General features: G+C 33.7%; 113 protein-coding genes and 1 tRNA gene. 52 read left to right on the top strand and 62 right to left on the bottom strand.

The features are described 5' to 3' along the window. Positions 1-529 precede the first annotated feature (529 nt). Positions 530-1,111, top strand: coding sequence for a PsbP-related protein (locus AAGU07_RS15345; protein ID WP_342459962.1), 582 nt, complete (start codon positions 530-532; stop codon positions 1,109-1,111). 52 nt (positions 1,112-1,163) lie between these two features. Continuing rightward, a complete protein-coding gene (locus AAGU07_RS15350; RefSeq protein WP_342459963.1) occupies positions 1,164-1,865 on the top strand; it encodes a hypothetical protein in 702 nt (233 codons plus the stop codon). 152 nt (positions 1,866-2,017) lie between these two features. Here the strand turns inward: AAGU07_RS15350 and AAGU07_RS15355 are convergent, their stop codons facing one another. From AAGU07_RS15355 to AAGU07_RS15415, 13 genes are all read right to left on the bottom strand, one after another. Beyond that, a complete protein-coding gene (locus AAGU07_RS15355; protein ID WP_342459964.1) occupies positions 2,018-2,761 on the bottom strand; it encodes a hypothetical protein in 744 nt (247 codons plus the stop codon). Positions 2,762-2,946: 185 nt separating this feature from the next. Further along, on the bottom strand, positions 2,947-4,302 hold the full coding sequence (locus AAGU07_RS15360; RefSeq protein WP_342459965.1) for an MFS transporter: 1,356 nt from the start codon (positions 4,300-4,302) through the stop codon (positions 2,947-2,949). A gap of 329 nt (positions 4,303-4,631) precedes the next feature. Continuing rightward, positions 4,632-5,060 (bottom strand): type II toxin-antitoxin system VapC family toxin, encoded by a 429-nt coding sequence (locus tag AAGU07_RS15365; protein WP_342459966.1) that lies wholly within the window; start codon positions 5,058-5,060, stop codon positions 4,632-4,634. Positions 5,061-5,064: 4 nt separating this feature from the next. Continuing rightward, entirely contained in the window at positions 5,065-5,325 is a 261-nt protein-coding gene (locus tag AAGU07_RS15370; RefSeq protein ID WP_342459967.1) for a hypothetical protein, read from the bottom strand. A gap of 286 nt (positions 5,326-5,611) precedes the next feature. Next, entirely contained in the window at positions 5,612-5,869 is a 258-nt protein-coding gene (locus AAGU07_RS15375) for a hypothetical protein (RefSeq protein WP_342459968.1), read from the bottom strand. 558 nt (positions 5,870-6,427) lie between these two features. Next, positions 6,428-7,204 carry an MIP/aquaporin family protein gene (locus tag AAGU07_RS15380; protein ID WP_342459969.1) on the bottom strand — a complete coding sequence of 259 codons (777 nt, stop codon included), beginning with the start codon at positions 7,202-7,204 and terminating at the stop codon, positions 6,428-6,430. A gap of 9 nt (positions 7,205-7,213) precedes the next feature. After that, entirely contained in the window at positions 7,214-7,423 is a 210-nt protein-coding gene (locus AAGU07_RS15385) for a DUF2180 family protein (RefSeq protein WP_048082582.1), read from the bottom strand. A 31-nt stretch (positions 7,424-7,454) separates the two neighbouring features. Beyond that, positions 7,455-8,954, bottom strand: coding sequence for a DUF2193 domain-containing protein (locus AAGU07_RS15390; RefSeq protein ID WP_342459970.1), 1,500 nt, complete (start codon positions 8,952-8,954; stop codon positions 7,455-7,457). A 243-nt stretch (positions 8,955-9,197) separates the two neighbouring features. Continuing rightward, positions 9,198-9,410 (bottom strand): hypothetical protein, encoded by a 213-nt coding sequence (locus AAGU07_RS15395; RefSeq protein ID WP_342459971.1) that lies wholly within the window; start codon positions 9,408-9,410, stop codon positions 9,198-9,200. Continuing rightward, the gene (locus AAGU07_RS15400; RefSeq protein WP_342459972.1) at positions 9,386-9,991 is read right to left on the bottom strand and encodes an MFS transporter; all 606 of its coding nucleotides are present in this window, start codon (positions 9,989-9,991) and stop codon (positions 9,386-9,388) included. The genes AAGU07_RS15395 and AAGU07_RS15400 overlap by 25 nt, the downstream gene beginning before the upstream one ends. Further along, on the bottom strand, positions 9,949-10,116 hold the full coding sequence (locus AAGU07_RS15405) for an MFS transporter (protein WP_342459973.1): 168 nt from the start codon (positions 10,114-10,116) through the stop codon (positions 9,949-9,951). Before AAGU07_RS15405 ends, AAGU07_RS15400 begins: the two co-directional genes overlap by 43 nt. A gap of 128 nt (positions 10,117-10,244) precedes the next feature. Then, complete coding sequence (locus AAGU07_RS15410; protein WP_342459974.1) at positions 10,245-10,532, bottom strand: MFS transporter; 288 nt, start codon at positions 10,530-10,532, stop codon at positions 10,245-10,247. A gap of 113 nt (positions 10,533-10,645) precedes the next feature. Then, on the bottom strand, positions 10,646-10,996 hold the full coding sequence (locus tag AAGU07_RS15415) for a VOC family protein (RefSeq protein ID WP_342459975.1): 351 nt from the start codon (positions 10,994-10,996) through the stop codon (positions 10,646-10,648). 97 nt (positions 10,997-11,093) lie between these two features. Between AAGU07_RS15415 and AAGU07_RS15420 the strand changes: the two genes are divergently transcribed. The 3 genes from AAGU07_RS15420 (at position 11,094) to AAGU07_RS15430 (ending at position 12,847) form a co-directional block, all read left to right on the top strand. Next, positions 11,094-11,369, top strand: a complete 276-nt coding sequence (locus AAGU07_RS15420) for a helix-turn-helix domain-containing protein (RefSeq protein WP_342459976.1) — start codon at positions 11,094-11,096, stop codon at positions 11,367-11,369. 26 nt (positions 11,370-11,395) lie between these two features. Then, positions 11,396-11,884, top strand: coding sequence for a hypothetical protein (locus AAGU07_RS15425; protein WP_342459977.1), 489 nt, complete (start codon positions 11,396-11,398; stop codon positions 11,882-11,884). Positions 11,885-12,268: 384 nt separating this feature from the next. Continuing rightward, positions 12,269-12,847: an HXXEE domain-containing protein gene (locus AAGU07_RS15430; RefSeq protein WP_342459978.1), complete on the top strand. Its 579-nt coding sequence runs from the start codon at positions 12,269-12,271 to the stop codon at positions 12,845-12,847. 59 nt (positions 12,848-12,906) lie between these two features. On the opposite strand, the gene AAGU07_RS15435 is transcribed toward AAGU07_RS15430, so the two are convergent. The 7 genes from AAGU07_RS15435 to AAGU07_RS15465 form a co-directional block, all read right to left on the bottom strand. Then, a complete protein-coding gene (locus AAGU07_RS15435; protein ID WP_342459979.1) occupies positions 12,907-13,320 on the bottom strand; it encodes an ATP-binding protein in 414 nt (137 codons plus the stop codon). Beyond that, positions 13,321-14,682: a SpoIIE family protein phosphatase gene (locus AAGU07_RS15440; RefSeq protein WP_342459980.1), complete on the bottom strand. Its 1,362-nt coding sequence runs from the start codon at positions 14,680-14,682 to the stop codon at positions 13,321-13,323. A gap of 166 nt (positions 14,683-14,848) precedes the next feature. Continuing rightward, positions 14,849-15,187, bottom strand: a complete 339-nt coding sequence (locus AAGU07_RS15445; RefSeq protein WP_342459981.1) for an STAS domain-containing protein — start codon at positions 15,185-15,187, stop codon at positions 14,849-14,851. 17 nt (positions 15,188-15,204) lie between these two features. Next, positions 15,205-16,395 carry a Coenzyme F420 hydrogenase/dehydrogenase, beta subunit C-terminal domain gene (locus AAGU07_RS15450; protein ID WP_342459982.1) on the bottom strand — a complete coding sequence of 397 codons (1,191 nt, stop codon included), beginning with the start codon at positions 16,393-16,395 and terminating at the stop codon, positions 15,205-15,207. Positions 16,396-16,416: 21 nt separating this feature from the next. Continuing rightward, a complete protein-coding gene (fdhF, locus tag AAGU07_RS15455; RefSeq protein WP_342460063.1) occupies positions 16,417-18,465 on the bottom strand; it encodes a formate dehydrogenase subunit alpha in 2,049 nt (682 codons plus the stop codon). 518 nt (positions 18,466-18,983) lie between these two features. Further along, the gene (locus tag AAGU07_RS15460; RefSeq protein WP_048082955.1) at positions 18,984-19,187 is read right to left on the bottom strand and encodes a hypothetical protein; all 204 of its coding nucleotides are present in this window, start codon (positions 19,185-19,187) and stop codon (positions 18,984-18,986) included. Between the two features lie 697 nt (positions 19,188-19,884). After that, positions 19,885-20,646, bottom strand: coding sequence for a DNA/RNA nuclease SfsA (locus AAGU07_RS15465; RefSeq protein ID WP_342459983.1), 762 nt, complete (start codon positions 20,644-20,646; stop codon positions 19,885-19,887). Between the two features lie 368 nt (positions 20,647-21,014). Between AAGU07_RS15465 and AAGU07_RS15470 the strand changes: the two genes are divergently transcribed. Further along, positions 21,015-21,515 (top strand): hypothetical protein, encoded by a 501-nt coding sequence (locus AAGU07_RS15470; RefSeq protein ID WP_342459984.1) that lies wholly within the window; start codon positions 21,015-21,017, stop codon positions 21,513-21,515. A gap of 11 nt (positions 21,516-21,526) precedes the next feature. Here AAGU07_RS15470 and AAGU07_RS15475 read toward each other — a convergent pair whose 3' ends face one another. The 4 genes from AAGU07_RS15475 to AAGU07_RS15490 all read right to left on the bottom strand — a co-directional run bounded on the left by AAGU07_RS15475 (position 21,527) and on the right by AAGU07_RS15490 (position 25,331). Then, the gene (locus tag AAGU07_RS15475; protein ID WP_342459986.1) at positions 21,527-21,991 is read right to left on the bottom strand and encodes a putative immunity protein; all 465 of its coding nucleotides are present in this window, start codon (positions 21,989-21,991) and stop codon (positions 21,527-21,529) included. Positions 21,992-22,711: 720 nt separating this feature from the next. Next, positions 22,712-23,743 carry a type II CAAX endopeptidase family protein gene (locus AAGU07_RS15480; protein ID WP_342459987.1) on the bottom strand — a complete coding sequence of 344 codons (1,032 nt, stop codon included), beginning with the start codon at positions 23,741-23,743 and terminating at the stop codon, positions 22,712-22,714. Positions 23,744-24,099: 356 nt separating this feature from the next. Further along, positions 24,100-24,450: a hypothetical protein gene (locus tag AAGU07_RS15485; protein WP_342459988.1), complete on the bottom strand. Its 351-nt coding sequence runs from the start codon at positions 24,448-24,450 to the stop codon at positions 24,100-24,102. Continuing rightward, a complete protein-coding gene (locus AAGU07_RS15490) occupies positions 24,435-25,331 on the bottom strand; it encodes a hypothetical protein (protein WP_342459989.1) in 897 nt (298 codons plus the stop codon). Before AAGU07_RS15490 ends, AAGU07_RS15485 begins: the two co-directional genes overlap by 16 nt. A 684-nt stretch (positions 25,332-26,015) precedes the next feature. On the opposite strand from AAGU07_RS15490, the gene AAGU07_RS15495 reads away from it, so the two are divergent. From AAGU07_RS15495 to AAGU07_RS15505, 3 genes are all read left to right on the top strand, one after another. Then, positions 26,016-26,951 (top strand): type II secretion system F family protein, encoded by a 936-nt coding sequence (locus tag AAGU07_RS15495; protein WP_342459990.1) that lies wholly within the window; start codon positions 26,016-26,018, stop codon positions 26,949-26,951. 12 nt (positions 26,952-26,963) lie between these two features. After that, a complete protein-coding gene (locus AAGU07_RS15500) occupies positions 26,964-27,167 on the top strand; it encodes a class III signal peptide-containing protein (protein WP_342459991.1) in 204 nt (67 codons plus the stop codon). A gap of 144 nt (positions 27,168-27,311) precedes the next feature. After that, positions 27,312-28,724 carry a lactaldehyde dehydrogenase gene (locus AAGU07_RS15505; RefSeq protein ID WP_342459992.1) on the top strand — a complete coding sequence of 471 codons (1,413 nt, stop codon included), beginning with the start codon at positions 27,312-27,314 and terminating at the stop codon, positions 28,722-28,724. A 71-nt stretch (positions 28,725-28,795) separates the two neighbouring features. On the opposite strand, the gene AAGU07_RS15510 is transcribed toward AAGU07_RS15505, so the two are convergent. Together AAGU07_RS15510 and AAGU07_RS15515 are read right to left on the bottom strand one after the other, a co-directional pair. Then, on the bottom strand, positions 28,796-30,919 hold the full coding sequence (locus AAGU07_RS15510; RefSeq protein ID WP_342459993.1) for a PAS domain S-box protein: 2,124 nt from the start codon (positions 30,917-30,919) through the stop codon (positions 28,796-28,798). Between the two features lie 920 nt (positions 30,920-31,839). Continuing rightward, positions 31,840-32,562, bottom strand: a complete 723-nt coding sequence (locus AAGU07_RS15515; protein ID WP_342459994.1) for a tRNA-binding protein — start codon at positions 32,560-32,562, stop codon at positions 31,840-31,842. A gap of 343 nt (positions 32,563-32,905) precedes the next feature. Here AAGU07_RS15515 and AAGU07_RS15520 point away from each other — a divergent pair, with 343 nt between their 5' ends. The 4 genes from AAGU07_RS15520 to AAGU07_RS15535 all read left to right on the top strand — a co-directional run bounded on the left by AAGU07_RS15520 (position 32,906) and on the right by AAGU07_RS15535 (position 35,330). Beyond that, positions 32,906-33,238, top strand: coding sequence for a PRC-barrel domain-containing protein (locus AAGU07_RS15520; protein ID WP_048082962.1), 333 nt, complete (start codon positions 32,906-32,908; stop codon positions 33,236-33,238). 10 nt (positions 33,239-33,248) lie between these two features. Next, positions 33,249-34,013, top strand: coding sequence for an aspartate dehydrogenase (locus tag AAGU07_RS15525; protein ID WP_342459995.1), 765 nt, complete (start codon positions 33,249-33,251; stop codon positions 34,011-34,013). Positions 34,014-34,050: 37 nt separating this feature from the next. Further along, complete coding sequence (locus tag AAGU07_RS15530; RefSeq protein WP_342459996.1) at positions 34,051-34,770, top strand: tRNA(His) guanylyltransferase Thg1 family protein; 720 nt, start codon at positions 34,051-34,053, stop codon at positions 34,768-34,770. A 131-nt stretch (positions 34,771-34,901) separates the two neighbouring features. Next, positions 34,902-35,330, top strand: coding sequence for a Mov34/MPN/PAD-1 family protein (locus AAGU07_RS15535; RefSeq protein ID WP_342459997.1), 429 nt, complete (start codon positions 34,902-34,904; stop codon positions 35,328-35,330). Positions 35,331-35,575: 245 nt separating this feature from the next. Here the strand turns inward: AAGU07_RS15535 and serA are convergent, their stop codons facing one another. Further along, positions 35,576-37,147, bottom strand: coding sequence for a phosphoglycerate dehydrogenase (serA, locus tag AAGU07_RS15540; RefSeq protein ID WP_342460064.1), 1,572 nt, complete (start codon positions 37,145-37,147; stop codon positions 35,576-35,578). A 530-nt stretch (positions 37,148-37,677) separates the two neighbouring features. Between serA and AAGU07_RS15545 the strand changes: the two genes are divergently transcribed. From AAGU07_RS15545 to AAGU07_RS15560, 4 genes are all read left to right on the top strand, one after another. Continuing rightward, positions 37,678-39,111, top strand: coding sequence for a trehalose-6-phosphate synthase (locus tag AAGU07_RS15545; RefSeq protein ID WP_342460065.1), 1,434 nt, complete (start codon positions 37,678-37,680; stop codon positions 39,109-39,111). Between the two features lie 414 nt (positions 39,112-39,525). Next, entirely contained in the window at positions 39,526-40,956 is a 1,431-nt protein-coding gene (locus AAGU07_RS15550) for a trehalose-6-phosphate synthase (RefSeq protein ID WP_342460066.1), read from the top strand. A 44-nt stretch (positions 40,957-41,000) separates the two neighbouring features. Next, the gene (locus tag AAGU07_RS15555) at positions 41,001-41,336 is read left to right on the top strand and encodes a heavy metal-binding domain-containing protein (RefSeq protein WP_342459998.1); all 336 of its coding nucleotides are present in this window, start codon (positions 41,001-41,003) and stop codon (positions 41,334-41,336) included. 13 nt (positions 41,337-41,349) lie between these two features. Next, positions 41,350-42,099, top strand: coding sequence for a hypothetical protein (locus AAGU07_RS15560; protein WP_342459999.1), 750 nt, complete (start codon positions 41,350-41,352; stop codon positions 42,097-42,099). A gap of 463 nt (positions 42,100-42,562) precedes the next feature. Here AAGU07_RS15560 and AAGU07_RS15565 read toward each other — a convergent pair whose 3' ends face one another. After that, the gene (locus AAGU07_RS15565) at positions 42,563-43,504 is read right to left on the bottom strand and encodes a transcriptional regulator (RefSeq protein ID WP_342460000.1); all 942 of its coding nucleotides are present in this window, start codon (positions 43,502-43,504) and stop codon (positions 42,563-42,565) included. Between the two features lie 50 nt (positions 43,505-43,554). Between AAGU07_RS15565 and AAGU07_RS15570 the strand changes: the two genes are divergently transcribed. After that, a complete protein-coding gene (locus AAGU07_RS15570; RefSeq protein ID WP_342460001.1) occupies positions 43,555-44,805 on the top strand; it encodes a tRNA(Ile)(2)-agmatinylcytidine synthase in 1,251 nt (416 codons plus the stop codon). 26 nt (positions 44,806-44,831) lie between these two features. Here AAGU07_RS15570 and AAGU07_RS15575 read toward each other — a convergent pair whose 3' ends face one another. Continuing rightward, on the bottom strand, positions 44,832-45,278 hold the full coding sequence (locus tag AAGU07_RS15575; RefSeq protein WP_342460002.1) for a response regulator: 447 nt from the start codon (positions 45,276-45,278) through the stop codon (positions 44,832-44,834). 468 nt (positions 45,279-45,746) lie between these two features. On the opposite strand from AAGU07_RS15575, the gene AAGU07_RS15580 reads away from it, so the two are divergent. The 16 genes from AAGU07_RS15580 to AAGU07_RS15655 all read left to right on the top strand — a co-directional run bounded on the left by AAGU07_RS15580 (position 45,747) and on the right by AAGU07_RS15655 (position 59,799). Next, positions 45,747-47,063 (top strand): MmgE/PrpD family protein, encoded by a 1,317-nt coding sequence (locus AAGU07_RS15580; RefSeq protein ID WP_342460003.1) that lies wholly within the window; start codon positions 45,747-45,749, stop codon positions 47,061-47,063. A gap of 59 nt (positions 47,064-47,122) precedes the next feature. After that, on the top strand, positions 47,123-48,022 hold the full coding sequence (locus AAGU07_RS15585; protein ID WP_342460067.1) for a peptidase: 900 nt from the start codon (positions 47,123-47,125) through the stop codon (positions 48,020-48,022). 70 nt (positions 48,023-48,092) lie between these two features. Next, positions 48,093-48,953 carry a fumarate hydratase gene (locus AAGU07_RS15590; protein ID WP_342460004.1) on the top strand — a complete coding sequence of 287 codons (861 nt, stop codon included), beginning with the start codon at positions 48,093-48,095 and terminating at the stop codon, positions 48,951-48,953. A 6-nt stretch (positions 48,954-48,959) separates the two neighbouring features. Continuing rightward, positions 48,960-49,781, top strand: coding sequence for a citryl-CoA lyase (locus AAGU07_RS15595; RefSeq protein ID WP_342460005.1), 822 nt, complete (start codon positions 48,960-48,962; stop codon positions 49,779-49,781). A gap of 104 nt (positions 49,782-49,885) precedes the next feature. Beyond that, complete coding sequence (gene ahaH / locus AAGU07_RS15600) at positions 49,886-50,200, top strand: ATP synthase archaeal subunit H (protein ID WP_069583869.1); 315 nt, start codon at positions 49,886-49,888, stop codon at positions 50,198-50,200. Between the two features lie 33 nt (positions 50,201-50,233). Next, positions 50,234-52,234, top strand: coding sequence for a V-type ATP synthase subunit I (locus AAGU07_RS15605; protein ID WP_342460006.1), 2,001 nt, complete (start codon positions 50,234-50,236; stop codon positions 52,232-52,234). Beyond that, the gene (locus AAGU07_RS15610; protein WP_342460007.1) at positions 52,235-52,720 is read left to right on the top strand and encodes a V-type ATP synthase subunit K; all 486 of its coding nucleotides are present in this window, start codon (positions 52,235-52,237) and stop codon (positions 52,718-52,720) included. A gap of 31 nt (positions 52,721-52,751) precedes the next feature. Continuing rightward, positions 52,752-53,375 carry a V-type proton ATPase subunit E gene (locus AAGU07_RS15615; RefSeq protein WP_342460008.1) on the top strand — a complete coding sequence of 208 codons (624 nt, stop codon included), beginning with the start codon at positions 52,752-52,754 and terminating at the stop codon, positions 53,373-53,375. Positions 53,376-53,390: 15 nt separating this feature from the next. Continuing rightward, positions 53,391-54,548 carry a V-type ATP synthase subunit C gene (locus AAGU07_RS15620; RefSeq protein WP_342460009.1) on the top strand — a complete coding sequence of 386 codons (1,158 nt, stop codon included), beginning with the start codon at positions 53,391-53,393 and terminating at the stop codon, positions 54,546-54,548. Further along, positions 54,545-54,865 (top strand): V-type ATP synthase subunit F, encoded by a 321-nt coding sequence (locus AAGU07_RS15625; protein WP_342460010.1) that lies wholly within the window; start codon positions 54,545-54,547, stop codon positions 54,863-54,865. Before AAGU07_RS15620 ends, AAGU07_RS15625 begins: the two co-directional genes overlap by 4 nt. Next, the gene (locus AAGU07_RS15630; RefSeq protein ID WP_342460011.1) at positions 54,862-56,613 is read left to right on the top strand and encodes an ATP synthase subunit A; all 1,752 of its coding nucleotides are present in this window, start codon (positions 54,862-54,864) and stop codon (positions 56,611-56,613) included. The genes AAGU07_RS15625 and AAGU07_RS15630 overlap by 4 nt, the downstream gene beginning before the upstream one ends. A gap of 2 nt (positions 56,614-56,615) precedes the next feature. Further along, positions 56,616-58,007 (top strand): ATP synthase subunit B, encoded by a 1,392-nt coding sequence (locus AAGU07_RS15635; RefSeq protein ID WP_048082984.1) that lies wholly within the window; start codon positions 56,616-56,618, stop codon positions 58,005-58,007. Positions 58,008-58,039: 32 nt separating this feature from the next. Continuing rightward, positions 58,040-58,678 (top strand): V-type ATP synthase subunit D, encoded by a 639-nt coding sequence (locus AAGU07_RS15640; RefSeq protein WP_342460012.1) that lies wholly within the window; start codon positions 58,040-58,042, stop codon positions 58,676-58,678. 1 nt (position 58,679) lies between these two features. Then, complete coding sequence (locus tag AAGU07_RS15645; RefSeq protein ID WP_342460013.1) at positions 58,680-59,072, top strand: DUF22 domain-containing protein; 393 nt, start codon at positions 58,680-58,682, stop codon at positions 59,070-59,072. Between the two features lie 145 nt (positions 59,073-59,217). Further along, on the top strand, positions 59,218-59,622 hold the full coding sequence (locus AAGU07_RS15650) for a DUF61 family protein (RefSeq protein WP_342460014.1): 405 nt from the start codon (positions 59,218-59,220) through the stop codon (positions 59,620-59,622). Positions 59,623-59,649: 27 nt separating this feature from the next. After that, complete coding sequence (locus AAGU07_RS15655) at positions 59,650-59,799, top strand: hypothetical protein (protein WP_169740462.1); 150 nt, start codon at positions 59,650-59,652, stop codon at positions 59,797-59,799. A gap of 113 nt (positions 59,800-59,912) precedes the next feature. On the opposite strand, the gene AAGU07_RS15660 is transcribed toward AAGU07_RS15655, so the two are convergent. The 7 genes from AAGU07_RS15660 to AAGU07_RS15690 form a co-directional block, all read right to left on the bottom strand. Continuing rightward, entirely contained in the window at positions 59,913-61,070 is a 1,158-nt protein-coding gene (locus AAGU07_RS15660; protein WP_342460015.1) for an ATP-grasp domain-containing protein, read from the bottom strand. Positions 61,071-61,099: 29 nt separating this feature from the next. Beyond that, a tRNA-Gln gene (locus AAGU07_RS15665) sits at positions 61,100-61,171 on the bottom strand. Positions 61,172-61,602: 431 nt separating this feature from the next. Next, positions 61,603-62,262, bottom strand: a complete 660-nt coding sequence (locus tag AAGU07_RS15670; protein ID WP_342460016.1) for a CRISPR-associated protein Cas4 — start codon at positions 62,260-62,262, stop codon at positions 61,603-61,605. A 289-nt stretch (positions 62,263-62,551) separates the two neighbouring features. Beyond that, positions 62,552-64,888 (bottom strand): DEAD/DEAH box helicase, encoded by a 2,337-nt coding sequence (locus tag AAGU07_RS15675; protein WP_342460017.1) that lies wholly within the window; start codon positions 64,886-64,888, stop codon positions 62,552-62,554. Positions 64,889-64,927: 39 nt separating this feature from the next. After that, a complete protein-coding gene (locus AAGU07_RS15680) occupies positions 64,928-65,554 on the bottom strand; it encodes a hypothetical protein (RefSeq protein WP_342460018.1) in 627 nt (208 codons plus the stop codon). A 421-nt stretch (positions 65,555-65,975) separates the two neighbouring features. Then, positions 65,976-67,358 carry an MFS transporter gene (locus AAGU07_RS15685; RefSeq protein WP_342460019.1) on the bottom strand — a complete coding sequence of 461 codons (1,383 nt, stop codon included), beginning with the start codon at positions 67,356-67,358 and terminating at the stop codon, positions 65,976-65,978. Positions 67,359-67,458: 100 nt separating this feature from the next. Beyond that, entirely contained in the window at positions 67,459-68,061 is a 603-nt protein-coding gene (locus AAGU07_RS15690) for a heme-binding protein (protein ID WP_342460020.1), read from the bottom strand. A 345-nt stretch (positions 68,062-68,406) separates the two neighbouring features. Between AAGU07_RS15690 and AAGU07_RS15695 the strand changes: the two genes are divergently transcribed. The 4 genes from AAGU07_RS15695 (at position 68,407) to AAGU07_RS15710 (ending at position 71,415) form a co-directional block, all read left to right on the top strand. Continuing rightward, positions 68,407-68,913: a PRC-barrel domain-containing protein gene (locus tag AAGU07_RS15695; protein WP_342460021.1), complete on the top strand. Its 507-nt coding sequence runs from the start codon at positions 68,407-68,409 to the stop codon at positions 68,911-68,913. A 277-nt stretch (positions 68,914-69,190) separates the two neighbouring features. After that, positions 69,191-69,436, top strand: coding sequence for a hypothetical protein (locus AAGU07_RS15700; RefSeq protein ID WP_342460022.1), 246 nt, complete (start codon positions 69,191-69,193; stop codon positions 69,434-69,436). Between the two features lie 225 nt (positions 69,437-69,661). Further along, complete coding sequence (locus AAGU07_RS15705) at positions 69,662-70,510, top strand: HNH endonuclease (protein ID WP_342460023.1); 849 nt, start codon at positions 69,662-69,664, stop codon at positions 70,508-70,510. A gap of 425 nt (positions 70,511-70,935) precedes the next feature. Beyond that, positions 70,936-71,415, top strand: a complete 480-nt coding sequence (locus tag AAGU07_RS15710) for a DUF308 domain-containing protein (protein WP_069583887.1) — start codon at positions 70,936-70,938, stop codon at positions 71,413-71,415. A gap of 110 nt (positions 71,416-71,525) precedes the next feature. Here AAGU07_RS15710 and AAGU07_RS15715 read toward each other — a convergent pair whose 3' ends face one another. Together AAGU07_RS15715 and AAGU07_RS15720 are read right to left on the bottom strand one after the other, a co-directional pair. Beyond that, on the bottom strand, positions 71,526-72,989 hold the full coding sequence (locus tag AAGU07_RS15715) for a DHA2 family efflux MFS transporter permease subunit (RefSeq protein WP_342460024.1): 1,464 nt from the start codon (positions 72,987-72,989) through the stop codon (positions 71,526-71,528). A 131-nt stretch (positions 72,990-73,120) separates the two neighbouring features. Beyond that, positions 73,121-73,708: a TetR/AcrR family transcriptional regulator gene (locus AAGU07_RS15720; RefSeq protein WP_342460025.1), complete on the bottom strand. Its 588-nt coding sequence runs from the start codon at positions 73,706-73,708 to the stop codon at positions 73,121-73,123. 551 nt (positions 73,709-74,259) lie between these two features. On the opposite strand from AAGU07_RS15720, the gene AAGU07_RS15725 reads away from it, so the two are divergent. Further along, positions 74,260-74,580 (top strand): hypothetical protein, encoded by a 321-nt coding sequence (locus AAGU07_RS15725; RefSeq protein ID WP_342460026.1) that lies wholly within the window; start codon positions 74,260-74,262, stop codon positions 74,578-74,580. Between the two features lie 4 nt (positions 74,581-74,584). Beyond that, positions 74,585-75,397 carry a hypothetical protein gene (locus AAGU07_RS15730; protein ID WP_342460027.1) on the top strand — a complete coding sequence of 271 codons (813 nt, stop codon included), beginning with the start codon at positions 74,585-74,587 and terminating at the stop codon, positions 75,395-75,397. 42 nt (positions 75,398-75,439) lie between these two features. Here the strand turns inward: AAGU07_RS15730 and nucS are convergent, their stop codons facing one another. Beyond that, entirely contained in the window at positions 75,440-76,195 is a 756-nt protein-coding gene (nucS, locus tag AAGU07_RS15735) for an endonuclease NucS (protein WP_342460028.1), read from the bottom strand. Positions 76,196-76,421: 226 nt separating this feature from the next. On the opposite strand from nucS, the gene AAGU07_RS15740 reads away from it, so the two are divergent. Next, positions 76,422-76,631 (top strand): hypothetical protein, encoded by a 210-nt coding sequence (locus AAGU07_RS15740; protein ID WP_342460029.1) that lies wholly within the window; start codon positions 76,422-76,424, stop codon positions 76,629-76,631. A 222-nt stretch (positions 76,632-76,853) separates the two neighbouring features. Here AAGU07_RS15740 and AAGU07_RS15745 read toward each other — a convergent pair whose 3' ends face one another. Further along, entirely contained in the window at positions 76,854-77,573 is a 720-nt protein-coding gene (locus tag AAGU07_RS15745; protein ID WP_342460030.1) for a HEAT repeat domain-containing protein, read from the bottom strand. 532 nt (positions 77,574-78,105) lie between these two features. Here AAGU07_RS15745 and AAGU07_RS15750 point away from each other — a divergent pair. Both AAGU07_RS15750 and AAGU07_RS15755 read left to right on the top strand, forming a co-directional pair. Further along, positions 78,106-78,552 carry a hypothetical protein gene (locus AAGU07_RS15750; RefSeq protein ID WP_342460031.1) on the top strand — a complete coding sequence of 149 codons (447 nt, stop codon included), beginning with the start codon at positions 78,106-78,108 and terminating at the stop codon, positions 78,550-78,552. A gap of 167 nt (positions 78,553-78,719) precedes the next feature. Continuing rightward, on the top strand, positions 78,720-79,064 hold the full coding sequence (locus tag AAGU07_RS15755) for a hypothetical protein (protein ID WP_342460032.1): 345 nt from the start codon (positions 78,720-78,722) through the stop codon (positions 79,062-79,064). A gap of 89 nt (positions 79,065-79,153) precedes the next feature. Here AAGU07_RS15755 and AAGU07_RS15760 read toward each other — a convergent pair whose 3' ends face one another. Then, positions 79,154-79,327 carry a hypothetical protein gene (locus tag AAGU07_RS15760; RefSeq protein WP_342460033.1) on the bottom strand — a complete coding sequence of 58 codons (174 nt, stop codon included), beginning with the start codon at positions 79,325-79,327 and terminating at the stop codon, positions 79,154-79,156. Positions 79,328-79,540: 213 nt separating this feature from the next. On the opposite strand from AAGU07_RS15760, the gene AAGU07_RS15765 reads away from it, so the two are divergent. Further along, the gene (locus tag AAGU07_RS15765) at positions 79,541-80,557 is read left to right on the top strand and encodes a serine protease (protein WP_342460034.1); all 1,017 of its coding nucleotides are present in this window, start codon (positions 79,541-79,543) and stop codon (positions 80,555-80,557) included. A 51-nt stretch (positions 80,558-80,608) separates the two neighbouring features. Here the strand turns inward: AAGU07_RS15765 and AAGU07_RS15770 are convergent, their stop codons facing one another. Beyond that, positions 80,609-81,028: a hypothetical protein gene (locus tag AAGU07_RS15770; protein WP_342460035.1), complete on the bottom strand. Its 420-nt coding sequence runs from the start codon at positions 81,026-81,028 to the stop codon at positions 80,609-80,611. Positions 81,029-81,853: 825 nt separating this feature from the next. On the opposite strand from AAGU07_RS15770, the gene AAGU07_RS15775 reads away from it, so the two are divergent. Further along, on the top strand, positions 81,854-84,145 hold the full coding sequence (locus tag AAGU07_RS15775; protein WP_342460036.1) for a pseudomurein-binding repeat-containing protein: 2,292 nt from the start codon (positions 81,854-81,856) through the stop codon (positions 84,143-84,145). 88 nt (positions 84,146-84,233) lie between these two features. On the opposite strand, the gene AAGU07_RS15780 is transcribed toward AAGU07_RS15775, so the two are convergent. Beyond that, on the bottom strand, positions 84,234-85,826 hold the full coding sequence (locus tag AAGU07_RS15780; protein WP_342460037.1) for an MFS transporter: 1,593 nt from the start codon (positions 85,824-85,826) through the stop codon (positions 84,234-84,236). A gap of 272 nt (positions 85,827-86,098) precedes the next feature. On the opposite strand from AAGU07_RS15780, the gene AAGU07_RS15785 reads away from it, so the two are divergent. After that, on the top strand, positions 86,099-86,302 hold the full coding sequence (locus AAGU07_RS15785; protein WP_342460038.1) for a hypothetical protein: 204 nt from the start codon (positions 86,099-86,101) through the stop codon (positions 86,300-86,302). 127 nt (positions 86,303-86,429) lie between these two features. Here AAGU07_RS15785 and AAGU07_RS15790 read toward each other — a convergent pair whose 3' ends face one another. Then, complete coding sequence (locus AAGU07_RS15790) at positions 86,430-86,771, bottom strand: hypothetical protein (protein WP_342460039.1); 342 nt, start codon at positions 86,769-86,771, stop codon at positions 86,430-86,432. A gap of 170 nt (positions 86,772-86,941) precedes the next feature. Here AAGU07_RS15790 and AAGU07_RS15795 point away from each other — a divergent pair, with 170 nt between their 5' ends. Next, entirely contained in the window at positions 86,942-88,132 is a 1,191-nt protein-coding gene (locus AAGU07_RS15795) for a Xaa-Pro peptidase family protein (RefSeq protein ID WP_342460040.1), read from the top strand. A gap of 86 nt (positions 88,133-88,218) precedes the next feature. On the opposite strand, the gene AAGU07_RS15800 is transcribed toward AAGU07_RS15795, so the two are convergent. The 3 genes from AAGU07_RS15800 to AAGU07_RS15810 form a co-directional block, all read right to left on the bottom strand. Continuing rightward, complete coding sequence (locus tag AAGU07_RS15800) at positions 88,219-88,593, bottom strand: DUF2769 domain-containing protein (protein ID WP_342460041.1); 375 nt, start codon at positions 88,591-88,593, stop codon at positions 88,219-88,221. A gap of 23 nt (positions 88,594-88,616) precedes the next feature. Next, positions 88,617-88,775: a rubredoxin gene (locus AAGU07_RS15805; RefSeq protein ID WP_342460042.1), complete on the bottom strand. Its 159-nt coding sequence runs from the start codon at positions 88,773-88,775 to the stop codon at positions 88,617-88,619. A gap of 195 nt (positions 88,776-88,970) precedes the next feature. Then, positions 88,971-89,417, bottom strand: a complete 447-nt coding sequence (locus tag AAGU07_RS15810) for a hypothetical protein (protein ID WP_342460043.1) — start codon at positions 89,415-89,417, stop codon at positions 88,971-88,973. Positions 89,418-90,043: 626 nt separating this feature from the next. Here AAGU07_RS15810 and AAGU07_RS15815 point away from each other — a divergent pair. Then, positions 90,044-90,751, top strand: coding sequence for a S24/S26 family peptidase (locus AAGU07_RS15815; protein ID WP_342460044.1), 708 nt, complete (start codon positions 90,044-90,046; stop codon positions 90,749-90,751). A gap of 375 nt (positions 90,752-91,126) precedes the next feature. On the opposite strand, the gene AAGU07_RS15820 is transcribed toward AAGU07_RS15815, so the two are convergent. Next, on the bottom strand, positions 91,127-91,432 hold the full coding sequence (locus AAGU07_RS15820; RefSeq protein ID WP_048083011.1) for a hypothetical protein: 306 nt from the start codon (positions 91,430-91,432) through the stop codon (positions 91,127-91,129). A 42-nt stretch (positions 91,433-91,474) separates the two neighbouring features. Further along, entirely contained in the window at positions 91,475-91,840 is a 366-nt protein-coding gene (locus AAGU07_RS15825) for a hypothetical protein (RefSeq protein WP_342460045.1), read from the bottom strand. Positions 91,841-92,359: 519 nt separating this feature from the next. On the opposite strand from AAGU07_RS15825, the gene AAGU07_RS15830 reads away from it, so the two are divergent. From AAGU07_RS15830 to AAGU07_RS15840, 3 genes are all read left to right on the top strand, one after another. After that, entirely contained in the window at positions 92,360-92,836 is a 477-nt protein-coding gene (locus AAGU07_RS15830; protein WP_342460046.1) for a MarR family transcriptional regulator, read from the top strand. A gap of 2 nt (positions 92,837-92,838) precedes the next feature. Then, complete coding sequence (locus AAGU07_RS15835; protein WP_342460047.1) at positions 92,839-94,302, top strand: MATE family efflux transporter; 1,464 nt, start codon at positions 92,839-92,841, stop codon at positions 94,300-94,302. Between the two features lie 365 nt (positions 94,303-94,667). After that, on the top strand, positions 94,668-95,510 hold the full coding sequence (locus tag AAGU07_RS15840; protein ID WP_342460048.1) for a transglutaminase-like domain-containing protein: 843 nt from the start codon (positions 94,668-94,670) through the stop codon (positions 95,508-95,510). 265 nt (positions 95,511-95,775) lie between these two features. On the opposite strand, the gene AAGU07_RS15845 is transcribed toward AAGU07_RS15840, so the two are convergent. The 8 genes from AAGU07_RS15845 to AAGU07_RS15880 all read right to left on the bottom strand — a co-directional run bounded on the left by AAGU07_RS15845 (position 95,776) and on the right by AAGU07_RS15880 (position 104,174). Further along, positions 95,776-96,924: an AAA family ATPase gene (locus AAGU07_RS15845; RefSeq protein WP_342460049.1), complete on the bottom strand. Its 1,149-nt coding sequence runs from the start codon at positions 96,922-96,924 to the stop codon at positions 95,776-95,778. Between the two features lie 584 nt (positions 96,925-97,508). Then, positions 97,509-97,994 carry a hypothetical protein gene (locus tag AAGU07_RS15850; RefSeq protein ID WP_342460050.1) on the bottom strand — a complete coding sequence of 162 codons (486 nt, stop codon included), beginning with the start codon at positions 97,992-97,994 and terminating at the stop codon, positions 97,509-97,511. Between the two features lie 283 nt (positions 97,995-98,277). Then, positions 98,278-98,811 (bottom strand): hypothetical protein, encoded by a 534-nt coding sequence (locus AAGU07_RS15855; protein ID WP_342460051.1) that lies wholly within the window; start codon positions 98,809-98,811, stop codon positions 98,278-98,280. Between the two features lie 438 nt (positions 98,812-99,249). After that, positions 99,250-99,657 (bottom strand): hypothetical protein, encoded by a 408-nt coding sequence (locus AAGU07_RS15860; protein WP_342460052.1) that lies wholly within the window; start codon positions 99,655-99,657, stop codon positions 99,250-99,252. An 86-nt stretch (positions 99,658-99,743) separates the two neighbouring features. Then, a complete protein-coding gene (locus AAGU07_RS15865) occupies positions 99,744-100,055 on the bottom strand; it encodes a hypothetical protein (RefSeq protein WP_342460053.1) in 312 nt (103 codons plus the stop codon). A gap of 1,181 nt (positions 100,056-101,236) precedes the next feature. Then, complete coding sequence (locus tag AAGU07_RS15870; RefSeq protein ID WP_342460054.1) at positions 101,237-101,710, bottom strand: hypothetical protein; 474 nt, start codon at positions 101,708-101,710, stop codon at positions 101,237-101,239. A 442-nt stretch (positions 101,711-102,152) separates the two neighbouring features. Next, positions 102,153-103,661, bottom strand: coding sequence for an MBL fold metallo-hydrolase (locus AAGU07_RS15875; RefSeq protein ID WP_342460055.1), 1,509 nt, complete (start codon positions 103,659-103,661; stop codon positions 102,153-102,155). A gap of 69 nt (positions 103,662-103,730) precedes the next feature. Next, on the bottom strand, positions 103,731-104,174 hold the full coding sequence (locus AAGU07_RS15880; protein ID WP_342460056.1) for a hypothetical protein: 444 nt from the start codon (positions 104,172-104,174) through the stop codon (positions 103,731-103,733). Between AAGU07_RS15880 and AAGU07_RS15885 the strand changes: the two genes are divergently transcribed. After that, positions 104,150-104,749, top strand: a complete 600-nt coding sequence (locus AAGU07_RS15885) for a pyridoxamine 5'-phosphate oxidase family protein (RefSeq protein WP_342460057.1) — start codon at positions 104,150-104,152, stop codon at positions 104,747-104,749. The genes AAGU07_RS15880 and AAGU07_RS15885 overlap by 25 nt on opposite strands. Here AAGU07_RS15885 and AAGU07_RS15890 read toward each other — a convergent pair. The 5 genes from AAGU07_RS15890 to AAGU07_RS15910 form a co-directional block, all read right to left on the bottom strand. Next, positions 104,736-105,521 carry an alpha/beta fold hydrolase gene (locus AAGU07_RS15890; RefSeq protein ID WP_342460058.1) on the bottom strand — a complete coding sequence of 262 codons (786 nt, stop codon included), beginning with the start codon at positions 105,519-105,521 and terminating at the stop codon, positions 104,736-104,738. The genes AAGU07_RS15885 and AAGU07_RS15890 overlap by 14 nt on opposite strands. Before the next feature lie 1,011 nt (positions 105,522-106,532). Beyond that, positions 106,533-106,835 carry a hypothetical protein gene (locus tag AAGU07_RS15895; protein WP_342460059.1) on the bottom strand — a complete coding sequence of 101 codons (303 nt, stop codon included), beginning with the start codon at positions 106,833-106,835 and terminating at the stop codon, positions 106,533-106,535. A gap of 80 nt (positions 106,836-106,915) precedes the next feature. Then, a complete protein-coding gene (locus tag AAGU07_RS15900; RefSeq protein WP_342460060.1) occupies positions 106,916-107,059 on the bottom strand; it encodes a hypothetical protein in 144 nt (47 codons plus the stop codon). A 59-nt stretch (positions 107,060-107,118) separates the two neighbouring features. Beyond that, positions 107,119-107,709 (bottom strand): hypothetical protein, encoded by a 591-nt coding sequence (locus tag AAGU07_RS15905; RefSeq protein WP_342460061.1) that lies wholly within the window; start codon positions 107,707-107,709, stop codon positions 107,119-107,121. 54 nt (positions 107,710-107,763) lie between these two features. Next, positions 107,764-108,711 (bottom strand): ADP-ribosylglycohydrolase family protein, encoded by a 948-nt coding sequence (locus AAGU07_RS15910; protein ID WP_342460062.1) that lies wholly within the window; start codon positions 108,709-108,711, stop codon positions 107,764-107,766. Positions 108,712-109,148: the final 437 nt, after the last annotated feature.

Below are 109,148 nucleotides of genomic sequence, written 5' to 3' on the forward strand. Positions count from 1 at the left end.
AACTAATTCTGAACAAGTGTGAATTAGTGCCGAACTTTTTACAGATTGTACTGCAAATTTATGTCTTATTTAGAAAAACCTTGTTATAACATAATATAACAACTTTAGGGTTAAAACAAGCCGATTTATTGCCCCCGAGGAGCTAAAAAATAAAAAGGTGAACACTGTTACACTAAGTTGTGTTAATAATAGTACAATCCAGATCATATCTTATTTTTTTCATGTTTTTTATTAAGTATTAATAACTTTTTGTTCTATTTCCATAATCTTTTTATACATATGTGCCAAACAGTCAAAAAAGTAGAATTAATCTTTAAAATGAAAGACGTAAGTACTAGAAACAATTAAATGCTTTTTAAAGATTATTGAATGCTAATTGTTTCTTAGAAATTATGGACGACTTAAAGTATTTAGTGTGAAATTGGATTTTAAAAATCTGCGGCGGTTTTAAGTTAAAAGTACATATGCGGATTTAATAACAACTCTAAATAAAAAAAAATAACTTGTATACAAAAATCAGGCGGTTTAAATGCAAAAAAAATATGTTGGAATAATATTAGGGCTCTTATCTTTTGTTATTTTAACTTCAGGATGCATATATCTTGATAATTTTACAGCCCCAAATAAAAATTATGGTGTTAATGATACAAGCTATAATACAGTTGCTAACGTATCCACAAAGACCTTTTCTGCTTATGGGGTTAGTTTTAAGTATCCTTACAACTGGAAGGTAGATACTGGTAAGAATCCGGATGGAAGCGATATGATCTCTGCCTATGAAGAGGTTGCATTTAAAGCCACAGCGTTTAATATCCAAATAATGAACGATACAGATATATCAGAGCAAACAGTAATCGCGGGAATGCAAAAAAGCATAATTCCTGGAGGAAATAAAACTGCAAGTTATACAATTACACTGGACAACACAACCGCTTATGAAGACGTATATGTTGTAGATAACCCCAATTTTAGTAAGTTAATGAGATTTACACTGATTTATTTTGTAAAAGACGGTAAATCATATCTAATTACACTCCAAGCTTCAGATAAAAACTTTGATAAAGAAAAAGCCAAATTTGGCATTATTCTCAATAGTTTGAAGGTTCAATAAGTTTAATAGGATACAACTCATTTAATCATGAGAAATAGGAAGGAGAATAAAAATGTTTGTAGCACCAAGTTGGTTAGAAGGACTATTGATACAGGCAGGCATATATATAATAATCCCTTTAATTATCGCTACAGTTGTAGCGGTAGTAAGATGGAAAAAATTGAAGGACAGGGAACCACATCACAAGGAACTGCACCATAAAGAATCACCTCACAAAGAGCCACACCACAAAGGACCAAATCACCAAAAACCACACCACAAAGAACCGCATCACAAGGAAACACATCATAGAGGACCAAATCATAAAGGATCAATATTTATAACGTTTGTTTTAGCTTTTATTGTATCAATCATGGTAATTTACCCAATTGGTTGTGTATACTGGTGGAATGCTTATGAAGTACCCTCGGTACAGGAAAAAATAATTAAAGTTCAAGGATGGGAACCTAAGCCAGGAATAATCGCCAATAAATATGGAATGGTGGTTATAGACAATGCAAATCAACTAATGCTTGTTACAAATGAAAGTGAAGGGTTCTTTAATAATGAAAACTTCCTGTTCCAAAAATTCAATACGCGGGATATTTTTAACCAGTTAAAAGTTGGGGGAACATATAAAATCAAGTATTATGGATGGAGAAATGGATATAACAGCGGATTTCCCAATATATTAAGTGTTGAACAGGTTATAAACGAAACAAATGCAACCAACAATGATTATAGTAAATATTTCGGCACAAAATTAGCAAACTAATTAAGGAGTTTGCAATCCTTTTTCTTTTTAAATGAGCAAATATAGCTCGTTATAGATCATATATCAAATTTATGCATTATAAAATAAAAAAACTCCATTATACCCAATATAACAACCGTACGGCTAAAACAAGTCGAATTAACGCAGTAAAATTATTCTGGATATAAATCTCTTAAAGCATCTTTAAATGATGGTTCTGATGTTACTCCCGCCAAAGCATCCATTTCTTTTTGCATTTTATTAATCGTATCGTCTACCTGTTTAAGTGTTAACCAGCCGCCTGTTCCTGCAGCCTCATTAAACTCACCCCATGTATTCTTGCTTTTTCCTGTTGCAACATCGACATAAACGTACTCGTCTTGTCCCAACCAATCGTTTTCCTGAGAATATACAGATACCGGCACTTTCCAGATTTCTTTACCATCCACAATTATTTTATGATGTTTTCCCAATAGACTATCTGATTGAATTTCTGCAATGTAAACTGCTTTCAGTTCATCCAGCGACTTCCATTCCTTATCCCCTATTTTACTCGCCCATGTTTTGGCATCAACAGTAACAACATCAAATCCATCTTGATATACGCTATTATATATTTCCACTATCCAGTACTTCCCATCAGAAGTCAAATGAACACTTTTTATCGTAGCACTGTTAAAACCCCATTCTCCAAGATTTAGTCTTGCTATAGATACCGCTGTTGCTTCCGGAGTTGAATTATCAAAAGTCGTTACTCCTATAGATTCAATTAATTTACATGCTTTGTCGGTGATTGAATTTGAAATAGCTGTTGAAGTATCTACAATTGCAGGAATGATTATAAAGAACCCAATAGCTGATAAAACAACAATACCCACTATTAAACCGCCTGCAACCAGTAAATTTTTCTTGTGCATAGTAACCACTTTCATAAATAGAGTATAAATATTTTTTGGCATTTAATCAGCAGATATTATGAATTTTACACCATCATTAAACTATAAATGCCATGTGGCTAAAATTAGTCTCATTTAACGAATTATAAATATCAACTACGACCATATGGTTAATGAAAGTTGAGTTAACTGAATTCTAATATTATTTAATCTTCCAATACCGATGTGAAAATTCCAACTGCGCTTAAAACAGCGATGGCAACAAATGCAATTTTTATGCTTATAAATAGTTCGGGATAATTGGAAGGCATAATTTGCGCATTTCCCAAAATAGCAGAAATAATTAACGTTACTATGCCCATTCCAAATATCTGCCCCATAGATCTCACATTACTTAATGTTGCTGAAGCTATTCCAAAATATTTATTATCCACTGCACTCATAACCACTTTGGTATTTGAAGAATAGAATAAACCGATACCTGCTCCAAAAATAATGAGAGATACGCCTCCCAGATATGTGGCATTATCATAGTTAATTAATGCCATAAGAGCTACACCAATAGTTGTTATTACCATCCCTACAGTGGATACATTTCTAGGATCTATTTTATCCGATAATCTTCCAGCATATGGAGATACAATGACCATCATAATTGACTGAATAGAAACTATTAAGCCTGCTGTAAGAGGGCTGTAACCTTTTAAATATTGTAAATAGAGGGTTAAAATAAACCCTACCGCTACAAATGCACCGTAATTTATAAATGCAGTGATATTTCCAAATGTGAAACTTTTACTTTTAAATAAATCTAAATTAATTAAAGGAAATGCAACTCTTTTTTCGACTAGATAAAATGCTGAAAGTCCGATTATTCCTGCAATTACAAGAAATAGGCTGTAACTGCTGGTAGGATCTGAAAATCCATAAATTATGAATATAATAGATATGCCTAGCAGAAATGATCCTAGAATATCTAATTTTTCTCCTTTTGCATCTATCCAATCATGTTTAAACCGTGTGATTGCAAAAGCGGCTATTATTCCTATTACAGTATCTAAATAGAATAAGGTTCTCCACCCTACAATTTCAGTGATAGCCCCTCCAAGTATTGGACCAAATATTAATCCTACGAAAACACCCATTGATGTTAATCCAAAGGCCCTACCTCTTTCATTAACGGGAAATGCTGATGATATCATGGCATTTAAATTGGCGAATACCATTGCATTTCCTACAGCTTGAAAAATCCGGGTAAAAAGGAACATTTCTCCAGAAGTGGAGAAAGCTGATACAAATGAGCTTATAGTGAAAATAATCAATCCATATTGAAAGATACGCTTTCGCCCGTATATATCCCCAACCCTACCAAATGGAATATACAGTATAGCATTAACAAGCAGATAAACTGTTGATATCAATGTTAAAGATACAGCAGATAAATCAAATTCATAAGCTAAAGCAGGTAATGCCAGATTAATGGATGATCTAACAAATGGTGTAAGAAATGATACTAAAATTCCCACTAATAACAGATCTTTTTTTAGTTCTTTATACTCCATATGTTAAAGCACCTGCATTTAAAAATTTTAACTGAAATTGATTTGTTATTTGTTTAATTACTCAATATAATGATAGTTTTTACTGATATATTAAATATATACTATTTATCCGGATAGTGGAAGGATTAATTAATGAAGTTCAGGAATAATAGCCTTATTTAGTATGCATAACTTTTGCAGGTAAAGTTATATCTAATATAACAAAAAAGGAGTAATATTAACAGCTGACATGTTCACATAAATTTTTTATATTTTTTTTATTTTCTCAAATATAACGGCATTGTGGCTAAATATAGTTGAGTTAAACGAAAAATAGAAAAAAATGCATTTTATTTCTCAAGCCTTTTAATATCCTCAAAAATATCAAAATGCTTGTCAAAAGAATATATCTCTCCAATATCTTCCCTTTTCATCACACTGTAAGCTACTGCATCGTTAAAGCTAATTTCATTGTCTTTATATCTAAAAACGAGACTATGTGCATGCATGAGGTCTTCCTCGTAAACAGGGAATTTTTTGATGGTTGGACTTTTTAAGAAGAATTTTTGAAGTCTAAACGCGATTTTATGCTCTTTAAGGTTTTCAAAGACACGTATAACTTCTGATAATTGAATTACACAAATTCCAACAGGTTCACCATTATTTATCCTTAAAACTAAATTATTTGCCCTTTTTTTCAGTTTTTTATTGCTTGGGGAGATGTTTTTGCGCGGTTTTAGTATTCCATGGATGAAAACATTGGAGTCTACCAGTTTCAAGTTTTCACATCCTTCTCTTCTTTTGACCTATGTCATACAGCTCTTTCCTGACCTCGTCCCAATCTCCTAAATCAGACTTTATATTCAGTTCAACTGAATCTATGAGATCGCTTATATCTTCAGGTTCATTGGCTTTTACAATTATTTCGCCATCTTTTACCAGCATTACCACGGAATGATCCTTCAAATGTTTATCTCTCCATTTTTTAGGGAGTACTATCCTCCCCTGTGCATCTACATGTTTCAACATTTCTATTTGCTCCATTATATTACCACCAGATCAACTTGTCAACCATAAATAAGGCTAATGGTTAGTATATTAATTAAGGAATATAACATTATTTAACCTAATACAAAATTTTTACCATTTTTTAAAAATTACCATAAATTAAAAAAAATAGTTCATACTCTAAATGAATAAAGATGCAAAAAATGAGAACCCTACTATCACTTAAATATGGCAATCGTAAGGTTAAAACAAGTCGAAATTAACTAAATATTTTTAAAATGTGTTTAAGGCATAACTTAATTCCCATTACAATTCAACTAATTCATTTATCATCTATTTTGTAATTTTTTTGCTTTATTTCTGCTTTTAATGTTTCTTCCACCTCATCCGCCATTAAAATTATTTCCAGATATTTATCGTTGTCCATGAGTTTATGTGCATCTTCTTTAATTCTATTTATATTTTCAAATGATCTCCTAAATTCATGGGCTTTTTCTGGTTTAAGCTTTGGATCCTTATTTGCAAGTAATCTTAATTTAAAAAGTACAAACCAGAATTCTTCATTTTCATAATATTCCATAGTATCAACATATTATTTAGTTTCAAACATTTCTCTGCTATTTAAGATATGGCGCTTATTTCATATAAATGTAATACTATTTTATATATTATTAATATTAAAGGGGGGAGGGGGGCGAAATCCGCTTTTAAATATCGAATAAAAATTTAATTGGACTTCTTTTACATATCTAACCTAATTAATTTTTATAAAAACCTCCAAATTTTTTTTAAAAATTTGGGGTTCGAAAAATCTTTTAGATTTTTCTCAACCTCCAAAAATCTGCGATTTTTGAGGATTTCGTGGCATGTAAAAATCAAAGGTTTTCACGGTTGCGAAGCTAGCTTCGCAAACATCGGAAATCAAGGATTTCCGAATGTTCAAAAAAACTTAGTTTTTCATTCAACCTCAAAAACGATAGTAAATTATGATTCTAAAGTTATATTTTACCTAAAAAACCAGTTAGACTACTGTAGCCGTTCGACTAAAACTATACCTACATATCCAAATGTTTCTTTATATTTAAGTTAAAATTAGATCTTAAAACCAACGCATTAAAAGTAAATAAAAAAGAGAAAATTATTTTTCCCTTGTTATCCTTTGAGCAGGCAGCTTTTCTTCAGAAGACATATATTCATAAATAAAAGCTGCTAAAACTGCCCCTACAATAGGGCCAATTACATATATTGGGAAATAATTCCAGAGGTTATGTCCTGCCAAAACATAATCGCCTAAATACGGCCCAAAAGTTCTTGCAGGGTTAAGTGAAGCTCCAGAGATATTGCCAACTGTGGTGATTACTGCTGCAACAGTAAAACCTATTGAAATCCCTGCAAACCCTGGAACAGCTCGCTTATCAACACCAGAACCCATTATTACAAACATCAATAGGAATGTACCTATTGTTTCAGCCAAAATTGCCTGATAATAGCTTATTCCTTCAAATGGGGCTGTTGCACCAAGACCACCCACTGTAACTGCATTCATTCCCACGCTTGCAGCAAAAAGGAAACTTGCAAGAGATGCCCCGATAAGCTGTGCAATGATATATGGAACAACTTCATTTCCTGGAAACTTTTTAGTGGCCCAAAGAGCAATGGTAACTGCAGGATTTATATGGCAGCCAGAAATATGGCCCATTGCATAGACTAAAACAACAATAGTCAGACCAAAAGCCATACCTATTGCTAACCAGTCGCCCAGGCCTCCCAAAGCGCCGATACCAATATTAAATGCATTTGGTAGTGCAGATCCCTTGCTTATCATTAAAGTTATTGCAGCAGCACCTGCCCCCATAAATACAAGGAAGAATGTTCCTATAAGCTCTGCTAAAAAACGTTTTTTGAGTGAAACCATGCTACCACTTCAATCACTTTTATAAGCTGCATAGCACCATTCACACAACATCCGTGGTAATGGTTTTTCATGTTTTTTACTGGGAAAAGGAAATCCGCCTTCCCATATTTCAACATCTTCACGTATCACATGATCCATACACAGCCCCATACCACAAACTATACAAATTGCCACAGCGTCGGAATCTTTACCTTCTAATGCACACATATAACATTTCATTTTCAGCACCCCTATAAAAAAAATAAGTGAGTTATACTGCTTCTTTCCACTGGCAGTATGAATGTCTGAAGTCAACAAGACATGCAGAGGCGCAGTTTTTACATGCTCTAACTGGGGATGCAGGAGTCTCTTTATGTAGCGCTATAATGTTGGTCATCATGGTTGCAGTTATTGGTTCACTGGTAATCAAACATGGATAATCCGCTAATCTCATTAAAGAGGAAAATCTAACTGTTATAGCACATGCAGGATAGGTGTATCTTTGAGGATTCATTATAACTTCATTTTTATCTACTGGATCTAAATCTACTTTAAATCCTGCTACTTTTGGTTCTAATGGTTCTTCACTTCCGTTTTTCATTCTTCTTGCTTCATCTAAGCTTTTCCATCCTCGGTAAATGGTGTCCATAAAGTCACAGTTGTGAAGCTCTGCTGCAGCACCTCTTGTAGGATTAAGCTGCACATAGTTGTGGAATCTTCTTGTTAGGAGTTCTACCACTGTTGGTGCGTTAAATCCATCTAATTCCAGTATATATTCTACTGCACATGCTGCAGCTCCGGTAGCTACAGATAATAATTGGTATTCACTTTTAAATTTATCTAATGCGTTTTTAAGTGTTGATTCCATTACATCAGTTGTAGCTTCAATGATTGCCATTGTTACATCATCTTTGCACATGTTATATGTTGATTGAGATATATGGTGAGATATATCACCCACACAGTATGCTGGAACGGTTACAATGTTTCCATAGTGTACATTATCCTCAACTGCAGCCATTACTGTTTCTTTCATGCTTTTCTTGTAATTTGACATGTATTTTCTCACATCAAAAGATTCATGACCTAATGAATCCATAAGTTTTGCCTGGGCTTCAACAGGAGTTTCATAAATTGATTTAACCATTTCAATTTCATTTTTAACGGCTTCAGTTATTGTAATTCCATCTTCTATTTCATTTGCAAAAACTTCACCAATACCATAGGAAGTGTTCATTCCCCATGATTTAGCAGCTAAGATAGCCTGTTTATGATCATCAGGTATTTCGGTTCTTTTTAGAATTTTATTTACTATGTTACTTGTACTCCCCGGGATTAACGCAAAATCAACAACACATGTTGGTCCGTAAAATCCAGCATACCTCCTTACAGAATCAAGCCCTATAATATCTTCGGACTTCCCAATGGTTTCTATAAATTTATCTACACTCTTTTTAAAGCTTTCATCTTCGTCGTACAAAATTTCTAATATTGCAGGTGTTTGATAGTGTTCTACAAATGGATCATCTTCAGGTCTTACTGTATCAGTTAAACTGGTTAATGTATTGTAGTGGGTGTTGATTGAATCAATATGAAGATTAATTACTGCTTCACTTTGTCCATCAATGGCCTCCATTTTGTTTGCTACATCAACATACGCCTTTGTATGTTCCATTTTAAATTCATGTCCTCTATATTTTTTCACAGTATTTACATCTGCTTTCTGAGCCGCAATGGCTTCATTTATCATTTTTTCATATAGTTCTGACATAATAACACCAGTTTATTTATTAACCTTAATAACTGATATATTTTTTTAAAATGCTACTAAATTTCAATCAAATATTAATAATATTTGTTATCTATTTTTTCAAAATTTAGTTGATTATTTTCAGACATCCTTTTTTTCAAATTACAACACCGTGTGGCTAAAACTAGTCGAATTTAACGCTACAAAAATATAACCTATGCCCTATAAAAATATAAATTTAAAAATAAAAAAATAAAATTTCACTCATTTCCTGGCCAGGGATGCAAAAACAGCTATTAAACTCAGCACCACAGAAATTGTGAAGGTTATTTTAATACTCATTAAGAGTTCATGATAATTCTGCAGGCTAAACTGGACTGCACCAATGTAGACTGCAAATATTACTAAAATCAAACCCATACCAAAGGTTTGGCCTAAAATTCTCATTGTACTTAATATTGCAGAAGATACGCCCATATATTTCTTTTCAACAGACCCCATGATGGAGTTTGCATTGGGGGCTGAAAATATTCCAATTCCATCCCCATAATCGCCAAAGCCAGTATTATAATATATAAACTGGTTTCAGCTGTTATCAGTGCAAGGATTAATAGCCCAATGGTTATTATTCCCATTCCCAGTGAAGCTAATTTTCCAGGGTCAAATTTATCAGAAAGCCTCCCTGCAGCTGGAGATAAAACTACCATAAAAATTGTTTGAACTACAAGAATCAGTCCAGCTGCTCTGGGATCAAACCCTTTTATGAACTGTAAGTACAAACTCAGCAGAAAACTCACTGCAAATGTACTTATATAACTTATAAAGGTTGCAAGGTTAGAGAATGCGAACTTCTTATTTTTAAAGAACAGTTCACCTAAAACAGGATTTTTAACCTTTAATTCCCACATGATGAAGATTATAAAGCTTATACTCCCTAAAATAACCATTATTATTCCGAGAGCACCCATAATAGTTGAAAATCCTATTAAAACCAGTGCCAGCATGATGATATAAATTAATGTTCCCCATCGGTCCAGCTTTTCACCTTTGCATTCCACCCATTCGTTCCCTTCATTTTCAAGAGCATAAGTACCATTACAAGCAAGCAGAGAGGTACTATTAAATAAAATATGCTTCTCCAGCCCAGATATTGTGTTAAAAAGCCCCCTAAGACAGGTCCCATGACCAATCCTTCATATCCTACAGTGAGGTTTATCCCTATGCTCTACCCCTCTCTTGTGGAGGAAATACTGATGTTATCATGGCAAGCCATGTTACCATTATCATTGCGCTGCTGATACCCTGGAAAGCTCAGGTTACAATTAAAAATTCAGCTGAGGGAGGTACTGCCGCCAGAAATGTGGAGACGGTTAAAATGGGGATACCATATGTAAAAATCTTTTTCATCCCATAAACATCGGCAATTTTACCAAAAGGGACTGCAAACATGGCACCTGTTAAAATATATGCTGTTGAAATCCAGCTTAAAAGAATATCATTGACTGCCAGTTCGTTTGCAATGGTAGGGAGTGCGATGATCAGGGAAGTGCCCATAAATGGGGTTAAAAATGAGGCTAAAGTAGCAATCAGCAAAACCATTGTTTTATTTACTTTTTTGCGTCAGATATTTGTGTTTCCATTTTTGCCAGCCCCATTATTATAATTTATATGTTTTTAAAATCTTCAGAGTCTAAAATAATTTAAAAAAAAAGTTAATGGTGTTGAATTAACGCTATTCGAACTCCATTTGGATCTTCCATGAATGCAAGGGTTCCAACTGTTATCGGCATGGGTTCCATTGTGATCCTGGCGCCTTTTGATTTGAGTTCTTTTACCGTGGCTTTTATGTCTTCAACATCCATACCCATTGAAAACAGTCCCGGTTCATCTGTGGGATTTTTAATGAGTTCTACCATGGTTTCCCCTTCACCTTTAAGCAGTGAAATTGTTCCTGCCGGTCCGAGATCGTACTGGCTGTCTATTTCAAATCCCATAACTTCTCTGTAGAATTTAATAGACTCATCCATATCCTTAACTATCAATGTAGTGTATTTGATTTTCATATTCTCTCACCATCCACTATTCCATTTCCAATCTTTTATAAAATGTAAGCGGCTTATAAATATAGTGTAACTTTAACAGGTGAAAAGGTGACAAAGTATGATGTTTGATGAGAAGATGTTGTCTTCACTGCAGAAACTGGGTTTAACAAATTACGGCGCAAAGACTTACATCGTTATAACCAATTTCGGGCCAATTGACGCTTCAAGTATTGCCAAAGAGACAAATATACCAAGGACAAAAATTTATGATGTTTTACATAAGTTAAAAGAGGAAAAATGGGTAAATGTAGATCATGGAAGACCCATGTTATTTACTGCCCGAGATCCGCGAAACATAATTGATGAACGCAGATCCACTCTTTTACAGAAATAGATACACTACTGGGCGAAATATCCCTAATGTATGACCAGCAGATTAAAAAGGAAATGCCTAAGGTATGGTTGATCCACGGCAAGGATAATATCACAGCCAAATCACTGGATATGGTATCAAAAGCCAAAAAAAGTGTTATGATAACTGGTGATTTATATTTTCCTGAAGAAGTTGAAGCTCTAAAATCCATCATTCCCAAAGCCAAAAGAAATAGTATCAGCTTTCGAATTATTGCTGGCGATGTTATAAAAACCAGTGAAGGCGAAATTGACCTTGTAAAAGCATTTGATGAAGTCCAGCCAGACATGATAATTTCAGGGAAGCCACCTATCAAGTACGTAGTGGTGGATGAAAAAGAACTGCTGATCATGTTTCCAAAAATTAATGAAGAAATTTTAGATCTTAACAAAGTAGTTGCTTTGTGGATCCTTAGCCCTGCAGTAGCGTCTTCTATGACAGATATGTTCAATATGAGGTGGAATACATACGTGAAAATGCAAACAAGTGGTAATTAATGAAATTAAAATTATAATACTGTATTTTATATTATATTAAAATTTTATACAACCATTTAACTGATTGAGTAACTTTTGTTATCCTATTTTAAAGTTAAGCAACGTTCAATGTCATAAACTAAAAGCTAAATAATAGAAGGCATTATATAAAAAAACTGGGGATTTAAATGGTAAATCTAATAATTAATATAATATATGTGCTGATAGGAGTAGCTGTAATAGTCTTTTTAGATTTTAAATATTTCAAGTATGACTTTTGGAAACGATTAACAGCAAATATAATAATTGTTTTAGTATTTGCTGCTTTCTACTATTTGTTTCTAGTTAATTTATAAAAAAATGGACACCTTTGAGAATAAATAATTAATTCCAGGAGTATTTACAATGATCAACTGGCTTTATACTAATTGGGCAAAATTAAGTCTTTTTCTTGCAGTTATAGCTGCTGTACCTATTTACATCTTTATAAAACCTGAAAATTTCCTCCTATTTCTAATCTGGCTGCAGCTCCCCATTTATTTACTGCACCAGTTTGAGGAACATAACTGGAACGGTTTTAAAAATTATGTTAACAGGAATGTGTTCAAGGTTAAAGAAGGTGATTTTCCTTTAAATGATAAAATTATATTCTGGGTCAATATCCCCATTATATGGATTCTAATACCTATTTCCTCAGGCTTATCATTTGCAAATATAATGTTCGGTTTATGGATCCCTTATTTTGCAGTATTTAACAGTTTAAGCCATGTGATTATTTCAGTAAGGAACAGGGAATATAATCCAGGGTTACTTATAAGTTTAATACTCGGAATTCCAGTAGGAATCTATGCATTAATCATATTCTATTCTTACATCCATGTTCCGGCGTTAATTTCAGCCATATCAATCTTTTTTGCAGTATTACTGCATATACTTGTATTTAGCATTATAAGAAGGAACTATAAAAAACAGGACAATAGATAGTAATTTACTTCTTAACTATAATTACGATAGATGGATTTTATTAAGATCTAAAAAGAAGCTTATTTGAGGTATTTTATCAAAATTAATATATTTTTTCCATCTTTATAAGTATAATCCATCCTATCCATGTATTTTTTAATGAAATAAATCCCCAAACCGCCAGGGTCCCGTTTTAAAGGTGAAACTTTTAAGTCAGGTTCGCAAACATCTTTTTGATTAAACGGCTTGCCCGGGTCCTCAATTATAATATGAATTTCATTATCCATTTTTTGACATTTAATACTGATTTTATCATTTACTTCAAGACTTCCATGTTTTATTATATTTGCCACAGCTTCTTCAACTGCCAGTTGAACCTGAAATTGCCCATAGTCCCCTAAACCAAATTTAATCATAGAATTAGCTATGAATTTTGATAAAATGGGAATTTTTTCCAGTTTAGCACTTATCTTCAGAGCAGTACATTGAATCACTTAATTCACCTTTATAACCATTAATGTGATGTCGTCGAATTGAGATTGATTCTGGCTGAAGGATATTACCTCTTCCTTTATTTTATTAACTATACCCTCTGCACTTAAGTTATAATACGATTTAATTAGCTTATAAAGCCTTTTTTGGCCAAAAAATTCTTCTTTATCGTTTATCGCCTCAGTAACTCCGTCAGTATAAAAGACAATGACGTCGCCACTTTCCAGATCTATTTGTTTTTCTTCCAGATCTATCGTGTCTATAGCACCTAAAGCTATCCCTTTAGCATTTAAACATTCCATTGTCCCTGTTTTTCTTATAAAAAGCACTGGATTATTGTGTCCCGCATTTACATATTCCATGGTTTTATTTTTAAGGTCAAGTATGGCATAAAAAAGGGTAACAAACATTCCAGTATCAGAATCTTCAGCTATAAGTTTATTAGCATCTTTAATGACTTCTGCAGCATTGCTGTTCCCCATTGCCTTTGCCCTTAAAATTGTTCTGGAAACCGCCATAAAAAGTGCTGCCGGAACGCTTTTACCAGAAACGTCAGCAATTGTAACTCCTATTTTATCCTTGGAAATTGGAATAAAATCATAGAAATCACCACCCACTTCCTTTGCAGGCAAATTTATGGCAAAAATATCATAACCGTCTAAATTTGGCATTTCCTGGGGCAAAAAGCTTTTCTGGATCTCATGAGCTATTTCAAGCTCATATTTCTTTCTTTGAAGTTCGTCAAAGTATTCATCCCTTTCTTTAGTTGTTTTTCTTTCTTTAGAGAGATTGGTAATGAAATAAGCAAATATAAGCATTCCCAGAGCATTAGAAACTATCATAGGCATACTTAATTCCTGCGCAATTACAAATGCTTCAGGATATGGTTTTGCAAGTAAAAGAACAAGAATCATGTGAAATGCTTCCATGGAAGCTGCAAACAATACGGCACCTATAATTCCAATGAATTTACGCTTGTTCAGAATGTATATAATGCCTGCAAAAAGCCCTGCAAGTACTGTAGATAAAGAACAGGGAAATGTAGTGATTCCTCCCAAGAAGAAATATCTGTAAAGACCCCCAATAAGTCCTGCACCGAGACCAGCCACAGGGCCTCCAACAAGCCCTGCTATCATGGGTCCTAAGTCCCTAACGTTCCCCATTGCCCCATTAATAGTTATTCCAGAATACGTTCCGAAAATAGACAGCGCACCAAAAACAAGAATGATAAATACCATGTTTTTAATGGTAAATTTCCTGTCCAGGACTTCATGAAACATTTTAGTTCTGGTTATCAGATATGCAATTACTAAAATTACACATATCTTTTCTGCTAAATCTAATAAGAGTTCTATTGTGATCATTTTCTTAATTTTTTAATTATGCATTTTTCATAATTTATAAGTCTAATCAAACTTTTTTTTCATCTCAAAGCTTAAATTATTAACTTAAACACGTATTTAAGCTATTTAATATCCATATATCACGGTTATAAATATAAATGTTTTGAATTAAAGCCCATATTATTATTTAAACTTCAAATGACTTTAAGGCTTCCTCTTCACTTTCATAGATTTCAAAAATCTGCTTAAATCCAGATATTTCAAAAATTTCCATTACATAGGGATGGATGTTGGAAAGTACCATTTTGCCACCTGATTTTTTAAGCTGTTTTAAAGAAGAAAGTACTACCCTCAGTCCGGAACTGCTGATGTAGTCCACACCTCCAAAATTTAACAGTAAACAGGTGCAGCCACTACGAATAACCCTATTTACGCATTTTTCAAGTTCAATAGAGTGATATGCATCTAATTTACCATCTAAAGATAATTTACATATGTTATCATCTATCTTTTCGGTTATTTTCATATTTACCCCCAAATCTCTTAGTCTCTTTTTATTAAAAAGTACGAAAATGGCGGAAGTTCATCATCTATTCCTGGAGTATAATCAAACATTTCTCTTAACTTACCGTTAATTTCATGACTTATTTTAGATAAAGGGATATCTGCAGGGCATACGTCTTCACACTGCCCACAGTTTATACATGAATCTGCCATGTGCATAAGTCTTTCCATGTGAAATAAAGGTTTAGGAGGGACTTCTGTATTATTCACCCATTCTGGAATTTCAGATTTTAAGCTGCAGTCGCTGCAGTAACATATAGGACATGAGTCTTTACATGCAAAACATTTAATGCACCTAGAAAGATCATCTTCATATTTAAAGAGAACAGCTAAAAATTCACCCTCCGAGTGGCTGAACATTTTCTCCTGCCACTTTTTAGCTTGATTTACCATTATCCTATCAATTTTTTCCCTTACTTCAATACCATCTGCTGGCGCCTTCTCCAGGTTTAATATGCCTTTATTTAAAGCTTCATCCAATATTCTGGCACCTGTATCAGTTAGCACTTCAATAAAACTATTTTTTTTGCTGCTGTCAATTACTCCCCAATTTCCAAATGCCATATCTGCAGTTCTAGGTATGTTGAATTCACACCTCCTGCAGTTTTCTCTCCTACCATTATCTTCTTCTTCCAGCTCATCTATACTGATTTCTTCCCTTAGGCCCCCCTCAATTTCGACTATAAATTTACCTTTACTTATTTCTTCATTAAGAACCGCGGCAGGGTCAATTTCATGGTTTTTTAACATTTTTATAGTGGGAACCGGGGGCAAAGTCCCCCCACAGTTAATTCCCAGCATGATAATATTTTTCCTGGCTATTCTACCTCTCTTTATTAATTCGGTGATGGCCATTGCATCGCAGGGTTTAGTTGTAACTGCAATTTTAATATCAAAAGCTCCTCCCAAATATTTTTCAAGTATGACCGCCAGGTTAAGGGTTCCACAGTGAAGAGCACCTGCAGATTCCATTACATCTTCAGGGTTATCTATTAAAACAGGGACAGCATCATAAATATCGGCACCGCTTTTAACTGCAAGAACAGCGTCAACAATGCATTCTTCAAGTAAAAATTTGTATAATGCAGTTAAAGACCCTCCAGATTCCCCTTTCTCCGCTATCATGTGGTTTACAGCATTTGAATAAAATTTATCTCCTATTTGAACCATAAAATTCACCTTATTAAGTGTTCACGACTTTTTAATTTTTACAGGGCATAACTTAAGGGACGGCATCTTTGAAACAGGATCAAGGGATTCACCACATGTCAAAATGTTTATCACTTCTTCTCCTTCAGCAAAATGGAAAGGAACGAATATAACTCCAGGAGTTATATCTGGAGTTATCCTGGCTTTGATATCAATGTCACCTATCTTTGAAGAAATATTAAGTTTTTCACCATTCATAATTCCTAAAACATTGGCATCTTCGTCATTTATCTCCACATAGCTCTCTGGATATTGTTTTGTTAAAGTTTCTGATCTCATGGTCATGGTGCCTGTTTGAAATTGGAAAACAACTCTTCCAGTGGTTAAAATAAAAGGATATTCCGGATTTTGTATTTCAGTTGAATTATTAGGTTTTATTTTATAAAATACACCTTTTCCATCAGGAGTAGCAAAACTGTCCTGGTGTAAAATTGCTGTGCCGGGATGATCTTCTGTTGGGCATGGCCACTGTAAACCTTCAGGCTTATTAATTCGTGATAAGTCCATACCTTCATATTGCGGTGTTACTTTTCTTATTTCACTAAAAATTTCCCATGAATCTTTAAAGTTAAATAAATCTGAACCCATTTCACGTGCCAGTCTGCTGATTATCATCCAGTCTTCCATGGCTTCACCTGGAGAATTAGCTGCTTTTCTTACGCGCCTTACCCTTCTTTCAGTGTTGGTAAATGTACCATTTTTTTCTGCAAAGCAGGCTGCAGGTAAAACAAAATCTGCAAGTTCAGCAGTTTCAGTTAAAAAAATATCCTGAACCACAAGGAGTTCTAATCTTTCCAGTGATTCTTTTACATGTCTTAAATCAGGATCAGCTACCATGGGATTTTCACCCATTAAATACAATCCTTTAATGGTCCCTTCATGGGCAGCTTCCATCATTTCTGAAAGTTGAATACCCGGCAGATAATTTAATTCACCGCACTGCCATGTGTCTTCCATTTTCTCTCTGTTTTCATCAATGATTACTTTTTGATATCCGGGATAAAAATAGGGGAGAACACCCATGTCACAGGAGCCCTGGACATTATTTTGACCCCTTAACGGGTTTAATCCCGATCCCCGTTTTCCAATATTTCCAGTAAGCATGGCAAGGTTTGAAAGTGAAATGACATTATCCGTGCCGTTTACATGTTCAGTTATCCCCAGACAGTAAAGAATTACAGCATTATCCGCCTGCCCGTACATTAGTGCCGCTTCTTTTATGAGGTTTTCTGGTGTACCTGTGATCTTTTCCACTTTATAAGGATCGAATTCTTTTATATGCTCCTCAAGCTCTTCAAAATTCTTTGTTCTTTTAGTAATGAATTCATTATCTTCAAGGCCTTCTTCCAGTATGACATTTATCAAAGAATTTATCAGCACCACATCTGTTCCTGGTTTAAGAGGTAAAAATAGGTCTGCAAACCTGGCGATGCTGGTGTACCTTGGGTCCACCACAATAATCTTTGCCCCTTTCCTTTTTGCCCTTAACACTCTCCTTCCAATTAAGGGATGCTGTTCAAGGGGGTTTGATCCAATAATAAAAATACAGTCTGATTCTTCCAGATCATCAATAGAATTGGTCATGGCTCCTGAACCAAAAGTAAGGTTTAACCCCATAATTGAAGGGCCGTGACATAGATTTGCACAGTTATCAACGTTATTAGTGCCTATTACCGTCCGGGCAAACTTTTGAAAAACATAATTATCTTCGTTGGTGCATCTGGCAGATCCTAAAAATCCAAGAGCATCCGGATCTTCCTCTCTAATCTTTTTAAGTTTAGAAGCAATTAAACTGAGAACTTCACCCCATTTTGCCTTTCTAAAGCCATTATTTTCTTTAATTAATGGATATTTAAGCCTATCATCGTGGTTGATGAATTCATAGGAATAATTCCCCTTAGGACAGAGTTTTCCCTCGTTTACAGGGCTTCTTTTCCAGGGCTCAACGCCTTTTATTTTACCATCTACAGTAACAAGGTTTAAACCACACCCACACCCGCAATAAGGACATATTGTAGACGTGAAATTCATTTCCAAGCCATTACCCCCATAATTAACTTTAATAATTATTTTAATAATTATTTAAAATTACTGCCCTTGAATTTAAATTATATGACCCAAATAGATATCCAAATGCACTTTTTCATGTAATATAACACATATAATCCTAAACTTGATTATAAACCTTGAAATTTAATTAATTTAATAATAACAACCCAATTAATTATTTATTGGGAAGTTTATGTATTACTAACACTATCAAGAATATAAATGTTTATGTAGAACTGCTGATATTAATAATGAACAAAAGAACTGTTAAAAGAGGATAAAATTTTGCCTATTTTGCGTTCGAGCACTGCAAGTGGGGATCTTTAATTTAATATTAATATAATGACATTTTGGCTAAGACTAGTTAAATTTAATTGAATTTAAAACTTTAAAATCTAAAAATAAATGAGGTATAGAAGATTTACATCTCTCTAAACCAGATAATTAAAAAAAAAAGGATATTAAAATATAATTTTATTTTATATGATTATTCGCTCTAATTATTCTATAGCGATACATTCCCAAGGTTGAACGTCTGTATCAATAGTGGCGTATAACTCTTTTTCTACATCCTGGAATAAATCTTCACAAGTGAATTTTAAACCTGGAATTTTTTTAACAGAATACATTTTGCCTCTTCCACTTTTAACGATTATATCGCCCTCTCGGGTTATACCAACTATTAATTGTTTTATTTCTGCCATATTATCACCGATCAAAATTAATTTAATTTTTACTCATTTATAATTGCTTAAGAAAATCTCTATAAATATTTTCTATCTACATATTATTATATCTCACAATATAAGTACTGTTATTTTAAATTTTAACCATATTAAAAATATCGAGCCATTACTCAAAATAGGAAACTAATCATTTTTTTTCATAAAGATATATGTTATACTATCTTTTTCATAGGGCATTATATAAAATACACAATAACTATCCTAATCTTTCTTCATAAAGTTATGTGTTACCAAATACTCAAATTAATCTTTCTCAATCCAGTAATATCCAAAAAAATAATTCAACAAAACCTAACCTTTCTTCATAAAGTTATATGTTACCCAATACTCAAATTAATCTTTCTCAATCCAGTAATATCCAAAAAAATAATTCAACAAAACCTAATCTTTCTTCATAAAGTTATATGTTACCCAATACTCAAATTAATCTTTCTCAATCCAGTAATATCCAAAAAAAATAATTCAACAAAACCTAACCTTTCTTCATAAAGTTATATGTTACCAAATACTCAAATTAACCTTTCTCAATCCAGTAATATCCAAAAAAAAATAATTCAACAAAACCTAACCTTTCTTCATAAAGTTATATGTTACCCAATACTCAAATTAATCTTTCTCAATCCAGTAATATCCAAAAAAAATAATTCAACAAAACCTAACCTTTCTTCATAAAGTTATGTGTTATCTCAAAATACTTCTGTAATCTTACCCCATCTTTTGAAATGCTGAAGTTTACCTGCCATATTTCAATTCCCTTTGAAATACATTTCTGCACTTCACTTTCCACAAAATCACTGCCTGTACTCCTGACTTCAACCTTAAATCCAGGATTATCATAAATAAAACAGACTAAGAGAATTGCCCTATGATTACTTAAAAGACTACCTGCCAGCTCGTTGATATGCTTAATAAAACGTTCTGTAGAGCTAAACTTTCCAACCTTTTTCGTCTTAATGTGTTTCGGATAAGGTAGCTGTATACTTAATAATGGCATTTTTACTTCAATATAAATATTTTCAACAAGAAAGTCCAGCTTAGAAATTCCCAGTACCTGTTCACGAAGAACTGTATCATATCCACTAACCATATCCACAAATAAACCTTTCACCAGAGCATTTTCTACATATCGATTGGCAGCATTCTGGTTAATCCCAATCCAAGATTTTTCTTTCGATTCAGGCAGATCTAATGAAACTGCTTCAACAGTATAGGGCGTTTTACGCTTTGGATTATCACTTTTAGACAATAAACAGGGGATGCCAGATAGATCAATATTCCCAATCCTTCCAGTTGTTGGACAATGACACCTGATCACTTCATTATCAATGATAACATCAATTGTGAACTGACTTTTTCTTTGCTTTATTATTCCTTCTATTAAAGGCGTTTCATACTTAAAAACCATGTTATTTTCCATATTTTACCTCTTTAAATGTTATATTTTTACTTTATTAAATCATTTGATATTAACGAGATCAATAAAAAGAGTATCACCATAAAAACCGTGTTCTAACGCTTAAATAACTCTTAAAATGAGACATAGTTGAAAAAATGTTTTATCCACTTCACCTGAAGCGTGAATACATTTTAAGTGAAAATTGGAAAATAAGCTATTGAGATTTTTTATTATTTAGCAAAATAGAGCTTTAAATAAAATCTTTATTTAAAATAGAGTGAACCCTATCTAAAATATTCAAATTTATCATCAAAAGCATATCTGACATCAAGAAAATTATTTTAATTAATAGCCAATAGTAATATTGATTAGTTTGAGGAGAAGTTAATATGGAATCATTTCAGGAATGTATGCAAGAATATAAAAAACAGTTAGAGAAGGGTTACATAAATGGTGCATATAAGGGATTGATGAAATATATAATGGGATTAAGAGCACACTTTAAAAATAAATATCCCCAGTACGTATCTAGCAGTATTTACTATGGATATATGGATATGACCTATTTTTCCCTCTTCCCCGAATCTTTAAAACGTCAGAAATTAAAGATAGCAGTAGTTTTTATCCATGATACATTTAAATTTGAAGTATGGTTAGCAGGAACCAATAAAAACATTCAAAATAAATATTGGAAATTATTTAAAGAACGTGAATTTGATAAGTATCACATCCCATCTACCATAAAAGGGATTGATTCTATTATAGAGCACAATATAGTTGATAATCCTAATTTTAGTGATTTAAATGCCTTAACAAGACAAATAGAAATAGGCACGATTGAATTTATCAATAACGTTGAGACATTCTTATCTACATCGAATCCATCATAAGACACACATTATTATATCTTTTGAAATCTCTTTGCTTTCCTTGCAGTTAAGACCAGTTCCTTAATTTCAGGTGGCAACTGTTCATTCTGCCATTTTCTTTCTGCATCTACGGATTTACCTGAATTTTTCACTGCTTTTAAAGCATACCAAGCTGCTCCTAATGAATGATCAGCCATGTGGGCAGTTGCAACAGCATGCCCAACAGAACAGGCCACTGCAATTGCAGTCGGGTTTGAATATTCCCTTGCTACAGCAATTGCACCTAATGAAGCGTTCCTTGCGTCCCCTACTGAAGCATTTCCATCTTCCCACGCGTGAGCCACATCCAGTGCATTTTTCAGTCGCCCATCTATTCTTTCGCCAAAAAAATATAATACATTCTCACTACAGTCACAGGCCCATCTAATTAATTGATAGTGCTGTTCCTTTTTAAGAGGTCCGCCCCGATGATCACGAATAAATCTTTTATCGCGCATTTTGCATTTCTCCATATTTCAATTCATCTCAGCTTTCAACTTTTATAAGCTGCCTTTATTTTATTTTTTAATTAAATTAAACTATATCTTACATTGTTTACCGCCCATGAAATTTTTCAAAACACATAAAATTATAAAATTTGACGGATCCAGATGACTTTAATGGATTTAAAAGTAAAATATCAGAAAATAGAAAAAAATAGAAATTAATTAATATAAACCAAAACCCTGTGTAAAAAGCATGTAAAGACCCCAAATGAATATTACTGTCATGATTATTAGTTCTTTCCATGCTAATCCGGGATTAGCTTCTATTGCATAGGACATCATTTTTATTGCAGATATTGGTGGCTCTGGTGACTTTTATGGGAGTAATGATTTAGAGAAGCTGTGGAAATACAATTGAATCAATATTCCAGCTAATAGACATGTAATAAAGCTGATATATTCCATTCCACCAGATATAATCATTTGGGAATAAGGATAGGCTGTAATTACTTTTGCAGATCAAAACGCTACTTTATCCATTTTAGTCAATAAAACTGTAGGTACAAAAGTGAATACTACATTTCAATTTGTGAGCCTGATCTTTTTCATCGGATTTATAATCTCATTGTTTATAAGGCCGTTGAGGCCCAAACAAAATGAATGATCATTTATTGGAAAATTTCCAATTAAATGCATCCAAATGCATACAATTTACAATTGTAGTATCGGTGACTATTGAACTGCAGGAACTTTTTCAACTCTTTTCCAGACTTTAGATCTTAAAAGGACCAGTGCAAATATTCCTAGGAGTACACTGCTCAAGATATTGCCCATTAAACCGTTACTGGAATAAGCAATGTACGCCGCCACAATATTACCTGCTTTGTTATTAAACAGGTGTATTATTACTGCTGCCCAAACGCTTCCAGTTTTTAAAACTGCATAACTTAAAATAATACCCATTACGATAGTGAAAAGGGTCATTAAAGCATTACCTAGAATAGGCTGTCCTGGAAAATTGTAGCCCATTGCATTCATGGGATAGTGCCATGCGCCCCATATAATGCCAAGTACCAGAACACCTTTATAACTGCCTAAAAGTGGGAACAGCCTGTCCTGGAGGTACACCCTCCATCCAAATTCTTCTCCAAAATACCATGCCCATATTGTAAAGAAAGAAAAGATCAAATATGGTATCAATGTTACCAAGAATGTGTAAATATTAAATTCCACAGCAGGAGCACCTAACCCGCTGAAATAGACTATAATACCTTGAAAAATAAGTATTAAAAGAACAGCCAATGGTAAAATAATATAATATTTATGGTTCCTGCCAAAGGATAATTTCGAGGCTTTCAGGCCATTTCTCCAATTCTTTTTCAGGTTCAGTAATATCACAGCCAGCATTCCCAAAACCGCGATGATGGTTGAAAGAACAGGCTGATCCATTACAGTCCCCATTATCGGCTGATAATAGTTTTCAAAGGAAAATAAAACAGCATAAAGTAAGAAAAATGTAAATACAATTTTTGATTCTCTAGTAAGGGCGCTAGATTTGAAGTAAATCATGCAGATTATAGCGGCAGTGGCAGGTATGAACATGCTCAATACCAGCGTGGCAGTCCATATTTGAGAAGGCGGAGATGATATGTAACCAGCAACACCATAAATAAAAAATTGAAGTATATACGTCGCTGCAAAGGTAAAGATTAAAAATACAAATAATTCTTTTTTCAGTTGTCCTCTTTTTAATGTTTTATTCAATATAAACCCTCTTTATGAAATTAATTACAGTATACATAAATTATTCCACCACTTTATATTTAAATACAGGCAAAAACGTCGGAAATAGTTGTAATCTACCACTTTGATTATTTAATATACTTTAAAGCCCATTTATTTATAAAATAAGTCAGAACAGACATACTTTGATAATTATACAGAGCTTAATTAAAAAGGATTTTTATAAAATAATCAGCATATTGGCATAACTAAAAAAATCATATCAAAATCAAGACTCAATTTTTTAAATTATCTTAAAAATGTATCTCAAGCTTAACAGGATAAATTAAGAACTCTTTAAATAAAAAAAGAATTTAAGTTTTAAATGAATATATATTTTATTTAGCCGCTGAATGTTGAATTCTCTCACTCATCTGTCTTCTAAAATTTTGATATATTTCTGCATTCTCTTTTTCTGCTAATCCTCCATCAAGACCTTTTACAACTTCTTCTGAAGGGATGCGGTCTGAGTTGACCTTTCTTTCATACCTGAATGACGGCCAGTTATCAGGTAAATCTGCAAGATGCACAAATTCCATATTATAAGGCATGATATCAATCTGTTCTTCTAAAACTTTATCTAAGTACTTTTTATTGGGTTCAAACGTTATCATAGGCCTAATCGAATCAGCCTGCATGATATCTTCAATGTTTCTGCCTTCATGTTTTTTAATTAAATCTGCACACATGTTGAAGTGGGTGATTTCCATCTGTGCAAAGTGTTCCCATATCTCCTTATTCTGCGGTTTGGCTCGGTTAGAGCGGCGGAACAATAATTATACGCTTCATTAAGTTGTATCATTGCTACTTTTTCGAGCATAGTCTCATTTGGATCACCCAATAGCCCATATTGAGTTACATGCTGTTCTTCAATTTCTGCAATTTCAGAATACAGTCTACGTGCCAGATCATCACTACACATGTTTCCATGGGATTTGTAAAATAGTTCAGTTTGCTGTTCACCAGAAGTAATAGTAATATAATTCATTTTTGTCTTGAGTTCAGCCTTGTCTTTGTCATAATGATTTCTCATGGAATCATCAGGATGTCTGTGCTCCATACTGGTAGGTCTCCCAGGTTTAATGTCTGTTTTTCCCTTAGTTATCTGTTCAGGGTCTTCACCATTCAGTATCTGCATTAAGCATCCATATCTATAAAGATGGTCAAAATCTTCAAGCAGTGCAAAATCCAGTGTACTTTTCACATAGGAATCTGGTTCGTGTTGAGCCAGGTTTGCTGTAAGATCTACAGCAACTTGTTCATAACCGAGGGTAGTTTCCAATATGGTTTGATCAGGAGGATTAAGCCAGTCTACAGTCTGCTGCTGTTGAGAGTCTGCACGACGTATTTCAGCCATTTGCTTCTTAATTTCAGGATTATCGACCATTCTTTCCACGGCATGAGATGTTAATACAGAATTAGTCTCAATTCCATTCATTAAAATAACTCTAGTACGGGTATAAGGATCTACGTCCATTTTGTCATACGGTTCCTGAATTATTTCTTCCCAGTTCATATATTCTGATTCCATAGGAATTCCGTCCATTTCAAATGGTTTAAATTGAGCCATACTATCAACCTCCACTTTAGAATTTCCTATGTAATACTTTATTTATAAAATTTAATATTATTGGAATAAAATACTTAGCTTATTAAAGACGATACTGGCAAAATAGGAGTTATAACTAGATATGAATTTTTATATAATCATAACCACCCCCATAACTAAAAAAAATGTATTTAACTGATTTTTAACCTTTTAATGTTTAATGAACTAAGTCCCAACATATCAAAAATAATCCAGTACCCATTTAGTAACTTAACTCACAATAACAGAAATAAATTATTACTAATATAAGTTTAATTCTCTTAATCCAATAAAAAGAAAAATAATTCTCATATAAATGAATATGATCATTGTGATCCTAAAAATATAATATTTATCCCTTTATAACTCTTTAATAAATAATTTAAGTTTTAATTGTATGGATAATAGTGAAATATAATGTGATTAAATCTATTTTACATAGGTATCCATTTAAACTAAAGATAAAAGTTTTATGTTGATTATAGAAGTATAAAAATAGGAAATATTATATTGTATAGCGTTAATAAACTACTGTTAAAGATATGATAAGGCATTTCAAATTAATACTTTTATACCGCTTCTTATATCAAAATGAAAGTATACATGTAACACTTTGAACCAGCCTATTATTTATATAGGAAATAGAATATTAAATAAGGTGGAAAAATGGCAATTATACCCAGTGCATTATCTCCAGTATCTAACATTATTGACAACGTTGTACCCGAAAAATATGCTGTTATGATGCAGGAAATGCTTATAAGAAGTGGAATGTATGTTAAAGCTTCAGATATTATAACTCTAGATCTCATAATTGCAATTGGGTTAGCCGTACTCGCAGCTGTTTTATCATTAGTATTTGGCATAAACCCCATTTTAGGTGCATTAGTTGGTTTCGTAATACCCACCATACTTATAGGTGTTTGGATATTTTTCATGATGGAACGCAGAGTCGATGCTATTGAAAATGGAACTCCTGACTTTTTAAGACAGATCGCATCTTTACTTCGTGCAGGTGTTGGTCTTGAAACTGCTCTAGAAGACGTCTCAAGACATGGAGAAGGCCCATTAACTGATGAATTAAAAAGGGCCGTAATTGAAATTAAAATTGGAAGTACATTTGATGATGCAATACTCGCAATGGGCGAACGTCTTAAGTCCAAAAACTTAGATAGAACATTCAGGATGATACTAGAAGGAAGAAAAACTGGTGGAAGTCTATCTGACGTTGTTGAAACAGTTGCAGAAGATTTAAGGGCTGTTTTAGCACTTCAAAGGGAAAGGAAAGCAAATGTAATGATGTCCGTAATGTTCCTTATTATCGCGGCCATAATAGCTGCCCCCTTTGCACTCGGAATGATAATGACATACAATTCATTTATTGCGTCTGTAGGTAAACCAAATCCACTTGCAGAAACTGCAACACTTGCTGCAGGCGGTTATATAATCATCCATTCCATCATAGCATCACTGTTAATTGGTATTGTTATGTATGGTAGTGCAAAAAAAGGCGTTAAATTTGCATTATTACTGGCCCCAGCAGCCTATGGGATATTTGTTGTAATACAAATGTTGGGTCCAAAGATTTTAGGAACAGGTTAGTTGGTGTTAAATATGGGGATTCTAAAAGAAGAAAGTGGACAAGGTGCAGCTGAATATCTGCTAATTTTTGGCGGTGTAATTGTAATTGTAATTGCAGCAGCACTTTATTACAAGAATTATTTAAGTGGAATGGGCAGCGAAATTAACAAGACTGACTTGCAAAATATCAATAATTCATTAAATGATTTAATGAATAACCATATCCTAAATCATTAATGTACAATCTCAAATAGACTTTACAAGCTACAAAATTCAATATAAACTTTTTTCCCAATAAGTTATTTTTATTTTATAATTTAATAGAAATCTGTATGTATGTTACGTAAAATATTATAACCATCTATTTACGGGAGTGGTAGTATGGATATGCTAATAAACGGGAAATTAATAGAGAAACCTGAAAAAATAGAGATTAGAAATCCATTCAATAACGAAGTAATAGATACAGTACCACAAGGAAATCATGAAGATGTGCAGAATGCTCTGATTGCCGCAAACAGGGCAAAGAAAAGCTTAAATGATCTTTCATCCCTCGAAATATCAGAAAGTTTATATGGAATTCATGAAGAATTATCAAAAAATTCAAAATCCCTTGCAAAATTAATAACACTTGATTGCGGTAAACCAATTAAAGATTCAATAGAAGAAGTGAATCGTTCTATACAAACTATTCTACTTTCAGCAGAAGAATCAAAACGCATATACGGCGAAACAATACCTATGGATGCCTGTGCCGGCGGGGAAAATGTGATTGGTTTTACAATGAGGCTCCCCCTAGGTGTGGTTGCTGCTATAACCCCTTTTAATTATCCTTTAAACCTGGCAATTCATAAAGTGGCGCCAGCAATTGCAGCTAAAAACAGCGTGATTCTAAAACCATCCATGAAAGCGCCGCTTACCGCATTGAAAATGGCCGAAATTATGGATTTTTACCTTCCAGATGGGGCTTTAAATGCTGTAACCGGGCATGGGAGAACTATTGGTGATGAGATTGTAACAAGCCCTGTTGTAAATAAGATTTCATTTACTGGAAGTGTGGAAATCGGCAAACATATATCTAAACAGGCAGGGATGAAAAAATTAACACTTGAACTCGGGGGAAATGATCCACTCATTGTACTTGAAGATGCAGATATAAACAAAGCAGTTGAAGCAGCTGTAAGAGGTTCTTATCTTAATGCAGGCCAGGTTTGCATTGGAGTAAAGCGTGTGATTCTTGACAATAAAATAGCTGATGAATTTATCCAGAAATTTTTAAATAACACTAAAAAACTTGTTACTGGAGACCCTATGGATCCTGAAACAGATGTAGGCCCTTTAATAAATAAAGGAGCAGCAATTGAAGTTGAAAACAGGGTAAATGAATCCGTAAACGATGGAGCAGAGCTTTTATGTGGCGGAAAACGTGAAGGGACATTATACATGCCAACAATCCTGGACAATGTTGATTCTAAAATGAAAATAGTGAAATATGAAACATTCGGTCCTGTCTCTCCAATAATCCGTATAAATGGAATTGATGAAGCAATAAAAGTTGCAAATAACACCAAATATGGATTACAGGCAGGAATATTTACAAATAACATTAATAATGCCATGAAAGCTGTAAAAGAGATAGAAGCCGGAGGAGTTATAGTAAACAAAGCCTCCACATACCGTATGGACAACATGCCTTTTGGAGGCTGTAAAATGAGCGGTTTAGGTAAAGAAGGCATAAAATATGCCATTGAAGATATGACTAAAACTAAAATTGCAGTTATTAACCCTCTTTAAAAAATGGAAATAAGCGGTTGGAACGGTATGACTAAAACTAAAATTGCAGTTATTAATCAAATATAATCCCATTAAAATTTGAACGGAATCGTAAAATAAAAAGTTGAACCTCTTTCAAGTTTAGATTCAACCCATATTCGCCCGCCATGAAGTTCCACCACTTTTTTACTAATAGCCAGACCTATCCCTGTACCTTCATATTCTTCTTTGGTATGTAATCTCTGGAATATGGTAAAAATACGCTCTGCGTACTGTTTTTCCATCCCTATTCCATTATCCTGAATACTGAAAATGTATTCCTCCTTATTTCTATCTTTACAGACTTTTATATTGATTTTAGGTGGGACTTCGGGTTTCCTGAATTTAATGGCATTTCCAATTAAATTCTGGAATAATTGAATCATCTGCCCTGGTTCAGCCATTATTTTTGGAAGGTTTTCATAGGTAATTTCAGCATTATTTTCATAAATGGAAGTATTAAGGTTATTTAAAGCAGATTTAAGAACATATCCCATATCTGTCAGTTCAAACCCTTTTTTTGTTGCTACACGCGAGTAGTTCAGGAGATCGTTAATTAAAGTTTGCATCCTTTTTGCAGCATCTACAATATACTCAATAAACTCATCAGCGTCCAAATCTAACTTATCCTTATAACGCCTTTCAATTAACTGGGTAAAACTGGTAATAGTCCTGAGAGGTTCTTGAAGATCATGGGACGCGACATAAGCAAATTGCCGTAGTTCTTCATTAGAATGTCTTAATTCTTTTACAGTTTCTTTTAATTCTTCTTCCAATTGTCTTCGTTGTGTAACATCATGACTTATTACAAGTAATGAATCTATTTCACCACCATCATATTCTGGAACCATATATGAATGAAAGAATTTTAATCCATGGATTGAATGAAATTCATATTCCATTTCCTGTATTTCTCCAGTTTTTAAAACCTTTCTGGCATTTTCCATCCATATTTTAGCAATTCCATTTAATGGAGTTATATCCTCAATTTTCTTACCAATTAAATTCTCAGAGGATAATCCCAAAGTTTTGGAACCATGATTGACATATTTATACCTTAATTCTTTGTCTAATCTTGAAATAACATCGGGAGAATTCTCTGCAAGAGCCCTGAATTTTTCTTCACTTTCCCTTAAAGCTCTTTCTATTCTTTTAATCTCATTAATATCGCTTTCCAGTCTTATGTTACATCTTGAAAGTTCTTTAGTACGTTCGTGGACTTTTAACTCCAAAGTGTCCTGTGTTTCCCTTAAAATACTTTCTAACTCTTTAAGTTCAGTGATATCCTCACATACAATTAATATTGTAATCTTACCATCAGTTTCTTTTACTGCACGTGCTGTTTCCTTAACCCAGATCATACTGCCATCCCTACGAACCTTTCGCAGTTCCCAGTGGAATAATTGTCCAATATTCTTAACACAGCGTTTTATATTTAAGATAGCAGCTTTTTTATCTTCTTCATGGAACACCTTTAATACAGATTGTCCAACTAACTCATGAACTGTAAATCCTAATTGTTCAGCTCCAAACTTGTTTACAGACAGTATTACAGCTTCGCAGTCCACAGTGAAGTACATTGAAGGATTATGATCATATAAAAATCGGTACCGATCTTCGCTTTCTATTAAAGCCTCTTCCCATTGCTTCCGATCCGTGATATCAATCCATACACAGTGAGTTTGCTTAAAAGTACCATCTGCTGCATATTCAATATTACCATCAATCAGTATAGTTATTTGAGCATTATCTTTACATAAAAGCTTGAATTCTGATTTCCGCATATATCCTAGTTCATTAAATCTTTTAAAACGTTTTTTAAATGTATATGTGCATTCCGGAGTCATTATATCTGTAAATGGATGTCCAATGATTTCTTCCTTGGCATAACCCATAGCATCAAGAAATGCCTGATTTACCTCGATAAAATTACCATTACAATCCAATGATTGGTATGGGAGAGGAGAATTTTCATATAATAACCGGAACCTTTCTTCACTTTCTCGAAGTGCATTTTCAGTGCGTTTATATTCCTTTATTTCATTCCTCAATTTTTCATTGTTTTTACTAAGCCTAACCACATATTCTGCAATTTGTTCCAGTTCAACATTTCCATCTTGTAATGCCCTTTCCAGGTCGCAGATAAGTTGTTCTTTAGTTTTAATCCCAGTTTTCATTTTGAACAACTCACAATATTTTTTTATTTATTAACGACTAATCTGAATTTATTTAATTCAATATATTGTATAAACACGTTTTTATTGTTAACAAAGCATTTAAATTCAACTTTTCAAAAATAGTTCCTCAGGTTAATTTTATTTGAATATGTTGAACTCCTGTTTTCCAGCATAACATACACTGGATGTATGCTTTCAAATTCAATTATACTTTAATCAAATAAAGTATTATTTAAGTAGGATTTCTTAAATTTTTTATTCAATTCGTATCCGTTTTTATTATTTGATCATTAATACATTTTTCGATTCTTTTAACAGGGCGAAAATACGGTAAATTCAAAATCAAATGAATTTTAAAAACGGAATTTGTCAAATATTATAGATAACATCATTTTAATAGACTACCAAAATTCAAGTTAGCTAAAAATAAAATTCAATTTAAAATTTAAAAATAGAAATTAATGCTTATTTTTTATTTCAAAAGCCTACGAAAGCATAACATACAAACACTGTCAAAAATTTTCAATTTTCGAATGCCGTAGGAAGCTATCAAAATCGTAGATTTTGATGCTGTAAAATTAAAAATTTTACAAGCTTCGCTTCCTGGCAACGAATCGAAGATTCGTATGCTTCGTATTTTCTAACCTTTGGAAATCAAAGATTTCCAATGTTTGCAAATTGAAAATTTGCAACCGTAAAAAATCGTAGATTTTTTACATGCCCAAACGCTTCGCGTTTGGTGGTCCCAAAAATCTCTGATTTTTGAGGATTTTTGCTGTTTGTAAAGTCATAACAACAGGTTAGTGTTTAAGAAGCATTCGAAAATTATGTTTTCGATGCTCTTAAAACCATAACTTTCAGTCATGGTTTTAAGAAGCTTGCAAAAACTATTTTTTGCTGTTTGTAAAACATTAACTACGTTAATGTTTAATGAAGTCTTCAACAAAATTTCTGGCCTCATTCAACGCTTCCAGAGGAATTCCTTTTGGCATTCCACCTATTTCTCCTTCAACATTTTTCAAGACACCTTCTCCGGCACCTAAAAACATTCCTTCACTTGTAATTCCCATAAAGCTTGTCGGTGGGAGCATTGCCACAGCAACCCTATTAGATTCTTTAACCTCTAAATCATTAGTTACAACTGTTATGACCCGTTTGATGTTTACATTACAAACTAAGAGACTGTCTGCACCTGGATGTTCTCCAGCACTTACAATATCTCCAACTTTAATATCAATGGCAACTATAGGGTCATCTATTGGCCCAAGAGCCAATCTTTTATCTAAATTTAAAACTGTATCTAAAAAGAAACGGATTTTAGCGATAGCTTCTTCTAATTTAATTTTTTCTTCCTTATTTACCATATCTAAAAAATGGCTGTACCACTTTTCCCCACCGAAATTTTCAATTATTTTCCCTGCTTTTTCTTTTAAAGATTCAATCTGAGGCATTTTGGCTAAATCAGCAGGTTCAACATAAGAATAGTACATGGATTGAATTTCAGGGATCATATCTCGGGCTATTTGCCGAACATCTCGTTTATTCCACCTTCCCCTTAAATTGGCTCCTTCTATGGTTCTTAAAAAAAGATCTACTGACTTTTCACATATTAATAATCTGTAATCATTGCTTGTATCCCACATATAATCACCATAACTATCAAAATTCGAATTATAAGTAATATGTTAATTCAATTTCTTTATTTATTTTATAGAGTTAATTATTAGAATTTTAATTTACTTTATAATTGTCCTTTACAATTTATAACTTCAATGACCACTGGCGTAAATAATAGTGAAAAGTATGATTAAATGAAACTTATGTAATATTTTTAATCATAGTTTATATTGTGGATTCAAAATTCCATTAATACATTTAGGTATCCTGTTTTAAAACATTGGGCTAATTTTCGAAATATTTAAGTAGATAAATGATTCAAACCTTATTCAATAATCAGAATTATTTAACTAAATGTGGTGGTAACAAATGGTCGATTTATCTAGCCTGTATAATTTAGATGTATACACAACACGTGGAAAATACGTTGGAAGAGTTCAAGACGTGGTATTAAACATTAAAAAAGGAAGGGTATCAGTTCTTAAAACAAGAGTAATGGCACCTGATAAAGTAAAAAGTGTTGGAATAAGGGATGTTATTAAAACCAGCATGCGCTTTGTTCCAGAAGTAGACGAAGTAAGACCTTTAAAAGAAGAAGGTAACATAGACATACAGTACGACAGAGTACAAGCTGTAGGGGATATTATTTTAATAAGCCCCGAAGTATCGACCACACCCGCAGCTGCAACCACATCAAAATAAGGGAAAATAAATGAAAGTTGGAATTATAGGATGCGGGGCCATAGCTAACATCATGACCAATTTTGCAGTTGAAGGTAAATTAGGCGTTGATTTAAAATTCTTTTATGATAAAGACATTGAAAGGGCAGAAAATTTAGCCCTTCAAGTTGATGGAACAGTGGTTCTTGAAATTGAAGATATGCTGGACAAAGTCGATCTGGTAATTGAAGCTGCTTCACCTCATGCCGTTGGAGAAGTTATCCCTCAAGTACTGGAGAGCGGAAAAAATGTTCTTATAATGAGTGTTGGAGCTTTAATGGATTTTGAACTTAAAGATAGGCTTGAAAAGATTGCAGCTTCAACAGGAGCTAAAATATATGCCCCTTCAGGCGCCATAGTAGGTTTAGATGGGATTAAAGCAGCTTCCATTGGAAAAATATCCGAAGCCTCGCTTATTACCAGAAAACCTCCCCGGTCACTTGGAATTAAAACAGATGGGGAAACTATTCTTTATGAAGGAAAAGCATCAGAAGCTGTTAAAGAATTCCCTACCAATATAAATGTAGCAGCAGCCCTGAGTATTGCCTGTGGAATAGATATTGATGTTAAAATAATAGCAGACCCTTCAGTTGATAGGAATATGCATGAAGTTCACGTTGTCGGAGATTCAGGTGAATTTACAACTATCACCAAAAATGTTAGGTGCTCCATGAACCCTAAAACAAGCGTTTTAGCCGCATATTCTGCAATTAAACTTCTGAGAAGATTAAATGAAAATATAATTGTAGGAACATAATTTTTTTCCTATCTTATTTTTAGAAAACTTTGATATTATGAGAGAATGTGAAATATTTTCAAGTTTGAAGGTTCCTTGCGGATCTAAAATTGTTATACGGATTGATGGAAGAACATTTTCTAAATTATCCCATGATTTAAAGTTTAAAAAACCTTATGATGACCAGTTTAAAGACATAATGGTCAAAACATGCGAAGATTTTTTTAAAGAATTCAGCCCTGCACTTATTTACACATTCTCTGATGAGATAAACATTTTATTATCTGAAATTCCCTTTGGGGGAAGGATTGAAAAGCTGGACTCAGTTTTTGCAAGTTTTATTACAGGAAGCTTCACAAAAAACCTGTCAAAAACAGTTAAAAAGCCTATTTCATTTGATTCCAGAGTAATCCCACTTTCAGAAAAAGGCACTGTAACCTATTTTAAAGAAAGGCAGGATGAAGCCTGGAGAAACTGCATCAATGGATATGCTTACTGGACTTTAAGAAAGGAATATACTAAAAAAGAGACCATGGAAATTTTAAGAGAGAAAAAAAGTAGCGGGCTCCATGATATCCTGTTTAAAAGAGGCATAAATCTAGCTGAACTCCCAGCATGGCAAAGAAGAGGCATAGGAATCTACAAAAAAGAAGAAATAATTGAAGGATATAACCCTGTTAAAGATGAAAAAGTAAAATCTGTACGGAAAAAAATTTTTGTTGATGAAGATCTGCCTATATTTAATGCTGAATTTTTCAGTAAAAAACTAATTTTATAGATCATTGAATGATTATATCACTAATTTTTACATGTTGCATAAAAGTTTCAACTATAACTTATACAATAAATAGAAATGATTGTAATTTTATTAAAATAAATAATAACCTATAAAACATTGAACCTGATAAAATGAAGCTGAACAATTTACTTGGAAAACTTCTTGGAACATCTAAGTACCAGTTTGAAGAAGTACATGTGGAAAGCGAAGTTATAGACGAAATAATGAACATTGCAAAGGAAGCATATCCTAACGAGTTCATGGCCCTTTTAGAGGGAAAAGTAGAGGAAAAAATACTTAAGATAACTGGTTTAGTATTTCTTCCAGTTGAAACTTCTCAGGAAGGAGCTGTAATGCAGGTATTCATGCAGCCTTTAAGCACCAATTCAGTGGGATCTGTTCACAGCCATCCCGGTCCTAGTGCTAGCCCATCTGATGCCGATCTGAATTTTTTTGCATCAAAAGGATTCTTTCACATGATAATTGCAGAGCCTTATGATAGAGAAAGTATCAGAGCTTATGACTCCTTCGGTAATCGGGCAGATTACAGGATAATTTAGAAACGCTCATGTCCATATCAAGTACATTATTTATACGGGTTAATTTAAGTTGACTTGTTTTAAAAAATTCATTTATTTAATCAAAAGTTACATAATAATTTAAATAGTAATATTTGCACAATACTCCAAGCGAAAAATAAATATTCAATCTGATTTTGCAGTTAAAAATTAATTTAATCAAGCTTAAAAATGAGAAAAAAATAGAAATAAATAATTTAATTATCTATTTTTTGATGGTTGATGTATTACAACTGGACATATACCGCATCATAAACATGTTCTAATGCCCTGATTTCATCAATTACATCTACTGGAACCTTTTGATCCACTGTTAGAACCATTACTGCTTCTTCACTAGGTGCCTGTCTACCGACCTGCATTTTAGCTATGTTTATTCCATGTTCGCCCAGTTTTGTTCCAATGGTACCAATACTTCCAGGAATATCTTTGTATCTGGTTATTACCATTGTTCCTTCAGGTTTTACGTTGACCCAGTACTTGTCAATTCTTACAATCCTTAGATCTCTTGTAGCATTACCCTCAATGCTTAGTTCGCCTTCATCGCTCTTAATTTCAATTTTTATAAGGCTTTTATATCCTTCTGCTTCACTTCTTTTACTTTCGGTGATGACAATGCCCCTATTTTTAGCAATGGTAGGTGCGTTGATCATGTTTACAGGCTCAGTAAGTATGGAATTTAAGGTTTCTTTTAAAACTGTCCTGCTTATTACGTCTACCCGTGGGAAGTCAGCTAGTTCTCCGCAGTAGGTTATATTAACTTCAGTTATGTTGCCTTTTGCAGCTTGAATTAAGAAATTAGCTAATTTTTCAGAAAGTTTTAAATAAGGTTTTATGGCATGAAATGTTTCTGGATCTAAAACAGGCATGTTTAAAACGTTTTTAGGTGCTTCACCCATAAAAACTTTCTTAACTTCGTTTGCAACGATTATTGCGGCATCTCTTTGTGCTTCTTTAGTTGATGCTGCAATGTGAGGAGTTACAACTATATTATCAAGTGTTAAAAGAGGACTGTCTTTTGGAGGTTCTGTTTCGAACACATCAAGTCCTGCCCCACCAATTATGTTATTTTTAAGTGCTTCATAGAGGTCATCTTCGTTTATTATACCTCCCCGTGCACAGTTTACTATGAAAGCATTTTCTTTCATCATTTCAAATTCTTTTTTGGATATGAGATGTTTTGTCTCAGGAGTAAGTGGAACGTGTATTGTCATGACATCTGAATTTTTAAGTAAGTATTCAAGGTCTACAACTCTAACTCCTATTTCTGCTCCTGCTTCTTCAGTTACGTATGGGTCGTAAACAAGAATTTCCATTCCAAATGCTTTTGCCCTTATGGAAACCTGGGTTCCAATTCTCCCTAAGCCTATAATACCAAGGGTTTTACCATTCAGTTCTATACCCATGAATTTGCTTTTTTCCCATTTTCCTCCTTTTACGGACTTATCTGCAATTGAAATTTTCCTTATAAGAGTCATTATAAGTCCCATTGTGTGTTCTGCAACAGTTATTGAAGTTGATTCCGGTGCATTAACTACCATTATTCCCTTTTCTGTAGCAGCAGCCATATCAACATTGTCTACACCGACACCTGCTCTCGCTATAATTTTAAGCTTTTCTGCTGCTTCTATTACAGCACGAGTTACTTTGGTTCTACTTCTAACAATAATAGCATCAAAATCTTTAATTTCTTCTATGAGCTCTTCTTGAGTTATGGAAGTGTTTACTACAACATCTGCCACATCTTCAAGCTCTTTAATTCCTTTTTCATTTATTTGATCAGCTATGATTACCTTCATCTTATCCATTATTTCACCAGCCGCATATCTATTTTATAATTTGCCATGATTTGTGCAAATGTAACTATAATATTTCATATGAATTATGAATGAAAAAAGTTTAAAAATTTAAGCAAATCACTTATTAACTAAATAACATTCTTCACATGATCACAGCATGAGCCTAAACTAATAGAATCACTACTGTACAATATATATAAATAAATTTAAACTATTGAGGATTTAATTTAAATATATCTATTGTTATAAGTTTTGTTGTTTATGATTTAAACTAATTAGTATAAAATTCAATAACCTTTAATGAAATTAAGTAAAATATTATCATCATTTAATAATTACCTTCTGTAATTTCTAGATTTCTAAAATCCTCCCTTTAAATTATTGTATCTCCTATTTTATTTAAATGAAAATAAATTTAAATCTGTTGTTACAGAGTATTAAATAATACATAAAATTTATTAATTGAGGGGATAGGAATTACATATGATACTCAAGAACAGATAAACCAATTCTTAGAAGATAAAAATTTAATTGTTGCATCAAATAGAGGGCCCGTTGAATTTCATATTAAAGAAGGAAAAACTGAAATGAAAAGAGGAGGAGGAGGATTAGTATCTACTCTACTTCCATTTATGACTCGTGTTAAGGGATCATGGGTTGCAAGCGCCATGACTGAGGGAGATAGAAAAATAGCAGCAGAGCATAAGAAATGCATGGTGCCAATTCCCGAAGATAATCCTGATTTTTGTGTTTCTTTTGTTGTTGTGGATCCAGAAATATATAAAGATTATTACAGTGTAATAAGCAATCCTCTTATCTGGTTTGTGCAGCACTACATGTGGAATACGCCTTATATGCCAGAAATTGATGACAATATCCATAAAGCATGGCATGACAGTTATGTATATGTAAACCAACAGTTTGCAGAGAGAATTATAGAAGAAGTGAAATTAAGTGAAAAAAAACCTCTAATTATGCTTCAGGATTATCATTTATATACATGTCCCAGTTATATACGAGAAAAACTTGATGATGTTTTTTTAAGCCATTTTATCCATATTCCCTGGCCTCAATCTGAATATTTTAGTATTCTTCCAGAGTATATGCAGGAAGCCATTATTAAAGGGCTGTTATCCAATGATATAATTGGATTTCATCTGGAAAAATACGCCCGGAATTTTCTATATACCTGCGAACCGTACGTAGATAAAGTAGATTACAAGACAGATACAATATGGTACGAAGGGCGTAGAATTTTTGTAAAGAATTATCCAATATCCGTTGATGATAAAAAACTCATAGAAAATGCAAAAAGCCCAGAAGTAATAGAAAAAGAAGAATTAATTAAAAAAATTAAGGGAGACAATTTTTTATTATATAGAACTGATAGGGCAGACTTAAGTAAAAATATAATCCGTGGATTTAAAGCATATGAACTATTTTTACAGAAGCATCCTGAATTTCATGGAAAAGTGATATTTCTATCAACTGGGATGCCTACAAGACAGCAGATAAAGGAATACTGCGATTACAGAGATGAATCTTACAAAATAATCGATTCAATCAATGAAAGGTATTCTAAAGATGGTTGGATGCCAATTAAACAGATTTTTAAGGCAGATTATGGGCTCGTAACTGCGGCCTTTAAACATTATGATTGTTTACTTGTAAACCCAATTATAGATGGCATGAATATCGTTGCAAAAGAAGGGCCCGTAGTAAATGAAAATAATGGCGTTTTAATAATGTCAAATGGTGCAGGCTCTTACGAGGAGCTTAAAGATTATTCTATTATTGTGAACGCTTATGATATCAGCCAAACAGCGGATGCAATATATCGAGCCATTATGATGAGTAAACATGAAAGACAAAGACTTATTGAAGGGCTTAAAAAGACTGTTCAGGAGAGAAATGTTTATATATGGATGCAAGAACAGTTTAACGACATTCGTAAGCTATTTTAAGTTATATATACTCTAATTTTGTAGTAACTTTTTATTTTTAACTTATCTTAATTTATCTGAAAATAATTATTTTAAATAACAGCATTTTAAGCTTGTTTTTTAGCTGTAAATCTTCTTTTGAGTTCAAAAAATCAAATAAATATAAATTCATTAAAACATATATTAATAAAGAAAGTTTTTTTAACACGCTCATGACTTGAAGGTGGTGCAGACCATTATGATAAAATTATATGAATTATATTGTAAATTGCGATCATTAGTACTCCACATAGCTAAAATTACAATTTAATACAGGACAAAACTTATAAGTGTATTATGGATATGGGCGTTTAATAAAATTAATATCAGGAGGAAATTAACATTCCAGCTTCAGATGAATGCATAAATCAATTTCTTGAAGATAAAAATTTACTTATAGCATCTAACCGAGGACCAGTAGAATTCTTTTATGAAGATAATGATAAAATAGGGATGAAAATAGGGGCCGGAGGAATAGTTCCCACTTTGCTCCCATTTATGGAAAAGAACGGAGGTACATGGGTTGCAAGTGCCATGACCGATGCAGATATAGAAATGGCCGGCAGATTCCCAGGAAATAAAATACCCATCCCCCTGGAAGAACCCATGTTAAATGTCCAATTAATTAGATTAGACAAAGAAAAGTACAATGAATTCTACAATACATTTAATAACTCTTTTTTATGGTTTATACATCACTACCTTCTGAATTTGACTTATACTCCAGAAATTGATGAATGTATACATCAAGCATGGCAGAGCTATCAATATGTAAACCAGAAATTTGCAGAAAAAATAGTTAAGGAAGTGAATTCATCAAATGAAGAAACTTTAGTCATGCTCCACGATATCCATCTGCAAACGTGTCCCAGCTACATCCGAAAAAAGTTTGATGATATTTTTTTGAGTCAGTTCATACACATTCCATGGCCCCAACCAGATTATTTTTCAATTTTACCCCACTACATGGAGAAATCTATTGTAGAAGGGCTTTTATCCAACAATCACATCGGTTTTCATATTGAAAGATATGTTAAAAATTTTTTGATGACCTGCCAAAATTATGCCGATGATGTAAACTTTAAAAATAATATAGTACATTATGACGGCCGTGAAATCTTTGTAAGAAATTATCCCATCTCTGTTGATGTTAAAAAGCTAACTGAATTTGCAAAGTCTGAGGAAGTTTTAAAACAGGAGCAGTATGTTAAAAAAATTAAAGGAAATAACTTTTTAATTTACAGAACTGAAAGAATGGATCCCAGTAAAAATATTATAAGGGGCTTTAAAGCATATGACCTTTTTTTCCAAAATCATCCTGAATTTAAGGGAAAAGTTATATTTTTCATAACTGGAGTGGCAAGTAGAGAAAATGTAAAGGAATATAGAGATTATAAAATGAATGTGAACAGTATAATCAATGAAATCAATGGAAAATATTCTAAAGATGGGTGGAAACCTATAGTTTCCCATTTTAAAGCAGAATATTCGCTTGTAACTGCTGCATTTAAAAATTACGACTGCCTTCTAATAAATTCAATTAATGATGGAATGAATATCGTTCCCAAAGAAGGGAGCATTGTAAATGAAAATAATGGTGTTTTAATAATATCTGAAACCACAGGAGCTTACGATGAACTTAAAGAAAATGCAATTAATATAAATGCACTTGATATTACAGAAACAGCTGATGCCATTTATAAAGCCGTTACAATGAAACATGACCAACGTAAAAAGCGTTTAAATGGACTTAAAAATGTTATCTGTCACTATGATGTATATAAATGGATGGGAGAACAGTTCAACGATATTCAAAAACTATTTTAAGCACATAATAAATAGTTAGTTCACTGTTAGAGGGAGGCAAAAATATGGATGTAAATGAATTCATTGTGGTAAGTTCAAACCACGTACCTGGATACAAAGCTGTTAAAACTCACGGTTTCGTATATGGACTGACTGTAAGAAGTAGAGGTCTTGGCGGACAAATAGGTGCAGGACTGCGTTCCATGTTTGGTGGGGAAATAAAAGAATATGTTAAAATGATGGAAGATACAAGAGATGAAGCTTTACATAGAATGGTACGTCACGCGCAATCAATGGGAGCTAATGCTGTAATAAGCGTGCGTTTTGATTCAAATGACATTTCAGACGTGATGCAGGAAATTTTAGCCTATGGAACTGCAGTAACAGTGGAAAAGGAGTAAATTTGGGATAAAAATGTTTGAGGGAACTATTACAATCAACGACAGGGAAATACCAAGAACTCTTCTTGGGACTTCCCCATTTATAGGAGCAGCTCATTTTGGGCACAGATCTAGACTTTACCAGTTAGACCTTTATGACAAACCAGAAAACATACTTAAAATACTTAAGAAATCATATGAACTTGGAATTACTGGTATTCAGCTTATACCTTATGAACCTGTAGTAAAAGCCCTTAACTGGGCCGCGGATGAAGGTTATGATTTTAATATTGTTGGAACTGTAAGACAGGACTGTGAAAATGAAGATATAGAATTTCTAACCCAACTTGGAGCAAGCACTGTGATTCTTCATGATTCAGCCGCTGATAGTTTAAATTACGATTTTTTAGCCGAAAAACTTGAAGATATCAAAGAGACAGGGGCGGTTCCAGGACTTACAACACGCAAGCCTTTCAATACAACAAAAAATCTTTTAGAATCACCCATACTGGACTTATTTGATATTTACATGGTCCCTGTAAATAAACTAGGGTATCTAATGGATACTGACGCTTTTATAGCTAAAGAACGTGCTGAATTTAGGGATATTATTATTAAATTAGATAAAACAATCATTGCAATGCAGACTATGGCTGCGGGGATACTTACTCCTAGCGATGCTTTCGATTTCCTGAAAACATTGGATTATGTTGATTTAATGACTGTGGGAATTGCCTCCGAAGCTGAAGCTGAAGAGACATTTGGTCTGCTTAAAAACAAGTAGCCCTAAAAATTTTATTTTTTTGTTTGGGTTTTAAAATAATTGAGTTCTTACAGAAGAATATAAGATTTTGATTAATTTTTGAAATTTTAGAGAATCCACTTTTGATTCTCAATTTCCGAGCCCTCAAACACTTTGTGTTTGGGGCATCGAAACTGTCGAAATCTTTGATTTCGGTGCAGCAAATCAGAGATTTGCATGCTTAAGTTTCGATAGCTCAAAAATTTCTTATTTTTGAGCGAGCAATTTCAATTGTCTTGGAATCTTTAAGAATTAAATAAAAAAAATTAAAATAAGAATTTTTTGGAATTAAAAAATAATTAAAATATAGAATTCATTTTGATTCTCGATCTCCGCAGCGAAAAACAAAGTTTTTCGTGAGGACTTTTTGATAAAACCGGCGAATCTTCGATTCGCGGCCCGAAAAATCTCTGATTTTTCGACGGATTTTTCTAGGAAAATTTTTTTAGTTACATTCTTCTTTCCGTTCTCTGATGATCTTCAAGAATTCACCGCGGCTTTCCATTTCACTCATTTCCCAGCTGTGAACGGCTGGGACACCTTCAATACAGCTTAAAGGTTTTTTATTCTTTAAGATGAATACTGCATCTGTTCCAGTTACACCTGCAAGGTCTTTAACATTTACCGCCATTTTTTTCAGAATCTTTTGGTTCCTGTTTTTTTCCATATTGGTTATCATGGCGATCTTTTCTTTTAATTGAGGGTCACTGGTTGTGAGTGCGTCGAAAGGAGTCTTGCTGGTTGGAATAATTCCAAAACCTAATTTAATTAATTCTTTTGGTGTTTTTTCTGTGATGACCTCTTTTTCGGCTTCTGGAACTTTAAAGAGATCAACTGAAAGTGTGATTTTCATGTTTAAAATAGTTTCAAGAGTTATCACAGTTTCAGGGGATGCCCTAACCTGTCCACGTTCATACTTATATATGGTTTCACGTGAAACGTGGGCTTTATCTGCTAGTTCTTTGAGGGAAAGGTTTTCTCTTTCTCTAGCTTCTTTAACAGCATCGCCATCTATCTGAACGAAGTATCCTCCACGGTCTGCAAATACTTCAGGATAGATTTCTTCTGTAATCATGTTTCGTAGAGTTTCAGGAGCAATTACAGGTATTCCATGTCTTTCATAGACAACATCCTCTTCCAAATATTCATATTTAGATTTTAATCCCACAACTAAAGGAGATGCTAGAAAAGTGCTTGCTAACTTCTTTATTTCCTCTGCCTGCTGCCCTGTAAAAGAATCTATATTGATTAAAACTTTAAGTAATAGCAGCAACAATCTTTTTCGAGCGACCATATCAAAACAACTTCTATCATATATGTGAGAAGTTTCAAAATTATGGTTTGCCAAAAGTTCGTTTATTTCTCTTAAGATATGATCCCTTTGCATTTCGATCACCGAATTAGATCTATGTAATTGTATATTGTCAGGTGAATTTTATGTTTATTGGTATAGATGATACAGACTCCAAAGATGGAATGTGCACCACTTTTATATGTAGTGTTATAATTGATGAACTTAAACATTTTGGTTTTAACATCCTTGGCTATCCTCGTTTAATACGTTTAAATCCGTTTGCAAGGTTTAGAACGCGTGGAAATGGGGGTTTATCATTCAGGTTAAGTGTTGAATCAGAAGAAGATATTAAAAAAGTTAAGGAAATAGTTTTAAAAAAGGTAGAAGAACTCTCAGAACTTCAAGATGAAAGAACCAATCCAGGCGTAGTATTTTATCAAGGTGAAATCACTGCCGAGCTTCGATCTTATTCCATGAGAGTCATAAGGAATATAATAACTATTGAAGAAGCTGAAGAATTTGCAAACAAAATAGGTGCTGAAATTTTCAAATTTAAAAAAGGCAGAGGTATAATTGGTGCGCTTGCAGCTATAGGATGCCCCGATACAGATAAAACCTATGAATTACTTGCCTATAGAGTGCCTCAAAATTATGGAAAAGAAAGACGGATCGATCATGAATCTGTTTGTCAGATGAACAAAGCAACTTACCCTGAGACTTTCGATAATTTAGATATTGACAACTGCTATGTTGCAATTGAACCTCATACACCCTGCCCTATCTTATATGGAATACGCGGCGAAAGCCCAGATGCTGTCTTAAATGCAGGCAAAATGGTAAAAGTTTATGAAGAAATTGCAGAAGCCAGAGTATTTGAAACAAACCAGCATACAGATATGCATCTTATACAAATCAATAAAATTTCCGACATGGAGAAGCTCAAATGCTACATCATAGAAGGAACTGTTAAAGACTTCCCTTACACTAGAGAAGGGGGCCATGTTATATTTACTTTAAAAGATGCATCTGGCGAAATTCCATGTGCTGCCTATGAGCCCACCAAAGAGTTTAGAGATATTGTACGGGAATTAGCCCCTGGCGATAAAGTAAGGGTATACGGCGGAATTGGAGAGAAAGGAACATTGAACATAGAAAAGTTCGAGATTCTAGAAATTGCAAAGATTTATGAAACTAAAAACCCCCTTTGTGAATGTGGAAAACGTATGAAATCTGCAGGAAATGGAAAAGGTTATAAATGCCCTAAATGCGGTACGAAATTAAGGGACGGTACTAAAGATACCATTGAAGTAAAAAGGAATATTAAAAAAGGATTCTATGAAGTACCTCCTTCTGCAAGGAGACATTTAAGTAAACCGCTTGTAAGAATGATATAATTCATTTTTACCCTTTAAAGGTTTATTTAAATTTCCATTTCACCAGGCAGTCTTGCCCAATTAATCCAGAAATCCCCTAGAGAGTCAGAAAACTTGATAAATGAATTATAGTCACTTGGTTTGACAATGAACGCATTTGCATGATAGTGATATGCACATAACATATCTCTTTCATTTCGGGACGCTGAAATGATTATCACTGGGATTAATTTGAGATGATCATTTGTTTTAACTTTTTTTAAAACATCAAAACCTCCAGTTGGAGGTATATTAATATCAAGCAATATTATATCCGGTTTAGGGACCTTAGCATATTTTTCCTGACGATTTAAGAAATTATTGGCTTCGCTGCTATTTTTAACTGAATAAAATTCATTTTGAAAGTTTGATTCTTTAAATGCTTCTTTAAAGAGGCGAATATCTGCCGGATTATCCTCAACTAATAATATTTTAGTAAATTCAAGATCAGACATATCATCACTTTCTCAGTTTATTTAAGTTACAGAACAATATACGAACATCATATCATCTTATTATTCTTAAGTTGACTTAATTGTCATACTCAAATTAATTCAATCATCTACTGTCCGCATTCTGGCTTAATATTTGTATTTTATCCTATAAAAAGTTATTCCAAATATGATTGTCTATGAATATTATCACACCCTTTTCTGGTTCAAATGCATATAATATCACAATATATAGAAGTAGTGAATTGGATAAGAACCAATGTAGAATTGAATCTAACTATTCAAAGTAATATTAATCTATTAATTTATATTATCTGATGGATCCAGATCATTTTTTGTCACCTGCTATAATTTATTTATCTAATTTTAATCCATATTAACACATGATTTTTTAATTTACGTGTTTTTACAGATTATATGATTAGCAAACTGATCAAAAAGTTTATCTTATGAACCTAGAATTTACGATCAATGATAACCGGAAAATTTACAGATTTTATTACTGGAACTCACCGTAAAAAAGTCCCTAAACAAGCCATAGATCAGGCAAAACTCTGTTTTTTAGACTTTTTAGGGGTAACCCTCAGGGGATCTAAAACCAGAAGCTCAATTGCAATAAATAATATTGTAAAAGAAGGCAGTGAATCAACTATCATTGGCCATAAAAAAGCCAATATTCTTGATTCTGCTCTTGCAAATGGGATAGCTGCACACTGCCTTGATTTAGATGACGGACACAGATTTGCCCAGATGCACCCAGGAGCCTGTGTTATACCTGCAGCATTGTCAACATGTGAAGCCTCTAACAAAAATGGAAAAGAATTTATAAAATCAATCATTGCAGGTTATGAAGTTGCAATCTCCCTTGGAATTCTTGTAAACCCCGAACATAGAAATAAAGGATTTCACAGTACCGGGACCTGTGGAACGTTTGGAGCTGCGGCTGCTGCATGCTACGCACTAAACCTTGACAAAAAAGAGACATTAAATGCCCTTGGACTTGCAGGAACTCAGGCAGCCGGTCTTTTAGAATCAGGCCATTCTGGATCAATGGGAAAACATCTGCATGCAGGGAAAGCTGCACAATCCGGTGTTTTATCAGCGCTTCTTGCAAAAGAGGGATTTACCGGCGCTTCCTCAATCATCGATGGAAAAGAAGGGTTTATATCCTCAATGGTAAATTGTGGTATTAAGAATAAGAAACTGGAAATAGGAAATTTCCATATTCAGGATGTATATTTCAAAAAATACCCAGTATGCAGACATTTACATTCTACAATTGATGCCACTTTCTGTATTTTAAATAAAAACAGTATCAAAACAGATGATATACAAAAAATAATCGTTAAGACATATAAAATTGCTGCAAACCATGATAATTATGATCCAAAAACAAAAGAAGCTATAAGGCAAAGTTTACCTGTAAGTCTTGCAATAGCAGTGCGAAATGGAAATTTAAGTCTTGATGACTTGAAAACAGATGATGAAATAGCAAAAATTTCCAGTAAAATTGTCACTGAATGTGATGAGAATCTGGATGAATCATACCCTTATAAAAGATCATCAAACGTAATAATCCAAACTGAAGATCACTCCTACAGTGAATGTGTTGATTTACCAAAAGGAGAACCAGAAAACCAGTTTACCTTGAATGAATTAATGGACAAATTCATCGAGTTGAATCCAGAAATATCTGCTGATATCTTAGAAATAATAGATGATTTAGAAAATTATAACATGAAAGAATTGATGATGGTACTGGATAATGAATTTAAAATGACTAAATAAAATATTCAAATTTAAAATTAATAAATTACGCTAATAAAGACAAAAAGGATTAAGTGATAGTGATGCAGACTAAAGAGTTTCTTAAAACTATTGGAATAGAAAATAATAATTTGAGAGTATCAAAAAAGAGGTTTCCAGATGGTTCACAGTACAGGTTCGAAGTTCCAGGGATTCAGAAACCCGGCGCAATGGCTGCCCTTATTGACGCTACAGATAAATATGATGTTGAAATCCACAGGGTAACCCAGACTAAAGGGATAATGCTCCTTACAGATTATGAAATAGAACAGATGATAGACATCGCCCAAGATGCAAATGTAGAACTTTTCTTAAGCGTTGGGCCGCGTGCAACCTATGATACAAGTGCATCTGCAAAAACAAAAGAAGGCATGAGAATTGGTTACCGTTTAAGGGGATATGACAACCTTGTATATGCAATAGAAGATGTTAAAAGAGCAGTAGATCTAGGAGTTAGAGGAATCGTAGTTTATGATGAGGGACTTCTCTGGACACTTGGAAAAATGAGGGATGAAGGCGAACTCCCAAAGGATACTCATTTTAAAGTATCTGCCCACACAGGACATGGAAACCCTGCTTCTGCAAAGTTACTGCAAGAACTTGGAGCGGATTCATTTAATCCAGTAAGAGATCTGCAGATACCCATGATCGCATCAATAAGGAATGCAATTGACATTTCTATCGATCTCCATACAGAAAATCCCCAGTCATCAGGTGGATTTATAAGACACTACGAAGTCCCTGATATAATAAAATATGCAGCGCCAGTTTATCTCAAAACAGGTGGAGCAGTAGCTGGACATCATGGATGGGACACAACAGAAACTCAAGCTGCAGAACGTATAAGACAGGTTTCACTTGTTCAAGATATGATAAATAGATATTATGACGATGCAGTAATGTCCGGGAAAGGTGCATCAGACTTAGCAATCCCGAAATAGTTTTAGATTATCTAAAATTTAAAGTATATACTCAATTATCTAAAAATTGTACTTAGGAAGTGTTTATTGGATGGAAATAGTTAATTTAATCAGAGATGCAGTAATTGAAGCAAGTACAACTTTCAGGAAGGATCAGTTTGATGCTTATAAAAGAGCAGTGGACATGGAACCTAATGAAAACACTTCCTGGATGCTCGAATTACTCATAAAAAATGCTGAAATAGCAAATAAAAATAAAGTTCCCCTTTGTGATGATACAGGTATTCCACATGTTTTAGTGGAAATTGGAGAAAATGTGAGCCTACCTGCAAATTTCTTCGAAGATATAAAACTTGGAATAGAAAAAGGCCTTACTGAACTCCCTGCAAGACCTATGGCCGTACGGGGCAATGGTATTGAACGGATAGAGCAGAGCAAAGGACTGTATACTGATCCTGGAAAACTCACCCCTCCACCATTTATACTTGATAAAACTGAAGCAGATGGTGTGAATATTCATGTTTTAATGTTAGGTGGAGGCCCCGAGATTAGGGCAAGCACATATAGAGTTTTCCATAAGAGGGATAATAGAAAAGTATTTAATGAAGTTAAAACATGGATGAAATCAGAGGTCAAAATGCTTGGGTGCACACCATGCATCCCCGCTGTAGGCATTGGTAGAACTCATTTTGAAGCTTCGTCATTGATGATAAAATCAATGGCATACGGAAATTTAAACGAACAATCCAAAATAGAAGAGGAAATAACAGAATCCATAAATAGTTCTAAAGTAGGGGCACTTGGAATTGGCGGTTCTGTAACTGCACTCGGATCTTTTGTTAAAATAGGTCCACAAAGGGCAAGCGGTGTTAGAATTTTATCTATGAGGCCCTGCTGCTGCGTGGAACCACGGAGATCGTCAGTATTCCTCCATTCCTCAATTCTGGAGTGATATATCATGGCAATTGGAAGAGAAACAATAGAAAACCTACTTAAACTTGGTAATCCCAAATGGAAGACCAGCATAACAAGCGTTGAACCAAATAAACTTAAAACTAGAGGATACCCACAGGAGGACCTTATAGGAAATATATCTTTTCCTGAAATGGTTTATTTGCTCATAAAAGGAGAATTACCACCCGAAAGTGAATCAAAAATGTTTGAGGCAGTCTTAACTTCCTTTTGTGATCATAGTGTAACACCCCCAAGTACTCAGGCTGCAAGAATTATTGCATCTACAGGATCTCCAATGCACGCCTGTGTTTCAGGTGGGCTTTTGGCCTTTGGGAAACACCATGCAGGAGCCATAGAGAATGCCATGAAAACACTTCAAGAAGGCGTTAAACGATCACATGGAGACATAGAAGCAACTGCCAGAGAAATGGTAGATGAATTTTTAGAAAGTGGAGATAAAATACCTGGTTTCGGCCACAGATACCACAATGAAGATCCAAGGGCTCGCAAACTTATAGAACTTGCCAAAGAATACGGATGTTCAGGAATACACACTGAGCTTGCACTTACAATTCAAAGTATTCTTTTAGAAGAAAAAGGAATTAGAATGAATATCGACGGGGCCAATGCAGGCATATTGTCAGATATGGGTTTCGATTGGACTATTGGGACTGGAATATTCATGATTGGGAGACTTCCCGCCCTTGTTGCACATATATATGAAGAACAAACCAGAGAAGCTCCTTTCAGAAAATTATTCGACACAGAAGAGATTTACTATGACGGCATTGATGAACGCAGGATAATAAAAGAGGATGAAAAGTAACATACTCCTTTATATATTCATTTATAAAGAAATTCCTTGGAAAATTAAATAGTAAAAGATAAATATAACTGAAAATAGAGTTTTGTTCATCATGGTGATTCAAAATGATGTCGATATCTGAAGCTATTACGACAATTAAAAAGGCAGAAAATGATGCCGATAAACTAATAGAGGATGCAAAGCAAAGATCCTCTAAAATGAAAGAAGAAGCGAAAGAAAAAGCAGAGGTGCTTATTAAAAAAGCTAAAGACGAAGCTCATGAAGAAACTGGTGATATAATCTTTAAAGCAGAAGATGAAGCTAAAAAAGAAACTCTCCAAATATCAAAAGAAGCTGACGAGAAAATAAATAAAACTAAAAATCAGGCTGCAGGTAAAGTTGATGAAGCTGTAGACGTTATAGTTAAAAATATACTATAGGCCTATTCTCGTTAGTTAAAAAAAAGTGATAATATGTTTAAGCCAGCGAGAATGAAAAAGCTTAAAATACTCACTTTAGATGCCTATTCTAATTCTGTGGTAAGTGCTCTTCATGAAGAAGAGATAGTTCAAATACATGATATTTCCGAACGCATTCAACAGGATGCAGAATGGAAACAAATTTTAAAACCATCAAAGGCCACGGCCTACACGGGTAAACTATCTTCACTTCAAATGAAGACTACTGGAATTGTTGATTTTTTGAAATCCGCAGAACGAAAAGAAGGTGGCATTCTTAAGAGTATTATAGGCTTTATAAACCCAAAAGTACCCGAGAAAAGAGAAGTCGAAGACTTAGGCTCTGAAGCTCTAATTGAGCATGCAGAATCTATTCTAGGGGAAGTAGAAGGGCAAACAAAAACAATTGAAAATAAAATAAATGTTCTTGATTCAGAAAAAAATGAGCTTAACAACGCTCTTAACATTGCAACTAAACTTCAAAATATTGATATTGATTTCAGTGATTTAGAAGATACAAATTATACTTCTGCAATAGCTGGAAAAATGCCAAGTGCTCAATTTGAAGAATTCAAAAAAGAAGCAGCTTCCATAACAGACCAGATCGTGATTTTAGAGCAAGATGCCGAAGAAGATACAAAGATCTTAATCGTCGTTACTTTAAAAGAATATGGTAGTAAAGTTTCATCTCTTCTAAGGAGATTCGAATTTGAGTTGTATAATACTTCCGGACTTTCCGGAAAACCGGCTGCCATAATTTCAAGTGCAGAATCTAGAATCAATGAAATTGATAATGAAAAAGCACAATTAATGAATGAACTTGCAGATATTGCGGGAAAATGGAAAGATGATCTTCTAGTATTAAAAGAGCAGCTCGATATTGAAAAAAATAGAAATGAGATATTTTCTTTCTTTGGAGAAACAAATAAAACTTTAATGTTAGAAGCATGGGTTCCAGTTAAAAAGGTAGATAAAGCTGTTGAAATTATTAAGGAATCCAGTGAAGGTTATTCCATCATTGAAGTAACCGATCCTGAAGAAGGAGATGACATTCCAATTCATCTGGATAACCCTCGTTTTGCCAAACCATACGAAATGTTCATACATATGTACTCACCGCCAGGTTATAAGGAAATAGACCCCACAATATTTCTTGCATTGATGTTCCCATTTTTCTTTGGGTTCTGTCTTACAGATGCAGGTTACGGTATTGCCGATGCCCTAATTGGTATAGTTCTAATTCTCGGACTTGGAAAAGTAAATAAAATGATGCGTAACATGGGTATTATCCTTGTTACAGGTGGTATATGGGCCGTTATACTTGGTACAATTACAAATAGTTTCCTTGGAGATATATATGGTAAATTCATCATAGGAAATGGTGCACCTTTCCCTGGAACTATAGCACTAGTTGATGCGTTTAAGAATCCTACAAGTATATTGATTATGGCCATAACAACTGGTATAATCTACATAATTATAGGGCTAATAATTGGTGCTCGTAACAATATAGTAGCAGGAAAACGTAAAGAAGCTTTAGGAGAACAAATATCATGGCTAATAATATTTTTAGGCATTGGTCTTGCAGCTCCAGCTTATTTATATGGTCTGGGTTCAATTTTACTATACTCCGGAGGAGCTCTTGCTGTTATAGGTATTATCATGTATCTATATGTTAATGGACCATTTGGAATCATGGACCTTATGGGAATGGTTGGAAATATCCTTTCATTCGCAAGGTTACTTGCTCTTGGTCTTGCAACCGGTGGAATAGCCATGACTGTGAACATTTTTGTCCAGTTGGTAAGTGGAATTCCGTACATTGGAATCATACTTGCAATAGGAATATTTTTAGTTGGACACATCGGTAACGGTGCATTCCAGACTTTCGGAGGTATTATTAACGCTCTCCGTTTACATTATGTTGAATTTTTTGGTCAGTTTTACATTGGCGGAAGTCAAAAATTCCGGGCTTTCCGTACAAAAAGAAAAATTACTAAGTTAGGAGGTAAATAAATGGTAGTAGAAATAGGTAGCGCACTCGTAGCAATAGGTGCTGGAGTAGCTATAGGTTTTGCTGGATTAGGATCAGGTTTAGGACAAGGTATTGCAGCTGCAGGAGGTGTAGGTGCTGTAGCAGAAGATAAGGGTATGTTTGCTCAAGGGCTTATCTTTTCAGTACTGGCAGAGACTCAGGCTATATACGGTCTTTTAATTGCTATACTATTAATGTTAGGTGCCGGATTAATTGGTGGAGGCACAAAAAATGTCAGCGTTGCTATGGGATTAGCAGCAGTAGGTGCAGGTGCAGCTATTGGATTTGCTGGCCTTGGTTCTGGTATCGGTCAGGGTATCACTGGAGCATCATCTGTAGGTGCAGTAGTAGAAGACAAAGATATGTTTGCTCAGGGCCTTATCTTCGCAGTATTATCAGAGACTCAGGCTATATACGGTCTTTTAATTGCTATATTGATAATGTTAGGTGCTTCCTTACTAGGTTAAGTATTCGGCAGAATACATGGAGGATAATTAAATGAACTCTGGGGCAGATAAAATTGTCTCAAGCATAATTTCTGATGCGCAAAGTAAGGCTGATGTTATAATCCAAGAAGCTGAAAGAGAAACTGCTCTTATTGTTGAAGAAGGAGAAAAAGAAGCAGTTTTAGAAAAAGAAAAAATCCTGGAAAATGCCAATAAACAGTCCGCAATGAAATATCAACAGCTCATCTCTGAAGCTAAAATGAACTCCAGAAGAGCAGAGCTTGAGGCAAGAGAAGAAATAATAGAAGGTGCATTTAAACGTGCCGAAGATGAACTAAAGAAAATTGCATCTACTGATAGTGATGAATACAAAGAATCCCTTAAAAAAATCATAGAAGAAGCTTCTATTGAAATTGGTGGGGGAGACTTAATATTATCCTTAAAAGCAGATGACGTTGCCAAAGTCAAGGATGCAATTTCATCACTTGAAAAAAATATTAAAGGAAAAACTGGCACTAAAACAACCTTAGAGATTGGAGAAAACATAGCTACCATTGGGGGAGCTGTTGTAAAAACCAAAAATGGAGATATTGAAGTTAACAATACAATCGAAGCTAGAATGCTGAGGTTCAAAAAAGCTCTACGATCAGAGGTTGCAAAAATATTATTTAAATAATAAGGGGGAAAAATCATGGCAGATGGTATCATATCAATAGTAGCTCAAATGGGTTTTCCCTCTATTGATCCTCTTTTAGGTCTTTTAGCACTGGTAGGGTTAATTGTTGGAGCTATAGTGATAGTGGTAGTCATACGACCATTGTTAGATATTTTTCCATATGCTTACCCTAATGCACGAGTAAGAGCAAGAACAGGAAAAATTCTTACAGAAAAACAATTAACAGAAATTATCGAATCAAATGACTTAACAGAAGTGACAAATTATCTTAGAGGACTTCCAGATTATGCAAAATACATAGATCAGTATCCTCTAGAAAAAGCCCTTGATACGCATCTTGCAGATAATTATGAAACATTAACCAAAATAGTCCCAAAGGATATTAAACCTATTTTTAGTGTTTTACTCCAAAAATGGGATATAAGGAATGTAAAAAGCATAATTGCTGCAAAAGAAGCAGATCTATCCAGAGACGAAACTGTAAATCTTATAGTTCCATTTGGAGAGTTAAAAGACTCACTGGATAAACTTTTAGATGCAAAAAATATTACTGAAATTATCAACAGTCTTGAAGGGACAGCATATGCACATGTTCTTGACGAAGCATTACCTGCATATCAAAAAACAGGCATGCTTTTACCTTTAGAAGCTTCACTTGATAAATTCTTCCTTGAAAACTTATTAACTGCTGCATCAAATCCTTCTGATGAAAGCGCAAGGGCTTTACATTCATATATAGGAACACAAATTGACGCAGCTAACCTAAGTGTTATTTTAAGGGCAAAAGCTGAAGGTCTAAAGTATGACGATATACAACCTTATATTGTTTCAGATGGTTATCAAATTAGGGAATGGAAATTAAAAGACCTGATGGAATCTGAAAGTGTAGGAAATGTTGTAAGCAGCCTGGACGGAACTGAATATGCACAAATTCTTACTGATGCTTTACCAGAATATACCAAAACAGGTTCTGTAGCACCACTGGAAGCAGCTTTAGACGAAAAAGTCAGACAAACTGCAAAAGCATTATCAGTTAAAATACCTTTCGGAATAGGACCAATTGTAGGCTTCTTAAACAAGAAAGAAAAAGAGATACGAAACTTAAAAGTCATAACTCGTGCAAAAAGAGAAATTGGATTCTCTAACTCAAAAATTAAGGAGTTACTAGTATGAAATCAAGTATAGCAGTGATCGCAGATCCAGACACAGTTACTGGCTTTAAACTCGGAGGTATTAAAACCGGATATCCTGTTGAGGATATGAAAGAAGCCAAAACACGTCTAGAAGAACTTTTCAAACAGGATTTCTCAATTATTATAACCACTGAAAAAATTGGGGATGAGTTAAGAGAAACAATTGATAAACTCACAGGAACAAGCACATTACCTATGATAATCGAAGTACCTGATAAAACAGGGCCAGCTGAAAGGGCCACTGATCCTATTAGGGAACTTATCAAACGAGTAATTGGGGTTGAGATGGTAAAATGATTACAGGAAGGATAATTAAAATAGCAGGTCCCGTTATTGTTGGAGACGGCATGAAGGGAACCCAGATGAATGAGATGGTTAGAGTCGGTGAAGAAGGACTTATCGGTGAGATAATCGAACTGGAAGGCGACACAGCAACCATTCAGGTTTATGAAGAAACTGCTGGTATTAAACCAGGGGAACAAATTGAAAGTACAGGAGGACCACTCTCCGTAGAATTAGGTCCGGGAATTCTCACATCGATTTACGATGGAATTCAAAGGCCGCTTGAAAGCATTAAAGCTCTTACTGGAGACTACATTGAAAGAGGTGTAGATGTTCCAGCATTACCTAAAGACAAAAAATGGAAATTTGTCCCAAAAGTAAGCGCAGGAGCACAAGTAAAAGGCGGAGATGTCATTGGTGAAGTTCAGGAAACTTCTTCCATAGTCCACAAGATTATGATCCCTCCAAAAACAGAAGGTACTATAAAAAGTATCGTAAGTGAAGGAGAATATACAATAGTAGACGACATAGCTGAAGTAGAAACATCAGCTGGCGTTGAAAAAGTACAGATGGTACAGAAATGGCCCGTAAGGGTTGGAAGACCATACAAAGCAAAACTTGACCCAGATATACCACTGGTAACTGGTCAAAGAGCACAGGACACATTCTTCACAGTTGCAAAAGGTGGAACAGCAGCTATGCCGGGTCCATTCGGTTCAGGTAAAACTGTTACACAGCAGCAGCTTGCAAAATGGGCTGACGCAGACATCGTTGTATACATAGGATGTGGAGAACGTGGAAACGAAATGACAGAGGTTCTAACCGAGTTCCCAGAACTTGAAGACCCAAAAACAGGAAAACCACTTATGGACAGAACAGTCCTTATCGCAAACACATCAAACATGCCTGTGGCTGCAAGGGAAGCATCTGTATACACAGGAATTACCATTGCAGAATACTTCAGAGACATGGGATACGATGTAGCTCTTATGGCTGACTCAACATCAAGATGGGCAGAAGCTATGAGGGAAATTTCAGGAAGGCTCGAAGAGATGCCTGGTGAAGAAGGATACCCAGCTTACCTCGCATCAAAACTTGCTCAGTTCTACGAAAGAGCAGGAAGAGTAACCACAGTAGGTACAGAAGATAAAGTAGCATCATTAACAGTAGTCGGTGCAGTATCACCTCCTGGTGGGGACCTTTCAGAGCCTGTAACTCAAAACACTTTACGTATATCAAAAGTGTTCTGGGCGCTTGACTCATCACTTGCAGACAAACGTCACTTCCCTTCAATTGACTGGCTGCAAAGTTACTCATTATATGTAGACAGCATCGCAGGATGGTGGAACACCAACGTAGGTGAAGATTGGAGAGAATTAAGGGATGAAGCAATGCTTTTACTCCAGAAAGAATCCGAACTTCAGGAAATCGTTCAGCTCGTAGGTCCTGATGCATTACCTGATAAGGAAAGAGTTACCTTAGAAACCACAAGGATGTTAAGGGAAGATTTCCTCCAGCAGAACGCGTTCCACGAAATAGACACTTACTGTGCACCAGCAAAACAATATGGAATGCTTAAAACCATAGTCATGTTCCAGGAACACGCTACCGCAGCTCTTGAACGTGGCGCAGCATCCAACGAGATCATTGCACTCAGCGTAAAAGAGGACATCGGTAGAATGAAGTACATACCTGAAGCAGAGTTTGAAGCTGAGATTAAAGCAATTCAGGATAAGGTAATTAAACAAACTAGTGAGGTATGAAAATGGATTTAAATATCAAAACAAGGGAATATACAACCGTTTCTGAAGTTTCAGGACCTCTCATGATTGTAGAAGGTGTTGAAGATGTGGGCTACAACGAAATAGTAGACATAATAACACCTGCAGGGGACGCCAGAAGAGGACAGGTTCTCGAGGTACGTGAAGGCTTTGCGGTTGTACAGGTATTTGAAGGTACAAGCGACCTTAACACAGCAACAACCAAAGTAAGGTTCACAGGTGAAACAGCAAGATTAGGTGTTTCCCTTGACATGTTAGGAAGAGTTTTCGGAGGTACTGGAAAACCTATAGACGGCGGTCCAGAGATCATCCCAGATAAAGAACTCGATATTAACGGAAACCCAATGAACCCAACTGCAAGGGAATTCCCAGCAGAATTTATACAAACTGGTATCTCAACCATAGATGGAACAAACACCCTTGTTAGAGGGCAGAAACTCCCTATATTTTCAGGATCTGGATTACCTCACAACGACCTTGCAGCACAGATTGCAAGACACGCTAAGGTAGTAGGGGAAGAAACTGAATTTGCAGTTGTATTTGCTGCTATGGGAATTACCCACGAAGAAGCAAACTTCTTTATGAGAGATTTCGAAAGAACCGGAGCTCTCGAAAGAGTTACAGTTTTCATGAACCTTGCAGACGACCCTGCAACTGAAAGGATCATCACACCAAGGATGGCACTTACAACAGCAGAATACTTTGCTTTTGAAAAAGGAATGCACGTTCTCGTTATCTTAACTGATATGACCAACTACTGTGAAGCATTAAGGGAAATTTCAGCTGCACGTGAAGAGGTTCCAGGAAGACGTGGATACCCAGGTTACATGTACACTGACCTTGCTTCACTCTATGAAAGGGCAGGTCGTATGGAAGGTAAAGAAGGTTCAATTACCCAGATGCCAATTCTTGTTATGCCTCAAGATGATATTACTCACCCAATTCCTGACCTGACAGGTTACATTACCGAAGGACAGATTGTATTAAGCAGAGATCTTTACAGGAAAGGTATTTACCCTCCAGTAGATGTACTCCCATCACTTTCAAGATTGATGAGTGGTGGAATTGGTGAAGGAAGAACAAGAGAAGACCACAGTGGTGTATCAGACCAGCTGTATTCAGCATATTCTGAAGGTCGTGACTTAAGAGACCTTATGGCTGTTGTTGGTGAAGAAGCACTTACAGAACGTGACCGAAAATATCTCGCATTTGCAGATGAATTCGAGAACAAGTTCGTAACAGAAACCAAAGATGAAGACAGAACCATCGAAGAAACACTCACCATTGGTTGGGAACTTCTAAGTTTACTTCCTGAAGCCGAACTTAAGAGGGTTAAAGCAGAGCATATTCCAAAATATCACCCTGCACATAAATAACCTCCTTTTATTTATTTTTAGAGGGATAAAAAATGGCACAAGAAATGTTAGAAGGAGTTAATCCAACAAGGATGGAACTTCTTAAACTTAAGGACCGTGAAAAGCTCGCAGTTAAAGGGCATGGTCTCCTTAAAGAGAAAAGAAATGCGCTCATAATGGAATTTTTCAACATACTGGAACGTGTAAAAGGTTCCAGAGATGAAGTTGAGAAAAAAATGGCAGAAGCATTTGAAGATCTCACAACTGCCCAAATTGTTATGGGAGACTTAGCTGTTAAAAAAGCTGCTGTGTCTGTTAAAGAATCCGTAAAAGTAGATATCGACTCACGGAGTGTAATGGGTGTTGTAGTGCCTATACTTGAAGCTGAAACTTCACAAAGAAACATGGTTCAAAGAGGTTACGGGTTTATGGATACCTCTGCTAAACTAGATGAAGCAGCGAGGAAGTTCGAAGAATCCATCAATTTAATACTTGAACTTGCAGAGATCGAAAAAACCATAGTACTTCTTGCAGAAGAGATAGAAGCAACAAAAAGAAGGGTAAATGCGCTAGAGCACATAATCATTCCAAGGGTAGAAAATACAGTCAAGTACATTGAAATGCGGCTTGAAGAAATGGAAAGAGAAAACTTCGTAAGGTTGAAAATGATTAAAAAGGCCATGGAGTCATAAAATGGGAGCGATTAGAGTATTAAATCGAGTAGATGAGGTTAAAGAAGAGCTTAAAGATGAAGAACTTCACGCATTAGGCGATTTTAAAGTAGGGAACATTGTGGGTAAACTACGCGCAGTAATAGCTGATGAAGACACTGATATTAAAGCTAATGAAGCCAAGTCAATAAAGATTAAAAAGATCAATATCCCTAAAAACTATATAACCTTTTTATCAGCCTATGCAGCAAACAGGTACGGCCATACAGTTGCAGTAGGAGAAGAAGTTTATCTTCCTATGGGCATGAAAAGAACAGTTGACCATGCTTCATTTCTTGCAAACCTCGATGGTACTATAAAAAAAGATGACTTACTTGGAGTTTTAGTTCTTCTCCCTGTAGAGATGATTAAATAAACTCCCCTACTATTTTTTTTATTTAAATTATTTAAAAAAATAAATTAGGGTTATCCCTATCGTTAAATTTATATTAACAATAATATTTCAATGTTTTAGGTTATTTTTATAAAATTTATATGAGTGAAATAGATAGAATTAATAGATGAAAAAATTAGATCACTCAGATAATGTCCTTAAAAAACAGGTAATAAGTTTAAACCGGCATCTTCCAAGACGTCGAAAAACATTAGCAGAGCTTTTGAGAGAAGAACGGCCCCATGTATTAGGTGCAGATGGTACAAGACACCGGTTTAAAAATGCAGAACTTAAAAAAATTGCCAGTATAATTGATAAAGAAGACTATAAAAAATTAAAACTTCCTATTTATATTGAAATTGAGTCATTAACCTCTGGAGCAAAAATTGCCGGAGACATTGAATCAAGCATTATTTGCAAAATATTAAAGATAGATCCATGTAAACGTGAACTTTTTATATATAGACCTCAAATAAAGGAACTTAGGATTGAGTTTCCAACAACTACACAGTACATCTTTCTTGTAAGATAATCAAATTAATACAGTCAAGGTGATCAAATGAGTATAGACCCCATAGAAGATATCATGGATGATCCAGATAAACGTGCAAAATTATTTTTAATACTCTCTGGAGCATCGATTGTAGTAACTATAATGATAGTAATAGGGACCTTAATCTTTATTCTACGTGTTTTAGGCCTATTTTAATGAGAGTTTAATTATAAATTACTAAATTATTTGTAAAATTAAAAGTAATTGATAAGTAGCGAGTAAAAACTACTTATCTTCTCCAAAATATAATGAAACGCTATTTTTAAATATCACACACTAACATTTCTGGCCAGTATTTTTTCAGGGAAAGGTTCAAGCTCATTATAAACTCTTTCAACCAGCCTTTCTGCTTTATAAATGGCCTTTTCAAGATTTTCATCTGATGCTATAACTGTTGCAGCAGGTTCATCTTTTTCAATGATAACATTTCGCTCAGGAATATCATATACGCCCTCAAAATCTAGATTTCCCGCAATACAGCGTCTTTTTGCAAAAATAACCATCTTAACAGCGAATTTATTTGGTTCAGGTATTTCAATTATTGTACCGCTGCATGCTTTAATATGGGCATCCACCATGTTAATTCCAAACACCTCCTCAGCACACTCAAATGTACCCTGAAATCTTGGATTAACTTCGATAACATAAATATCTTCTCCAGTATGGATCATATCTACCCCATTTGATCCTAAAAGGGATAATTCTATTATAGCATCTTCTGCTGTTTTTTTAACCTGCACGTCATCAGTAAATGGAACTACATTTCCACAGTATGCAAATTCATCAGGCTGTCCAAGTCCATCTTCTCCAAGTATCTGCCTGCTTGTAAAAATTGCTTTAGCTTCGTTCTTTGTTGATAAAACTGATGCGCTTACATTTTGGCCTTCGATAAACTCTTGAAGCATCATACCTCTAAAATCAGTATTTTCATTTGTTTCTTCAAACCTTCTGATGCCCTTGCCCCCAGCCCCAAAGATAGGCTTTACAATGAATTTTTTATCTTCTTTGCTCTTCACTATTTCAGCTGCTTCACTGTAAGAAGATACTAAAAAAGTTTCTGGGACGTTGAATTTATCTTTGAGTAAATTATAAAGGTTATATTTATTTTCGATATGTGCAATTTTTTTGTTCCCTACTACTTTTGATTCTGGAAATTTATCCGGCATTGCTCCTGCACTGAATAGAATACAGTCTACATCATCAACAACTTCATTTGCATAATTTTCAAGAAGTTTAGGATCAAACCTCTCGATATAGTACCCACAGGATTCATAAGGAATTTGGTTTAATATGCATCTTAAATAATCAGAACATTTTACAAGGTCACTTGTACAAAAATAATCTACAGAATAGATGGTATTTCCCATCTTTTTTGCAGAGCAAGCCACAGGTCGCGAATTTGTACCTACAACAAGAATGTTTTTCATAAAAACTACCTCTTGTGTTTTAAAAGGAATAGTCCCGAGCGGAGTCGAACCGCCGTCGCCGGTTCCAAAGACCAGCAGGATTACCACTACCCCACGGGACTAACTAAAATAAACAGATTATCTGCGCCGTGGCATTTCAGTTATTTACTGTTTGTCATATTTAAAGTTATCGCTTATATATTCAAACAACAAACTAACTTATTTCGAGCTTCATTGTATTTAAATGTATCTTTAATGCCATCGGAGTATCCTATATTTTTATTTAACTTTAATACAGGATTAACAGATAATTTGCTTATTTTAAATTCCTTATAGTATTACAATATTGCTATTTTTTATGCATGATTACATATAACCTTTATGGAAAATTAACCGCGAAAAAGTTATTATAAGTTTAAAAATAAAAATCTCTTCCCTAAACCGGTTCTTAATTTTATAATTCCCAAGAGTTGCATAATTACAATCAAAAAATAGTATTGATTAATTTATTTACAGCAGAAACCATTAAAAACATGTTGTTTTGCCGTCATCTTCATACTCTTCTATCACATATCTTATTGAATCTACATTTTCTGCATTTATTAGGATTATCCGTGGAATTAAATTCTGTATTTCCAGATATCAAATCATGTACATGACCTATAAGGCTAATTATGCTCTTTTCAGCTTTCGCGTCAAAATAAGATGCCCAGAATATATTATCAGTTCCCCTCTCACGGAGAGATGCTACAATCTGCCTGTCTTCTTCGATCATATCTTTAAATGCCAGGCAGTACCCATAAACCTGATTTATACTTGAATAATAAGGTATAGTGCCAGGTTTGTCATCGATTATTATAAATTCATCAGGAGTCATCCATATTTCATCTATAAACCCCCGAATTCCATAATTAGCTGAAACTACTGGAAATTCACGCGATAAAAGCTCCCCTGTTTTTGAGGATTCCAGCATCTCGTCAAATGTTGCCGGTACTGCTTCTTCTTTAAAGTTTTCCTCCAAAATAGCGTGCTCTTTTACCCCCTTAACCATAGCTGCCGTAGGTGCAGTTTTAATCTGGCGAACGTTCTCAAGAAAAATACCATATTCACAGTAGCCCTGCTTGTTTAACCAGCTAATAGGGAAGTTAGTCTTATTCTCGATTATTTTAACTTGAGATACAGTGGGATGGGGAATTGAATCTGGAAATGACATTTATTATGCTCCTAATATATTTTAGAAGATTTTGCCTAATTCCATACTAGTACAAACATTGATGCAGAAGGTTCAGGAGACTATTTCAAAAATATATTCAAATTTAAACATTTAAAATATTTTTATCTCACTAAATTCAAAATCTTCTTAAATAATATTATTAGAAGTTAAAGGAATTATATAAAAACTGTCTTTTCTCCCTACTTTAATCAATGATCCTCAAGTCACAAGGTTATGCCTAATTTTTATCTAATATTCAATGTGAAAAATTAAAAATAACTGGCGCTACCTATATATGGAACAGATTATTTAGTCCTTCCCAGTGCCATTCACCATCTCTATCCCAACCCGTTGCAACATTAGGAACATATCTCACTGCATTATTAAAGAAATAACCATCTTTTAATGAATTTAAACCAACAAGTAAAAGCAGCCCCTGAGGCCTGCTGAATGCCACAAAGTACTGCCTTATAAGATCATCAAACGCTCTATCAAGCGCGTCTCGTTTGGGTATTCCCAGCTTAGAAAATTTCCTCATGTTATCCTCCAATGTACATGACTTTCCAGGGGTTCCAGGAAACCTTTTAAATGCATGGTTTGCATAATTCATTTTAAAATCAGAACCCACGTCCACTATAACAATAGGAAACTCCAGACCTTTAGACTGGTGAATTGACATTATATTTATCCCGTTTTCAGGCAAATTCTCAAGAATATCCAGATCAAGGTTTATAGCGCCTAATGCAATAGGTACAAATATATTCCACATTGCCTCTATTACTGAATCTTGATCTAGATCCCTATTTCTTCCATTTAATATTATATTTGATTTAAAATCGCTGAATAAACTGGTCTGTGTAATGGTTTTAATAATAATCTCCAGATAAACAAGGCCTTCCTCATCTAATATTTCAGGTATCCATTTAACCATTTTATAAATAAGTTCAATCAGAGGCACTTCTGTTTTATTCTCTTTTATTTGAAAATAGCTTCTCCAAGTATCTATAAAAGCATTTATTTCTTTAGATTTATCTTCGTTAGTATCTATGTATTTTAAAGCTTTAGACCTCCAGATTTTAAACCTGAATACTGCATTTCGAGGTAACCTACCAAAAGTATTCTGGATTTTACATTCAGGATCTATACATTCCAGAAGTATTCCGCACAATATTTCAATAACTGGTATTCTACCCAAGCTCTGCCCGCGGGGATTAAAAACAGGTATTTGAGGATTATTTTTATTTAATTCATCTTTAAGGAGTATTGGAAGTCTTGGATTACCTTTAAAATCTAGTTCAAGGGGAGAACTACATAAAAATGCTATATCTGAAGGAGATCCTTCTTTCTCATCAATTTTAATTTTAAATGAGTTATTTTTATAATCTAAATTAACTTCATTGCCATGAGTGATTTCACGTATGAACTCAGCTAGGTTTGCTGCAAGGGTATTAATATCATCCCTAAACATTCCAAGAACTGGAACATTAAGCGGATTTTCTAAGCTGGGTGAAATGGATCTTTTACCTGCTGCACGTGCATTCTGGAACTCTTTATCAATCTGTATGAATTCATTGCAAAAATCAACTATATGCCCTGTGGACCTGTAATTTTTAGACAGGTTTACAAAAAGAGGATTTATTCCAATATGACTATTTAACCTACTTCCAAAATCCGTGAAAAGATCCACAGTGGCTCCTCTGAACCTGTAAAGTGACTGGTCATCATCACCAACAACAATGATACTGCCTTTATTTTTGATTGCTGTCTCTGCAATTTTAAGATAGATGGTTTCTTGAAGTAGGTTTGTATCTTGATATTCATCCACTAAAACTATTTTGATATTTTTTAAACCTTTTAATCTGTCAGTCTGGAGTTTTCTTAAAAATTCATCCTCAAGCATTGAAAAATCAAGAAGATTCCTTTTTTCCAGGTCGCTGATATAATCCGATATTGCATCATAAGCTATTTTAGCTCCCCTATGTTCATAATCATCTATGAACTCCTTAAAATTAATTCTATCATGATAAATCCTATCTTTTATCTCAAGAAGTATCTGGCTCATCATTGAAACATTAAGTCTTGTTCTTGCACCGCGTATATGATTCAAAAACCCCTGTAGATCCTTATCTTTTTGACGATCATGATCAAGCAGTCCAACTTTTATCATAAGTGCATTAGCTACAAGATCTTCAATTATAGAAGGTGAAGAGCCCGAATAACTGCTTTTTAAAATATCTTCAGCTATACTATCCAGCGTGCCTGTAACTATTCTTTTAAAATCAAGTTTTTCAAGCAGAACCCGGATAGATGAATACTTTGGATTCTCCATTAAAGTTGATTTCAGTTCATTTCCCCATTCAACAGTCCTAAATTTTAATTGAGCAGCTGCTTTTCTTGTAAAAGTGGTTGCTAGAATTGAAGATGGTTTGATACCATCTACAAAAATAAATTTCAGTATTTTTAGGACCATTACTGTTGTTTTACCGCTTCCAGGACCGGCCACTATAAATAAAGAAGTATCATGAGAAGAAGTTATTGCATTATGCTGATCTTCATTTACCTCGATCCTTATGTCCCTTCCAAGCTTTTCCAGGACTATCTTTTCAAAATCAGAGTATTCAATCATGAAACCGCTCATTAAATAAAATTAAAAAATATTAAAAATTTATTCATCTTTGGACGCTAATTCCTTTTTTCCAAGGCGATTCTTTATCATGGACCAGAAATCTTTGTCTTCATCACCTTTATCTTCATCTGGCTTAATCTGTTCCTCAATAATGGTACTTTTATTTAAAACCAGATCATAATCTTCTTTTAATTTATTATATTCAATATCCCTGAGTTCCAATTGTTTAGCCAGCTCTTCAGCTTTAGTTTCTAATTCCTGGAGTTTTGAGGTATCCATTTTATACAATTTTGTAGCTTTGGTATGCTTGCTTAAAAGTTCCTTGTAGGATTTTGATAATTCACTGTGTTTCCATTCCAGATCTTTAAATTCTTTCTGGTATCTAAGTTCCAGTTCTTTAAATTCATTTTTATATCCTTCAATGCTCATTTCATATCCTTTAAGCTTGCTCAGGTACTCCTTAACTGCCCATGTATCTTCCACACCGAATAACTCTTTAAAGTATTTTTCAGGTATTATAAGCACTCCTTCTTTACATTCCAGGTTATCAGATCTTTTAAGGGGGATAAGATACTGATTATACTCATAAACCTTTTGTTTACCGCCCACTGTCTTTTTAGCTCTCTTTTTATAGCATTTTACAGAGGTCTTAATTAGCTGTACCATTTATTCACTACTCCAAACCGAAGTCTAAGGGAAAATTTAGAGTATAACGCTCTTCAAGTTGTTTTATAGTATGTTGAAAAAATCTAGGATTTTTTCACATGCAAAAACCAAAGCCGGCGAAAAATTGAAAATTTCACCGGCATGTAAAAAATCAAAGATTTTTTACGGTTGCGAAGTTCTACTTCGCAAACACCGAAATTATAAATTTCGATAGTTTTGCAAACAATAAAAATCGGAGATTTTTATATGTTTTATACATATATATTCCCAACTTACACTAGCCATATGTTTATTTTTACTATTTTTATACCTTATCATATGGAACAGGAATAATATAAAACATGGACAATTTATGACATTTCATAAAATTATTTTGCCCCCTATTAAAAAAGTAATCCTATTAAAATAGCATATCATATAATTAGCTTTTTGAATGCATTTTCATAGTTTTAACTTGCTCTAAACGACCTTTAAGGCCAACAGTTAAAAATAACATTATAACAGCAGCAATACCAACTGCAATATATGCAAATTCGTAACCTGCATAAGTTCCCCCTTTAGAAGCAATTATACCCCCCACTAGTGCACCACCAACTAACTGGCCAGCACTGGCATTGATGTTGATCAGTGCCTGACCTGAGGCCCTGTATTTTTCTGGACTTTCCGATAACATGATGTATCTCAAAGGAGCCCCAATAATTGTAATTAACCCCACGCCCAAAATGAGGCCAGCTAAGATAAAAATATAGAACGAATATGCAAAGAAGCTTAAAATAAAAAGGCCTGCAATTAATATAAAGCTGCCTGTAAACATCACTTTTTTTGATCCAAATTTGTCAAGTAATTTACCAACTAAAGGTGCACTGATAGCCATGGTAATCACCAGAGGAAGAATCATTAAACTAGCAGTAGAAGTGGACAGAGATAACGAAATTACCGCAAATGAGGGGAGAAATATTATTGCCACCTGGCTTAAACCAGAGCCTATCGATATACCTGTAGCCAGTCTAACTTCCCTATTTTTTAATAAATTAATCTGAATTACGGGGTCTTCAGCACCTTTCTCAATTCTCCATAAGACAGGCAGTAATGCAATAGAACATAGTAAAAATGGCCATACATAAAGCGATTTAAGGCTTTCAGTAAAATTACTGCTGTCTATCTGATTTACCCCAAATGCAAGTGAAGCAACAAGAATTCCCAGTACAAGGGTTCCATACCAGTCAAAGCCTGAAACCCATTTTCTTTTAGTTTTAGGCAATATGAAATATCCTGCAGCGATAATTCCTGCAGCTATAGGTATATTTATTATAAAAAGCCACTGCCAACCATAGTTAAGAAGTAAACCCCCAAGTATTGGTCCAAAAATCGCTGACAAACCAAATACGGAGCCTATAATACCAAGTGCAGAGCCACGTTTTTCCGGAGGAAAAGTGTCCCCAATAAATGCACTTGCAACTGGAAAAATTCCCCCTGCTCCAAAACCCTGGATAGCCCTTCCAAGAATCATTATTTCAAATGAAGATGAAAATGCAGTGATTACAGAACCTGCAGCAAACAGGAATATATCGATTATGTATATATTTCTCCTACCATAAACATCAGATATTTTAGCCATAAGCGGCGTCCCTATCATGAAAAAAAGGATATAAATAGTAAATATCCAGGAAACAGCCCTATCATTTACAGCAAAAAATGATTTAACAGCAGGTAATACTGGCCCTACAATACCAATATCAAGGGCACCCATAAAGACGCCCACAAAAAGCAGGGCTAAAATTCTGTTTCTCTGTTTACTGTCCATAATAATTATTGTATTTATTGGTTAAAATATTTTTGAGCATGTTTAATAACTTTGAGAGGGAATATATGATAAAAAGTAATTAAAAAATATCTTCTATTTTTTAAATCTCCACTATTATCTCATTTCTCCTTAAAAATCCAGGTACTGCAGGATGGTTATATTGAGCTACCATAAAACGTGATCTAGGCTTAATTTGCTTTTTAGATAGCCATTTTTTTAGTCCTTCAATCTTTTCTTCGGCAAGTTTTTCTTTTACCCTGCCTTTAAATCTTAAGACCGCAGTTTTTTGACCTTTAAATTCTTTAAAATGAATTCTTTTATCATTGGGCTCAGGTAAAGTATCCATAGTATACTTTGACGGCATTGCAAAAGATATACGTTGAAAATTAGCTTCTGTTTTTTCCTCAGTAACTGGAGTAGTCATGCCTATATTCTCTGAAGCACCAACAGTTTCAGTAGTTACTGGAGCAGTCATTTCTATTTTTTCGCTCATTTCCTCTTCCACAACAGGTGCAGTCATTGCAATCTTGGAACGCTTCAGGTTACCCCCAAAAATGTAACCTGCAAGGATCACGAATCCTTTACGTACAGCATCATCAAATGATGCGTCGATATCCACCTGGGCTAAAATATAATCCGCATATTTTCTTATTTCAAAATTATCTTCTTTACTCTCTACATCATATGCCAGCGTTTCAGTCATATCTAACCCCAGATATACTTTGTTTGAAATTATTTAAGTAATTATTTTTAACGTATATTTAATACTAAAGATTCAAAGCTTCCACAGCCCATCATATATTAAAAGCTCAAAAACAGGATTACAGTCATAACTAATAAAAAGAATTCAAGGTAATATTTTACCAATATACAGTTTAAAAATCAATAAAAATTATAATAAATCCCGAAATTTAAAATATATCCTGCAAAAATAGCATAATTTCAAACAATTCACTTAAACAGCAATAAAACTTCATTAATCAAATATTATTTATGTTATAAAAGATAAAATTGATATTAATTAAATAATAATTGGAACGTGTTAAAAATGAAAGCCAGCAAATTTATAGGAATGACAGTTTTAGATAATGACGCTAAAGAAGCAGGTAAGATAGCTGAACTTGAAATAAAACTAAAACACTGCCTTGTAGATAAAATATGGGTGGCTACGGGATCCGCTTTAAATAAAAAATATTTTTCAGTTAAAGAGGAAGACCTGGACAAAATAGGAGACTATGTACAGCTAAAATTGAATGGAAAAGAGATTGATCAAAAAACTAAGGTTAATAAATTAGGCGAACTTGCAGAAACCGGCTCATTATTTAAGGATATTGTAGGAAAAACTGTCTTAACCTACGATGCTATGGATGTAGGTAAAGTAGGCGACATGCTCATCGACCCTAAAGGGTGCCTGATCCATAATGTGCTCATATCCACAGGACCCGCTTTCAGAAAAAAACATTTAGTAGTATCTGATGAAGATGTACACAGTTTTGGAGATTATGTTATACTGAAACTGAGTAAAGAAGATGTAAATAAAAGAATTACCGATTAATTGTTTTATTTACACTAATTTTTATTCTCTTTTTAAAATACAACCACCAATTCAATCAGTGAACTATTGTGAATTTTTTTTTCATTGATTAAAAAATATAATAGTACTGATGACCAATATAGTATAGTGAAATTTTTATTTTAAAAAAATTTTATTTTTAAATTAAACCTGCTCATTTTTATGAGTGATGGTTAAAAATCGTATGTGGAGCTAAAGAGCTGATTATATCACGCCTAACTTAACAATAGTTACAAAAATCAGGTAAATGGTGAATAACATGGTATGGGCCACTAAATTAAAAGTATCTATTTTGGAAAATGAAAAAGTCTTTGAAAAAGGTAAAAACAGCGTAAAATCAATAAATATAATTGAAGATATGGGAATAATTAAAATTGAGTATGAAAAAGATTCCCCGTGGGATATTGAATTAATTCCAATTCAAAATGCCCAGATAGCTTATAAAAAAGAGATATCTAAAAGGGGTGCATTAAACTTTGATCCCCATATTAGAGCAAGGGATTAACTACTTTTAAATTTTTAACTTTTTAAGATAACCATAAAATTTCCTTTTTACTATTTTTTATAGTGAATGGCCAAATATTTTTGACGCTATTTAATAAGATAATTTGTTTATATGCTTTCGAAAATACGATTCTCGAATACCTAAAATTTATAAATTTAAAAAGTTATGTCATTGACCTACTTATTGAATGTAAAAATTTAATTAAACTTAAGCAAAATGAAAATCATGGATACAGACTATCTCGAAAATTATCACCTTGAACTTAAAAACAGGAAACATAAAATTCTGGATGAACTCTGGGAACTCACACAAAACCACCTGGATGAATACATGGGCAAAATTACAAAATCCAGGGAAGAACTAGACATTTTAATGGCTGTAGAAAACACAGATGAATTTAAAAGCCTTTTAAAAGATTTAAGCTGTGTAAAGAATAGTTTAAATGAATTATATACTCAATTTTTAGATGATAATCTTGATACAGATCTTAAAAAGGACAAAATTATCGCATTAAAGGAAATGTGGGGAGAAGAGATAACTACTGAAGAAATCACAAGGGCTGTAAACTGCAGCAAAGGATATGCAAGGCAGTTTTATCTTCTAGATGGGAAAGTGATCCAGAAAGACAGTAGAAACGGGATCAGTGCAAAAACAAAAAGATACGTCTTAAAAAGGGATCAAAATTCATGTGTAGCCTGTGGATCCCTTGAAAATCTTGAAATACACCATATTATTCCAGTAATGGGTTCTACAATTAAAGATCAGGATGAAGCCCAAAATTTAGCTTTGCTGTGTAAAGAATGCCACTACCTCGCCCACAGCGGCAATTATTACAGGGGTCTCGCCTATGAAGATCTGGAAAGTTTCTGGGAATGGACTCAAAACACTGAAAAAACAAAAATATGGCTTATTTTAAAGGATATTCATGGTGTCGGCCTTAAAATAACTGAAAACATCTATAAATGCTTTCCAAGTATAGAAAAGTTAGAAAAAGCAAGTATTAAAGGTTTGACCAGGGTTCCGCTTGTAAATAAAGGGTTGGCTGAGCGGATTAAATTAAAACTTACCAAATAATCCAAGTAAATTTTAATTAATTTTAAAAATTGTTAAATCTTAAAACCGTGAGTAGCTCATGAACACAATATTATGCAATTTTAAGGCTTATCCCTGTTTGAATATATTTAATAAATCATAGAAGCTGCACTCTACAAAAATCAATATTATAATTGTAATATACAACATATTTAAATCCAGCATAATCTTTTTTATAGTTAAGGAACATTATTATTTAATTTTGGATTTATAAAAATATTTTAATGGGCTTAAACTTAAAATATAGTTCAAATACCTACGAATTAATGTTAATATTCATTTTAAATTTAAATTAACCAATCATTAGAGCTATTAAATTATAGCAAAATATAATAATTAATAATGGCAATTATTAACTATTGTTAGAATTATAGAGTTGTTGGAAAAAAGGCTAAGAGGTGATTTGTATGGAAAAAACGGGAAACGCGATAATTCTCATAGTTTTAGGTTTAATAGTTTTAGCATTTCCACTTTTAGGAGTAATTCCATTTAGCGTGCTAACTGGTGTTGCAGTGCTATTTTTGGGTTTAGGTCTTCTATTTATGGGTGCAGCCTCAATGGGCGAAAGTCTAGTTATGGGCATTATAGAACTCATTTTAGGATTTTTAGCATTAATTTTTGGCCTAGGATTTATATTTAATCCTGCATTATTTAGTTTCGTGGCAGCTTTATTCGTGTTCATTGCAGGTATATTCCTGGTAATAGCAGGAATTGTTGCCATAGCATCTAAAACTACAGGAAGCAGGTGGACAGGACTAGTAGCTCTAATTTTAGGTATAATCTACATAATTGTAGCTGCATTCATTAAAGATCCGCTGTATTTAGGTATATTAATTGGATTATGGCTTTTAATAACTGGAATAATAATGTTATTCCAGAAAGATTAATTAAAAGTCTTTCCAACAACTCTACTTTTTAACAGCTGTTTTTATCTGCAATTAACTATTAAATGTTTTAAACTGTATTACAGTCAAAAAAATATAATAAAGCGTTTTTTTTAAGCATGTGCTTCCTTCTTTAAAAAAAGGGAAAGCACAAATACAAACGCAAGTATTATTGCCCCTATTAAAAATGAAAAGTTTACACCAGATATTAATGCAGATATCTGCTGTGCTGGATCTGGATTAATGATATTTTGAAGGTAGCTGTGCTGTCCAAATGACATAAAGCTTACAAATAGAGATGAACCAATTGCACCCCCCATCTGCTGCAGGGAAGTCATTATGGCAGAACCTGAAGCGTAATGTTTAGAATCCAAATTCCCCAGAGTATTTGTCTGGTTTGGAGACATTAAAAGGGCTGATCCTATATACAAGCCGCAGTTTATAATTAACACGGCAGCAAGGGTGGTTGAAACAGAAAGGTTCGATAAAAATATCATTGAAATGCACATAATAGCGAGACCTGAGCTAACGATAACCCTTGGTCCATGCCTGTCATATATATGGCCTGCAAGAAGAGGCAGTAAACAGTTTAAAATACTTCCAGGCAGCATTACAAGACTAGCAACAAAAGAAGTAGTTCCAATTCCATTCTGCAGATACATTGGAAGTATAATCACTATTGCAAAAACGACCATCACATTAATTACATTAATTATTATCCCTATGGTGAAAAAGGGATAATTAAAAACATGAAGGTCCAGTAAAGGGTGTTCCATGGTTAACTGACGTGCTGCAAATAATATAAGACTAACTATGCCTATAATTAGAGGCAGCATAACATTCAAGCTTAATCCATAGTCTCCTAAAGCACTGAATCCCATTATAATTCCACCAAATCCCACAGCAGCCAGAATAACAGATAAAATATCGAGTTTTGGGCGTGTTACTTCAGTGACATTCCTTAAAAAAGAAATGCCTAAAACTGATGTGGCTATGAAAAAGACTAAAACCAGTAAAAAGAACCAGTGCCAGTCCATAAAGCCTATAAGAAAGCCCATAAATACTGGTGCAAACATTGGTGCAGAAAGAATTACAAGAGATACAAGTCCCATGACCAATCCCTGCTTCTGTCTGGGTATTAATATTAGTATTGTGTTAAATATTAGAGGTACAAGAATACCTGTTCCAACTGCCTGGATTACACGTCCAGTAAATAAAACCGGAAAATTTGATGAAATACCTGACACAATCGTTCCTATAATTAAAAATACCATTGAATACATGAACAGTTTTCTTGTTGAAAACCGCTCAATAAGAAACGCGCTGATAAGAAATACAATACCCGAAACAAGAACATAAATAGTGGTCAACCACTGTACTGTCCCTGCTGAAATATTATACTGTAACATTATATGCGGAAATACTATGCTCAACGCGGTTTCACTTAACATCGACATGAATCCGCCAAGTAAAAGTACAAATAAAATTTTTTTAGTGTTATTTTTGTTAACTGAAAACTTATTTTCGTTTGAATTTAACCCCATTTGTGGATAATCTTCATCTGTATTTAAAACCATTTTTGAATTCTCTCCTATATTAGACCAGTCTACATAATTTGAAAAAATAGAGATACTTCCCATTATTCTAATTAGACCAGTCTACATAATTTTGTTAAAAAAATTCATTTAAAATTCTTTCAATAATAATATTATTGAGCCAGTAGAATGGGAATCTGCTTTGCAATTTCAATGAAAGGTTTATCACTCTTTTTCGTTAAAGACATGATTATTGCCCCTTCCACCATTGACTGAATAACCAGTCCAAGGGTTTCTGCTTTTTCCCTGTTGAAACCCCCTTCTATTAACTTCTGAGTATAAGCATCTTGCCATACATTAAAAGCAGATTCGCACGCTTTTCTTAAAGTTTCGCTGGTTGCAGCTGTTTCCAGCGCAATAAGGTTGATCGAAACTTTTTTAGTGCTTCTAAGTGCTAATTTTTCATCTTTTTGAGTATATATCAGATCTGCCATTTCTTCAATGGAATTTTTAATGGATTCTGCAGGATCCTGGATTTTTGCAAGCCGTTCTTTTATTGTTTTTTCAACAAATTCTTTTGTTAAATTTACAGCTTCGAGTGCCAGTTGTTCCTTTCCATCAGGAAAATAATAGTATAAAGAGCCTTTAGGAGCATTACTCTCCCTTAATATCTCATTTAATCCAGTAGCATGATATCCTTTAAGCTGAAAAAGAACTGTTGCAGCTTCCACTATTCTATCTCTTGTATCACTTTTTTTCATTATACCATCCCAATTATAATGACTGGTCTATATAACTCTATTCAAATTATGGATATAATCCCATAAATAGTTATAGGCCAATTTAACTATTATCAACCTGGCTATGTATCCAAATATTTCAAAATAAAATTAAAATGTGATCATTTTAAAATACATCATATATCGCCAAAATAACCAAACATGCATATAAACATATTCAAAACCTAGAATAGCCCTAAAATACACTTATTAAAAATTTAACTAGAATCATACTTGTAAATAAAGCCAAAGCCAGATAGGTTAAACTTATAACAATCAGTTAACATGAATCGTCCGAATATTTCATTTTTAAAACTCATTTTTATACGAATTTTATATTTAATCTTTTTAAAAACCAGAATAATAAAAGTAATAAATGTAAAAACCTCTTTATTTTGCTTTAAATGTTAAAAGAACAGAATAGGGATGAATTATGGAATGATTTGGGAGTAATTCTGGAAAAATTATTTTTATTACGCACCACCTATTTTAATTAAAGAGCGTTAGGTTCATTTAAAAATAATGTGATCATCATGGTTTATGAAATACTTATACCGTCAATACCGTTTGTAGGGGGTTATTTAGTAACATATACACTCTACAAGACAGGTTTAATAAGAAAATCACTTCATGTGAATTTATGGAACTTTATATTATTCAGTGCATTTTTAGTAACTGCGTGTGCAGGATTTGTACTTATGGTTTTACTTGAACTAGGCATAATCACATCCATTAATTCAGGACTTCTTTACTGGCATGTAGAATTCGGCATCACCATGGCATTAGTTACAGTATTCCATATAAGTATTTACTGGAAAAGTACCAGAAGGCTGTTTACAGGAGGGAGAGGGTGAAATCTTGAAAAATAAAATTAAAAGTAAGTTAGCTGATTTAAAAAATGCAGTAAATCAAAATATTTCCCCTCAAAAACAGAAAATAATTGGGGCTGCAGCAACTGTACCTGTAATTGCAGCATCAACCATGTCAGGAGTTTGTGCAGGGGGCTGTCCGTACGGATTAACAAACGATCCCTATCCAGGACAGTGCCATCTCTATACTGACAGTACTGGAGACGGCATCTGCGATCTTTCACAGGCCGCTGCCGTTTCAAGCACTCAAAGTACAGATGCTAATACTCAGACTACAGATTCAAATACAGATATAGATACTCAAAATAGTACATCCAGTGATGGATATTATGGGGGACACGTTCAAGATGGAACTTCAGACCAGACAAATGCAAGCACTACTACAGTTCACGATCCCAGTTCAGGGACTGGTGATTCATTAAATACCGGCAATGACTACCATATAATTCCCGTAAGTCTTTTAATTATAGGTGCGTACCTATTTACACATTATCTTTTCAGTAAAGGTATTTTAAAACCTCAAAAACATAAAAGATTGTGGAACTTGCTGTTAATGGGAGGTTTCTTGGGATCCGGCGTCACAGGAGTACTGCTAATCTATATGATAAATTTAGGTATTGGCCTGGTTTACAGACAAGGCCTGGACTACTGGCACGTAGAATTATCACTCATGATGGTTATAGTCACCCTGATTCACTTCCACATATACAGAAAACCATTTAAAAACATGTTTAAAGTACTGTTCCCATTCAAATCGAGTTTAAATAAAAATAAATCCAAAATCAGAGGCACGTCCAAATAAAGGACCTTGCCCCTATCATTCATTTTCCAATCTGCCCCCAGATTACTTGTTGAAAAAGTCCAGTGTGACACTTTTGGCACTTTTAAGTTCCTTAGGTGGTTCAAGTGCCTTAAATTCAAGTTGATACTTTTCAAGAAGTTCCTGGGCGTCTTCAGTTATAGATGGGGCTACCAAAAGACCTCTAACAAAATCTTTATGGTCCGTGAAGTCTTCAAAATATTTTTTTAACTGCTTAACTGCATTGATACCGGCCTGTCTGCTTTTAAGTTCCAATACCATTAAACTACCGTTTTTATCCTTACCCAATATATCTATAAAACCTGTAGATACCTGATATTCCTTAGAAGTAGGCCTGAATCCTTTTTCAATGATTTCTGGGCTTTCCATTATCATGGTACGCATATCTTCCTCATAACCTGCTAGTTCAAGCTTTTTAATGTCTTTACCAATATGATAAGATACCATATGTGTTTTACATATTTCAACTTCAAGAGACTCAGGTGGATTTCTCCTTACCCCCCAGAGGTAAACTCTGCCGTTTTCCATTCTTGTCTTGAATTTACAGTTAGGGGGCTGCCAGTTAACAGGCTCCAGATTATAATCCTGATGGACTAAAAATGAACCGTCCGTTTTGATAATTATTGTCCTGTCTCCAGATCCTAGCCTGCTTGTAGCCCTGCCCCTGTACTTTATCCTGCAGCAGGCCACTATTATTATAAATGCCCTTTTAAAAATTGCTTCGTTTATAAAATCAAAAACTTCTTCCATTTTAGGATTTTCATCTAACTTAATTATCATTAAACATCCTCAAATTATTAAAAAAAGGTAAACACCATTTTAAAACTAATATTACATTTTCAAACTATAAAAATATAATTATAAACGAAAATAGAGAACTGTTTAATGATTTAAAGTACAATTAACATAAAAATATTTATTATAATATTAAATTTAAACTCGTATGTCCAGAGTATTGTGCAAAATATTCTTATTTAAATTATTATGTAATTTTTTGATTAAATAAATGGAATTTCAACCTAAATTAACCAGTATGGAAAAATTTTTTATTTTTCCGATTGAAAAAAACAAAGCTTGCAAAAACTATGTTTTTGCAGCCGCAAAACGAAGCTTAAGAAAATGTGCAACATTTTCTTTTGCCGGAGGAAATTTATTTCCTCGGCCGCAAAAACCTCTGGTTTTTGCAGGCATCAAAAACTTTGTTTTTGATAGCTAACAAACACGATGTGTTTGAGTGCCGTACGAAACGAAGCTTGCAAAAAACAAGGTTTTTGCTGCTCGAAAATCGTAGATTTTCGATAGTTTCTTGGCTCCGAGACAAAGCTTGCGAAACTGTCAAAAACCTTCGATTTTTGAAGACCGTCGGTTTTGTGAACATGAACGAATTTAAAATAAGAAACTTTTATCCAGTAATTTAAAAGGTTAAATTAAAATTAAATCACTTTGAAGTGATTTTATTTATTGCCCTTTTCAAAGCAGATTCAAATTCATGAGATTCTCCATTTGAGGCATCTAAAGCTCCTTTAAGATAGGGAAGTGATTTTTTATCTCCTATGGTTCCAAGGGCATTTGCCGCATTTACCCTTACAAGATAACTTTCATCTCCAAGAGAGCTGACCAGATATTCTACAGATGCATCACCAATTTTACCTAATGACAGCACAGCACAGGATCTTAAAATGTAATCATTTTCTTTTAAAATTCCTTTTAACGGTTCAAGAGCGCGATAATCGCCCAAATTTCCAAGTGCATCCACCACTTCACATTTAACATTTAAAGACCCATCATTTAATGCATTAATGATTGGTTCAACTGCGCGCCGGTCCCCGATTACACCTAAAGCTAGTGCTGCTGTTTCCCTCACGTGCCAATGTTCATCCTTTAAGACATTGATTAAAGGTTCAACCGCCTGCCTGTCCCCAATTCTACCAAGCGATAAAACTGCAGCTTTACGAATAGGCCAGTATTCATCATTCAGGAGATTAATTAAAGGTTCAACCGCTTCTTTTGCATCTATATCTCCCAGAATATATGCTGATTTTTCCCGAATTCGTTTATCTTCGGTTATATCTAATGCTTTTACAAGGCCATTTATATCCTTTTTGTCCCTCATCTTTTCCAGATCTGAGATAGAAATCATTGTGATCATCATATCCATAATTTTATCACATATCTATTTAATGTCATTAATATCTATTGACCATATAATTTTTATAAATGTTTACTAGCTTAGATCATACCATTAATCATTTTTGAATGCACCATATCCCAAATAATGCCCAGATAATTCAAACAATACGTTTTTTTGTCAAAAACAGTCTTTTATAATTCTTTTAATTCTAATAAACAATTAGTGTTACATTATAACAATTAAAGTGCATCATCATGTGCTATAATTTATAGCTACTATTTAATTTATACTTAAAAATTAGCTTAAATCATCCCCCAAATATAATTTCAAGACATTCATAGCCGTTTAAATAAATATTTAGGTTAATAGACATAAAAACCATAATTATTAGAATTATTTTTATTAGTTTTATTTATATCCAACTAATTATATTAATTATTCCCTAAGGAATTATAATAGTTCTCCTTCCAAACACCTTTAATTTTATATCTAAATTGTAGTTACACGAAATTATTATTAGTTATGAAAAACATAAAAAAAGATACGAAATTATGCAGAGGTGGTTGCAATTAAAGGAAAAATACTATTTTTAGTTAGCGCATTAGTTATTACAAGTATTACTGTAGCTGCTTATCCAGTAATATCTGCTAATTCCCAATTAGGACAGCCAAACCAGTCAAATTTAGGAAATCCCGCAAATAATAATCACAAGATCAGTTCAATAAATAAAATATCAAACAGGGTTTTACATCACTCAAATCTTAATGTTAAATCATCAACCCCGAAAAAGTATACAAATCATAAAGTCAAGTCATCTAAATCACGTTCAATTGCGCAGAAGTACATAAAAGAACATAATGCAGTAGCAGGTAAACCTGAACGATACAAAATAGGTGGGAAATGCACAGATGTTGTTCCTGTTTTATTGAAGGGTAAACGGGTAGGAGAAATAAATATAGACCCTAAAACCGGCAAAAATGTGGGCGGTGCAGGAGGAGCACCTTAATTTACTTTTTTTAAGTACATATCAATTAATTCAGTAAATTACTCCTTTTAAACTCTGTAAAACACTTTATCATGAGACATGGAGTAAAATATGTCCAATATATTTAATAATAGAATGTAAATATTTATGTTCCAAAAAAGATAAAGTAATAGATGAGGTGATTATGCTTGGCAGAAGTATTAGTACCTGTAACTTTTAGTCGAGAAATAGAAGGGAAAATAAGTGATTTAGTCATACCTGAAGAGTTTGTCAAGGATTTCCGTTTTATAAGTGATACTGAACTTATAGTTGTTATACGAGTCCTAGGCTCAGATATAGAAAAGCCCCTAAATTTCTTTGAAAGCAGCAAAGGAGATAAATTCACCATAAAAACCATAGAAAATAATGGAAAGCAAATATATGATGAATTCACATTAATTGATATGGAATCAAACGAAGGCCCATATCCCACTGCAGATATAGATATAGAACCTCAAGAGATTAAACTAATACTAGAATTTGAAAAAAAATGACCAAATAATTATTATTTTAAATTAATTTTTATTCTCATTTTACTAATTAATCAAAATATTACTTACTTAAAATAAAAGCATTATAATGCCTATCTTTCTCTTTTTACACGCTCTCTGGCCTTTAAAATTAAAAATATTATTACTCCAATTACAATTGCAGCAATAATGCCCCATATCAACGCGACTCCTATAATAAGTATTGTATTAATAACTGCATTTACAAAGCCCATTATTGCATTAACTAACGTAGATATTATATCCATGTATTATTATTTTGTTTTTAATTGGATATAAATTTAGAGATTTTTAAAAACTGATTTACTGTTATTTAGTTAACCTTCAAAGTGTACAAGTACAAACAGCAATTTAGATAGTGATCCCGTTTGAAATTGGTAAAAATATAAATAAAAGTTAGAGCATAGTTATTACTTAAATTAAATAATTTAATAATTTTTAATGTAATGGTGGACCATTAAGTGAAGCTGTTAAAAAAGACATTAACATTAATACTTATCCTGCTGGCAGTATTTGTGACTTATGAATCCTTTTTTATAGATAATACTCCTTTAAATTATTTTTCTTCTAAATCGGCCAGTTCAACAGTTTATGTTGAAAATGGAGTTTCAGGCATAGTAGCTATAACTGATCCATCAATTCACAAAACAGTATGGTTTAATATTAGTTTTTATCCTTTAGAAACTGGTTCTGGAGTTATTGTAAGTAAAAATGGATATATTATAACTGCATTTCATGTTATAGGTGATCCAGAGTCCAATACCATCAATGTGCTTAAAACAATGAGTGATGATGATATCAAGACGTATGTGGAGCAGGCGGCAGTATCTACCTATTTATCAAATTATAACCCCCAGTTAGGCGCGGAATTATCTGGAAATAATATGGTCAGTCAAAGTAATTTAAGCTCCAATACACGTGCAACTACAGATCTGTTGATTCAAAACAATTTAATTAGCGTAAAATATTATAAGCAGGTCATTAAAGTTAAATTTCCATCTTCTACAGGAATTAAACCACTAAATGCTCAGCTGGTTGATGTTGGAAATTCAGGCAGCGATAATGATGTTGCCCTCCTGAAAGTTAACCCTGCAGGCAGAAATTTACCTGCATTAAAAATCAGTTCCCATGATCCAAAGAATGGAGAAAACATCCGCATATATGGTTATCCCGCAGACAGTAATGTGACACAATCTCAGTTATCAGTAAACCCTTCCACAACCACAGGCAGCCTTGTATCAGAAGTACGTAATTCACACGATATACTCTACTACAAAACAAATGCATCTACATTCCCAGGTTATAGCGGAGGTCCTGTTTTAAATAGTAAAAATGAATTAATAGGTATTTTAATATATGGAGTGCAGTCAAAAGGAAGTTTTTTACGGGAAATAAAATCAAGATATGGCTTATTTTTATCTTCAAACTATATAATACAGATATGCATGAAAAATGAAGTTCCCATAGATATCGCATAACAGGATATCCTGTAGATCTACTAAAAAAATTCCAAGTAGATCTACATAATATTATTCTAAAGTAAGTAAATCTATCTTATTAATTAACTGCTCATTTTTAACTTTAAATACTTCAAATGCTTTTTTATTCCGGTTGTTGTATTCTACAAGGGATTTCGATATACCGCCTGAAAGTTCTTCATAATCAGTTTTAAAGTCTACAAGCAGCTTTTCCAGCTTTTCCAATTCCATTACTTCCTGACATTTAGGGTTAAAAAGCCTGGCTGTTTTAAATCGATGGTTACCCATTAAACTAACCCCTCCTTCTAATTTAAGTGCAGGACCATATAATTCCTGTAGTTTATCCGATTTTTCCAACAATTCTTTTAAAGCCCTTACTTCATTTAACTTGGAATCTACTAATTTAACAAGATTAGATTCCATTTTAGGTCCTACGTTTCCTTTGTTTTTTATACCCTCTTTACTCTCCATATTTACCAGTCCTCCATTTATATTCCTTATTTTCCAATAAGCTTAAACTTCACAACTGAATCTAGAGCATATGCCCAACTTAGAGCATTATATAAATATTAACTGGATGTTAGAGTTCTTAATCAAACTAAACCTCTCTTATTAAGATTAATGATTTCATATACTTGCGTGCATATCCTAATTTTAAATCAGGTATTTCAAATATTTGACTCCCCACCATATCGATGTAAATTGGTATTCCAAACTTAATATGGAATTCGTGATAGTGACTCATAATAACATTATGTAATATTAGGAATGATTCTAATATAAAAGATTTTCTGTCAGATATAAACTTAAAAACGCATTTAGAAGACCAGTATTCCCAACTACCAACATACCAGTACAACTACTACAACATGCAAATTAATAATAAAAACCGCCCCCTGAGCAGCGAATTTGAAAGACTGCACAAAAATTAATTTAAACATCTTGATTTGAAAATTATTACTTTCAAACAGATAAATAAAATAAATTAGCGCCCAGCGCGAATTTGGAGCAGTTTACAGTTAATAAAAATGATTGATTAAACCAGGACTGCATAGCACATATAAAGATGCCCTGAAAAAATAATTTTTCATCTTAAATAATTTAATAAAATTTTATAACAACTGCAGTACAAAAAAGATTAATATTTCATTAATTCACAGTTTTAATTCGCTTTTATACCTCTTTAAATTCAAAAAAACGCATAATAATTATGTTTTCATGAAAAAATTAAATCAAAAAAAATATATGCTCAAAAATACCATAATCACGTGTCAATAACTCCAAACTGGTGTTAATATGACATCTGAAAAAATGGGAGGCAGTATAATGAAGCGACTTTCGTTGCTTTTAGTGCTCCTTATTACATGTGGAGCACTCTTTAATGTAAATACAATATATGCCACCACAGAAAATTCACAGATACCACCCAACTACGATGACACAAATCTTGTTCTTAACAATACAACAGATGCACAATCTAACGTGACTATTCAAAATACAACAGGACCTGCACAAAAAAATGCAACAGAACCTGTTAATAACACTACAGTGACGAACCAGTCCATGACTCCAAATTCAACAAGTTCCATCCAAAACAGTGGATTAACTCTTAAAAGCCTTAGCGCGACAAGCATCAAAGATTCTACCGACACCACAGGAGATAAATATAAAAATATTAGCGCAATTTGGCTAAACGCCGAAGACGCAGCTAATTTAAATGTAACTAAAATTAAAAACACCGGAATTACAGATATATTCGTTAAGTGTAATATTTATTCCAGCACTTACCAGAACACCCTGAAAAATATTGTATCCATGTTCAAAAACAGCGGAGTACGGATAAATGCATGGGTAACATGCTTTTTAGATGCAAACAGCAAATGGATCAACCCTGCAGGGACAACCTACACATACACTGTAAAAGTGACCAAAAAAGTTCCAGTAAAGACTCATTATAAATACTGGTACAAATCATGGTACAAATACAGGGGACACTGGTACTACAAATGGAAATACGTCTGGAAAACCAAAACAACGTATAAAAATGTCACAACCACCCAAAAGAAAACAGGCTTAAATACCACCTATAATACCAAGGTCATAAATGCCACCACTAACATGGTTAAAAACTGTGGAATAGACGGTATTAACCTTGATTATTTACGCTATCCCGGAACAGCTTACAAATACACTAACAGCTCGCAGATCATTACCTCTTTCGTTAAGAGTATTTACAATTCAGTAAAATCAATTAATTCATCAGTAGCAGTTTCAGCAGATTTAATGCCTGAGGGGAAAGTGAATGCATATTACTATGGACAGAATTACACTCAACTTGCAAAATATCTTGATTTCATGGTTCCGCTGGTTTATAAAGGTAATTTCGGATACAACAGTTCAACAGGCACCAGCAGCAGTGGTAAAAATGGTACCAGCTGGATAGGTAGTTCGATAGCATATATAGTCAGCCAGTCAAATGGAACTCCAGTTGTAGCTGGCCTTCAAGCTTATCGTTCAGCAAACAACCAAACTGCAATACCTGTAAATGAATTACAAAACGATATAAACTCAGCTGTAAAAAATGGCGCATCTGGATATGCATTATTCAGATACGGTAAAATAACAGAGGCTTTCTTCAAAAATTCGGCTTCAATTACATTCACTTCAGAGCAGATTCAAAATGCTGCAGCAAGTCTCAGAGCATATATCGAGACTAACAGCAAACTTCCAGCCTATGTGACAATTGGTACAACTCAAGTTTCGATTGAAGATCTGTTGAACTTGATGGTTACAAACGTCTTACAGCTAAATAGTGGAAGTAAAACGCCTTTAACATTTAAAAACATAAGTTCACCAGGAAATCCAACAGGTGACCTTGTAACAGGGTCAATAACAAAAACAGAATATCTAAACATCGCACAGAGAATCAAATCATTTATAGATGCAAACAATGCCGCACCAAACTATGCATCAAGTTCCCTTGGAAATATTCAGTATGAATCACTTGTTTACATGTACTCGAAGATACTGGATTTCTACAGTATCACCAACGGACTGCCAAATTATGTTTCAGTAAAGGCATGGACAGCACTTACTCCAGTTATAGAATCAAGACCCGTGTATATAACCAGTGATAACATCATAAACACAGTAACTGATACTAACCGGACAAATACAATCGTCAATGCTTTAGAGGCATTAGGATTAACTGCAGTAAACTGGGGATTAGGTCCAAACAGCCATTACAGCGTGCTTCAAAACAGCACAGTCCCTGCAAATGCACTAATAGTAGATATATACGGCGGAGCATGTGCAGGTACCATATACGAAATGGGGCAGAGCTATTACAAAGCCATGGTTGGAACTAGAAAAGTATTCAGTGTCTGGTTGGCACCATACGCTACTGATATAACTAATTTAGCATGGCTGCCAAGGTCAAAAGATGATGATTTTGACCCTCCAAGCTTTACAGGGTTAGCAAATCCAGATCAGTATCTGGCAAGTAATGGATATGAATACATCTATTCAGGAGATTTAAGTGTCATAATAAACCGAATATACCAGGAAGCAACAGAACCTATTGAGTAAATTAATTGGACATAAATAAAAAAAGTTGTGCCAATTTATTTACTTTTCCTATCTTTTTTAATTTAAAAAGTGATTTAAGATCATATGACTACTTTTCAACCCTTTCTTTTTCTATAATATCTGGAGGAGGCTTAATAAACAAAGACAGTAACAGTCCAATAAACAGCAGGAAAGCAGAGGCTAAAATTGCAGCCTGCATCCCAAGACTATCAGAATTAAATGTAAGGGCAAAAAGTTTAGGGTCATCCATAATAGTCGACATATCCGGACTTAAAGTTTTTCCCACCCATGAATAAATATCATGATTTAAAGCCTGCTGATTTTGATATACAGAATATTCAACAGGAAGTGTCGCTGCAACGTTAAAGTACAATGCCATAAAGAAAATTAATCCAATGGCAACGGTTCCAATTGAAGATCCGACATTTATGAAAGTGTTGTGTATTCCAGAAGCCTCCCCAAGCTGTTTATCATCAACACTTGAGAGAACAATATTGGTAATGTTAGGGGTAGCTAGCCCCAAACCCATTCCCAGTATAAATAAACCAGGAATAAGATCCATCATATCTAAACTTGCAGGATACATGAACGCATAGTATAACATCAAAATAGCAATGATAGACAAAGCAAATCCTATAACAACAAGATAATGGGCTTTAATATGTTTTGTAAGTTTACCAATACTTATTGCAAATATTGCACTCCCAATAGAAGTAGGTAACAAGATTAAACCTGTTACCAGAGCATTGACACCCCACCTTGTCTGCACATATACCGGTATGATGTAAAACAATCCTGCTAAAATTAAAGCCAGGATCAATCGAGATAAGTTACCAAAAGTAAATGAGCGGTTTTTTAAGATACGCACATCCATAAATGGTTTTTTACCCTGTTTAATTAATCTTCTTTGGTAATAAAAGAAGATAAATAAAAATATGGCCCCAATCATGATCATTGACATGGCAAATGCAAAGCCAAGCGGATTTATAACGGTCCCATAATGATTAACCCATGTAGCAGGGTTGTTCAACTGGAGTACACCAACTATAAACAGTAAAATTCCCGATGATGCAAGAAAGGCACCCCTGAGATTTAAATCAGACCATTTCAATGTTATTTCAGATTCAGCAATGTCATATGATAATACAAGTATGGCCACCACAAATATAGTCTCTAAAGCGAAGCCCCACCTCCACGAATAGAATGTGGTAAGGTAACCTCCCAATAATGGCCCTATTGCTGTCGCAGCTATATATAATGTAGATGAAAATCCCATTGCAAATGCCCGTTTAGACCCAGTGTAATGAGCTGTGATTATGGATGATGTTGCAGGCAGCATTAACGCCGCACCAAAACCTTCTATTATAGACCAGCCCACCAGCAGCATAAGTGCATTTGTACTTAGGGCTGCAATTAATGCCCCCACGCCATAGATGATAGCTCCAGCTACAAAAGTCTTCTTCCTACCGATGACATCCTGCAATTTACCTCCAAATAACACAAAACAGCCCATTACAAGAGCATAAATGGCTATTATAGACTGTATATTGGCAAGAGTTGTATTCAAATCTTTTACAAGATATGTCATTGCCACGTTCATAAATGTAGCATCTAAACCTATGATAAATAATGCTAAAGAAACAAAAATTAAAATTGACCATCCATAATTCGACTTGTTCAATATAAATGCCTTCCCCCATACTTATTTATATTTATGGTAATTTTCCCTTTATTTAAATATAACGGATTAAAGACCCGCCTATTTTTTTAATAACACAACCAATCCATGAATTTTATGATAGAAAAAGAGTAATGAATTGGAACAGATTTGGACATAATTCGGGAAAAACTATTTTTAAGCTTTTTTAGAAAATATAACTGAAACAGTGAGTTAAAATACAGAATAACCAAAAAAAAATTTGATAATTAATTTAAAGACAAGAGGTGAATAATTTGAAAGTAGAATGGAAAAATGAGGATTTAAAAAGTGAATTAATAATGAACACACTTGAGTATCTAGGTAGAAACCAGAATGTTTCCATTAAAGACCTGGCAGATTACACCGGACAGGAATATATTTTAATAGCCTTTTTAATGCAGGATCTGGAAAATAAAGGCATCATAAAATCAGAAAAAATTTTTAACCTGAATAAATAAGTTAAATTTAGCAAGATGTTTCAAATAAGAAATTAAATTTTAAATTATCTAGAAAGTTATTTTTTTAAATATTAAAAAACTAATTTTATCTTGAAAAATCAGTTAATAAAGGAATATACTGTTTTAGTTATTTGAATAATAGCACTTTAAGCTCGCTCAAGTTATCCCCTATAAACTGTTCTGCCTTTGGATCTGCAAGTATTTTTAACTGTTCATGTCCTTTTTCAGGGTGAGATCTAGCTAATAATTCCTGAAGCTCTGGAACCGGCATTTCAATGACTATTTTTATTTTCTCAATTTCTTCATCACTTAGCTGATCTTTATAGTTTTCTATTTGAGATCTAAACTTTTTCACCACATTCATGTTTCTAGAAACAGCCATTTTTAATATTACAACTGGAACTTTGGTAAATAAGTCCACTACACCCATAACATCTTCTTCAGTTATATTTCTTTCCTGAAACTCCATTTAAAACCCCTTTTATAAATATTTAATATTGAACTACTTGATAATTTTAAACTGTATCTATTAGAACTTTTCCAATATATTTTATTATGGATTAAAGCTATACATTTGATATAATCTTATTTAAAGAATATCACTTAATATGCATAAATAGAACAATAAAGGAGCAGAATATGAATAAAGTATCTTCAACTGAACTGGAAGACCGCATGACACGTTTTAAAACACAGATGGATATATCCAATCCAGAATGGGAAATAGCCGTAGTTTTCAGTAAAATAAATCAATATTACTTTACAGGAACTATGCAGGATGGAATGCTACTTATTCCAAGAGACAGTGAAGCAACATTCTGGGTACGGCGTAGCTTTGAAAGGGCGACTTATGAATCATTATTTTCACAGATAAAATCCATGAAAAGTTTTCGAGATGCTGCAAAAAGTGTAGATAAACTTCCAGACACAGTTTACCTTGAAACTGAAACAGTCCCATTGGCATTATATGGTCGGTTTCAAAAGCATTTTCCTTTTAAGGATGTTAAACCTGTAGATACCAGTATCGCTGCAGTAAGAGCTGTTAAAAGTGAATATGAACTGAGGTTAATGAGAAAAGCAGGTGAAATCCACCAGCGCGTGCTGGAAGATATAGTTCCAGAGATACTGGTTGAGGGAATGAGCGAAGCAGATCTTGCAGCAGAGCTGTTTAAAGTCATGGTAGATGAAGGATATCAGGGAATAACTCGTTTTGGCATGTTTGATACCGAAATGGTACTTGGCCATATTGGTTTTGGTGAAAGTTCGATCTACCCATCTTATTTTGATGGGGCCAGTGGAAATTACGGGATGGGTCCGGCAGTGCCGCTTCTTGGAAGCCGTGAACGGAAGCTGAAGAAGGGAGATCTGGTATATATTGATATTGGATCCGGAGTAGAAGGCTACAATACAGATAAAACCACGACATACATGTTCGGCAGTTCTCTTCCCCAGTACGCCATAGATATCCACAAAAAATGTGTGGATATACAAAATGAAATAGCAGCAATGCTAAAACCTGGAGCAATTCCATCACAAATTTATAACCACATAATGAACAGTTTAAACGATGATTTTCTACAGAATTTCATGGGATTTGGTAACCGCAAGGTCAAGTTTTTAGGCCATGGAATAGGTTTACTAATCGATGAACTGCCGGTAATAGCAGAAAGATTTGATAGCCCCATTCAAGAAGGAATGACCTTTGCAGTAGAACCCAAAAATGGAATTAAAGATATTGGAATGGTAGGAATTGAAAACACATTTATAGTAACTGCTGCAGGCGGTAAAAGCATCACTGGAAATAACCCCGGCTTAATTCCAGTATTCTAATTTAAATTTCATATAAAATTAGGCTGAGTAAACTCAGTCATTATTTTTATTATTTAAAAAGTTAAAAAAAATTTTTATTTATAAAATCAATCAGTACGCCGGTAATAGTGCCTCAAAGTCTCTGCAACCCGTTCTTCATCAAAATTTTCCTCACCCAAACAGCAGGAAGTTGATGATCCGTCCAGGCAAAAGTAAAGCGTAGGAGTTCCTGTTTCCAGATCGTTTTCTGCATAAATAGAGCAGTTTCTACATAAACATTCTTCTTTCCGGTCCAGATCAGGGCAATGTTCTATTCCAGATGCACAGTGCAGTGCAGGAAACTCTTTAGGTTCAATCAGCGAAGAGCCCAACGCCTCTTCTTGAAGAAGTAACACTTTATCATGTACACACTGGCTTTTTTGTACTTTACACTCAAGACAGCGGCATTTTTCAATATTTTCCGCATTAAATTCGATTTCCATATTACCCACCAAAAAATTTCAAATCATTCTAAAGGCTTAAACAGGAATTTTCCGGCTCGACATTTAGGGCATTTCCACCCTTTAGGTAAATCCTCAAAGGGTGTACCCGGCGCAATATTAGAACGTTCATCTCCCTTATCAGGATCGTATATGTAACCACAAACAATACATTGATATTTCATGGATTAACCTCCCTATGCTTTTAATCTTTTGTTTTTCATTCCATAAATTTTTAGCTATATCCTAAAAGAGTTATATTCATTTGATGCATATGCTGTTTTTAAAATCAATGATGATAGACTTCATAAAGCATATTTCAAAAATAAATAAAAAAATAATTAAATTAATTAAAAATAAAATGAGGGAAAATTTCCCCACTATTTACTGTTAATTATTTCATTAACAGCGTCGTTAATTTCTTTATTCTGCATTAAGATGTTAGCGGCAGTTTGAATATCTTTATCCTGCATTAACTTACTAATTTCATCTTGAACGTCCTTATTTTGTATTAAGCTGCGTATCTGAAATCTAACGTTCTTGTTCTGCAAAATATCAACAATTAAATTCTGAACATCGCTATTTTTAACTACATCAGTTATCTGCAGGTTATCCTGCATGAAATCTGCTTTTAACTTATTGATATCATTAGATATATCTGGACTTGCATTTTGAATCTGAGTAAATGTGTTTTTAATTTCACTGTACACATTGGGATTCATATTCTGGATTTGATGCTCTATTGTGGAGTTACTTGAGTCAGCCGCGTATACTGGAACTGATCCAATAATTACTGCCAGAAGACAAAGCGTTACGATTTTGTTCATTGAGTATCACCCCGTGCTTTAGATGTAACTTGAAATCATTGGCCCATTATATGCCTTTGATTATAAAAATAATTTTCCATATTTACAACATTTACAATCAGGCTCATTAAACCAGGTAAATACAAATTATATGCGTAAATAATCTTTTTTAAGCATTAAAAAAGCTATAAAAAGCAATATAGATATCATACTAAACTAAGTTAAAAATTTTTAAGCTCTCCACCATATCATCAATTTAAGCCATAATTAAACCATAATAAACCTATTTTAATATAATAAAAACTTAAAATAGGACTATAAACATGCATAATTATATAATACTAACTTAATTTTCTAAAATAAATATAAAAGCATCCTGATTTAATTTATATTAGCTATGAAGTTATTAAAAATTAAGCCATATAACTTTTACACTTAAAAAGGATTTAAAATTAGATTTTATATACGATTCCCAATAAAAGGCCATTAATATGAGAAACACAACATGTCTTATTCTAGCACTTACTAACTCCAATTTTAATTTAGATCAAAACATATAAATAAAAAGATTAAAAGATTTTTTTGTTCCAGCACATTGTGAATTAATAATTCATGCTTTTTAACAATTATCAACCGGTGGTGAAGGATTGAAATCAAAAACAGCGATAGTAATAGGTGCAATTATACTTCTTATAGCTGCAGCTTCAGCAGCTACTTTTTTACCAGGACAATCGCATAATGCCAGTGAAAATTACTCAAACCAGCAGTCAACACCACAAGCAGAACAAACAAATGAGATAGGCCTAACTGTAAAAACCGACGGGAAAACCGTAGCAGTTCAAGCAACATCGGTTCCTGCAGATGTCCAGGTGCCATCTAAAATGATTACAGAAATGAAAAATAAAGCATACAATGACATTCAAAGCTATTCCAGTACTTCCAGCAGCTTAAAATCAGACATGCAAACTATTGCAAAGAAATATAATTTTACGGCAAATGTTACCTTAACTTCACAATTTGGAACTAACCAACTGCCATTTTTAGCAATTGTAAGTGGAACTTCCATGATTCCAACTTTAAAAGATGGTCAGGAAGTTATAGCTCTCAAAACAAAAAATATCAAAATAGGAGATATAGTAATATCCAGACACCCTACCTACGGCCTTATAGTAAAAAGAGTGGCCACCATAGAAAACGGTAAAGTATATTTAAAAAGTGATAACAGGGAAATATCCAATTACATCAAAGAAACAACACTTTCTGATGGAGTAGTAGAAATTTCAAACATTACAAAGACTCCACTTGATACATGGCGCTCCATAAGTGACATAGTGGGAGTAGTGAAAAATTACTAAATTTAAATTAAAGTAAAACTAAATAAGACTGATTAGCTAAATCAGTCCTTAAAGTTTTTTTTGTTTTTATATCTCAATATCTATTGCCGATTTTTGTAATCTACAAAACTGAAAGTTTTGTGATTGCGAAATTTATTTCACAAACTTCCAAAATCAGCTAAATTTCTATATCAATCGCTGATTTTGGTAATCTTACAAAACTAAAAGTTTTGTGGTGCCAAAAATTCGTAGAATTTTTGAGCACGTCGAAAATCGTAGCATGAAAAAATCTTCGATTTTGGGGGATTTTCGGACTTCCGAAATCATATTTCAATATCAATAGCAGATTTCGGAAGCCGTCGAAAAAATTGAAAATTTTTGTTGTTCCAAAATCAACTAAATTTCTATATCAATCGCTGATTTTGGCAACCAGACCTCTTCGTTGCCCACTTTCATCAGTATTGCTTTTTTAGTTTCTTTTTTAATTATACCAACAACTTCGCTGGACAATCCTTTATTGGTGGCAAGCCACTCAGGAAGCTTAACAACTGCTGTTTCCCCCTCTTCTTCCGGTTTTAGCTGGCCGCTTTGAATTTCCCTTGCAATGTACAGATCTTTAAGGTCTATTTTGATAGTTTCCCCTTTTTTAATATCTTTTAATGCAACTATTGTCCCATCTTTTTTTAAAAATGCATCTGACAAAAAAATCACCTGTAGTACTTTTAAATGTTCTTGATTCGAATTCTAATCCCCGTCGACACGAGCAGGAGGTTCTTCATCAAGATCAAGGGAAGAAACATTACCCCACTCTCTAATCCTCTCACATATCAATTCTTCAAACTGTTTAGGGCTTAATCCCAGCTCTTTTGCACGATCTCGTATAGCTTTGGGTTCATGAGCCTTGTGTTTTATGTAATAAGCAGCAAATCTTGAAACATATTTTTCAAGCTTTTCTTCACTTGAAGCTTCTATTATTTCGGCCGTATCATCAGAAAGCATGTTTAGATCCTTAAGTGGAATTCTTAAGGGCATAAATTTAATTACAATATCTCCAGTATGTTTATCAAAGATTATACTGTCTATACCTGCTTTTAATCCTTTTAAAACCATAATACCACCCGTTTAATTAGTTTAAAAAATAAATTAAAATTTTAATATTAATGAAGTTAAGTATGTTTCTATTGTATTTAATATTATTGGTTTAAAATTAAGCCCAATTTAGCTTTATTTTCATATATACCTCCAAATAAGGAATAAAAATATAAAATAAACTTATAAATTAATGATAAAAGAATAATAGTTGTTTTAATCCTTTATTTTTTTGACAGTTATATGCAGATTTGTAAGGTAAAATCCATTAAAATAAAGCCATTTTTGTTGCACCTGCAATTGTTGCATGAACAACATATTTATATACCATGAAAACAGAATAGGATATGCAAATGTTAATAATAAATCTTTTTTTATTTATATTTAAAAGACTTTAAAACTATTATTAATGATATTACAGTTTTTTATAACTATTTATAGAGAATACATGCTCTTAAAATACTGAAAACATGATTTAATAGATATACCGATTTTTAGAGCTAATTTAAACTCAAATTAAGTATTGAGGTGAATTTTACATTGCATCACACTAAAAAACTACTAGAAAAAACTCCCGAAGATATTCCGCTCGGAGTATTCATATCCATAATACACAGGACCCGCATAATACATTTAAACAACGAAATGAAAGATTTAGAACTTACTGCGGGTCAAGTACCGTTCCTCATTCATTTATCACACAAAGAAGGCATAACACAGGACGATCTCGCAGTTCATTTACACATCGACAAGGGAACTGTTGCCCGCGCTTTAAAGAAGCTGGAAGACAATGGATTTATATACCGTGAGATAAACCCACAAAACCGTCGAAAATATCTTCTTTTTTTAACTGAAAAGGGAAGACAAATAGTACCTAAAATTCATCAAATTGATAATGAATGGGAAAAATCAGTCTGCTTCGACTTATCAGATATAGAATACTCCCACCTAGTTAAAACATTACAAACACTGGCTACAAAAAGCCTTGAAAAAGTACACAAAAATGGTGAAAAATAAAAATGAACTTAGATAAATCTCAAAAAGAGGATAATATAAATAAACGTATCTCTTTAATTACTGGAAATCCAAAAAAAGCAATCCGCAGCCTGGCCATGCCCATGATAATATCCATGTTACTTATGATGGCATACAACCTGGCCGACAGTATATGGGTTGCAGGGCTTGGCTCAAATGCACTTGCTGCATTAGGTTTCATTACACCCGTGTTCATGATCATTGTAGGTATAGGCAATGGTCTTGGGGCAGGTGCAACATCATTAATTGCAAGATGCATAGGTGCAGAGAATAAAAAAGGTGCTGATAATGCAGCCATACACTCTTTAATCATGACGATTATAGTTGCCGCTGTTTTAACCATAGTCATACTGATCTCTCTTCCAGAAATTCTTACAGTTATGGGGGCTGGTGAATCCCTTGGCCTTGCAATTCAGTACGGCCAAATAGTATTTGGAGGGCTAATATTTTTAATCCTTTCAAGTGTTGCTTCAGGTATCCTGAGAGCTGAAGGAGATGTTAAAAGAGCAACATATGCAATGGCTGCAACCGCAATCCTGAACATAATTTTAGACCCAATATTCATTTATTCCCTTAGAATGGGGGTTGCAGGGGCTGCATGGGCAACAGTAATATCTTCAAGTGTCTCATCAGCGCTGATAATTTACTGGCTGGTCCTGAAACACGACACTTATGTATCTTTATCCATGAAGGACTTCAAAACAAATTTCAAGGTTATAAAAGATATTTTAGGGGTGGGAATGCCTGCAAGTGCTGAGTTCCTTATAATGTCCATTCTCGGTATAATTTTAAACATTATACTGGTCACAACTGGAGGAACGGACGCAGTCGCAGTATATACCGCAGGCTGGAGAGTAGTGAACATTGCCATGATCCCAGCCATAGGGATAGGTACTGCAGCAATAACAGTTGCCGGTGCTGCATATGGGGCCAAAAAATACGAAAATGTTTCTACTGCACTTAATTACTCTGTAAAATTAGGTATTTCCATTGCAGCAGTTACCAGTATCATTACCTACGTATTTGCACCGAATATTTCAGGTATCTTTGCATATTCATCCCAGAGTGCCTTCCTTGCACCATCAATAGCCTCTTTCCTCCAGGTAATGTGTCTGTTCTACATCGTAGTCCCCCTCGGGATTACCGCAAGCTCAATATTCCAGGCCATGGGAAAAGGGACAACTTCATTAATCCTGACCATAATTAGAGAAGTCGCATTTATTTCTGTATTTGCGTATTTATTCGCTTTCGTCCTTGGTATTGGATCGCAGGGCGTATGGTGGGGAATTGTAGTTGGAGGAGCATGCGGATGTATACTGGCTTACATGTGGGCGCACACATACGTAAACAGGCTCAAAAGGAATTACAATAGGGGAAAATCCGCAGATAGAAAATTTAAACTGGACGCCAAAACAAAAACACCTCGCGTTCCTAAAAGGATTAATTAATCCTTTCTTTTTTAATTTTTTGAAAATACCCACTAAATCATTCAATTTCTAAATTTTTTATTTTCATCCAGCATATCGATGCAGTTGTTTTCGTATAAATAACAACTAGAATATATTAGCTACTTCGTTTACCCTCTAAAATAATTTAAAATAAAATGACTATTTTTAGCTGACATTTATTTTTATCAAATTTTCATATCTTCTTTTAAGTTAAAAATCGATTTTCTAACTCCAATATACTCCTAAAAATTGATAATTCATTTTTTATACTATAATTATATATTAATATTATTTAATAATATATTAATTAGTGAACAGAGTAATTTTTATCTAATCAGTATTTTCCAGCAGTATAAAGTGGTATTATGAGAATAAAAAAGGAATTATATGTAATTTTTACGTTTTTAATATCATTATCTCTCGTTTTTGGAAGCATATCATGTAATTTTGGCGAATTATCAAATATACACCCTGACACATGGAATAATAGCTGCAATAACAGTACTGGACAAGAAAATTTCACATTAAAGCTAAATAACTCAACTAATCAGACCATAAATCCAGTTAACCCGACTATAATAAATGATACCCCCTCAAATCAAAGTATCGATGATATACTCTTTGACAGCATATCATTAAATCTAGTTAAAGCAGAACTAAATCCATACGTTATAGATGAAGCTGCGGGAGATTCTGGCATAAATAGGACTTTAAATCAAACTGGAGAATTACCTCCAATTAAAGCGAAGGTATCACTTGCAAAATGCCTTAAACCAACGTCCAATGCCCAGTCAAATGATCCCCTTATCAAGGCACTGGCAGCAAAGATAACAAAAGGCGCGACCACCAAATATGAAAAGGCAGTTCGGATATTTAACTGGGTAAGAGACAACCTGGACTATTCATTTTATTATAATACAAAATATGGTGCTGTAAAAACCCTTAAAAATAAGGAGGGAAATTGTGTTGACCTTTCTCACCTTTTAGTGGCTCTTTCAAGGGCGGCAGGGATTCCTGCACGCTACGTCCATGTCACTGCAGAATTTGCAAGCGGCCGTGTCTGTGGACATGTTTTTGTCCAGGCCTACATCAATGGCAAATGGTACAATATGGATGCAAGCAACAATATAAATGAGTTTAACGTCATCAATAACTGGTATAAAGTTACAGCAGCAATAAAAGGCGTTTATACAAGATTACCTTTTTAAAAGTGTGTTTTTGATCAAACTGTTAAAAATCGGAGATTTTGTAAACATTTCCTAACTCCCAAAAATCTGTCAAATCCCTCAAAAATTCTTCGAATTTTTGGGGCACTAATCTTCGATTCGTAAGCTTTGATTTGACGCGCCGAAAATCGTAGATTTTCGAGTGATTCGATTTTTGAGGATTTTAGGGGTTGAATGGAGTTTATACAAGATTACCTTTAAAGTGTTCAATTTGACACATTTAAGTAGCCCATTAAATAAATCCAACCTAATATGTTCCATTTTCACTGTACGGTTTTAAAGCCCTTAAATATTCTTTAAATATTTTATCCCTAAGGTGGTACTTACCCCTCTCCTTCTTTATTATGAGATTTTTGTCCAACATTGTTTTTAACCAGAATGAAGGTTCAGATTTTAAATTTAAGCCTTTTTTAATTTCTTTATATGATAAAACCTCTTTATCACTTTCTGCCATTAATCCAAGGATCCTTCTTTCTTCATGAGTTGCCTTTTCATACATGCCCCTGAATTCTCTTTGAGCCAGCAAGTTCAACGACCTTTTAAACGAAAACTTAAACTCGCTAGTTTTAACTATACCATTTACAGCACCTGCAAAACAGTTGTAAGCTATAACCTGCATGTAATAAGGAATTCCTTCCGATAATTCATATATCAAATCTATAACACCCTCCTCGAATTTTATGCCCTCATTTTCAGCAGGTATAAGAATAGCTTCCTTTAATTCTTCTTTAGATAATTGTTTAAGTTCATACGGCTCAAATATTCTCACAGCAGAATCCAGATGGTCCTGTATCTGCAAAAATATGTCATGGGCCCCTGTTGCAACGAACATTATGTTCATGCCCTGGATGTTGAGTTCCACCAGAGCATTCTGCAGTATACTTAAAACTCTACTTGGACCATTATCTGAAACTATTCTCTGGAGATCATCAAATAAGAGAATTAATACCGGATTTTCTCCTTTTAATTCCAGATAAATTGTTTTTAATATTTTCTCAAGGGCCACAGATGGACTTGTGGCTGGTATTTCCCTAGATACGGTAAATCCTCCTGCAAGGAGAATGTTCACTCCCAGCGAAGTTATATTGTCCCAAAAGTGCCCTTCACTGATTTTAAGTGCATCCGCACACTTATCAATAATCAAACTGTAAATATCATTGAAGTTTCCCTCAACAAGAGGAATACGTACTGTATATACTCCTTCCACATTATTTAACTGCTTCTCAAACTTGATCAATAAACAGGTTTTTCCAATACCTTTAGGACCGTAAATAAGTATATGTCCTGCAGCTCCAGCCCTCGTAGATTCATAAATTTCCCTTAGCTCGTTAAGTTCATCCTTTCTGCCGGTGAAATAAGAAGGGAAAATACCTGTTCTCTTTCTAAATGGATTCATGCCTTTCACCATATCTTCCAAATGTAAAAAAAATCATAGAAATAACCTATGATCCCTATGTTTTCTATGTTTGTGAAAACCTCTGGTTTTCACAACCGTAAAAAATTTCCAATTTTTTACATGTTTGAAAATCGTAGATTTTCAACCGCGAAAATTTTCAATTTTCGCATGTTCACAAAATCTTCGATTTTTTTCGCATGTTTGTAAAACTGAAAATCTTCCAAAATTACCAGTTTCCAAACTAATTAACTAAATTTTTATGTCCATACCTAAAATCATTGAATCATTCTACATATCCCTGGCTCAAAAATATAAGCCAGATCTAACCATTTAATAACGTTAAATCATTAAAATGACTTTTATATTAACTGGCATCGGCCAGTGTTTTCTACATCAAATAACCCTCAAGCTAACTTTTTGAAAATAAAACAGATAGTAAACCATGTTTCCAGTTTCAAAAGGTCAGCAGCATAATATATCCTTATATTTAAAGGGTTAAGTGATTTAAGCAAGAGCATGTGAAAAGTAATAATCATTTACTGTCTAATAAATCAAAAAATAAAATTAAAAAAATATGTTTCAGATTAAGTTATGGTTGAAACAATGCTTTTTACGGCCTTATCTATGTGCTGCCGAAACCTTGACTGTTTACTTGAATCCCAGCCAGTATAAGCCCATGCTAGCACATAATAATATTTATCATTTTTAGAGAAGAAATAATAATCCTGAATATCCCCAGAATTACCATCAGTGGTCCAAAATGTCTCAACATTTATTCCATCCATTGTCTTGTTGTGTGTTTTCACCATAAAGGTTGTATTATCGATATGTAATGCCTGATCATGCTTAGCATCAAATTTCTGCTTGCTCATCTCCATTACCCGAATACGTGGATCACCATCCATCCAGATCACTGTACCCTCTCCAGGCATCCAGTGCAATTCCCACCCCTCAGGTATTGAAAAGTTAATATTGTTTCCCGATTGTTTTTCCTGCTGTGTGTTACTGGTACAGCCAAAGGTAGATGTCACTACCAGAAGAATTCCTAAAACTAGAGCCCATTTTTTCATTTAACTCAAATTATATTATATTAATACCAAAATATATTATTTATGATATTAAAAAAATTAGATTTGTGCAGTAACCATCTTTCCATATAACTACTCAAAAAAACGATTAAAAAAAGCATTAAATTTATTTAAATGAATAAAGTGAAGACAAATTCAACTAATATGATTTAAAAATCGTAAAATAAAAAAAATAGTATTTAAAACACTATTTAAATTTAAAGCTTTTGAACCCAAAAAAGCTCCATTAATGAATATTACTCATTAATGATTTCAATACATAACATTAATTTTTCTTTTTATCAAGAGGATTACCCTTTTTAAGCAGACCCAGTGTAATTTCTTCAAATTCATCCAATAAACCCGGAGCTTCCTCTTTAAAACGATTAGAATGTGGGAGAGAAGATAATTCAGCCCCACTTGAGGCATAAGTGCTGTTAAACTCCCTATCCATAGTATCCAAATCCACCAATTTAGAATAAATAGATTTAAGAGATTCTAAACAATTATTAAAAGTGGAAACAGCCACAATTTCCTTATCTTTAAAGGTTATTGTAAGCAGGGAAGCATGTTTTCTCCACATGAAGTCATCTAGACATGGCATTGGCATTTTAATCAATCTTTTGGCAATATCAATCTTTGACTCATCCATATTTTCTTCACTTTCATCAGATTTATTTAATTTATACCAGAATTCCTTAAGTGATTCCAGATTCCTTTCATTTTCAAGCAGTATTAGCGTACGGGTAGAATTAATTTTTCTTTTTCTAGCTTTTTTAGCCTTACGCCAGTCGCTTAACTCTCTGGAACCTAAACCCATAAAAACACCTACAATTGTTGTTATTATGGGAGTATAACTCATAATTTCAAACGTAAAAATCAACTCCAAATTTTTTAGTAAAAATTAATAAGCTTAATCTTTTATTTTTTCAAAATAAATATCATCAAGCCCATTATTATTAGTTAAATATCACAAATGCTATGCTTCAGCACGGCATTCAATTAAAAAACGATTTATAAATGAATTTAAATGAATAAAGCAGCAATTTTAATGTCACCTTAACCTATTAATCCACTATTTGCTGTTTGTTTTTCTCTTTTAATTTCAAAATTAATTCACTCCAACCACCTAACATGTTATTACAACATAGATCAATAGTACTATTTAAAGGTTACTACACAAAAATATGAAAATTAATACTCAAAATCGCCCAATTATTTAATAAAAATCAAAAATGTTATTCCTCAAAGATACTACCTAAAAAAGAGTTAAAATAAATGGTAAACCTAAAAAAAGCGCCAGTGAAAAAATAATAATTAATATAACCCTTTTAAAGCGCTTCTTTTTTTCCTCAGGATCCTCCATTTCACTTAATTCTCTATGGAGCAAAATAAAAGCAAAAAGAACAACTGTAACCAGCGAAAATGCCCAGCTGACGTCCAGTATATCACCAAGATATGCATAATTCGGTTCTGCTGCTTGTTTAATATCACTTAGCACAAATACAACTGTAAACCCAACAGATACCATATTAGCCAGTAAAAAATATAACAAGTTTCTGCTGTATTTATCATGAAATCTAATAAGCATTCTTGCAAATAAAGCATAAAATGTCAATGTTAATCCTGCCAAAGTTAACACAATATCTGGATTTAAATTGTACATACTCACCCTATGCGGTTTTATTTAGAAATATAACTCGCCCAAATACAAATTAATCATTTTTTTAATTAAATGGAACTAAATATAAATTATTCTGACTCTTCAGTACCCTCCTTTCTTAGCTGAGTTTTATACATATTTAATTGTATTTTAGCCTGTTCAAGCTCAATTTCCATTTTCTTTAACTCCCTTTTAAGCAGAAAATTTTTTATCCACAGATATACTGCCAGTACGAGGAGTATAAATATAATGATCAATAGGATAGATATGGTGATTCCTGCTGCAAATGCCTGCCAGAAGAGCGAAAAACTATACACAATATAAAATAATGCAGCTAAAATTCCAATTACTAAAATAATAATTCCTGCAATCTTCAAAGTTTTCAAACGTCCATTATACATAAAATCACAGCATTTATGTTATAATTAACTGATAACCAGTATAGTTAGTTTTAATTTCTAATACGCTGCTTTTACATCAGACATTAAAACTTTCTAAAACCTTTTTAAAAAGTCATTTTATTGGTTTTAATTATGGTAATTCACATTATATTTTATTAATTCTGCACCCTATTTCGAATATTAACTACATTATATTATTGTAGTTTAAGACCTAAAATTATTACGGAAGTACACCAAGCATATCTCCAGCAATAGATCTTAGTGCCCAAAACATATTCTATATGCCCAAATTCGAGGATATACACTATGTGATTTACCTTTTACAGATATAATTTATTTTAATCGGCTCAAATTTAAAAATTTGAATAACATTAGCGTATATACTTGTAACACCTCAATAAAATCCTAGAAACTACCTGCATAGAATATAAACGTATCTGTGCATGTAATCCCCTGCACATATCAAAAATTAATTTAATGGAGAAATATAAACCTGATTTTGATACACAGTATCATACTAGGGAGAAAAACTAAACATTACCTCTTCATTCGCTCCTTATTGCTTTTTATAATATAATAGTATGTCATACCCCCTAATGATAATTTTTATCTAATAAAAATAAATTAAATTCTATTTTATGAATTTAAAGGAGATTTTATGGGAAATATCAGACAGGTATGTATCTGTTTACATGACCTATAATTACATCTATGAACGTAATGATATGTGTATATCAAAATAAATTTATGTAGAAAATACAAATTTAATTTTGGCATTACGACACTGAGCGGGAATTGATATCAATTTTACCTCCATTCCCCTCATAATACTACTTTTTAATCCGCCATTTACTGATTATTCCACGATTTATTTAAGATAAATTGGAGTATAGGGAGTTCCATTCCCATAAACTTTTAATCATGCTGAATTACCAATATTGCTCATGTCTAAGACATGCACCTGAATTATACTTCATGTTAAATTGTAAATAGGAATTATGTTAAATGTGTAGTTTAGATATTTACTGAAAATATTACATTAGAGACATGAGCGTTAAACATAATTGGAACCTATCTTTAACCGAATAGATACAGAATATCCAGTTTTACCACTACTGATTTTCGATCTCAAGATAAGTAAATGGAAATTCTTCCCTAACTCCCAACACTTTTTCGAGGACTTAACCAGTTATATTAAAACCACCACTTCGAATTATACCTATTAACTGTGCTATTTTACTTAGCATTGTATTGACATCGGTTAAAAGCTTGTCTAATGGTTGTCCAGTTGCATTTGTCTGTGTTAAATTAGTGGTGTCATTTAAAACTGGGGCCAGTAACTGTCCAATTATATCCCTTATGGTTGAACGATTTAAAGTCTGGTTTGTGGACTGATTAGTCACTGTTAAATTTGTACAGTTAAAAGTCTGATTTAATATCGGTCCGGTTATATTCAGTGTACAATTGGTCTCATTCCTTGGAGTTGCATTAGTGCAGTTTGGCGTTGCATTTATTTGCGGTATTATATAGCTGGTTGAGGCCTGATTTTTACTTTGATTTTGCTGCTCATTTGCTGTTACAGCTATACTGAAAACTGCAAATACAATAAGGAGCATTGAAATTGTCATTATCAGTCTTTTTCTAATATTTTTCACCCCCCATTACATCAGTAAGCGTTAGAAAATATTTAACAATTCAAATAAGCATTTTAAACCATTTCACCGAATTTAACATCTTAAAAAAACAGATCAAGATGCATATATCCATTTAAACTACACGATGATTTTAAACGCGCTTATTATGTAACTGAATAACATTATTTTCTAACAATGTTATTATGTTATTACTTACTATATTAATATTATTATGAATACAAAAAAAGGATTTACTATCCAAATTTACAAACATATGCCTAGAAAAACTAATGAAAATAAAAAGTTAAAATATACCTCACTTACATATAAATTAAAAAACCTGTTTAGATGTTTTTAATAAATCAGTTAAGCTAAAAACATGTGAATACTAACAAAAATAAATAGCCTTTTATCCTAAATCATACTGTGCCCAAAAAACTAATTTAAAAATGAGGCCCAATATTTACATCTTTTTTGGCAGGTAATGATAGATCTGCCCATAAATTTTTAGCTTATCTCCAGAAAGTAGTGAAACAGCTCCATGACCACTGCAAATTAAACAATTCTTATCTTTAATTGATAATTCTTCATTTAGTTTAGAAATGATCCTTAAAATGGCTTTTCGTTCCGCTTTAGCTAGCTTCCTATCTACATTTACAGAAGTCATTAAGTTTTTTGCAAGGAGGTTGTACCTCCTTCTATCTTCACTTAAACTATCAAAGTTAATTAAAGAATCCCCTGTAAAAATAATCCCTTCATCTGGACATGCTAAAAAAACCTGCCCATAAAGATGCCCACCTAAGCTTTCCAGCACTTCAAATTCCATATCCCCAACTTCAAAAGTGTGAACAACCGGAAAAGAACCCCTCATTTTAATTACGTTTTCAGAAAAAATATTCACATCTGCCGGAGAGTTAAATCTTGAAAACAGGTTAATTAATTTGGTATACACCTCTTCAAGGACACTCTCTTCCACATTGGATCCGTAAGCCCTGTTAGACTTCTCAATGATATCCGATGTGCCCCTATGCAGGAATGATTTAACCCCATAAAAACCCCCTGCACCGCAGTGGTCTGCATCTGCATGGGTCATGTAGATACCTTTAAGATTTTTGAGGTCAATCCCACAGTGCTGGAATAATTTTAAAATGTCAGGGTAATAAATCCCATAACCCGAATCTACCATTACCACCTCTTCTGGAGCATTGATAACAAATATATTCCCTCCACATGGCGGCTGGAAGCAGTAAAGTTGAGTATCCTGATTTAAATCTATCTTTTGAATATCGGCGTAGAAGCCGTCACCAGAAGTATCCTTTAATGTATTTCCAGTAAGCAGGATACTTTCAAATACACGTTTAGGGTCTTCACCAAGGCGCGTGAGCTCCTGAACAATATGATTAACATCACCCAGCAGCTTAATTAAAAAATCATCCTCAGTGTTTCCAATTATCTCCCTTAACTTCTGGGCAAAAAATATGTAAAACACGTTATCGTCCAGTTTTTCACCTTCAGTATCATATTCAACGATTTCTAAGAGATAACGTGACTTTAAATTATCCAGAAGGGTATCCACACTTGAAATTTTATCCAGAGTCAACGCAACCGTTAACTTATCATGCCTGTTGCTTTTATCATCAAAGTCCAGAAATCCAATATTTGCACCTGCAGATGTTATACAATTTAAAAATTCAAATAAAGCTCCAGGAGAATGTGGAAGTGAGATATTAAACTTCAAATAATTTGCAGGTTTAAGTGTAGTTTGCAGATATCCAATTTCGTCAAGTTTATCCATTATTTTTCCATATGATGAATCATCAGCTGTAATTTCAAAAAATACGGTGTTTGGATCAATTTTTCTATTGTAGTGAATCCTGTGGATGTTGCCGTTATAGTCCTTTGCTATCTCTGCAGCTTTATGTAAAGCACCTGGTTCGTTAGGCATTCTTGCTATAAAAGAAAATTTTTTCATTTCCATCACTACTGACCTATTTCTATCTTTCCATTATCTTATTACACTCCCAATACCTTAAAATTATCTCTACAATCTATTATTAATTTCATATCCTTTAGACCTGATTTTAAAGGGGATTTCACGATATATACCTTGAAGATCTCCGCGCAGGCTTTCTAAAGACTCGGGATCTGGAGAAAATAAAAGTACTCCCCCTCCACCCCCTGCACCTAAAGGAAAAGCAGTGCAGTTATGTAATTCAGCACGCCCCAGCAAATCCATAGAACCTCCCATATAATCCCTGCAGAGCTTTGTTCGTATTTCACGGTATTTTACCATAGAATCTAAAACATGACCCCATTTTTGCAGTCTCAGGCCTTCACGAAACCTGTAAGCCACTTCCATTTTTCTAAAGTGATGTTTATACCCATCTTCAGCCCGCAGGGCATTTCTCCATGCAATGTTAACTTCAGTACTCAGGCGGGGGTGTATTAAAACAAAGTACATTGAATGAAGAAGACAAAAAAGCACTCCAATTGTTCAGCGGAAAAATAGGGTTCGAAATAGAAGATATTAGTAATTTTAACCTGGATGAAGTTCTAAAATATGCCCTTGAACTTAAATTAATTAAAGATGACCTGATACCTAACGCACCGTCACCTAAAGTCAAAAAAACAATAGAAAATTTCTTAACAACCCATAATACCTGTACACTTTCCACTTCATACAAAAACAGGGTAAGGTCAACACCAATAGAATACCTCTACATCAACGGATTTATGTACTTTCTAAGTGAAGGGGGAGAAAAATTTTCCAATATCCCACTTAACAAAAATATCTCCGTAGCAGTTTATGACGATTATACCAGTATGAACAGCCTTGCAGGCATGCAGATAACCGGTTCTGCATATATCATTCCAGAGGATACAGATGAATATTACGATGTAATTAAAATGAAAGGTTTAAACGAGAATTTTATAAAAAATCTGCAGTTTAACATGAACATAATTAAAATAGAAATTAATAAGATCGAATTTTTATATTCCAAATTTAAAGAAATGGACTTTGAGCCAAAACAGATTTATTTTTTCCCTAAACATCTTTAAGGAATTTTAAAATTAATTCCAGCAGAAACTGTAAATTTTCAGGGATAAGAACATTATGTCCCGTATTTTCAAGTATTACACGTTTTGATCCATCTATAATTCTATGAGTCTGCCCTGCAAGTTCATCTGGAATTAAAACATCTTCTTTTCCAGAAATTATTAAAGCTGGTTTTGAGATCACCGATATTTTGTCTTTAACATCAAATTCCATACACGCATCAACAGTATTGATCAGCGATTCTACAGACTCTGTTTTAACTTTTTCTTCCTTAATCTGCTCAAGTTCTGCCTTATTCTCATTAATTAATTTGGGAATTAAAACTAAAGGCAATATCTCGTCAAAAAATGCCGCAAATCCCCCTCCAATCAGAGACTCCCTGAGCTTCAGGAAAGTTTCATTTAATTTAGAATCAACAAAACTGAAACTGGACATCAAAACTATTGATGAAACCATTTCAGGGTAATTAACTGCCAAATCCTGGACTACAGCCCCTCCCACAGAAAAACCTATGAAGTGGGCCTTTCTTATGTTTAACTCATTGAGAAGAGAATATACATCCCTACTGAACTGTTCAATGAAATAAGGGCCCTTTGGTTTGCCGGAACTACCATGCCCTCTAAGATCTAAAGCTACTGTCCTGTAATTTCTTGATAATTGAGGGATTAAAGGAGCCCAAAACCTCAAATCATCAGATAAACCGTGGATTAAAATTAAAGGGCACCCCTCACCTTTTTCAATGTAGTTAAGTTTAACACCGCTGATTTCTGGCATCAAATATCCTCCAGCTCCAATTAGTTTTATATGCTTATGCAAACCATTTCTATTTATATATTCCTTTTTAAAGCCGGTATAAATAAAATTAGATGATAAAAATTTTATATAATACAAGATACACAAATATTTCCAACACATATAAAACTATTTAATGTTAAATACATTCAAATAAGGTTAATACTAAACTATAACAAACTAAATTTAGGACTTGTCACTAATGAGTCTTGTTTTAAAGTTGAATTAATCACAAAAGTTCATTTAACACTTTTTTGCACATAATTCTGGATGTATGAAAATATTTATGAATATAATCCAGTACATACGCTTCAAAATCCAAAAATAGTTTATTGCAGATATATATACTTTATTTTGGGTTGTACAACACAACAGAGAGGGAAATAACAGCCCCATTACCCCTGTCCCTCTCTGATTATTACTGGACTTCCACCCAATTTAGGTAAAAATTTAATTATACCTCACCACTTCATAATTAACTCCATTGTCTGTCACATTAACTAAAATATAGTGGTAAAATAGTTTTCAGCATTATTAACACCAGCATGAGGATTGCTTAGAGTAGATCCCGCACCTCCCGTTGTTATAAATAATGTTTTGCCCCACACTCCGCGGAAATAGCCGGGGATATGTGATGTGAAAAGCATGGTGACGTTGTACTCGTCAAAAAGGTTATTGAAGATTTTTGCAGTAGTTAAATTTGCCTAAACTGAGACCTTCACCTTTAGAATTATACCTAATGTCATATAGAGGAATGTACATAAATATAAATCAGTATTTATAATTTTGGCTCTTTTTAAGCTCGTTTTTCAGCCAGTTCATCTGAGTGCCGTTAACATTTGAGTTTGCATCATCCAGGACTATGAAGTAGCTGTTTTTTTCAGAAAATGAGTAGTAATGGTTTCCAAACACGTTAATATAATTAGACTCGGTGCCGCTTCCTGAAAGATCATGGTTACCTATATTAATAAGTAACGGCGCTTTTAACTGTTTTTAATCTATTAAAAAGTATCCAAAGTACATTGGAGTTCCCGAAGTGGTTAAATCCCTATTATCTACCGAAAAAAGCACGTTTTTTTCATTTAAACTCTTTATTAAATGATCGAACCTTCCGCCAGAGTTATCATCATCTCCATATACTGCAAATGAAAAACTACTTTCATTTTTACTGATTTTTTGAAGCTCATGATAATTCCAGTTAAAATCAGGATTATCAAAGGTTACTATATAATAATAAGAAAATGTGCCGTAAAGTAGTATTAAAACTAAAATTAAGCCCCAGTATTTCTTAGACATAAATCAGCCTTTATTTTGAATATAGTATAGAAAGGTTATGTCATGAAAAGTATCTGGTTGCTGATTTGTAATATAAAATGTTAACCAGATTTACCGAATTTCTGGTTTACATCGTAAGAAAACGAAGATTCATGGTTTAAAGAGACCCTGTAACCGCATGCCCGGCAAACCATGTAATCATCCTGAGGTAACATTACCATATCACACTCTGGACAGAACTTCATAGAGATACATTCCTAATTTTTTGTATATAAAGATTTACAAAATCAATCAGGTCAGTACACTATTTTGAAAATATAAGTACATTAACAACATTTTCATTCTTTTTAAATTCATTAAGAGGTTCAATAATCTGTTTAAATCCTTCATCACCAAATATTTTCTTTATAAAGATTATCAAATATTTATTCCCTGCTTCAGCGGCTTTTTTAAGCTTGAATATATCAAACTCAATCTCACGAATGACACTAATATTTCCACTTGTTATATACTTAAATTCAAAAGCAAAATCTAGGTAAATATCTCTAATATCAAGATCCATATTTGATAGCCTATTCCCGGGACTTAACTCGTTTTTATGTTTATTGTAAATTTCTTCTTTAAAGACAGCTAAAGCATATTTATCCCTGATGCCTTTTTTAATTTCAGGTTCAAAACAATTCTTACCTGAGATATATTTCTCACCAGAAGCCTTTTCCTTAATAAATCTATTTCTAGTTGGATATTCTGGATGAATCAAATTTTTAAACTCTGGATACAGCTTACAGAAAAATCTATGGCGAAAATCATATTCATTAAAAAATTCATCTGAATTTTCCCGGAATTCATCAGCCAGGTCATTAACAGCCATTTCAACAATCCCCTCTGAACCCATATTTGACCCCCAAACCATTTTAAAAATAAAATACAAGCTGTTATTATTTATAATTTAAATCTTATTATAATTAGCGTTTATATTCCCAATCAATCTATCTGCAAATGACTGGATCAAATCACAGCAGGCCAGCTTATTTTTCCAGCTTTCAGGAATCCCACTTTCTCCATAATAAGCACCTGCAATCTGACCGTAAACTGCACCTGTTGTATCCGCATCATCCCCTAAATTAACAGCCGTTAATACGCCTTCTTCAAAGTTATCACTGTTGTAGAAAGCCCATAATGCCGCTTCTAATGATTTTACCACATAGCCGCTCCCCACGATTTCAGGAGGATTTTTATGCTTGAACGATCCGCATGCGATTTCATCAATTTCTGGGGCTAATTCATGTGTATCCCAGAAACCAGAAACGGGGCAGTACCTGCAAGAGAGTATTTGCTCCTTTTTGTGACCCATCATTGCACCGACAATTAGCCCCGCCATATATCTGCATGCATCTACAGTTGAGATATGGCCGTGTGTTGTCCTTGAACTTTTCCCTGCATTACTAACTGCATCTTCTGGGCTTGAAAAATAGAAAATTGGAACTGGGGCTAAACGCATTATAGAACCGTTTCCAGCAGAGCGTTCGTAGGTTGAGCCGCAGTAATGTCCATGCGTCTCTTCAAATTTATGTAAAGCTTCACGCGTGGTGTTTCCAATATCAAAGCACTTGCCGTTGACGCTTAAATGCCCTTCACGGTACCACAGAGTATATCTCTCAAGTTGATCCGCGGGGTCGAATCCCTGTTTTTCAATCAAGCTTTCAGCCAGGCATAATGCCATGCTTGTGTCATCTGTCCATTCTCCAGGTTTTAAGTTGAACGATCCGCCCCCGATCATGTCTTCGACTGGTTCAAATGTTCCGGGAGATTTGAATTCCAGCGGGACACCGAGTGCGTCGCCTACTGCGAGGCCTATGATGGATCCTCTGGCGCGGTCGATGATTTGTTTATTCATATAAATTTACTTTAATTTTAAGGCCCATAAATCACTTTTGAATTAGTATTTAAACAAAATACAATTAACCCTGAAATTTTAATTTCAAAGATTCAACAAAATCGAGTTATATTCCTCTAAAAACAAATTATAAATTTCACATACCCAAAACAAGTTTTCAATGGTAATATCTGACTCTTCTGTATATTCTCCACAAGCCAAAAAACCAAATAATATTATCTTATTTCAGATAGTAGACTTTGATAATCTTGTTATATTAATATATAAAATTTGTAAAATCAGAACTAAAAATAAAATGTTTTTTTATTGTGTTGTGAGTGAACCTTTACAGTCACCCTCGTGAAATTATTAACTTAATAAAAATATTATTAAAACTGTGTAAAAATACAATTCAAATTATTATTAAAAAAAACTTTTAATTAATTATAAAAAAAAAA

This window comes from Methanobacterium sp. (assembly GCF_038562635.1).
Taxonomy (GTDB): domain Archaea; phylum Methanobacteriota; class Methanobacteria; order Methanobacteriales; family Methanobacteriaceae; genus Methanobacterium_D.

Excerpts from the sequence above, each read along its gene's own strand:
- AAGU07_RS15345 (WP_342459962.1), top strand. The coding sequence starts at position 530 with ATGCAAAAAAAATATGTTGGAATAATATTAGGGCTCTTATCTTTTGTT.
- AAGU07_RS15350 (WP_342459963.1), top strand. The coding sequence starts at position 1,164 with ATGTTTGTAGCACCAAGTTGGTTAGAAGGACTATTGATACAGGCAGGC.
- AAGU07_RS15355 (WP_342459964.1), bottom strand. The coding sequence starts at position 2,761 with ATGCACAAGAAAAATTTACTGGTTGCAGGCGGTTTAATAGTGGGTATT.
- AAGU07_RS15360 (WP_342459965.1), bottom strand. The coding sequence starts at position 4,302 with ATGGAGTATAAAGAACTAAAAAAAGATCTGTTATTAGTGGGAATTTTA.
- AAGU07_RS15370 (WP_342459967.1), bottom strand. The coding sequence starts at position 5,325 with ATGGAGCAAATAGAAATGTTGAAACATGTAGATGCACAGGGGAGGATA.
- AAGU07_RS15375 (WP_342459968.1), bottom strand. The coding sequence starts at position 5,869 with ATGGAATATTATGAAAATGAAGAATTCTGGTTTGTACTTTTTAAATTA.
- AAGU07_RS15380 (WP_342459969.1), bottom strand. The coding sequence starts at position 7,204 with ATGGTTTCACTCAAAAAACGTTTTTTAGCAGAGCTTATAGGAACATTC.
- AAGU07_RS15385 (WP_048082582.1), bottom strand. The coding sequence starts at position 7,423 with ATGAAATGTTATATGTGTGCATTAGAAGGTAAAGATTCCGACGCTGTG.
- AAGU07_RS15390 (WP_342459970.1), bottom strand. The coding sequence starts at position 8,954 with ATGTCAGAACTATATGAAAAAATGATAAATGAAGCCATTGCGGCTCAG.
- AAGU07_RS15395 (WP_342459971.1), bottom strand. The coding sequence starts at position 9,410 with ATGGGCGTATCTTCTGCAATATTAAGTACAATGAGAATTTTAGGCCAA.
- AAGU07_RS15405 (WP_342459973.1), bottom strand. The coding sequence starts at position 10,116 with ATGGGACCTGTCTTAGGGGGCTTTTTAACACAATATCTGGGCTGGAGA.
- AAGU07_RS15410 (WP_342459974.1), bottom strand. The coding sequence starts at position 10,532 with ATGGTTTTGCTGATTGCTACTTTAGCCTCATTTTTAACCCCATTTATG.
- AAGU07_RS15415 (WP_342459975.1), bottom strand. The coding sequence starts at position 10,996 with ATGAAAATCAAATACACTACATTGATAGTTAAGGATATGGATGAGTCT.
- AAGU07_RS15420 (WP_342459976.1), top strand. The coding sequence starts at position 11,094 with ATGATGTTTGATGAGAAGATGTTGTCTTCACTGCAGAAACTGGGTTTA.
- AAGU07_RS15425 (WP_342459977.1), top strand. The coding sequence starts at position 11,396 with ATGTATGACCAGCAGATTAAAAAGGAAATGCCTAAGGTATGGTTGATC.
- AAGU07_RS15430 (WP_342459978.1), top strand. The coding sequence starts at position 12,269 with ATGATCAACTGGCTTTATACTAATTGGGCAAAATTAAGTCTTTTTCTT.
- AAGU07_RS15440 (WP_342459980.1), bottom strand. The coding sequence starts at position 14,682 with ATGATCACAATAGAACTCTTATTAGATTTAGCAGAAAAGATATGTGTA.
- AAGU07_RS15445 (WP_342459981.1), bottom strand. The coding sequence starts at position 15,187 with ATGAAAATAACCGAAAAGATAGATGATAACATATGTAAATTATCTTTA.
- AAGU07_RS15450 (WP_342459982.1), bottom strand. The coding sequence starts at position 16,395 with ATGGTTCAAATAGGAGATAAATTTTATTCAAATGCTGTAAACCACATG.
- fdhF (WP_342460063.1), bottom strand. The coding sequence starts at position 18,465 with ATGAATTTCACGTCTACAATATGTCCTTATTGCGGGTGTGGGTGTGGT.
- AAGU07_RS15460 (WP_048082955.1), bottom strand. The coding sequence starts at position 19,187 with ATGGCAGAAATAAAACAATTAATAGTTGGTATAACCCGAGAGGGCGAT.
- AAGU07_RS15465 (WP_342459983.1), bottom strand. The coding sequence starts at position 20,646 with ATGGAAAATAACATGGTTTTTAAGTATGAAACGCCTTTAATAGAAGGA.
- AAGU07_RS15470 (WP_342459984.1), top strand. The coding sequence starts at position 21,015 with ATGGAATCATTTCAGGAATGTATGCAAGAATATAAAAAACAGTTAGAG.
- AAGU07_RS15475 (WP_342459986.1), bottom strand. The coding sequence starts at position 21,991 with ATGCGCGATAAAAGATTTATTCGTGATCATCGGGGCGGACCTCTTAAA.
- AAGU07_RS15485 (WP_342459988.1), bottom strand. The coding sequence starts at position 24,450 with ATGTGTGCAGATTTAATTAAAAAACATGAAGGCAGAAACATTGAAGAT.
- AAGU07_RS15490 (WP_342459989.1), bottom strand. The coding sequence starts at position 25,331 with ATGGCTCAATTTAAACCATTTGAAATGGACGGAATTCCTATGGAATCA.
- AAGU07_RS15495 (WP_342459990.1), top strand. The coding sequence starts at position 26,016 with ATGGCAATTATACCCAGTGCATTATCTCCAGTATCTAACATTATTGAC.
- AAGU07_RS15500 (WP_342459991.1), top strand. The coding sequence starts at position 26,964 with ATGGGGATTCTAAAAGAAGAAAGTGGACAAGGTGCAGCTGAATATCTG.
- AAGU07_RS15505 (WP_342459992.1), top strand. The coding sequence starts at position 27,312 with ATGGATATGCTAATAAACGGGAAATTAATAGAGAAACCTGAAAAAATA.
- AAGU07_RS15510 (WP_342459993.1), bottom strand. The coding sequence starts at position 30,919 with ATGAAAACTGGGATTAAAACTAAAGAACAACTTATCTGCGACCTGGAA.
- AAGU07_RS15515 (WP_342459994.1), bottom strand. The coding sequence starts at position 32,562 with ATGTGGGATACAAGCAATGATTACAGATTATTAATATGTGAAAAGTCA.
- AAGU07_RS15520 (WP_048082962.1), top strand. The coding sequence starts at position 32,906 with ATGGTCGATTTATCTAGCCTGTATAATTTAGATGTATACACAACACGT.
- AAGU07_RS15525 (WP_342459995.1), top strand. The coding sequence starts at position 33,249 with ATGAAAGTTGGAATTATAGGATGCGGGGCCATAGCTAACATCATGACC.
- AAGU07_RS15530 (WP_342459996.1), top strand. The coding sequence starts at position 34,051 with ATGAGAGAATGTGAAATATTTTCAAGTTTGAAGGTTCCTTGCGGATCT.
- AAGU07_RS15535 (WP_342459997.1), top strand. The coding sequence starts at position 34,902 with ATGAAGCTGAACAATTTACTTGGAAAACTTCTTGGAACATCTAAGTAC.
- serA (WP_342460064.1), bottom strand. The coding sequence starts at position 37,147 with ATGAAGGTAATCATAGCTGATCAAATAAATGAAAAAGGAATTAAAGAG.
- AAGU07_RS15555 (WP_342459998.1), top strand. The coding sequence starts at position 41,001 with ATGGATGTAAATGAATTCATTGTGGTAAGTTCAAACCACGTACCTGGA.
- AAGU07_RS15560 (WP_342459999.1), top strand. The coding sequence starts at position 41,350 with ATGTTTGAGGGAACTATTACAATCAACGACAGGGAAATACCAAGAACT.
- AAGU07_RS15565 (WP_342460000.1), bottom strand. The coding sequence starts at position 43,504 with ATGCAAAGGGATCATATCTTAAGAGAAATAAACGAACTTTTGGCAAAC.
- AAGU07_RS15570 (WP_342460001.1), top strand. The coding sequence starts at position 43,555 with ATGTTTATTGGTATAGATGATACAGACTCCAAAGATGGAATGTGCACC.
- AAGU07_RS15575 (WP_342460002.1), bottom strand. The coding sequence starts at position 45,278 with ATGTCTGATCTTGAATTTACTAAAATATTATTAGTTGAGGATAATCCG.
- AAGU07_RS15580 (WP_342460003.1), top strand. The coding sequence starts at position 45,747 with ATGATAACCGGAAAATTTACAGATTTTATTACTGGAACTCACCGTAAA.
- AAGU07_RS15590 (WP_342460004.1), top strand. The coding sequence starts at position 48,093 with ATGGAAATAGTTAATTTAATCAGAGATGCAGTAATTGAAGCAAGTACA.
- AAGU07_RS15595 (WP_342460005.1), top strand. The coding sequence starts at position 48,960 with ATGGCAATTGGAAGAGAAACAATAGAAAACCTACTTAAACTTGGTAAT.
- ahaH (WP_069583869.1), top strand. The coding sequence starts at position 49,886 with ATGATGTCGATATCTGAAGCTATTACGACAATTAAAAAGGCAGAAAAT.
- AAGU07_RS15605 (WP_342460006.1), top strand. The coding sequence starts at position 50,234 with ATGTTTAAGCCAGCGAGAATGAAAAAGCTTAAAATACTCACTTTAGAT.
- AAGU07_RS15610 (WP_342460007.1), top strand. The coding sequence starts at position 52,235 with ATGGTAGTAGAAATAGGTAGCGCACTCGTAGCAATAGGTGCTGGAGTA.
- AAGU07_RS15615 (WP_342460008.1), top strand. The coding sequence starts at position 52,752 with ATGAACTCTGGGGCAGATAAAATTGTCTCAAGCATAATTTCTGATGCG.
- AAGU07_RS15620 (WP_342460009.1), top strand. The coding sequence starts at position 53,391 with ATGGCAGATGGTATCATATCAATAGTAGCTCAAATGGGTTTTCCCTCT.
- AAGU07_RS15625 (WP_342460010.1), top strand. The coding sequence starts at position 54,545 with ATGAAATCAAGTATAGCAGTGATCGCAGATCCAGACACAGTTACTGGC.
- AAGU07_RS15630 (WP_342460011.1), top strand. The coding sequence starts at position 54,862 with ATGATTACAGGAAGGATAATTAAAATAGCAGGTCCCGTTATTGTTGGA.
- AAGU07_RS15635 (WP_048082984.1), top strand. The coding sequence starts at position 56,616 with ATGGATTTAAATATCAAAACAAGGGAATATACAACCGTTTCTGAAGTT.
- AAGU07_RS15640 (WP_342460012.1), top strand. The coding sequence starts at position 58,040 with ATGGCACAAGAAATGTTAGAAGGAGTTAATCCAACAAGGATGGAACTT.
- AAGU07_RS15645 (WP_342460013.1), top strand. The coding sequence starts at position 58,680 with ATGGGAGCGATTAGAGTATTAAATCGAGTAGATGAGGTTAAAGAAGAG.
- AAGU07_RS15650 (WP_342460014.1), top strand. The coding sequence starts at position 59,218 with ATGAAAAAATTAGATCACTCAGATAATGTCCTTAAAAAACAGGTAATA.
- AAGU07_RS15655 (WP_169740462.1), top strand. The coding sequence starts at position 59,650 with ATGAGTATAGACCCCATAGAAGATATCATGGATGATCCAGATAAACGT.
- AAGU07_RS15660 (WP_342460015.1), bottom strand. The coding sequence starts at position 61,070 with ATGAAAAACATTCTTGTTGTAGGTACAAATTCGCGACCTGTGGCTTGC.
- AAGU07_RS15670 (WP_342460016.1), bottom strand. The coding sequence starts at position 62,262 with ATGTCATTTCCAGATTCAATTCCCCATCCCACTGTATCTCAAGTTAAA.
- AAGU07_RS15675 (WP_342460017.1), bottom strand. The coding sequence starts at position 64,888 with ATGATTGAATACTCTGATTTTGAAAAGATAGTCCTGGAAAAGCTTGGA.
- AAGU07_RS15680 (WP_342460018.1), bottom strand. The coding sequence starts at position 65,554 with ATGGTACAGCTAATTAAGACCTCTGTAAAATGCTATAAAAAGAGAGCT.
- AAGU07_RS15685 (WP_342460019.1), bottom strand. The coding sequence starts at position 67,358 with ATGGACAGTAAACAGAGAAACAGAATTTTAGCCCTGCTTTTTGTGGGC.
- AAGU07_RS15690 (WP_342460020.1), bottom strand. The coding sequence starts at position 68,061 with ATGACTGAAACGCTGGCATATGATGTAGAGAGTAAAGAAGATAATTTT.
- AAGU07_RS15695 (WP_342460021.1), top strand. The coding sequence starts at position 68,407 with ATGAAAGCCAGCAAATTTATAGGAATGACAGTTTTAGATAATGACGCT.
- AAGU07_RS15700 (WP_342460022.1), top strand. The coding sequence starts at position 69,191 with ATGGTATGGGCCACTAAATTAAAAGTATCTATTTTGGAAAATGAAAAA.
- AAGU07_RS15705 (WP_342460023.1), top strand. The coding sequence starts at position 69,662 with ATGGATACAGACTATCTCGAAAATTATCACCTTGAACTTAAAAACAGG.
- AAGU07_RS15710 (WP_069583887.1), top strand. The coding sequence starts at position 70,936 with ATGGAAAAAACGGGAAACGCGATAATTCTCATAGTTTTAGGTTTAATA.
- AAGU07_RS15715 (WP_342460024.1), bottom strand. The coding sequence starts at position 72,989 with ATGGTTTTAAATACAGATGAAGATTATCCACAAATGGGGTTAAATTCA.
- AAGU07_RS15720 (WP_342460025.1), bottom strand. The coding sequence starts at position 73,708 with ATGAAAAAAAGTGATACAAGAGATAGAATAGTGGAAGCTGCAACAGTT.
- AAGU07_RS15725 (WP_342460026.1), top strand. The coding sequence starts at position 74,260 with ATGGTTTATGAAATACTTATACCGTCAATACCGTTTGTAGGGGGTTAT.
- nucS (WP_342460028.1), bottom strand. The coding sequence starts at position 76,195 with ATGATAATTAAGTTAGATGAAAATCCTAAAATGGAAGAAGTTTTTGAT.
- AAGU07_RS15740 (WP_342460029.1), top strand. The coding sequence starts at position 76,422 with ATGGAATTTCAACCTAAATTAACCAGTATGGAAAAATTTTTTATTTTT.
- AAGU07_RS15745 (WP_342460030.1), bottom strand. The coding sequence starts at position 77,573 with ATGGATATGATGATCACAATGATTTCTATCTCAGATCTGGAAAAGATG.
- AAGU07_RS15760 (WP_342460033.1), bottom strand. The coding sequence starts at position 79,327 with ATGGATATAATATCTACGTTAGTTAATGCAATAATGGGCTTTGTAAAT.
- AAGU07_RS15770 (WP_342460035.1), bottom strand. The coding sequence starts at position 81,028 with ATGGAGAGTAAAGAGGGTATAAAAAACAAAGGAAACGTAGGACCTAAA.
- AAGU07_RS15775 (WP_342460036.1), top strand. The coding sequence starts at position 81,854 with ATGACATCTGAAAAAATGGGAGGCAGTATAATGAAGCGACTTTCGTTG.
- AAGU07_RS15790 (WP_342460039.1), bottom strand. The coding sequence starts at position 86,771 with ATGGAGTTTCAGGAAAGAAATATAACTGAAGAAGATGTTATGGGTGTA.
- AAGU07_RS15795 (WP_342460040.1), top strand. The coding sequence starts at position 86,942 with ATGAATAAAGTATCTTCAACTGAACTGGAAGACCGCATGACACGTTTT.
- AAGU07_RS15800 (WP_342460041.1), bottom strand. The coding sequence starts at position 88,593 with ATGGAAATCGAATTTAATGCGGAAAATATTGAAAAATGCCGCTGTCTT.
- AAGU07_RS15805 (WP_342460042.1), bottom strand. The coding sequence starts at position 88,775 with ATGAAATATCAATGTATTGTTTGTGGTTACATATACGATCCTGATAAG.
- AAGU07_RS15810 (WP_342460043.1), bottom strand. The coding sequence starts at position 89,417 with ATGAACAAAATCGTAACGCTTTGTCTTCTGGCAGTAATTATTGGATCA.
- AAGU07_RS15825 (WP_342460045.1), bottom strand. The coding sequence starts at position 91,840 with ATGGTTTTAAAAGGATTAAAAGCAGGTATAGACAGTATAATCTTTGAT.
- AAGU07_RS15835 (WP_342460047.1), top strand. The coding sequence starts at position 92,839 with ATGAACTTAGATAAATCTCAAAAAGAGGATAATATAAATAAACGTATC.
- AAGU07_RS15840 (WP_342460048.1), top strand. The coding sequence starts at position 94,668 with ATGAGAATAAAAAAGGAATTATATGTAATTTTTACGTTTTTAATATCA.
- AAGU07_RS15845 (WP_342460049.1), bottom strand. The coding sequence starts at position 96,924 with ATGAATCCATTTAGAAAGAGAACAGGTATTTTCCCTTCTTATTTCACC.
- AAGU07_RS15850 (WP_342460050.1), bottom strand. The coding sequence starts at position 97,994 with ATGAAAAAATGGGCTCTAGTTTTAGGAATTCTTCTGGTAGTGACATCT.
- AAGU07_RS15855 (WP_342460051.1), bottom strand. The coding sequence starts at position 98,811 with ATGGGTTTAGGTTCCAGAGAGTTAAGCGACTGGCGTAAGGCTAAAAAA.
- AAGU07_RS15860 (WP_342460052.1), bottom strand. The coding sequence starts at position 99,657 with ATGTACAATTTAAATCCAGATATTGTGTTAACTTTGGCAGGATTAACA.
- AAGU07_RS15865 (WP_342460053.1), bottom strand. The coding sequence starts at position 100,055 with ATGTATAATGGACGTTTGAAAACTTTGAAGATTGCAGGAATTATTATT.
- AAGU07_RS15875 (WP_342460055.1), bottom strand. The coding sequence starts at position 103,661 with ATGAAAAAATTTTCTTTTATAGCAAGAATGCCTAACGAACCAGGTGCT.
- AAGU07_RS15890 (WP_342460058.1), bottom strand. The coding sequence starts at position 105,521 with ATGCCAGAAATCAGCGGTGTTAAACTTAACTACATTGAAAAAGGTGAG.
- AAGU07_RS15895 (WP_342460059.1), bottom strand. The coding sequence starts at position 106,835 with ATGTCTAAGAAATACTGGGGCTTAATTTTAGTTTTAATACTACTTTAC.
- AAGU07_RS15900 (WP_342460060.1), bottom strand. The coding sequence starts at position 107,059 with ATGAAGTTCTGTCCAGAGTGTGATATGGTAATGTTACCTCAGGATGAT.
- AAGU07_RS15905 (WP_342460061.1), bottom strand. The coding sequence starts at position 107,709 with ATGGGTTCAGAGGGGATTGTTGAAATGGCTGTTAATGACCTGGCTGAT.
- AAGU07_RS15910 (WP_342460062.1), bottom strand. The coding sequence starts at position 108,711 with ATGAATAAACAAATCATCGACCGCGCCAGAGGATCCATCATAGGCCTC.